At 64.5% G+C, this 115343-nt stretch carries 100 protein-coding genes, 9 tRNA genes, 1 other RNA gene, 1 pseudogene and 1 riboswitch (1 of these 112 running past the window's edge); of the genes and pseudogenes, 69 read left to right on the plus strand and 42 right to left on the minus strand.

Annotated features, from left to right (window positions below; translation table 11 throughout):
• Window positions 1–1372: 1372 nt before the first annotated feature.
• The 7 genes from KF759_RS02395 to KF759_RS02425 all read left to right on the plus strand — a co-directional run bounded on the left by KF759_RS02395 (window position 1373) and on the right by KF759_RS02425 (window position 11575).
• Complete coding sequence (locus KF759_RS02395; RefSeq protein ID WP_291222813.1) at window positions 1373–5044, plus strand: RHS repeat-associated core domain-containing protein; 3672 nt, start codon at window positions 1373–1375, stop codon at window positions 5042–5044.
• Between the two features lie 6 nt (window positions 5045–5050).
• Window positions 5051–5515, plus strand: coding sequence for a hypothetical protein (locus KF759_RS02400; RefSeq protein WP_291222814.1), 465 nt, complete (start codon window positions 5051–5053; stop codon window positions 5513–5515).
• 219 nt (window positions 5516–5734) lie between these two features.
• Window positions 5735–5905 (plus strand): hypothetical protein, encoded by a 171-nt coding sequence (locus KF759_RS02405; RefSeq protein ID WP_291222815.1) that lies wholly within the window; start codon window positions 5735–5737, stop codon window positions 5903–5905.
• Between the two features lie 159 nt (window positions 5906–6064).
• Entirely contained in the window at window positions 6065–7474 is a 1410-nt protein-coding gene (locus KF759_RS02410) for an NAD(P)(+) transhydrogenase (Re/Si-specific) subunit beta (RefSeq protein WP_291222816.1), read from the plus strand.
• A gap of 28 nt (window positions 7475–7502) precedes the next feature.
• Window positions 7503–9170 (plus strand): glucose-6-phosphate isomerase, encoded by a 1668-nt coding sequence (gene pgi / locus KF759_RS02415; RefSeq protein WP_291222817.1) that lies wholly within the window; start codon window positions 7503–7505, stop codon window positions 9168–9170.
• Complete coding sequence (gene pgm, locus KF759_RS02420) at window positions 9170–10819, plus strand: phosphoglucomutase (alpha-D-glucose-1,6-bisphosphate-dependent) (protein WP_291222818.1); 1650 nt, start codon at window positions 9170–9172, stop codon at window positions 10817–10819. Before pgi ends, pgm begins: the two co-directional genes overlap by 1 nt.
• Window positions 10820–10915: 96 nt before the next feature.
• Window positions 10916–11575, plus strand: coding sequence for a DsbA family oxidoreductase (locus tag KF759_RS02425; protein WP_291222819.1), 660 nt, complete (start codon window positions 10916–10918; stop codon window positions 11573–11575).
• Between the two features lie 7 nt (window positions 11576–11582).
• Here KF759_RS02425 and KF759_RS02430 read toward each other — a convergent pair whose 3' ends face one another.
• The 6 genes from KF759_RS02430 to KF759_RS02455 form a co-directional block, all read right to left on the minus strand.
• A complete protein-coding gene (locus tag KF759_RS02430; RefSeq protein WP_291222820.1) occupies window positions 11583–12017 on the minus strand; it encodes a hypothetical protein in 435 nt (144 codons plus the stop codon).
• Window positions 12018–12090: 73 nt separating this feature from the next.
• Window positions 12091–12498 carry a GNAT family N-acetyltransferase gene (locus KF759_RS02435; RefSeq protein ID WP_291222821.1) on the minus strand — a complete coding sequence of 136 codons (408 nt, stop codon included), beginning with the start codon at window positions 12496–12498 and terminating at the stop codon, window positions 12091–12093.
• Entirely contained in the window at window positions 12495–13169 is a 675-nt protein-coding gene (locus KF759_RS02440; RefSeq protein WP_291222822.1) for a pyridoxamine 5'-phosphate oxidase family protein, read from the minus strand. The genes KF759_RS02435 and KF759_RS02440 overlap by 4 nt, the downstream gene beginning before the upstream one ends.
• 151 nt (window positions 13170–13320) lie before the next feature.
• The gene (locus tag KF759_RS02445) at window positions 13321–13956 is read right to left on the minus strand and encodes a hypothetical protein (protein WP_291222823.1); all 636 of its coding nucleotides are present in this window, start codon (window positions 13954–13956) and stop codon (window positions 13321–13323) included.
• Window positions 13943–14161: a hypothetical protein gene (locus tag KF759_RS02450; RefSeq protein WP_291222824.1), complete on the minus strand. Its 219-nt coding sequence runs from the start codon at window positions 14159–14161 to the stop codon at window positions 13943–13945. Before KF759_RS02450 ends, KF759_RS02445 begins: the two co-directional genes overlap by 14 nt.
• A 48-nt stretch (window positions 14162–14209) precedes the next feature.
• Window positions 14210–15628 carry a serine hydrolase gene (locus tag KF759_RS02455; RefSeq protein ID WP_291222825.1) on the minus strand — a complete coding sequence of 473 codons (1419 nt, stop codon included), beginning with the start codon at window positions 15626–15628 and terminating at the stop codon, window positions 14210–14212.
• A gap of 229 nt (window positions 15629–15857) precedes the next feature.
• Between KF759_RS02455 and KF759_RS02460 the strand changes: the two genes are divergently transcribed.
• Together KF759_RS02460 and sufT are read left to right on the plus strand one after the other, a co-directional pair.
• On the plus strand, window positions 15858–17300 hold the full coding sequence (locus KF759_RS02460; protein WP_291222826.1) for a PLP-dependent aminotransferase family protein: 1443 nt from the start codon (window positions 15858–15860) through the stop codon (window positions 17298–17300).
• A 94-nt stretch (window positions 17301–17394) separates the two neighbouring features.
• Entirely contained in the window at window positions 17395–17949 is a 555-nt protein-coding gene (gene sufT / locus KF759_RS02465) for a putative Fe-S cluster assembly protein SufT (RefSeq protein WP_291222827.1), read from the plus strand.
• Between the two features lie 164 nt (window positions 17950–18113).
• Here sufT and infA read toward each other — a convergent pair whose 3' ends face one another.
• The 5 genes from infA to KF759_RS02490 form a co-directional block, all read right to left on the minus strand.
• Window positions 18114–18332, minus strand: coding sequence for a translation initiation factor IF-1 (gene infA, locus KF759_RS02470; protein WP_291222828.1), 219 nt, complete (start codon window positions 18330–18332; stop codon window positions 18114–18116).
• Between the two features lie 151 nt (window positions 18333–18483).
• Window positions 18484–19233: a gamma-glutamyl-gamma-aminobutyrate hydrolase family protein gene (locus tag KF759_RS02475; protein ID WP_291222829.1), complete on the minus strand. Its 750-nt coding sequence runs from the start codon at window positions 19231–19233 to the stop codon at window positions 18484–18486.
• A gap of 62 nt (window positions 19234–19295) precedes the next feature.
• Window positions 19296–20063 (minus strand): leucyl/phenylalanyl-tRNA--protein transferase, encoded by a 768-nt coding sequence (gene aat, locus KF759_RS02480; RefSeq protein WP_291222830.1) that lies wholly within the window; start codon window positions 20061–20063, stop codon window positions 19296–19298.
• A 34-nt stretch (window positions 20064–20097) separates the two neighbouring features.
• Window positions 20098–23211, minus strand: coding sequence for an efflux RND transporter permease subunit (locus KF759_RS02485; protein WP_291222831.1), 3114 nt, complete (start codon window positions 23209–23211; stop codon window positions 20098–20100).
• Between the two features lie 91 nt (window positions 23212–23302).
• Window positions 23303–24454, minus strand: coding sequence for an efflux RND transporter periplasmic adaptor subunit (locus KF759_RS02490; RefSeq protein ID WP_291222832.1), 1152 nt, complete (start codon window positions 24452–24454; stop codon window positions 23303–23305).
• Between the two features lie 330 nt (window positions 24455–24784).
• On the opposite strand from KF759_RS02490, the gene KF759_RS02495 reads away from it, so the two are divergent.
• From KF759_RS02495 to KF759_RS02530, 8 genes are all read left to right on the plus strand, one after another.
• Window positions 24785–25990: a phosphopentomutase gene (locus KF759_RS02495; protein ID WP_291222833.1), complete on the plus strand. Its 1206-nt coding sequence runs from the start codon at window positions 24785–24787 to the stop codon at window positions 25988–25990.
• A gap of 3 nt (window positions 25991–25993) precedes the next feature.
• Window positions 25994–26701 carry a purine-nucleoside phosphorylase gene (deoD, locus tag KF759_RS02500; protein WP_291222834.1) on the plus strand — a complete coding sequence of 236 codons (708 nt, stop codon included), beginning with the start codon at window positions 25994–25996 and terminating at the stop codon, window positions 26699–26701.
• Between the two features lie 91 nt (window positions 26702–26792).
• Window positions 26793–27029: a hexameric tyrosine-coordinated heme protein gene (locus tag KF759_RS02505; protein ID WP_291222835.1), complete on the plus strand. Its 237-nt coding sequence runs from the start codon at window positions 26793–26795 to the stop codon at window positions 27027–27029.
• An 86-nt stretch (window positions 27030–27115) separates the two neighbouring features.
• Entirely contained in the window at window positions 27116–27382 is a 267-nt protein-coding gene (locus tag KF759_RS02510; protein ID WP_291222836.1) for a DUF2249 domain-containing protein, read from the plus strand.
• 4 nt (window positions 27383–27386) lie between these two features.
• Entirely contained in the window at window positions 27387–28001 is a 615-nt protein-coding gene (locus KF759_RS02515) for a hypothetical protein (RefSeq protein WP_291222837.1), read from the plus strand.
• A 69-nt stretch (window positions 28002–28070) separates the two neighbouring features.
• Window positions 28071–28982, plus strand: a complete 912-nt coding sequence (locus tag KF759_RS02520) for an acyltransferase (RefSeq protein ID WP_291222838.1) — start codon at window positions 28071–28073, stop codon at window positions 28980–28982.
• 62 nt (window positions 28983–29044) lie between these two features.
• Window positions 29045–29584, plus strand: a complete 540-nt coding sequence (locus KF759_RS02525) for a cytochrome b (protein WP_291222839.1) — start codon at window positions 29045–29047, stop codon at window positions 29582–29584.
• Window positions 29585–29634: 50 nt separating this feature from the next.
• Window positions 29635–29820, plus strand: coding sequence for a DUF2892 domain-containing protein (locus KF759_RS02530; protein ID WP_291222840.1), 186 nt, complete (start codon window positions 29635–29637; stop codon window positions 29818–29820).
• A gap of 70 nt (window positions 29821–29890) precedes the next feature.
• On the opposite strand, the gene KF759_RS02535 is transcribed toward KF759_RS02530, so the two are convergent.
• From KF759_RS02535 to smpB, 7 genes are all read right to left on the minus strand, one after another.
• A complete protein-coding gene (locus KF759_RS02535) occupies window positions 29891–30394 on the minus strand; it encodes a hypothetical protein (protein WP_291222841.1) in 504 nt (167 codons plus the stop codon).
• A 135-nt stretch (window positions 30395–30529) separates the two neighbouring features.
• A complete protein-coding gene (gcvP, locus tag KF759_RS02540; protein ID WP_291222842.1) occupies window positions 30530–33454 on the minus strand; it encodes an aminomethyl-transferring glycine dehydrogenase in 2925 nt (974 codons plus the stop codon).
• Window positions 33455–33495: 41 nt separating this feature from the next.
• Window positions 33496–33607, minus strand: a riboswitch (glycine riboswitch).
• A gap of 232 nt (window positions 33608–33839) precedes the next feature.
• Window positions 33840–34055 (minus strand): hypothetical protein, encoded by a 216-nt coding sequence (locus KF759_RS02545; protein ID WP_291222843.1) that lies wholly within the window; start codon window positions 34053–34055, stop codon window positions 33840–33842.
• Window positions 34056–34137: 82 nt separating this feature from the next.
• Window positions 34138–34641, minus strand: a complete 504-nt coding sequence (locus KF759_RS02550; protein ID WP_291222844.1) for a GNAT family N-acetyltransferase — start codon at window positions 34639–34641, stop codon at window positions 34138–34140.
• Complete coding sequence (locus KF759_RS02555) at window positions 34638–34916, minus strand: DUF1778 domain-containing protein (protein ID WP_291222845.1); 279 nt, start codon at window positions 34914–34916, stop codon at window positions 34638–34640. The genes KF759_RS02550 and KF759_RS02555 overlap by 4 nt, the downstream gene beginning before the upstream one ends.
• Window positions 34917–35618: 702 nt before the next feature.
• Window positions 35619–35970: a transfer-messenger RNA gene (gene ssrA / locus KF759_RS02560) on the minus strand.
• 58 nt (window positions 35971–36028) lie between these two features.
• Window positions 36029–36520, minus strand: coding sequence for an SsrA-binding protein SmpB (gene smpB, locus KF759_RS02565; protein ID WP_291222846.1), 492 nt, complete (start codon window positions 36518–36520; stop codon window positions 36029–36031).
• 21 nt (window positions 36521–36541) lie between these two features.
• Here smpB and KF759_RS02570 point away from each other — a divergent pair, with 21 nt between their 5' ends.
• Window positions 36542–36973 carry a type II toxin-antitoxin system RatA family toxin gene (locus tag KF759_RS02570; RefSeq protein WP_291222847.1) on the plus strand — a complete coding sequence of 144 codons (432 nt, stop codon included), beginning with the start codon at window positions 36542–36544 and terminating at the stop codon, window positions 36971–36973.
• Window positions 36966–37256, plus strand: coding sequence for an RnfH family protein (locus KF759_RS02575; RefSeq protein ID WP_291222848.1), 291 nt, complete (start codon window positions 36966–36968; stop codon window positions 37254–37256). The genes KF759_RS02570 and KF759_RS02575 overlap by 8 nt, the downstream gene beginning before the upstream one ends.
• Window positions 37257–37262: 6 nt before the next feature.
• Here KF759_RS02575 and KF759_RS02580 read toward each other — a convergent pair whose 3' ends face one another.
• The gene (locus KF759_RS02580; RefSeq protein WP_291222849.1) at window positions 37263–37682 is read right to left on the minus strand and encodes an outer membrane protein assembly factor BamE; all 420 of its coding nucleotides are present in this window, start codon (window positions 37680–37682) and stop codon (window positions 37263–37265) included.
• Between the two features lie 105 nt (window positions 37683–37787).
• Between KF759_RS02580 and fur the strand changes: the two genes are divergently transcribed.
• Window positions 37788–38195, plus strand: coding sequence for a ferric iron uptake transcriptional regulator (gene fur, locus KF759_RS02585; protein ID WP_291222962.1), 408 nt, complete (start codon window positions 37788–37790; stop codon window positions 38193–38195).
• Window positions 38196–38243: 48 nt separating this feature from the next.
• On the opposite strand, the gene recN is transcribed toward fur, so the two are convergent.
• Window positions 38244–39926 (minus strand): DNA repair protein RecN, encoded by a 1683-nt coding sequence (gene recN / locus KF759_RS02590; RefSeq protein WP_291222850.1) that lies wholly within the window; start codon window positions 39924–39926, stop codon window positions 38244–38246.
• Between the two features lie 152 nt (window positions 39927–40078).
• Between recN and hrcA the strand changes: the two genes are divergently transcribed.
• The 17 genes from hrcA (at window position 40079) to KF759_RS02675 (ending at window position 58642) form a co-directional block, all read left to right on the plus strand.
• Window positions 40079–41116, plus strand: coding sequence for a heat-inducible transcriptional repressor HrcA (gene hrcA, locus KF759_RS02595; protein ID WP_291210697.1), 1038 nt, complete (start codon window positions 40079–40081; stop codon window positions 41114–41116).
• A 176-nt stretch (window positions 41117–41292) separates the two neighbouring features.
• Window positions 41293–41814 (plus strand): nucleotide exchange factor GrpE, encoded by a 522-nt coding sequence (gene grpE / locus KF759_RS02600; RefSeq protein ID WP_291210699.1) that lies wholly within the window; start codon window positions 41293–41295, stop codon window positions 41812–41814.
• A 102-nt stretch (window positions 41815–41916) separates the two neighbouring features.
• A complete protein-coding gene (gene dnaK, locus KF759_RS02605) occupies window positions 41917–43824 on the plus strand; it encodes a molecular chaperone DnaK (protein WP_291222851.1) in 1908 nt (635 codons plus the stop codon).
• 93 nt (window positions 43825–43917) lie between these two features.
• A complete protein-coding gene (locus KF759_RS02610) occupies window positions 43918–44511 on the plus strand; it encodes a TMEM175 family protein (protein ID WP_291222852.1) in 594 nt (197 codons plus the stop codon).
• A complete protein-coding gene (dnaJ, locus tag KF759_RS02615) occupies window positions 44508–45635 on the plus strand; it encodes a molecular chaperone DnaJ (protein WP_291222853.1) in 1128 nt (375 codons plus the stop codon). Before KF759_RS02610 ends, dnaJ begins: the two co-directional genes overlap by 4 nt.
• Window positions 45636–45707: 72 nt before the next feature.
• A complete protein-coding gene (gene dapB, locus KF759_RS02620) occupies window positions 45708–46433 on the plus strand; it encodes a 4-hydroxy-tetrahydrodipicolinate reductase (RefSeq protein WP_291222854.1) in 726 nt (241 codons plus the stop codon).
• Between the two features lie 272 nt (window positions 46434–46705).
• Window positions 46706–47239: a glycine zipper 2TM domain-containing protein gene (locus KF759_RS02625; RefSeq protein WP_291222855.1), complete on the plus strand. Its 534-nt coding sequence runs from the start codon at window positions 46706–46708 to the stop codon at window positions 47237–47239.
• A 311-nt stretch (window positions 47240–47550) separates the two neighbouring features.
• A complete protein-coding gene (locus KF759_RS02630) occupies window positions 47551–48558 on the plus strand; it encodes an N-acetylornithine carbamoyltransferase (protein ID WP_291222963.1) in 1008 nt (335 codons plus the stop codon).
• A 66-nt stretch (window positions 48559–48624) separates the two neighbouring features.
• Window positions 48625–49833, plus strand: a complete 1209-nt coding sequence (locus tag KF759_RS02635; protein ID WP_291222856.1) for an argininosuccinate synthase — start codon at window positions 48625–48627, stop codon at window positions 49831–49833.
• Complete coding sequence (locus KF759_RS02640) at window positions 49830–50927, plus strand: acetylornithine deacetylase (protein ID WP_291222857.1); 1098 nt, start codon at window positions 49830–49832, stop codon at window positions 50925–50927. Before KF759_RS02635 ends, KF759_RS02640 begins: the two co-directional genes overlap by 4 nt.
• A complete protein-coding gene (locus KF759_RS02645) occupies window positions 50924–52246 on the plus strand; it encodes an acetylglutamate kinase (RefSeq protein WP_291222858.1) in 1323 nt (440 codons plus the stop codon). Before KF759_RS02640 ends, KF759_RS02645 begins: the two co-directional genes overlap by 4 nt.
• Before the next feature lie 4 nt (window positions 52247–52250).
• The gene (gene argC, locus KF759_RS02650) at window positions 52251–53201 is read left to right on the plus strand and encodes an N-acetyl-gamma-glutamyl-phosphate reductase (RefSeq protein WP_291222859.1); all 951 of its coding nucleotides are present in this window, start codon (window positions 52251–52253) and stop codon (window positions 53199–53201) included.
• Window positions 53194–54489: an argininosuccinate lyase gene (locus tag KF759_RS02655; RefSeq protein WP_291222860.1), complete on the plus strand. Its 1296-nt coding sequence runs from the start codon at window positions 53194–53196 to the stop codon at window positions 54487–54489. The genes argC and KF759_RS02655 overlap by 8 nt, the downstream gene beginning before the upstream one ends.
• Window positions 54490–54519: 30 nt before the next feature.
• Entirely contained in the window at window positions 54520–55677 is a 1158-nt protein-coding gene (gene proB, locus KF759_RS02660) for a glutamate 5-kinase (RefSeq protein ID WP_291222861.1), read from the plus strand.
• Window positions 55674–56939, plus strand: coding sequence for a glutamate-5-semialdehyde dehydrogenase (locus tag KF759_RS02665; RefSeq protein ID WP_291222862.1), 1266 nt, complete (start codon window positions 55674–55676; stop codon window positions 56937–56939). Before proB ends, KF759_RS02665 begins: the two co-directional genes overlap by 4 nt.
• Before the next feature lie 63 nt (window positions 56940–57002).
• Window positions 57003–58019 (plus strand): PIG-L family deacetylase, encoded by a 1017-nt coding sequence (locus KF759_RS02670; RefSeq protein ID WP_291222863.1) that lies wholly within the window; start codon window positions 57003–57005, stop codon window positions 58017–58019.
• 260 nt (window positions 58020–58279) lie between these two features.
• Window positions 58280–58642, plus strand: a complete 363-nt coding sequence (locus KF759_RS02675; RefSeq protein ID WP_291222864.1) for a hypothetical protein — start codon at window positions 58280–58282, stop codon at window positions 58640–58642.
• A 141-nt stretch (window positions 58643–58783) separates the two neighbouring features.
• Here the strand turns inward: KF759_RS02675 and KF759_RS02680 are convergent, their stop codons facing one another.
• The gene (locus KF759_RS02680; RefSeq protein WP_291222964.1) at window positions 58784–59725 is read right to left on the minus strand and encodes a DMT family transporter; all 942 of its coding nucleotides are present in this window, start codon (window positions 59723–59725) and stop codon (window positions 58784–58786) included.
• A gap of 88 nt (window positions 59726–59813) precedes the next feature.
• Between KF759_RS02680 and KF759_RS02685 the strand changes: the two genes are divergently transcribed.
• Together KF759_RS02685 and KF759_RS02690 are read left to right on the plus strand one after the other, a co-directional pair.
• Window positions 59814–60590 carry an aminotransferase class IV gene (locus KF759_RS02685; RefSeq protein WP_291222865.1) on the plus strand — a complete coding sequence of 259 codons (777 nt, stop codon included), beginning with the start codon at window positions 59814–59816 and terminating at the stop codon, window positions 60588–60590.
• A 301-nt stretch (window positions 60591–60891) separates the two neighbouring features.
• The gene (locus tag KF759_RS02690; RefSeq protein WP_291222866.1) at window positions 60892–61602 is read left to right on the plus strand and encodes a CsgG/HfaB family protein; all 711 of its coding nucleotides are present in this window, start codon (window positions 60892–60894) and stop codon (window positions 61600–61602) included.
• 74 nt (window positions 61603–61676) lie between these two features.
• Here KF759_RS02690 and KF759_RS02695 read toward each other — a convergent pair whose 3' ends face one another.
• From KF759_RS02695 to KF759_RS02705, 3 genes are read right to left on the minus strand one after another with little or no spacing between them, the layout of a single operon-like run.
• On the minus strand, window positions 61677–63221 hold the full coding sequence (locus KF759_RS02695) for a pseudouridine synthase (protein ID WP_291222867.1): 1545 nt from the start codon (window positions 63219–63221) through the stop codon (window positions 61677–61679).
• The gene (scpB, locus tag KF759_RS02700) at window positions 63218–63952 is read right to left on the minus strand and encodes an SMC-Scp complex subunit ScpB (protein WP_345777414.1); all 735 of its coding nucleotides are present in this window, start codon (window positions 63950–63952) and stop codon (window positions 63218–63220) included. The genes KF759_RS02695 and scpB overlap by 4 nt, the downstream gene beginning before the upstream one ends.
• 31 nt (window positions 63953–63983) lie before the next feature.
• Window positions 63984–64862, minus strand: coding sequence for a ScpA family protein (locus tag KF759_RS02705; protein ID WP_291222868.1), 879 nt, complete (start codon window positions 64860–64862; stop codon window positions 63984–63986).
• Window positions 64863–65329: 467 nt separating this feature from the next.
• Here KF759_RS02705 and KF759_RS02710 point away from each other — a divergent pair, with 467 nt between their 5' ends.
• The 21 genes from KF759_RS02710 to KF759_RS02810 all read left to right on the plus strand — a co-directional run bounded on the left by KF759_RS02710 (window position 65330) and on the right by KF759_RS02810 (window position 84156).
• Window positions 65330–65629 (plus strand): YciI family protein, encoded by a 300-nt coding sequence (locus KF759_RS02710; protein WP_291222869.1) that lies wholly within the window; start codon window positions 65330–65332, stop codon window positions 65627–65629.
• A complete protein-coding gene (locus tag KF759_RS02715) occupies window positions 65626–65892 on the plus strand; it encodes a BolA family protein (RefSeq protein ID WP_291222870.1) in 267 nt (88 codons plus the stop codon). The genes KF759_RS02710 and KF759_RS02715 overlap by 4 nt, the downstream gene beginning before the upstream one ends.
• A gap of 84 nt (window positions 65893–65976) precedes the next feature.
• Window positions 65977–69474, plus strand: a complete 3498-nt coding sequence (gene smc / locus KF759_RS02720) for a chromosome segregation protein SMC (protein ID WP_291222871.1) — start codon at window positions 65977–65979, stop codon at window positions 69472–69474.
• A 21-nt stretch (window positions 69475–69495) separates the two neighbouring features.
• Complete coding sequence (gene zipA / locus KF759_RS02725) at window positions 69496–70239, plus strand: cell division protein ZipA (RefSeq protein WP_291222872.1); 744 nt, start codon at window positions 69496–69498, stop codon at window positions 70237–70239.
• Window positions 70240–70251: 12 nt separating this feature from the next.
• Window positions 70252–70734: a regulatory protein RecX gene (locus tag KF759_RS02730; protein WP_291222873.1), complete on the plus strand. Its 483-nt coding sequence runs from the start codon at window positions 70252–70254 to the stop codon at window positions 70732–70734.
• 72 nt (window positions 70735–70806) lie between these two features.
• Complete coding sequence (gene alaS / locus KF759_RS02735; protein ID WP_291222874.1) at window positions 70807–73467, plus strand: alanine--tRNA ligase; 2661 nt, start codon at window positions 70807–70809, stop codon at window positions 73465–73467.
• A 245-nt stretch (window positions 73468–73712) separates the two neighbouring features.
• A complete protein-coding gene (gene csrA / locus KF759_RS02740) occupies window positions 73713–73925 on the plus strand; it encodes a carbon storage regulator CsrA (protein WP_291222875.1) in 213 nt (70 codons plus the stop codon).
• A 92-nt stretch (window positions 73926–74017) separates the two neighbouring features.
• Window positions 74018–74110: transfer RNA gene (locus KF759_RS02745), tRNA-Ser, on the plus strand.
• 192 nt (window positions 74111–74302) lie between these two features.
• Window positions 74303–74379, plus strand: a tRNA-Arg gene (locus tag KF759_RS02750).
• A 143-nt stretch (window positions 74380–74522) separates the two neighbouring features.
• Window positions 74523–74599 (plus strand) — tRNA-Pro (locus tag KF759_RS02755).
• Window positions 74600–74653: 54 nt separating this feature from the next.
• Window positions 74654–74730 (plus strand) — tRNA-Arg (locus tag KF759_RS02760).
• Between the two features lie 146 nt (window positions 74731–74876).
• A tRNA-His gene (locus tag KF759_RS02765) sits at window positions 74877–74953 on the plus strand.
• Window positions 74954–74979: 26 nt separating this feature from the next.
• A tRNA-Lys gene (locus tag KF759_RS02770) sits at window positions 74980–75055 on the plus strand.
• A gap of 61 nt (window positions 75056–75116) precedes the next feature.
• Window positions 75117–75201, plus strand: a tRNA-Leu gene (locus KF759_RS02775).
• A gap of 91 nt (window positions 75202–75292) precedes the next feature.
• Window positions 75293–76570 carry a trigger factor gene (gene tig / locus KF759_RS02780; protein WP_291222876.1) on the plus strand — a complete coding sequence of 426 codons (1278 nt, stop codon included), beginning with the start codon at window positions 75293–75295 and terminating at the stop codon, window positions 76568–76570.
• Between the two features lie 26 nt (window positions 76571–76596).
• Complete coding sequence (gene clpP, locus KF759_RS02785; protein WP_291222877.1) at window positions 76597–77232, plus strand: ATP-dependent Clp endopeptidase proteolytic subunit ClpP; 636 nt, start codon at window positions 76597–76599, stop codon at window positions 77230–77232.
• Between the two features lie 104 nt (window positions 77233–77336).
• Window positions 77337–78614 carry an ATP-dependent Clp protease ATP-binding subunit ClpX gene (gene clpX / locus KF759_RS02790; protein WP_291222878.1) on the plus strand — a complete coding sequence of 426 codons (1278 nt, stop codon included), beginning with the start codon at window positions 77337–77339 and terminating at the stop codon, window positions 78612–78614.
• Between the two features lie 234 nt (window positions 78615–78848).
• Entirely contained in the window at window positions 78849–81305 is a 2457-nt protein-coding gene (gene lon / locus KF759_RS02795; RefSeq protein WP_291222879.1) for an endopeptidase La, read from the plus strand.
• A 260-nt stretch (window positions 81306–81565) separates the two neighbouring features.
• Window positions 81566–81871, plus strand: coding sequence for an HU family DNA-binding protein (locus tag KF759_RS02800; RefSeq protein ID WP_291222965.1), 306 nt, complete (start codon window positions 81566–81568; stop codon window positions 81869–81871).
• A gap of 111 nt (window positions 81872–81982) precedes the next feature.
• Window positions 81983–82057: transfer RNA gene (locus KF759_RS02805), tRNA-Val, on the plus strand.
• Window positions 82058–82230: 173 nt separating this feature from the next.
• Window positions 82231–84156 (plus strand): SurA N-terminal domain-containing protein, encoded by a 1926-nt coding sequence (locus KF759_RS02810; RefSeq protein WP_291222880.1) that lies wholly within the window; start codon window positions 82231–82233, stop codon window positions 84154–84156.
• Window positions 84157–84200: 44 nt separating this feature from the next.
• Here KF759_RS02810 and KF759_RS02815 read toward each other — a convergent pair whose 3' ends face one another.
• The 8 genes from KF759_RS02815 to KF759_RS02850 all read right to left on the minus strand — a co-directional run bounded on the left by KF759_RS02815 (window position 84201) and on the right by KF759_RS02850 (window position 94831).
• Window positions 84201–85829 (minus strand): hypothetical protein, encoded by a 1629-nt coding sequence (locus KF759_RS02815; protein WP_291222881.1) that lies wholly within the window; start codon window positions 85827–85829, stop codon window positions 84201–84203.
• 29 nt (window positions 85830–85858) lie between these two features.
• Window positions 85859–87622, minus strand: coding sequence for an ABC transporter transmembrane domain-containing protein (locus tag KF759_RS02820; protein ID WP_291222882.1), 1764 nt, complete (start codon window positions 87620–87622; stop codon window positions 85859–85861).
• A gap of 56 nt (window positions 87623–87678) precedes the next feature.
• Entirely contained in the window at window positions 87679–88290 is a 612-nt protein-coding gene (locus KF759_RS02825) for a YigZ family protein (protein WP_291222883.1), read from the minus strand.
• A gap of 30 nt (window positions 88291–88320) precedes the next feature.
• The gene (locus KF759_RS02830) at window positions 88321–89196 is read right to left on the minus strand and encodes a hypothetical protein (RefSeq protein WP_291222884.1); all 876 of its coding nucleotides are present in this window, start codon (window positions 89194–89196) and stop codon (window positions 88321–88323) included.
• Window positions 89193–89750, minus strand: a complete 558-nt coding sequence (locus tag KF759_RS02835; RefSeq protein WP_291222885.1) for an RNA polymerase sigma factor — start codon at window positions 89748–89750, stop codon at window positions 89193–89195. Before KF759_RS02835 ends, KF759_RS02830 begins: the two co-directional genes overlap by 4 nt.
• Window positions 89751–89894: 144 nt before the next feature.
• Entirely contained in the window at window positions 89895–91397 is a 1503-nt protein-coding gene (locus KF759_RS02840; protein ID WP_291222886.1) for a S10 family peptidase, read from the minus strand.
• Window positions 91398–91815: 418 nt separating this feature from the next.
• Window positions 91816–91900 (minus strand) — tRNA-Leu (locus tag KF759_RS02845).
• Window positions 91901–91990: 90 nt separating this feature from the next.
• Complete coding sequence (locus KF759_RS02850; RefSeq protein WP_291222887.1) at window positions 91991–94831, minus strand: TonB-dependent receptor; 2841 nt, start codon at window positions 94829–94831, stop codon at window positions 91991–91993.
• A 210-nt stretch (window positions 94832–95041) separates the two neighbouring features.
• On the opposite strand from KF759_RS02850, the gene KF759_RS02855 reads away from it, so the two are divergent.
• From KF759_RS02855 to rlmB, 3 genes and pseudogenes are all read left to right on the plus strand, one after another.
• The gene (locus KF759_RS02855; protein WP_291222888.1) at window positions 95042–96085 is read left to right on the plus strand and encodes a cyanophycinase; all 1044 of its coding nucleotides are present in this window, start codon (window positions 95042–95044) and stop codon (window positions 96083–96085) included.
• Window positions 96086–96378: 293 nt separating this feature from the next.
• Window positions 96379–98619: pseudogene (rnr, locus tag KF759_RS02860) on the plus strand (ribonuclease R); the annotation flags it as partial.
• Between the two features lie 67 nt (window positions 98620–98686).
• Window positions 98687–99436 (plus strand): 23S rRNA (guanosine(2251)-2'-O)-methyltransferase RlmB, encoded by a 750-nt coding sequence (gene rlmB / locus KF759_RS02865; RefSeq protein WP_291222889.1) that lies wholly within the window; start codon window positions 98687–98689, stop codon window positions 99434–99436.
• 18 nt (window positions 99437–99454) lie between these two features.
• On the opposite strand, the gene KF759_RS02870 is transcribed toward rlmB, so the two are convergent.
• From KF759_RS02870 to rnt, 3 genes are all read right to left on the minus strand, one after another.
• Window positions 99455–99736 carry a hypothetical protein gene (locus tag KF759_RS02870; protein WP_291222890.1) on the minus strand — a complete coding sequence of 94 codons (282 nt, stop codon included), beginning with the start codon at window positions 99734–99736 and terminating at the stop codon, window positions 99455–99457.
• A gap of 32 nt (window positions 99737–99768) precedes the next feature.
• Window positions 99769–100218, minus strand: coding sequence for a hypothetical protein (locus KF759_RS02875; protein WP_291222891.1), 450 nt, complete (start codon window positions 100216–100218; stop codon window positions 99769–99771).
• A gap of 70 nt (window positions 100219–100288) precedes the next feature.
• Complete coding sequence (gene rnt / locus KF759_RS02880; protein ID WP_291222892.1) at window positions 100289–100930, minus strand: ribonuclease T; 642 nt, start codon at window positions 100928–100930, stop codon at window positions 100289–100291.
• A gap of 171 nt (window positions 100931–101101) precedes the next feature.
• Here rnt and KF759_RS02885 point away from each other — a divergent pair, with 171 nt between their 5' ends.
• Window positions 101102–101977 carry a neutral zinc metallopeptidase gene (locus KF759_RS02885; RefSeq protein WP_291222893.1) on the plus strand — a complete coding sequence of 292 codons (876 nt, stop codon included), beginning with the start codon at window positions 101102–101104 and terminating at the stop codon, window positions 101975–101977.
• A 21-nt stretch (window positions 101978–101998) separates the two neighbouring features.
• On the opposite strand, the gene KF759_RS02890 is transcribed toward KF759_RS02885, so the two are convergent.
• The 3 genes from KF759_RS02890 to phaZ form a co-directional block, all read right to left on the minus strand.
• Complete coding sequence (locus KF759_RS02890; protein ID WP_291222894.1) at window positions 101999–102763, minus strand: NYN domain-containing protein; 765 nt, start codon at window positions 102761–102763, stop codon at window positions 101999–102001.
• Window positions 102764–102778: 15 nt separating this feature from the next.
• The gene (locus KF759_RS02895; protein ID WP_291222895.1) at window positions 102779–103687 is read right to left on the minus strand and encodes a peptidylprolyl isomerase; all 909 of its coding nucleotides are present in this window, start codon (window positions 103685–103687) and stop codon (window positions 102779–102781) included.
• An 83-nt stretch (window positions 103688–103770) separates the two neighbouring features.
• Complete coding sequence (phaZ, locus tag KF759_RS02900) at window positions 103771–105018, minus strand: polyhydroxyalkanoate depolymerase (protein WP_291222896.1); 1248 nt, start codon at window positions 105016–105018, stop codon at window positions 103771–103773.
• 169 nt (window positions 105019–105187) lie between these two features.
• On the opposite strand from phaZ, the gene KF759_RS02905 reads away from it, so the two are divergent.
• From KF759_RS02905 to KF759_RS02915, 3 genes are read left to right on the plus strand one after another with little or no spacing between them, the layout of a single operon-like run.
• A complete protein-coding gene (locus KF759_RS02905) occupies window positions 105188–107098 on the plus strand; it encodes a peptidase M61 (protein WP_291222897.1) in 1911 nt (636 codons plus the stop codon).
• A gap of 21 nt (window positions 107099–107119) precedes the next feature.
• Window positions 107120–108409 carry a crosslink repair DNA glycosylase YcaQ family protein gene (locus KF759_RS02910; RefSeq protein WP_291222898.1) on the plus strand — a complete coding sequence of 430 codons (1290 nt, stop codon included), beginning with the start codon at window positions 107120–107122 and terminating at the stop codon, window positions 108407–108409.
• Between the two features lie 60 nt (window positions 108410–108469).
• The gene (locus KF759_RS02915; protein WP_291222899.1) at window positions 108470–109144 is read left to right on the plus strand and encodes an MgtC/SapB family protein; all 675 of its coding nucleotides are present in this window, start codon (window positions 108470–108472) and stop codon (window positions 109142–109144) included.
• A gap of 307 nt (window positions 109145–109451) precedes the next feature.
• Here the strand turns inward: KF759_RS02915 and KF759_RS02920 are convergent, their stop codons facing one another.
• The gene (locus KF759_RS02920; RefSeq protein ID WP_291222900.1) at window positions 109452–110768 is read right to left on the minus strand and encodes a DEAD/DEAH box helicase; all 1317 of its coding nucleotides are present in this window, start codon (window positions 110766–110768) and stop codon (window positions 109452–109454) included.
• A gap of 64 nt (window positions 110769–110832) precedes the next feature.
• Between KF759_RS02920 and KF759_RS02925 the strand changes: the two genes are divergently transcribed.
• The gene (locus tag KF759_RS02925) at window positions 110833–110994 is read left to right on the plus strand and encodes a hypothetical protein (RefSeq protein ID WP_291222901.1); all 162 of its coding nucleotides are present in this window, start codon (window positions 110833–110835) and stop codon (window positions 110992–110994) included.
• A gap of 230 nt (window positions 110995–111224) precedes the next feature.
• The gene (locus KF759_RS02930; protein WP_291222902.1) at window positions 111225–111650 is read left to right on the plus strand and encodes a S4 domain-containing protein; all 426 of its coding nucleotides are present in this window, start codon (window positions 111225–111227) and stop codon (window positions 111648–111650) included.
• A 56-nt stretch (window positions 111651–111706) separates the two neighbouring features.
• Here KF759_RS02930 and KF759_RS02935 read toward each other — a convergent pair whose 3' ends face one another.
• The 3 genes from KF759_RS02935 to mutS all read right to left on the minus strand — a co-directional run.
• Window positions 111707–112519, minus strand: coding sequence for an SDR family oxidoreductase (locus KF759_RS02935; RefSeq protein WP_291222903.1), 813 nt, complete (start codon window positions 112517–112519; stop codon window positions 111707–111709).
• A 202-nt stretch (window positions 112520–112721) separates the two neighbouring features.
• Complete coding sequence (locus KF759_RS02940; RefSeq protein WP_291222904.1) at window positions 112722–114851, minus strand: acyltransferase family protein; 2130 nt, start codon at window positions 114849–114851, stop codon at window positions 112722–112724.
• On the minus strand, window positions 114848–115343 hold the 3' end of the coding sequence (gene mutS / locus KF759_RS02945; RefSeq protein WP_291222905.1) for a DNA mismatch repair protein MutS. 2099 nt of this gene lie beyond the right edge of the window; the window shows 496 of its 2595 coding nt (coding positions 2100–2595); its start codon lies off the right edge, out of view; it ends in the stop codon at window positions 114848–114850. The genes KF759_RS02940 and mutS overlap by 4 nt, the downstream gene beginning before the upstream one ends.

Consider the following 115343-nt stretch of genomic DNA (forward strand, 5'->3'; position numbering starts at 1 on the left):
GCGCTGGCCCCTTTATTTCGGTGCTGCCCCGGTTTGCAGCTAGCGTAGTATTGTCTATTTTCACCGCATCTCTCCTGCTAAAAGCGCCAATGGACTTGCCAGAGAGCTTAGGAAATTAATGAACACTAAATCGGCTCCTCTGCTAGCGAGTGTTTTGGCTTTTGTGTTCGGAAGTGTCGCAATTCACGCCCAATCCGATTCGACCTGTCGGATTGATGGCGGGGATGCGGAATGTCGAAACGGCATAGGTACGCCGTGGTGGTGGTGGTGGCCAGGGCCTTATACCGATCCAGTTCACTCAGATCCGTACTGCGTTAGCAACTCGCCTCCCTATCAGGAATCTCAACACTGCACCGAGGAGGATCAGACTTGGCAGGCCGTTACAGAAAACGTTCTCTCGGGTGCGCCATACGCCTGCGCGCCTCCAGATCGAATTTTCCTTAATGAGGGCATTACCAAAAAGCTAGGAATCGATGCCAATGTAGGACGTTCCTATGATGTCACGATTTGGTGGGATCCTTACGGAGGGCAGGCTGGAAGCCACTGCGATCCGATAGTGTTTCCAAATAGAATCTCGATCGGTCGTAGAGACGTATTTTGCCCCGCTGGATATCATGAAGACTCACGGGGGCAGTATTGCTACGGGACGAAGAAGGAAGTATGTCCCGTCGGTAATCCGATTCAATGTGCTGACGGCCAAAAAATACAGGCGGAGCTTGATCGTACCAATGTAGGTTCTGGGATAGAGTTTATTCGCTACTATTCCAGTTCTGGCTTTTATAATTCGCCCGGCACTTCGCCAGAAGATGTGTTAGGACCGCATTGGCGCCACAGCTGGCAACGCAGTGTAGCTGTGGAATCCCCTGTTACCCAAGGGCAGACCACATTTGCGTACGTCGTACGTCCCGATGGGGATTATCGCCACTTCAGATGGAACGGTCAGACATGGGATGGCAGAAAGGACAAATCTGAAACATTGCAAGAGCTAACTAGCCAAGGACAGCGGACCGGCTGGCGGTATACGGATGCGACCGATGGAGTAGAAAACTATGATGCTGCTGGTACGCTGTTATCAATTGTGTCTGTCTCAGGCAAAATCATCACTCTAAGCTATAGCGATACATCAACGCCTCCGGAAATTGCCCCTAAACCTGGCCTACTAATTCGCGTCTCGGATCGTAGTGGTCGAGCGCTTGATCTACACTACGATACAAATTCCTTGTTGAAGGAGACGGTAGGCTCCGATGGTCTTGTGCATACGTACACTTACGATACCTCTAGATTTTTGTCCGCTGTTCATTTCGGAGACACGCAGCGGAAATACCTCTATGACGAGTCCGTATACTCGGAAGCTGGGGGCGCTCGCGGGCTGATGACCGGTCTTATCGATGAGAGCGATGTGCGTTATGCCACGTTCAATTACGATGCGCAAGGAAGGGCAACTCAGGAGTGGCACGGTGCAGATTCGGACCCGCTTAGTATCTTTTATGATCAAGCGGGATCGATAGTTATCGATGCTATGGGCGCAGCATCAAGACGTCGTTTCATTACAATCAATGGCATCCTGCGTAATGCCGGGGTGGATCGCTGCAGCGATGCAACGTGCGCAACTGCGGTCTCCAGCTCGTCAAGAACCTACGACGCCAACGGTAATCCCGACCGCGATACAGATTTCAATGGCGACATTACCGCTCACGGTTACAACACGCGGGGACTGGAGACCATTCGTGTCGATGCGTCGAACGACCCATCGGCAGCGTCGACGTCGGCCAAAAGAACAACGGTAACGAGTTGGAATCCCAACTTCAACGTTCCCGATCAGCGCACGGTCAAGAACGCGAGTGGTGCGACCGAGTCCCTGACCAGATGGGCCTACAACACCCGGGGCCAGCCGACCGCGCGTTGCGAGGTCGATCCCGCCATTGGCAGCGCCACGAGTTATACCTGCGGCTCGGCCAAGAATGCTCCTGTCGGCGTCCGCCAGACCCGAACAACGTATTGCGAACAGCCCGACGTCAGCGCCGGCAGCTGTCCGCTGGTCGGCCTCGTCACTTCCGTCAACGGCCCGCGCGCGACGTCCGATGCTGGTACGGGTGGCTTTGACGACACGACCACCTACACCTACTACCAGACCGATGATCCGACCTGCGCCAGCGGTGGCGCCTGCCCGCACCGCCACGGCGACTTGTGGAAAGTCACCAACGCGCTCGGCCAGGTCACCGAAACGGTCAGCTATGACAAGAACGGCCGCGTCACGCGCTCGAAAGACGCCAACGGCACACTCACCGACTTCGCCTACCACCCGCGCGGCTGGCTGACCGACCGCATCGTGCGCGCGAACGCGAACGGCACGCGCTCAGCCAATGACGCGACGCTGCACATCGACTACGACCCGGTCGGCAACGTCGTCAAGGTGACTCAGCCCGACGGCGACTATCTCGCCTACACCTACGACAACGCGCACCGCCTCATCAAGATCGCCGACAACCTCGCCAATACCATCGACTACTGCCCCGGCGGCGTCGGCAGCGTGGAGTGTCTGGACGCGGCGGGCAATCGCCGCGTCGAGCAGGTCAAGGATGCGAGCGGCGCGATCAAGCGCCAACTGCACCGGGTCTACAACCAGCTCGGGCAGCTCACGCAGCAACTCAACGCCGCCAACGCCCCGGTCGAGTCGTCCATGGGTCTGAGCGAGAACTTCGCCGGTCAGCCCGCCGTTGCCGACGGCTACGACGGCAACGGCAACCGCGTGCTGTCCGACGACGGTCTGGGCACGCGAACCAAGCAGCAATACGACGGCCTCAACCGCCTCGTCGCGACGATCCAGAACTACAACGGACTCGACACCGCGACAGCCAACACGACCACGCACTACGCCTACGACACGCGTGACAACCTGCGCCAGGTTACCGACCCGGATGGCCTCAACACGGTCTACGACTACGACGGGCTGAACAACCTCACCGGCCTGCACAGCCCCGACACGGGTAACGCGAGCTATACCTACGACAAAGCCGGCAATCGCATCACGCAGACCGACGCGCGCAACGTTACGAGCACCTACACCTACGACGCGCTCAACCGCCTGACCGCCATCGCGTATCCAGACAGCAGCCTCAACGTCGGCTATGCCTATGACCAGCCGGACGCGACCACGGGGTGCAGCGGGTCGTATCCGCGCGGCCGCCTCACGCGCATGACCGACCCCACGGGCAGCACGACCTACTGCTACGACCGCCACGGCAACGTGACGAAGAAGACGCAGTTCGGCACCCGGATCGTCTCGTGTCTGAACGGCACGTCCGGCTGCGGCGGCGACGCGTCCAGCTTTGCCGCGGGCCTCGGCGTGGAAGTGGGCGGCATCGCCAATCCGACCAAGTCCACGACGATCACCCTCGTCACCGCGATGGCCTACACGAAAGGCGACCGCATCCAGAGCATCACCTACCCGAGCGGCGCGATCATCAGCTATGGCCGCGACCCGCTCGGCCGCATCACCTCGGTGCAGTACAAGGCAAATGCCAATGCCACCGCGGTCAAGCTGATCGGCAGCGCGACGTATTACCCGTTCGGCCCGCTGCACACGCTGACTTGGGGCAACGGCCGCACGCTGACCAAGACCTACGACGCCGACTACGCGATCGACTCGGTTCAAGCCACACCGACCGGCCTCACGCTCGATGCGATCACGGACGTGATGGGCAACGTCACTGCCTTGAGCCAGACGCTGAGTCCCGCCGCGCCCGATCGCAGCTATCAATACGATCCGCTCTACCGTCTGAGCAAAGCCAATGCCGGCGCGACGACGCGCGAGAGCTATACCTACAGCCCCACCGGCGATCGCACCAGCGCCACCGTCAACGGCGCGACGCAGGCCTACACCTACACCGCCGGCACGCACCACCTCGCCAGTGTCGGCGCCACCGCCCGCAGCTACGACGCCAACGGCAACACCACCAGCAACAACCTGGCCTACGACCAGCGCAACCGGCTCGCCGGCTGGAAGCTGCAAGGCGGCCAGATCGGCCTCGGTGGCGACTCGGCCCGATACGGCTACAACGGCAAGGGCGAGCGCACGGTCAAGCAGGTGACGTACAACGACCATTGCCTCGCGCCTGCCTGCTATCCCGGCCCCGGCGCGCCCACCGGCTGGCTCACGGGCACCGCAGCCTTCGCCTACGACGAAGCCGGGCACCTGATCGGCGAATATCCCAGCCTCTACGGCCCCGGCAGGAACACCGAATACATCTATCTCGACAGCACGCCGATCGCGGCGATCCGCAGCGGCCAGCTCCACGAGATCGAAACCGATCACCTGGGCACCCCGCGCGCGGTCGTCAGGCCTGGAACCACGCCCAGTGCAGACGTGACGGTGTGGCGCTGGGACTTGCTTGGCAACACCTTCGGAGCGGACGCCCCGAATGAAGATGCCGATGGCGACGGCACCGCCTTCGCCTTCAGCCTGCGATATCCCGGTCAGTACCAAGATGCCGAGACTGGCCTCAACTACAACTACTTCAGGGATTATGAGCCGGGGACCGGACGCTATGCCGAAAGTGATCCCACTGGGTTGGGCGGAGGTATAAACACATACGCTTACTCATTCAGTAGGCCTGGTACTTTCTTTGATCGCCAGGGTAACATTCCGCAGCCTGGATTCCAGATACCGCCAAATTATCCAAATCCAACTATTGTGTGCGATGGAAATGGTGGTATTGAACCATATTTGACTCCGCTTTCTCCTTTCGACTTGGCGTGCTTTGGCGACTGCGTTCATCAGCATGAAATGATACACATTCGCGATTTTTCGAGAGCGAATCCAGTCGTTTGTCATGGTCAAATACGTGGGACAATGGTTAATGAGTTTGATAATCTATCGCTTTGGCAAACTGAAGCAAACGCGTGGAAGGCCGAATTACAGTGTCTCGAAAAACGACTTGAAGAAGAGAAGAAAAGTGATTGTCCTGCATGCAAACTCCGTCTTGAGACTGAGATTGCTCACGCTCAAGACATGGTCAATCGCTATACATATGCGATAAGGTAGGTTGCGATGATAAAGAGTGTCGCACTAACGCTTGCGTTTATTTATCCGATTTCATTGAGTGCGGCGGACCTTGGTGTAACCGCATGCGTCGCTATTGATGGTGATAGTCCAGCATTGCACTTCGAAATTCAAAACAAAACGGCAAGCAGCATTTCTATCCCGAGTAGCAACTTTCCTTGGCGTGAGGATGGGGCAATCGTTATTGCATATCGAGGTGACGCGCTTATTGGCAAGGTTATGAATCGCGCTTATCAAATACAAGATAGTGTCTCTGGCAATGTTGTATTGCGTAGCGGTGAGAAACAAGCCGGCGAGTTGGTTTTGAAATATCTGTATCCTGAAATTGTTAAACTCGATGATCGATCTTCGGTCACGATTCTTTGGGCTTACACGCCACGAGGGTACGCTGCAAAAGATATAACGCTCGGCGGTGCGCTAACGCTGCGCGATAAAGATCGGTGTACGAATTGAGCGGGGTCTGTCAATCGAACTGTGTAACTGCCGTTGAGGTCATCGATTGACCGGCACGCGGTCCTCGCCGAACAGGATGGTTCTTCCGGGTTTTTCGTGAAGTCACATCTTGTAAGAGGCGCCTGGGGCGTCTGGACAGAGGCGCAGACTGCCTGCCCGCACCGCCGAAAGTCGCCAACGCGATCGGCCAAATCACCGAAACCGTCAGCTACGATAGGCATGGCTGCGTCCGCGCTCGAAGAGGTCAACGACACGCCCACCGACGTCGCCTGTCACCCGTATGGCTGGCTGACAGACCGCATGGTGCGAGCGCACGTGAGCGGTAGCGCGGCGACCAACCACGCCACGCCGCACATCGACTACGATCCGCTGGGCGCGTGGGAAACGTGACGCAGGGCCTTGGGCTGGACCAAGCGCAGCGGAATCGCAGCAATCTTGCCGCGTCGGTTAGGGCATGAACGCAGTTCTGACGGCATGAACGCAGTTATGCTCCTTGGGTAGAGACCTTATGATCCGCCACTTCGTTGCAAGCTCAATCGGGAATCGCTGATGGACACCCAAACCCTGCTCGTCACCGCGGCCAAGGCCAGCTACCTGCTGGCGGCGCTGTTGTTCATCCTCGGCATCAAGCGCATGTCCTCGCCGGTGACCGCGCGCGCGGGCATCAAGTGGGCCGGCGTGGGCATGGTGATCGCCACGCTCGCCACCTTTGCCATCACCGGCGCGCACAACATCGGCTGGATCATCGGCGGCATCGCGATCGGTGTACTGCCGACCTGGCTGTGGGGCAAGAAGGTCGCGATGACTGACATGCCGCAGATGGTGGCGCTGTTCAACGGCATGGGCGGCGGCTCGGCGGCGGCGATCGGCGCGATCGAGCTGCTCAAGTTCTCGAGCGCGCCGGAGGCCTCGCATCCGCTGGCGACGCTGGTGCTGGCGGTGGTCGGTGCGCTGATCGGTTCGATCTCGATGACCGGCTCGATCATCGCCTGGGCCAAGCTCGACGGGCGCATGGACAAGGTGTTCCGCTTCGGCGGCCAGCAGGCGCTCAACTTCATCGTGTTCATCGCCGCCGTGCTGGCTGGACTGGCTTTGGTGTTCTGGAAGCTCGACAGCAACCTCATCATCGTGTTCTTCGTGCTCGCGCTGGTGTTCGGCATCCTCATGACCCTGCCCATCGGCGGCGCCGACATGCCGGTGGTGATCTCGCTCTACAACGCCTTCACCGGTCTCGCAGTGGCCTTCGAAGGCTATGCGATGGGCATCGAGGCGCTGATCGTGGCGGGCATGGTGGTCGGCGCGGCCGGCACCTTCCTCACCCAGCTCATGGCCAAGGCGATGAACCGCCCGATCAGCAACGTGCTCTTCTCGAACTTCGGCGGCGGCGGCGGTGGAAGCGAGATCGCCGGCGCGCAGAAGCCGATCGAGGCGGCCGATGCGGCATCGCTCCTGTACATGGCCGAGAAGGTCATCATCGTGCCCGGCTACGGCATGGCGGTGGCGCAGGCCCAGCACAAGATCTGGGAATTGAGCCAGGCCTTGATCAAGGCCGGCAAGGAAGTGAAGTTCGCGATCCACCCGGTCGCCGGGCGCATGCCCGGGCACATGAACGTGTTGCTCGCCGAAGCCGGCGTGCCCTACGACCTGATCGCCGACATGGACGACATCAATCCCGAGTTCAAGACCTGCGATGTCGCCATCGTGATCGGCGCCAACGATGTGGTGAATCCGGCGGCGAAGACCGACAAGGCCTCGCCGATCTTCGGCATGCCGATTCTCGACGTGGTCGACGCGCGCCAGGTGATCGTCATCAAGCGCGGCAAGGGCACGGGATTCGCGGGCATCGAGAACGCGCTGTTCTATGCCGACAACACGCGCATGCTCTACGCCGACGGCAAGGAAGCGGCCAACCAGCTCATCACCGAGCTCAAGGCGATCGACGGCGGCGGCGGACACTGAGGCGCGTGCGGGACAGGCAGGCAGGGCGATGAGCAAGACCGACCAGCGCGGACAGCGCGTGCCGCCGGCGCGCGCGCTGGCGTCGCGCCCGCAGTGGCAGGCCTTGCAGCGCCATGCGGCGACGATGCGCAAGCGTCACTTGCGCGATCTCTTCGCCGCCGATGCGGATCGTGGCACGCATTTCGCGCTCGAGGCGGCGGGCTGGCATTTCGACTACGCCAAGCAGCGTGTGGACGCCGAGACGCTCAAGCTCCTGCTGCGCCTGGCCGAGGCCTGCGCGCTGCGTGAGCGCATCGCGGCGATGTTCCGCGGCGATCGCATCAACACCAGCGAAGATCGCGCCGTGCTGCATGTCGCGCTGCGCATGCCCAGGAAGCGGCGGCTGATCGTCGATGGCGTGGACGTGGTTGCCCAGGTGCACGCCGTGCTCGAGCGCATGGCCGCGTTCTGCGATCGCGTGCGCGCGGGCGCATGGCGCGGGCACACGGGGGTGGCGATCCGCCACGTTGTCAACATCGGCATCGGCGGCTCCGATCTCGGGCCGGTGATGGCGCATGAAGCACTGCGGCAGCATTGCGATCGCAGCCTCGACCTGCGCTTCGTCTCGAATGTGGATGGCAGCGATTTCGTCGAGGCGGTGCGCGATCTGGATCCGGCGCGCACCTTGTTCATCGTCTGCTCCAAGACCTTCACCACGCAGGAGACGCTTGCCAATGCACACGCGGCGCGGCGCTGGTGTCTGGACGCGCTGGGCGACGAGCGCGCGATCGCGCGGCATTTCGTCGCGGTATCGACCAATCGCGGCGAAGTGGAAAAGTTCGGCATCGACCCCGCCAACATGTTCGGCTTCTGGGATTGGGTCGGCGGCCGCTATTCGATGGACAGCGCGATCGGGCTGTCGACGATGCTCGCAATCGGGCCAGCGCGGTTTCGCGAGCTGCTCGCGGGGTTCCATGCGATGGACGAGCATTTCCGCAAGGCGCCGCTGGCGCGCAACCTGCCGGTCCTGCATGGCCTGATCGGCATCTGGAATACCAACTTCCTCGGCATTGCCAGTCATGCGGTGCTGCCGTATGCGCAGTACCTCAAGCGTTTTCCGGCCTATTTGCAGCAGTTGTTGATGGAGAGCAATGGCAAGCGCGTGACACATGCGGGCAAGCCGGTCGGTGTCGACACCTGTCCGATCGTCTGGGGCGAGCCGGGTACCAACGGCCAGCATTCGTTCTATCAGCTCATCCATCAGGGCACGCGCGCAGTAGCCTGTGACTTCATCGGCTTCTGCGAGAGCACCAGTGCGCTCACCGCGCAGCACGATCTCTTGATCGCCAACATGCTCGCGCAAGGCGAGGCGCTCGCGTTCGGCAAGACCGCAGCGCAGGTGCGCGCCGAAGGCGTGCCCGCCGCGCTGGTGCCGCACAAGGTGTTCGATGGCAATCGACCGAGCAACACGATGCTTGCGCGACGCCTCGATCCCGCTGCGCTCGGCGCCCTGGTTGCGCTCTACGAGCACAGCACCCTCGTGCAGGGCGCGATCTGGGACATCGATTCCTTCGACCAGTGGGGCGTCGAACTGGGCAAGGTCCTGACCCGGCGCATCGCCGATGAATTGAGCGCAGCGAAGACGCCGCGCCTGACACATGACAGCTCGACCAATGCGTTGATCCGCCGTTACCGGCGCCTGCGCGGGAATTCTTGATGGCCATCACGTTGCACCCCCTGGCCGGCAAATCGGCCACGCTCGCGCCGCTTGTCGATATCGACCGCCTCATCGCCGCCTACCACGAGATCCGTCCCGACCCCGCGCTCGCGGCGCAGCGCGTGAGTTTCGGCACCTCGGGTCATCGCGGCAGTTCGCTGCACGGCAGTTTCAACCAGGCCCACGTGCTCGCGATCAGTCAGGCGATCTGCGAATACCGCGCGCAGGCAGGCATCGACGGCCCGCTGTTCCTGGGCATCGACACCCATGCCTTGTCGCAGCCGGCGCAGGACAGCGTGCTCGAAGTGCTGGCCGCGCACGGTGTGGAAGTCCGCATCGCGCGGGATGCGGGTTACACGCCGACGCCAGCCGTCTCGCACGCGATCCTCAACTGGAACCGCGGCCGCGAACGCGGCCTGGCCGATGGCATCGTGGTCACGCCCTCGCACAATCCGCCCGAGGATGGCGGCATCAAGTACAACCCGCCCAATGGCGGCCCGGCCGACACGGCGGTTACGCGCGCGATCCAGGAGCGCGCCAATGCCCTGCTTGCCGATGGGTTGCGACAGGTGCGCCGCCTGCCGCTCGCGCAGGCGCGCAGCGCGACCACCACGCGCGAGTTCGATTTTCTTTCGAGCTATGTCGAAGATCTGGGCGCGCTGATCGACTTCGAGTCGATCCGCAGCGCGGCCTTGCGCCTCGCAGTCGATCCGCTCGGTGGCGCGGGTGTGGCCTATTGGCCGCGCATCGCCGAGCGCTGGCGCATCGACTTCGACATCGTGAGCAGCGAGGTCGATCCACGGTTCGCCTTCATGAGCCTCGACTGGGACGGCCGCGTGCGCATGGATCCGTCCTCGCCGCCGGCGATGCAGCGCCTGCTCGCGCTGCGCGATCGCTACGATGTGGCGATGGCCTGCGACACCGACCACGATCGCCACGGCATCGTCACGCGCAGCGTCGGGCTGATGCCTGCCAATCACTATCTGGCGGTGATGATCGACTACCTGTTTCGCGAACGCGGGCAGTGGCGCAGCGATGCCGCGATCGGCAAGACCGTGGTCAGTAGCGCGATTATCGACCGCGTGGCACAGCGACTGGGGCGGCGCATCTTCGAGACGCCGGTCGGACTCAAGTGGTTTGCCGCGGGTCTGTTCGATGGCTCGCTGGGTTTTGGCGGCGAGGAAAGCGCAGGCGCGACTTTCCTGCGCCGCGACGGTGGCGTCTGGACCACCGACAAGGACGGCATCGCGCCGGGCCTGCTTGCCGCCGAGATCAGTGCGCGCCGCGGCCGCGATCCGGGCGAGTGCTACGCCGCGCTGTGCGCCGAACTGGGCACGCCGTTCTTCGATCGCGTCGACGCGCTCGCCACCCGCGAGCAGAAGGCGCGCCTGTCCGCACTCACGCCGCAGCAGCTCGCCATCACCACGCTTGCGGGCGAGCCGGTAACGCAAGTGTTCGATCGAGCGCCGGGCAATGACGCCGCGATCGGCGGCATCAAGGTGGTCGCTCGAAACGGCTGGTTCGCAGCGCGCCCCTCGGGCACCGAGGACATCTACAAGATCTACGCCGAGAGTTTCTGCAGCCAGCAGCATCTGGCCACGATCCTCGGCGAGGCGCAGGCCGTGGTGGACGGCGTAATCGCCGCCTGAGCCCTGCCTACGCGCGGCGCTTGCGGTGTCCGCTGCAGGCCCCATCTTGGCTGCATTCGCGCGGGTTTGCTGCGCACTTGAGGGATTGATTGCGCCATGAGCCAGCCGCTGCGTATCGACTTCGTCTCCGACATCGCCTGTCCCTGGTGCGTGATCGGCCTGCTGTCGCTTGAACAGGCGATTGAACGTCTCGATGCCCGATCGCATATCCAGCTGCACTTCCAGCCCTTCGAGCTCAACCCGCAGATGGGCGCTGCCGGCGAGGACGCCGACGAACACCTGCTGCGCAAGTACGGCATGCCGCGCGAGCAACTCGAGCGCAACCGCGCCGCAATCCGTGAACGTGGGGCGGAGCTGGGCTTCACATTCGGCAAGCGCACGCGCGTGTGCAACACCTTCGACGCGCACCGCCTGCTGCATTGGGCCGGCATGCTCGGCGGCGACGCGCAGCGCAGTCTCAAGCATGCCCTGCTGACCGCCTACCACGCCGAGGATCAGGACGTTTCCGCGCGCGAGGTGTTGTTGGCCGTGGTCGCAGCCTGCGAACTGGATGTCGCCGTTGCGGCGCGGGTGCTTGAAAGCGGCGAGTTCACCGGGGCCGTGCGCGAACGCGAGCAGCATTACCTGCAGCGCGGCATCCAGGGCGTACCCGCCGTGATCCTCGCCGAACAGGGCTTGATCTCCGGTGGCCAACCGGTGGAAGTCTTCGAACGCGCCCTGCGCCAGTTCGCCGCCGAGCCCGCAGCACGGGCCTGACGGGCCTTCAGCGCGCGCGCGGCAGCATCGCCAGCGCCGCGGCGATGATCGCGGCGGCGATGATCCAGAGTGTCGTCGGGTCGAGGTTGACGCGGGCGATGTCCCAGGCGAAGGCGAGGTTCATGCGGGTGAGGGCGTCGCGCGCGGGAATGCCGAGCATTCCGGCAATGCGGGTGATTGCTTGCAGATACAGGGCATAGGCGCTGGCGATGGCGACCAGGAAGGGCGCAAGTGCAATGCCTGACCAGTGCGCGCCGAAGCCGTGACGGCGCAAGGCCCACACCACCATCGCGGCGACGACGAAGGCGAAGCCGGCGAGATCGCCAGCGGCTCGCAGCGCGAGCAGACACCACAGCGCGCCGCCGGCCAGCGCGAACATGAGCGCGGTGGCGATGCCGATCAGGCGTGGGGCAGGAGCGGGCGTGCTTGGCGTGGGAGACATGGGTTGCTTGCGCAGATGAAAAGCGCAAGCCGTTGCCGCGCCAGGCGATGATAGCGGCTGGATGCGTGGTGTGTCAGGTGATGCGCGCCGTGGGATCCAGCCGCCAGGCATTGGCTGCGTGGGCAAGGCCGACGTGCGCGTAGTAATCGCTAGCAGCGGGTGCGGCAAGCAACAGGAGTTTTGCTTGCGGCGCAGCGGCCTGCGTGTGTTGCATGAGCTGCTTGCCGATGCCGCGACGCTGATGCGAGACGCGCACCGCAAGATCAGCGAGATAGGTGGTCCACACCATGTCGCTGATACTGCGTGCGATGCCGACCAGGAGTTCACGGTCCCATGCGGTGATCGTGATGTTGGCGTTGGCGAGCATGGCAGCGAAACGGGTTTCATCGTCGATCGGTCGGCGCTCGCCAAGGGTGGACGCGCGATAAAGGTCGATCGCCAGTGCGAGCGTGATGGGTCGGTCCCGGTGGTATTCGATCATGCGCGGAACCTCGGATCGGTGCTGCAGCGAAGGATCGATGCCGGTACGGCGATGTCGGCATCGAGGTCGGCGTTGGCGACCGGCTCCCGCGCTTGTTGATGCAGGGGCAGGACGCCGGCCCAGTACGGCAGGGCGAGATCCTCGGCCTTGTCTTCGGCATCGCCGCTGCGCAGCTTCGCGCTGACATCGACGATGTCCAGGCGCAGCACGCTGGTCGCCGCGAGTTCCTTGCGATCGGCGGGACGCGACTCGGTGGTGCGTCCGGGCAACAAGGCTTCGACGAATCGTTCGAGCGCGGCGGCTTTGGCCGCTGCGGCCGTGATCGCGCTGGCGCGGCCGAACACCACCACCGACCGGTAATTGGCCGAGTGATTGAACTGCGAGCGCGCGATCACCAGTCCATCGAGGTGGGTGATGCTCGCGCAGGCTTCGATGCCGTTGCCCAGTGCGCGCATGAGTCGGCTGGCGACCGCGCCATGCAGGAGCAGGGCGTCACCGTCGCGTGCATACAGCATCGGAATCACGAACGGCTGGCCATTGATGCTGAAGCCGACATGGGCAAGCAGGCCGGCATCGAGGATCGCGTGAACCAGCGTGCGGTCGTAGGCAGCGCGCTTGCGGCTGCGGCGAACCTGGTGGCGTGGCAATGTGGCGGCTGGCATGGGATCCATGATCGGCAGGCGATGCGCCACGATACGACAGGCATTTGGCACCATACAGCGCCAGAATCAGGGATGCAGGAGGAGCCAATTGGCGGGGTGATCCGGTTGTGGGGGCGGGCGCGCGGCAAGCCGCTCGCGCCCACGCAGCGCCGCTTGCCGATCAGCGCCGCTTGATGCCGGGCTCGGTGGGCAACTCGTTCGGGTCCGCTTCTTCAAGGTCGCCGGCGAACGCGCGCTGGATCGGTACCCCGGTCCACTGCGTCAGCAGGGAGCTGAGCCATCGACACTCCTCTCGCGTGCGCATGCCATCGAATGCAAGTTCCCGCTGCTTGCCGTCATCGGCGTTCCAGTACAGGAACGTGACCCACCTGCCATCGCTCCCCGTGGGATCACTCTTGCCGGGTGGCGTGTAGGTTTGCTCGATGCGGGTGATCGCCGCGCGCCTGATCTCGCTGTGGCTCGTGCTGAACACCGATAGCGTGTGGATGGACAGCTGTGTTTCGCCAAGCAGGTAGTCGACGCGCGCCCACAAGGTCCGACCCAGGCAGTACACGCCCGCGAACAGCGCGCCGCCGCTCACGATTCCGAGCAGGATCCAACCGGCAACGGTGAGCGCACCGTCACCCTGTGTGAGCCAATGGGCGAACCCGGCAGCACCGAGCACGAGGGCCGTGCCGAGAACCAGCAAGGTCCAACGTCCGGCGCCCGAACGGATTGCGAATCGCAGGTGCTGGCGGTTCTGGTGGTCGGTGGTGAGCCGCCAGAACTCCGGTACCGCTGGATCAAGGCTCGGCATATTCGAACTGCCCGGGGTCGAGGATGAAATCGAGGTAGTCCAAGGGATACTTGTGGCGTGCTTTCACGATGCGGTTCCTTGCCTCACGCACGATCTTCGCATCCAGGCTCTTTCGGTCGTGCTGATGGATCGTGGGGTTCGGCAGCGCCAGTGCGCCCACGGCAGAAAGGAAGGTGTCGAGCGAAATTGACTTCCTTGCCGTCACGAAAGGTCTTCCCGCGGTGGTGGTGATTGGCGGCGCAGGCAGTGGAGCTCACATCCCGGCAACGATCTGCAGCAGGCGACCTGTCACCGATTGCACCGCGTATTCGTCGATCCCGCCCGCGTTCGCGTTGGCCATCGCGATCACCACCCAGGGATCCTCGTTGGTGTTTTCGAGCATCCAGGCATGGGTGAGCACGAGCAGACCATTGCTGCCCGACTCGAGGCTGCCGCCCTTGTACCAGACGCGGTTCCAGTGGTCGCGGACATCGGGCTGGGCGGCGCTTGCGCCCAACGCATGGTCGATCAGCCAGAGCGCGTCCGAACCCTGCGGCGCACGACGCAGGCGCGAGAAGGCGTTGCAGATGTCGAATGGGCTCGCGCGCCAGGAGCCGAGCGTGAACAGGGATTCGTTGTTGTAGGCACCGCCTCCAAGATAGGGGCCGAGCGGATCGATCTGGTTGTCGATGAATTGCTGCTGGAATGGCTCGGTGCCGTTGACGTAGCTGGTCGAGGTGGCGAGCGGAAACGAGAAGAACAGGTGGAACTGTTCACTGATGCCCAGGAGCGGCTTGAGCACGTTCGCATCGGCGACACCGGAGTGATCGATGAAGGCGTCAATCGCCGGTCGCCCGACCAGATGATGAATGTGATCGGTGGCGGCGTTGTCGCTGATGCCGATCATCAACGCGGTCATGTCCGACAAAGGCAGCGCGGTACCCAGTGGCTCGCCATCGAGGAGCGCGCCGAGTGCAAGGAAGTTCGAATCGAGCACGACATTCTCGTCGAGATCGATCTCGCCCTTGGCAACTTGATCGGTCAGTCCGCCGAGTACCCAGGTCTTGAAGATCGAGCCTGTTGCGCGCAGCGTGCCGGCATCGGCCTGGGCGACGGCAGTGCAGGTTCCGGTGAGGCGATTGATGCGTCCGACCAGCACCGAGCTGTCGCTGGCGAGCGTCTGGAACCTGGTGACGGCCTGGTTGAGAGTGAGTGCCTGATCCGCGGGGTACATCACCGAGCCGCTGAAATTGCTGACGCCGAACGAGGTCACCAGCTGGCTGCCGGTGTAATGGGCCTGCAGCTGCACGAAACCATATGGCGGCGGTGCGCCCGGACTGGCGATGACGACGGCAAGCGCGAGGGGCGTCACGGTGACGACATCGGTGACGATCGCATTGGCAAACGGACCGCGCAGGGAATTGATGAAGCTCGCCATCGTGGCCGGGTCGTAGGCGGCAACGAAGTGCGCCGAGACTTCGGCCGTCGTCGTGGTTTCGCCGCTCGCCAGTTCGCCGAGGATCCATGCCAGCTGGTCGGCCGCGGGTCCGGATGGAATCTGACGCTCGCCGTTCTCGATTGGAAACTGGCTGGGCGGAACCGGTATCTGGAAGCCGTCGGCAAACAGGCGGTCGGCGTGTGCCGCGGGCGAGAGAACGAGACAGGCGGCGACGAGATGGGCACGCAGATTCATGGCAAACCTCCAGCACGCGATCGAATACGAAACTCGATTTCCCCAATGCGGCACGCGGTGCAGTCGGCAATCCGGCTTCGAGCGGATCGCGGTTTGTGGTGCGCGGCCACCTTAGCACGCCCCGGAATCGACCTCGTCGCGGCCTGCGTTATCGATCCGGTGGCTTCTGGGGCGGCCGCACAATTGGTACTGTTGTATCCAGCAGGTGGGGCAGGCTACGGAGCCAATTGTGTATCTTGAACTCGACGGGCAAGGCCCGCGCTACGCGCAGCTGATCCGCGCGCTCAAGGGCGCGATTCTCGATCGCCGCTATGTCGCGGGCACGCGGCTGCCACCGAGCCGTGCGCTCGCGCGAGAACTCGACGTGTCGCGCAATACGGTGCTGGCAGCCTATGAGCAGCTGCAGGTCGAGGGCTTCCTGCTCGGCCGCGTCGGCTCGGGCAGTTTCGTCGCCAACGTCGGGCCGGGCGGACCGCGCAAGATGCCAGCCAATACCCTGGTCGCACCGCTGTCGACCTTTGCGCGGCGGGCGCTGGCCAACACCGACGGCCGTCACGTGCCTGGCCACCAGCATCAGGATCTGCGCTACAACCTGCAGTACGGCGTGCCGCTGGCCAATCCGCTGCTGGCGAGTGCGTGGCGGCGCGAGGTCACGCGCGCCGCCGAACACGTGCAACTGGATTATCCCGATGCGCAGGGGCTCGAACGCCTGCGTGTCCAGGTCTGCGACTATCTGGCGCGACGTCGCGGTGTGCCGGCCGAGCCCGAAGACGTGCTGATCGTCAACGGCACCCAGCAGGCATTCTCGCTGGCTGCGCGGGTACTGCTCGAAGCGGGCGACGTGGTCGCCCTCGAGGAGCCGCATTATCGCGGCGCGCGGCAGGTGCTGGTTGCGCATGGTGCGCATCCGCGCGGCTGCCGCGTCGATGGCGAGGGCTTGGTGCCGGCGGCCCTGCCGCGCCATGCGCGGCTGGCCGTAGTCACGCCGTCGCACCAGTTTCCCACGGGCGCGCTGCTGCCGCTCGCGCGGCGCATGGAGCTGCTGGCGTGGGCCGCGCGCGAGCACAGTTGGCTGATCGAGGACGACTACGATGGCGAGTTCCGCTATGGCGGGCGGCCACTGGCCGCGCTCAAGTCGCTCGATCGCGATGGGCGCGTGATCTACATCGGCAGCTTTTCCAAGGCGCTGTTCCCGGCGCTGCGCCTGGGCTACATGGTGTTGCCGCCGGCGCTGCGTGAAGCCTTCGTTGCCGCGAAGTGGCTCGAGGATCGCGGCAGCAACACCTTGGAGCAGGCCGCACTCGCGCACTTCATGGCCAGCGGCGGTTTCGAGCGCCACCTGCGTCGCGCCGCGGTGGCCTTGCGTGCGCGGCGTGCGGCAATGCTCGCTGGGCTTGCACGGCATGCCCGTGATGCGCTCGAGGTGGTCGACTCCAATGCCGGCATGCATCTCACTGCCTGGCTCGGGCAGGCCAATCATGGCCAGTGCGAGCACCTGATCGCGCATGCGCGCACGCGTGGGCTGGGTCTGTATGCGATCGCGCCGTATTGCCTCAAGCCGCCGGCGCAACCCGGCCTCGTGCTCGGTTACGCGGGTCTGCCGCCTGCCGATATCGACGCCGCGATGCGCCTGCTCGGTCGCTGTCTGCGCGAAACGGGGCTACTCGCGTGAGCTGGCCCCGAAGCAGTCTTGGATGCACTGCAACATCCGTGTGCCGATGGCGCATAATGGCGGGTGGTCGAACAAGGCAATCACGAGTCAATCGATGGGCTACAGCCAAACCAGCGAGCCGGTGCAACTGCAGCGCGACTGCGCTGCGGTGATGGTGCCGCAAGGCGACGAGGTCACCCTTCCGGCCGGGCAGATCGGCTACATCACGCAGGCGCTCGGTGGCAGTTTCACCCTGTATGTCGAGGGCAACCTGTTTCGCGTCGACGGTGTCGATGCCGATGCCTTGGGCAAGGAACAGCCCAAGCCGATCGAGCTGGCCGCCGATGCCGGTGATGCCGACGTCGAAAAGATCGTCTGGGAGCAGTTGCGTACCTGCTTCGATCCGGAGATCCCGGTCAATATCGTCGAACTCGGCCTGGTCTATGAGTGCGATGTCGTGCATCGCGAGGATGGCCAGCGATCAGTGCGCGTGCGCATGACACTCACCGCGCCGGGTTGCGGCATGGGCGACATCCTCATTGACGATGTGCGCACCAAGCTCGAAATGATCCCGACCATCGCCGAGACCGATGTCGAACTGGTGTTCGATCCACCGTGGAACCAGACCATGATGTCGGACGTGGCGCGGCTGGAAACGGGAATGCTCTGATTCGCCTGGCAACCAACTTCAGCCGGGAATTCCAGCGAAGACCGGGAGGAAACCCTTCGCCCACGGAGAGGGCGGGGACGAGAGCGGTTCATGGCCCACTTCCGGCGCTTCGCGCCACCTTCTCCCGCCGGGAGAAGGGAAAACACCGTCCCGAACCGAGGGGCTCAGCGATTGCGGTAAGTGATGCGGCCCTTGGTCAGATCGTAGGGCGTCATCTCGATCTTGACCTTGTCGCCGGTAAGGATGCGGATGTAGTTCTTGCGCATGCGCCCGGAAATATGCGCCGTGACCACGTGTCCGTTCTCGAGTTTCACGCGGAAAACCGTGTTGGGAAGGGTCTCGAGGATCGTGCCTTCCATCTCGATGACATCGTCTTTGGACATTCGTGTGCGGCGTCTTGGGGGTCATTCGACCCGGAAAGCCCGCGATTTTGCCACGATCGGGCAGGCGCTGGAAGCACGAGACCGTTTGAGGGTCCCGCGCCGCCCCTACTGGCGTCGCTCGGCGCCCGCGCCCGCGGCGGCTTGGACTGGCCTAGACCCACTCGCGCGACGGCAGCACGAGCATTCGGCGCGGCTGGCCGACAAGGTCGAGAAAGGCGCCGAATACCGCCTCGGCCTGGCGCTGCATCCCATCGATGTGCCGCGAGGTGGCGGCGCGAATCGCATCGGCGCAGCCACCGTGGGCCAGCAGTTCATCGCGGTAGGCGGGTGTGCGCAACCAGCGCTCGATCAGGGCCGGATTCATTTCCAGATGAAACTGGAAACCGTAGGCGGCCTCGCCGTGGCGGAATGCCTGTGGCGCACAAGTCTCGGTGGAGGCGAGATGGATGGCCTCGCGCGGTATCTCGAAACGACAGGCGTGCCATTGGAACACGGGACTGACCTCGCCCAGCGGGGCGAGCACGGCATCGCTGCGCCCGTGTGGGGTGATGTGCAACGGGTACCAGCCGATTTCGGGTACCGGATTGCGCTCGACTGGCGCGCCGAGCACATGCGCGAGCAACTGGGCACCCAGGCAGATTCCGAGCACGGGCTTGCCCTGATGGAGCATTCTTTCGATTGCCCGCATTTCCACCAACAGGTGCGCGCGCCGGGAATGATCGCGCACGTTCATTGGGCCGCCGAGCACGATCAGGCCACGGTAGGAATCCACGTCCGGATCCGCATCGGGTTCGCGTTCGAAATTCACGAAACGGATGCGATGGCCGCGCCGCCGGATCAGGCGATCAAGCGTGCCCAATGGTTCGGCGGCAACGTGTTGGAAGACCAGCAATCGGGACATGGAGAGCAGGGCGAGCGTCTTGATCGACGACGATAGCAAAGCCGACGCAGCCGCTGAACCGCTCAGGCTGCGGGTGATGGCGTGCGGGGGAGCGCAAAGGCTTGCGCGAGCGCGGCGGCTTGACTGAACGGAAAAACCCCGCGCCACGAACCTTCGCGCCCCGGCTGGGCGCACAACGTGGCCACCTGCGCGCAAAAGCGCGCGCGTGGCAGTTCGAACGCGCCCAGCGAATGCAGATGGGGCGTCGACATCTGCGCATCGAGCAGGGGAAAACCCCAGCGCGAGAGTCCTGCGCACAGCGCCAGCAGCGCGACCTTGGAGCCGTTGCTGCGTGCGCTGAACATCGACTCGCCGTAGAACATGCGACCCAACGCGACGCCGTAGATGCCGCCAACGAGCGTGCCATCGGCAGCGCGCACCGCGAGCGCATGGGCATGGCCCAGCGCGTGCAGATGCGCATAGGCGTCGAGCATGGCCTCGGTGATCCAGGTGCCGTGATGGCCCGCACGCGGCGCGGAGCAGGCGTGCATGACTTCGGCGAAATCTCCATCCGCTTCGATCGTCCAATCGCATTGGCGCAGCCAGCGCAGCATGCGCCGCGGAATGTGTGCGGCAGCGGTGTCGAACACCGTGCGCTGCGAGGGCGACCACCACAGGATCGGCTGGTCGTCGGAATACCAGGGGAAGATTCCGCGTCGATAGGCTTCAAGCAGACGCTCGGGGCTGAGATCGCCGCCCTGGGCGAGCAAGCCATCCGGCTCGGCGAGCGCGTGCTCGACCGGCGGGAAATTGATGCTTGCGAACTTGGACAGGCGCATGAGCTGCATCATGCCTGATGCAGCCCATGCCCGTGTTTCGTCTGTCTCAGTGTGCGGCGACGACAGGCACGAGTCCGTCGTCGACCTTGTGGGCCGCCTCGTTGTGATGGTCTTCGCTGAGCATCATGTAGAAAGCCGGCACCACGAACAGCGTGAACAGCGTGCCGATGGTGAGGCCGGTGACGATCACCAGCCCCATGTTGAAGCGGCCGGCGGCGCCGGCGCCACTGGCGAGCACCAAGGGCAGCACGCCCAGCACCATCGCCGCAGTGGTCATCAGGATCGGACGCAGGCGAATCGAGGCGGCGTCGACGATCGCATCGAATTTGCTCTTGCCCGTGCGCTGCAGTTCGTTGGCGAATTCGACGATGAGGATGCCGTGCTTGGAGATCAGGCCCATCAGCGTCACCAGACCAACCTGGGTGTAGATGTTGAGCGAGGTGGACCAGCGTGTGGAGATCGCGCCCATGCCGACAAAACCGGGCAGCAGGTTGATGAACACGAGTGCGCCGAACAGCGCCATGGGTACCGATACCAGGATCACGATCGGATCGCGCAGCGAGTTGAACTGCGCCGCCAGCGCCAGGTAGACGATGATCACCGCAAACAGCAGGGTGAGCGCGAAGCCACCCGATTCGTTCACGTATTGGCGGGCCTGGCCGGAGTAATCCACGGTGTAGCTGGACGGCGCGAGTTCGCGGATGGTGTCGCGCACCATGGCGATCGTTTCGCCCTGCGACCCGGTCGGCACGCCCTGGAAGGTCACCGAATTGAGCTGCTGGAAACGCATCAGCGCCTGTGGCACGACCTCGTCCTTGATGGTGGCCACGGTCGCGGCCGGGATGACCGCGCCCACCGGTGTACGAACGTAGTAGTCGAGCACCTGGTCGGGATTGAGGCGTTCGGTCTGAAGCACCTGTGGAATCACCTTGTATGAACGGCCCGCAATCGAGAAGTAGTTGACGTAACCACCGCCGAGCGCCGCGCCGAGCGCGCTGCCGACATCCTGCTGGGTCATGCCCATTGCGGCGATCAAGTCACGGTCGAGCTCAACCGTGCTTTGCGGCTTGTCGATCTTGAGGTTCATGTCGACGAAAAAGAACTGTCCGCTCTTCTGCAGGCGGTCGAGCACGGCCTGCGCGACTTCGTAGAGATTCTCGAACGGCTCGGTGGTCGACATCACCACCTCGACCGGCATGCCCTGTGCGCCCGGCAAAGGCGGGAACTGGAAGGCCACCGCATTGATGCCGGCAATGCCGGACCAACGCTGCTGCAGATCCTGTTGGATCTGATTGGCGTTGCGGCTGCGCTCCGACCAGGGCTTGAGCTGGGCCCCGGTGAATACCGAGTTGGGGCCGGCAAACCCGGTGAACTGGAAGGTCTGGGAGACCTCGGGCAGCGACTTGGCGATCGCGTTCATCTGCGGCAGGTAGCCCGCGACCTGGCTGGGTGATGCATTGGGCGCTGCGGTTCCCATGCCGGCGACGATGCCCTGGTCCTCTTCCGGTGCCAGGGCGGTGGCCGAATGCGTGAACAGGTAGGCAGTGCCGCCGAGCAGCATCAGGCCCATGACCACCGGTACGCTCCAGGTTTGCAGGGTGCTTGTGAGACGACGCTTGTAGCCGTGATGCAGGCGGTCGAAATTGCGGTCGAGAAAGTCAACGAAGCGACTCTTGCCATGCTCGCTCTTGAGCAGGCGCGAGCCGAGCATCGGCGACAGCGCGAGTGCAATCAGGGCCGATACCGTGACCGCGCCTGCGAGCGTGAAGGCGAACTCGGTGAACAGCGCACCGGTGAGACCGCCCTGGAAGCCGATCGGCACGTAGACCGCGACCAGCACGATGGTCATTGCGATGATCGGCCCGGCCAGTTCGCGCGCGCCGATCAGCGCGGCCTCGAATGGCGATCGACCTTCTTCCTTGATGTGGCGATCGATGTTCTCGACGACGATGATCGCGTCATCCACCACCAGACCGATCGCCAGCACCAGCGCGAGCAAGGTGATGAGATTGATGGTGTAACCGAGCACGAGCATGACGAAGAAGGCGCCGATCAGCGACAGCGGCATCGCGATCAACGGAATCATCACCGCGCGAAAACTGCCCATGAACAGGAAGATCACCAAGGTCACGATCAGCAACGCCTCGATCAGCGTCTTGATGACCTCTTCGATCGAGGTGTTGATGTAGTTGGTGGCGTCATAGACGATCTGGCCGTCGATGCCATTGGGCAGCTGCGCCTGGATTTCCGGGAAGGCATCGCGAATGCGCTGCGCCACGTCGAGCACGTTGGCATCGGGCGAGCTCTTGATGCCGAGGAACACCGACTGCTTGCCGTCGAAGGCGACTGCGGAATCGTAGTCCTCCGCACCCAGCACGACATTGGCGACATCCTCGAGGCGCACCAGCGCGCCATCCTTCTGCTTGACCACGAGTTTGCGGAACTCGTCGACGTTGTGCAGATCGGTGTCGGCGGTCAGGGCAACCGTGACGGCCTGACCCTTGGTTGCGCCCACGGCCGTGAGGTAGTTGTTGGCTGACAGCGCGGAATAGACGTCGGCAGCAGTCACGCCGTGTGCGGCCATGCGTGTCTGATCCATCCAGGCGCGCAGCGCGAATTGACGGCCACCGAGCAATTCGGCGGTCTGCACGCCGTCGATCGCATCGAGCCTGGGCTTGACCATGCGCACGACGTAGTCGGTGATGTTGTTGGCGGCAAGGGTGGTGCTGTTGAAGCCCATGTACATCGTTGCGGTGGTCTCACCGACCTGCACCGAAATCACGGGTTGCTGCGCCTGCGCCGGCAACTGGTTGCGCACCGAGCTGATCTGGGTCTGGATCTCGGTGAGCGCGCGGTTGGAATCGTAGTTGAGCTTGAGCGTGGCGGTGATTGTCGACACGCCGGTCATGCTTGACGAGGACATGTAGTCGATGCCCTGTGCCTGCGCAATGGCTCCTTCCAGTGGCTGGGTGATGAAGCCGGCAACGGTGGCGGAATCGGCGCCGTAATAGGCGGTGGTCACCGTGACCACGGCGTTTTCGGTCTTGGGGTATTGGCGGATCGTGAGATCGGTCGCCGAGCGCAAGCCCAGCACGAGCACGAGCAGGCTGACGACGATCGCCAGTACCGGCTTCTTGATGAACAGGTCGGTGAAATTCATGGCAGATTCGGTCGGTGGTCGGATACGGGCAGGTGGATGCGTTCAGCGCAGGCCTGGACGACGCAGTCCTGACCTGCGGGCGATCACGATCTCAGTGTTCCTGCGGCGTTGGATTGGCCTGGTCGCTCGGCGGATGACTGTTGTCGATCACCAGAGGGGTGCCGTTCTTGAGCTTGAGCTGGCCGCTGCTGACCACTTCGTCACCCTCGACCACGCCGCCGAGGATCGCGATCTGGTCGCCGCGCGTGGCGCCGGTCTTCACGAAGGCTTGCTGTGCGGTTGGCTTGTCCTGCTTGCCGGTGGGTGGTTTGACCAGGAATACCGTTTCGCCGTACGGATTGAAGGTGATCGCGGCCTGCGGCAGGGTGAGTTGGCGCGCCGACGCGCCGACGTCGACCGCGACGTTGACGAACATGCCCGGCACCAGCAGCGCGTCGGGATTGGCTGCGCTCGCCTCGACGCGGACATTGCGTGTGGACAGGTCGATCTTCGGATCGATCGCGGTCAATCTTGCCTCGAACTCGCGGTCGGGATGGGCGTCGCTGCGCAAGGTCACGCGCTGGCCGAGCTTGAGTTCGGCGAGGTTGCGCTGCGGCACGTTGAAATCGGCGTAGACCGGATCGAGCTGCTGCAAGGTGACCACCGCGGAACCTGCAGCAACATAGGCGCCGGGGCTGAGCGTGATGATGCCGACGCGGCCCGCGAATGGCGCGCGCAGCTGCTTCTTGGCAAGCACCGCGCGGGCGTACTGCACGCTGGCTTGCTTGGCCTTGAAGTCGGCAGTGGCGCTGTCGAAGTCGGCCTGGCTGATTGCCTTGACGTTGATCTGGCGCTGGGCGCGATCGAGCGTGACCTTGGCCAGCGCTGCGGCGGTCTCCGCCTGATTGAGCAGGGCTGCATCGTCCTCGCTGCGCAGCTGCACCAGAACATCGCCCGGTTGAACCGAGTCGCCGGACTTGAAGTTGATTGCAGCGATCACGCCCGCGACGTCGAAGGCCAGATCGGCGCCGCGGCTCGCGCGCAGGCTGCCAACCGCATGTTGCTGCGGTTGCCACTCGTCGTAGCGGGTCTTGATCGAAGTCACGGTCTGCGGCGGCACCGGCATGTTCTGCGCGGCCTTTTTCATCATGATCTGGCCGAGTACGTTCCAGCCGATCAGCAAGGCCAGGAGCAGGCCAACGCTGATCACCATGATCGTCATGCGGCGGGTGGTGCTGGGCTTGCCGCTTTCGGTTCGCGCCATGTTCGGGTCCCTCGGTCAGATGCCTGTGCGCACGGGATCGGCGGCCGCTTGACGGGACGCGCGGTGCGCGAAAAAGAGAATCATTATCGAGGATTGGAAACTGGCAAGTCCAGTAATTTGATCGCTTTCGCGGCCGTGCCCGTAGCCACTTGCAATCGGCGCGAAACTTGAGACAAGTCAAGGCGTGCGGGGACGGATCTGCCTAGGCTGCGGAGCATGGAACATGCCTTTCTTCGCGCGCAACGTGTCGCTCGGCCGGACCGTGCGGCGGCCGTGGAATTCTCCCGTGGACGTGCGGCGAAGCTGCCTGCGTGGCGGCGGTAAGCGGCCGTGGCCCGTGCGATCTGGCTGGTTCTGGACTCACTGGGTATCGGCGGTGCGGCCGATGCGACCACCTATGGCGATGCCGGCGCCGATACCTTCGGTCACATCGCGGCCGTCTGCGCGCAAGCTGCGCGCGGGCCACTACGATTGCCGGCCCTCGAGCGACTTGGACTTGCGCATGCGCATCAGCTCGCCACGGGCTCCATCGCGCCGGGTTTCGAGTTGTCGAACATGCCCGCTGCCCAGTGGGGCTGCATGGAAGAACGCGCCTGCGGCAAGGACACGCCGTCGGGCCATTGGGAGAGCGCGGGCGTCGTGCTGGATCGACCCTTCGGGTTGTTCGGCGCTCGCGAGCAGAGCTTTCCCCGGGAGCTGCTGGACGCGCTGATCGCGCAGGGGCATTTGCCCGGCGTGCTCGGCAACTGCCACGCATCGGGGACCGAAATCATTGCCCGGCTCGGCGCGCAGCACATCGCGAGCGGCAAGCCGATCGTCTACACCTCGGCTGACTCGGTGTTCCAGATCGCCGCACACGAGGAAGCATTCGGGCTGGAGCGGCTGCTCGACCTGTGCCAACTCGCACGCCGCCTTCTCGCGCCCTACGACATCGGCCGGGTTATTGCGCGGCCCTTCGTCGGCACGGTGGAAGCAGGGTTCAAACGCACCGGCAATCGCCGTGACTATGCATTGCCGCCGCCAGCGCCAACCCTGCTCGATCGCGTCTGTGCAGCGGACAAGGACGTGATCGCGGTCGGCAAGATCAGCGACATCTTCGCTGCGCGGGGCGTCACGCGGAAGCTCCCGGCGAGCGGCCACGAGGCCTTGTTCGACGCCACGCTCGCCGCGCTCGCGCAGGCTGCCGACGGCGCCTTGATCGCGACCAACTTCGTCGATTTCGACAGTGTGTACGGTCATCGCCGTGATCCCCTTGGCTATGGCGCAGCGCTCGAGCGTTTCGATGCGCGCCTGCCGCAGTTGCTCGACCGCCTGCGCGACGGCGATCTGCTCGTGCTCAGTGCCGACCATGGCTGCGATCCGACCTGGCCGGGCAGCGATCACACGCGCGAATGCGTGCCCTTGCTCGCATTCGCGCCGGGCTTGCAACCGCGTGCGCTCGGCCGGCGCGCGAGCTTCGCGGATCTGGGGCAGGGCATCGCCAGCCATCTTGGCCTGCCGCCGTTGGCGGCGGGCCGCTGCTTTCTCAAGGACTGATACATGACTACACCCCACATCGAAGCCGCCGCCGGCGCGATCGCCGATACGGTCCTGTTGCCCGGAGACCCGTTGCGCGCGCGCTTCATCGCGCAGGAGTTTCTCGACGCGCCGGTGCAGGTAACCGCGCGGCGCAACATGCTCGGCTTCACTGGCCGTTGGCAGGGTCACGCAATCACGGTGATGGGCGGCGGCATGGGCATCGCCTCGACCGCGGTCTACTCAACCGAACTGGTGCGCGTGTATGGCGCGCGTCGCTTGATCCGGGTCGGGACCTGCGGCGGTCTCGGCGAGATCGCGCTCGGCGACATCCTGCTGGCGCAATCGGGCAGCACCGATTCGCGCTTCAATCGCATGCAGTTCGGCGACCACGATCTGGCCGCCTGTGCCGATTTCGCCCTGCTGCGTGGTGCCGTCGATGCGGCCGTCGCATTGGGCGTCGATGCCCGCGTGGCCCATGTCTTCAGCACCGATTGCTTCTACGATGGTGCGCCCGGGCTGCACGATCACCTGCGCCGGCATCACATCCGCGGTATCGAAATGGAAACCGCGGGCTTGTATGGACTGGCGATGCGCGAGGGCGTGCAGGCTCTTTCGATACTCGCCGTCAGCGATCATCTGGATCGGCACGAGAAGATGAGCGCGGCCGAGCGCGAGCGCGGCCTGAGTCGGGTGGCCAGGCTGGCGCTGACCGTCTGCGCGGGGCCCTGAGCGCGATCGCATCGTGTGTGCCGCCGCATGCTGATTTGCAGCGCGTATGCGATTGCGCGAGGATCGGGCTTTCACCCGACGGAGACGCGTCATGGCTGATGTCTGGTTGAGTTCCCTGCTGACTTCGAGCCCGCAGGAAGGTTTCGAGCTGGCGATCAAACTTGCGCGCATGGGTGTCAAGTACACCCAGCCTTCGGCGGAGGTGCGTGATCGCCTGCGTCCGCAGTACGGCGAGGATGCGGCTGCGCTGATCGCCTCGTCACAGGTGGTCGCGATCAACTTCCAGACCATTGCCGCGGCCAATGGCTACTGGCGCGACGTGCGTTGAAAGTGTGCGTGCATCCTTGACGTGGATCAGAATGGAACGGGGACAGCGGCGTAGCATGGCACGCGATTTCATCCGTGGAGCCGATCATGTCCAGCCAACTTGACCCTGAACCGAATGTCTTCGTCTTCGATGCGCGTGGCGTGGCGCGGCGTTTCCGCCATTCGGCGATCTTCGGTGCGCTCGGTGCGCTGCGCAACGGCGAAACCATGCGCTTCATCAACGATCACGATCCGATACCGCTGCTGGGTCAGCTCAACCAGCGCTATGGCGATTACCTGAGCATCACCTATCGACAACGCGATCCCGGTCCGATCGTGATCGATTTCGGTATCGATGGCCTGCCGGACGAGTAGGGCAATGGGCTTTCCGGCATTCTTTGCCCAGGCGCCGCGCATCCAGGTGCGCGATGATCTGGCCGATCTGCTCGGCGCGGCCGATGGTGGCCTGATCGAATACAGCTATGCCGATGCGGTGCGACTGGCTGGCCATTCCTGCCCGACCGTGGCCGGTGCCTGGCTCATGCTGCGCGCGGCGCTGCGTGCGCTGTACCCCGATGGCCCGGCCGAACGCGGCGCGATCACGGTGACGATGAGCGAGGCCGAGGCGGAAGGCACCACCGGCGTCATGGCGCAGGTATTCACCCTGGTCACCGGTGCCGCGGCTGCCAACGGGTTTCATGGCATCGGCGGTCGCTACAAGCGGCGCGGTCTGCTGCATTACGCCAGCAATGAACGCGGTGCGATCGCGAGTCTGCGCCGCAATGACAGCGGAGAAACCGTCAATGTGGCGATGGATCTGTCCAGCGTGCCACCCGCGCCCGAGATGCGCATGCTCATGGGGCAGGCGTTGTCACCCGCAGCGAGCGATGCCGATCGTGCTGCGCTCGGCGCGGTGTGGCAGGAGCGCGTGCGTCGCCTGCTGCTCGAGCATGCCGATGATCCGCGTGTGATCATCGTTCATCGCCGCAGTTGAGCTGCGGCGAGACGCCGATGGCGTCGGTAATGGACAATGCGTCTTTCCGCTCCCGATCGCGGTGGCCGCATGCCTGTGCTTCGCCTGATCCTCATCGTGCTGATGATTCCGCTCAGCACGGTGTCGCACATCACGCCCTTGCTGCTGCTGACCCTGGTCAAGGCCCTGCTGCCGCTGCCGGGCGTGCGCCGGATCTGCAACGGCCTGCTCACGGGGATCGCCGAAAGCTGGATAGGTGTGAACAACTGGATGTGGGATCACCTCACCAGCACGCGCCTGAGCATCGTGGGTCTGGCCGATGCCGATCTTCGCCGCGATGGCCACTATCTCGTGCTTGCCAATCACCAAAGCTGGGTTGACATCCTCACCCTGCAGAAGGCTTTCAATCGGCGTATCCCGCTGCTGCGCTTTTTCCTCAAGCGCCAATTGTTCTGGGTGCCCTTGCTTGGTCTGGCATGGTGGGCACTGGATTTTCCGTTCATGGGCCGCTACACGCCCAAGCAGATTGCGCGCAATCCGGAACTGGCGGGGCGCGACATCGAGGCCACGCGCCGCGCCTGCGAGAAGTTCCGCGAGATTCCGATCTCGATCATGAACTTCGTCGAGGGCACGCGCTTCACGCCAGCCAAGCACGATGCCCAGCATTCGCCGTACCGGCGCCTGCTCAAGCCCAAGTCCGGCGGCGTCGCCTTCGTGCTTGATGCGATGGGGCCTGGCTTGCAGGCGGTCCTGGACATCACCATTGCCTATCCGGATGGCGTGCCGTCCCTTGCCGACCTGTTGCAGGGGCGCGTCACCGAGGTTCGGTTGCAGGTGCGCAGGCATCCCTTGCCGGCGCACCTGCAGGGTGGCAGTTACCAGAATGATCGGGAGTTTCGCGTGCGCTTCCAGAAGTGGATGAACGGCTTGTGGGAGCAGAAGGACGCCGACCTCGCGGGTCTGCTCGGCGGCGACACGCAAGAAACTGCAAAGCCGTCTTGATCGGCGAAGAGAAGCGCGCAGTTTGCGCGATACGATTTCGCAAGCCAAAACCGGAGCGTGCCTTGGTCGCCGAAACCCGCCCCTGCTACACCCCGCTGCAGCGCCGTCTGCACTGGCTGATGGCGCTGCTGATCCTCGCTGCCTACCTCCTCATCGAGCAACGCGGTTATTTTCCGCGCGGCAGTGGCGGGCGGGTGGTCATGATGCAAGGCCATTTCTGGGCTGGCATCGCCATTCTCGTGCTCGCGTTCTGGCGCATCTTCACGCGCCTTCGCAATGGCGCGCCGCCGATCACGCCGCCGCTCGGACACTGGACGGCATTCATCGCCAAGGCCATGCATCTGTCCTTGTATGCCTTCTTCATCGTCATGCCGCTGCTCGGGCTCGCCACGGCCTGGACCGATGGCAAGGCGATCCTGATTCCGTTCACCGACATCGCCCTGCCGGCCCTGCTGGCACCGAACAAGGAAGTGGCACATTCGCTCGAGGATCTGCACGGCGCAATCGGTCATGCGTTCTATTGGGTAATCGGCGTGCACATCCTGGCTGCGCTATGGCACCACTGGGTCAAGCGCGATGACACCCTGCGGCGCATGGTGTAAATGGCTGCGTGCCGGCGCATGATGCCGGCGTTGCCATCGAGAGGCGTGCCATGAGAGCGAACGTGGGCGGCATCGACAAGATCCTGCGCATCATCCTGGGCCTGGCCCTGATGGCGTGGACCTTGTTCTTCCAGGGGCCGCTGTGGGCGTGGATTGGCGTGGTGCCGCTGGCCACCGGCCTGTTCAACTTCTGCCCGGTCTATCGTCTGCTCGGCATCAACACCTGCCGGCGTTGAGTCGGGCTTGATGCTTGTGCAGGCGCCGCGGCCCTGACCATTTGGATCAGGGCTCACGCGTGCTCCTGCCTCAGAGCTGGCGGTCTTCGACCTTGAATTGGCCGTTGCTCACGGTGATGGCCTTGCCGGCGGCATCCTTGAGCCGGAACTTGAACGTTCCCTCGTAGACCTTGCCTTCGGCTCGGGTGATCTCGAAGTGGTTCTCGGCGCTGTTCTTGTCGAGACGATACTCGGCATCGGGTTCGCCCCCCATCGACTTGGTGCCCTTGGCAAAGCTCACATCGCAGGTGCTGCGCTCGAAGGCCTTGTGGTCGAGCACGAGCGGCTTGCCGTCGGTGAAGCCATCGCAGGTGATCGAGAGGCGATCGATGCGCGTTTTCGGCGGAGGCCAGGCCGAAGCGCCCGCGGTGCTCGCGCCCAAGGAAAAGCTGCCGTTGACCGGCACGAGGGTGATGTCCTCGTCGGCCGATGCGAACGCGATATCGCCGACCTGTGCGCTCAGGGATTGCGGCGTGTCGGCGTGGGCAAGCGTCGTGGCGAGGACAAGGGCAAGACAGGTCAGCGATTTGCGCATGATGGCTCCGCAAGCGAAAGAAAAGCAGGCGACGCGGGGCGACGCCTGCTGCATCAATACGCACGAGGGTGGCGAATCAGGACACGATGCCTGCGGACTGTCCGCAGGCTGCAGTGTCGCCCCGACTTGAGCCACTCAGGCAGCGTGGTCGCCCTCGGCGTAAGCGCTCAAGGGAATGCAGGCGCAGAACACGTTCTTGTCGCCGTAGACGTTGTCCACGCGTGCTACCGGCGGCCAGTACTTGACCTGCTTGAGGCTCGCCAAGGGGAACGCGGCCAGTTCGCGCGCGTAGCCATGTGCCCAGTCGCCAGCGCTCACCTGGAGCGCGGTGTGCGGGGCGTGCTTGAGCGGGTTGTCGGCGCGATCGAGCTTGCCGTCGATCACCTGCTGGATTTCGGCGCGGATCTGGATCATCGCGTCGATGAAGCGGTCGAGTTCGTGCTGCGATTCGGACTCGGTCGGCTCGACCATCAGCGTGCCGGCCACCGGGAAGCTGAGCGTCGGCGCGTGAAAGCCAAAATCGATGAGGCGCTTGGCGACATCCTCGGCGCTGATGCCGGAGAGTTTTTCCAGCGGCCGCAGATCGAGAATGCACTCGTGCGCGACCAGCCCATTGCGGCCGGTGTACAAGGTCGGGTAGTGCGCTTCGAGTCGCCTGGCGATGTAGTTGGCATTGAGCATCGCCACCTGGGTCGCCTTGCGCAGGCCATCGCGACCCATCATCGCGATGTACATCCAGCTGATCGGCAAGATGCTGGCGCTGCCGAACGTTGCCGCAGCGACCATCGCGCCGTTGCCGGTGCCTTGCGTGCGCACGCCGTCCTCGCCGAAGGCCTTGGGCAGGAACGGCGCGAGGTGGGCCTTGACCGCGCAGGGGCCGACGCCCGGGCCGCCGCCGCCATGCGGAATGCAGAAGGTCTTGTGCAGGTTGAGATGCGAGACATCCGAGCCCCACTTTCCGGGCTTGGCGAGGCCGACCAGCGCGTTCATGTTGGCGCCGTCGGTGTACACCTGACCGCCGTGCTGGTGGATGATCTCGCAGATCTCGACCACGTCTTCCTCGAACACGCCATGCGTGGACGGGTAGGTCATCATGATCGCGGCGAGATGGGCCGAATGCTTCTCGGCCTGCGCGCGGATGTCGGCGACGTCGACGTTGCCGTTGGCATCGCACTTGGTCACCACGACCTGCATGCCGGCCAGATGCGCCGAGGCCGGATTGGTGCCGTGCGCGGATTCGGGAATCAGGCAGATGTTGCGATGGCTCTCGCCACGCGAGGCATGCCAGGCGCGAATCGCGAGCAGGCCCGCGTATTCGCCCTGCGCACCGGAGTTGGGCTGCAGACTCACCGCGTCGTAGCCGGTGGCTTCGACCAGCATGGCTTCGAGGCCACTGATGAGTTCCTCGTAACCTTGCGTCTGTTCGGCCGGCGCAAACGGATGGATGTTGCCGAATTGTGGCCAGGTCACCGGGATCATCTCGGCGGTGGCGTTGAGCTTCATCGTGCAGGAGCCGAGCGGGATCATCGTGCGATCCATCGCCAGATCCTTGTCGGCGAGCGTGCGCAGGTAGCGCAGGAGCTCGTGCTCGCTGTGGTGGCTGTTGAACACCGGATGGGTGAGGAAGGCGCTGCTGCGTTGCAGTTCGGCGGGGATCAGTGACGGCGCGCTGGCATCGAGGGCCTCGATCGACGGCAGCCTGGCGTCATCACCGCCGAAGATCCGCCACAGCAGTTCGAGGTCGGCGCGCGTCGTGGTCTCGTCCAGCGAAATGCAGATGTAACCGTCCCAGGCCTTGCGCAGGTTCGCGCCCAGCGCGCGTGCACGCGCGAGCAGTGCATCGGTTTGGCCATCGGTCTTGAGGCTGATGGTGTCAAAGGCACTGGGATGGTGGTCGTGCCTGAAGCCGAGCTGCGCGAGCCCGGCCTTGAGGATCGCGGTGTAGCGCGCGACGCGCTGCGCGATGCGCTTGAGTCCTTCGGGGCCATGGTAGACCGCGTACATCGAGGCCATCACTGCGAGCAGCACCTGCGCGGTGCAGATGTTGGAGGTCGCCTTCTCGCGGCGGATGTGCTGCTCGCGCGTCTGCAAGGTGAGGCGATAGGCGGGATTGCCGGCGGCATCGACCGAGACGCCGATCAGGCGACCGGGCATCGAGCGCTTGTAGGCATCGCGGCAGGCCATGAAGGCCGCATGCGGGCCGCCGAAACCGAAGGGCACGCCGAAACGCTGGCTGTTGCCGATCACGATGTCGGCGCCCATCTCGCCCGGCGGCTTGAGCAGGGTCAGCGCGAGCAGGTCGGTGGCGAAGATCAGCAAGGCGCCCTTGGCGTGGATCGCATCGGCATCCTTGCCCCAGTCATGCAGCCAGCCGCTCGATGCCGGGTACTGCACCAGCACCGCGAAGTAGTCACCACGCGCAAGCGCGGCCGTGTATTCATCGGCCGAGTTCGCCAGTTCGATCGACAGCCCGAGCGGCTCGGCGCGAGTGCGCAGGACTTCGAGCGTCTGCGGATGGGTGTCGCCGGAAACGAGCAGGGTGTTCGATTTCGATTTTGCGCTGCGCTTGGCCAGCGTCATCGCTTCGGCCGCGGCGCTGCCTTCGTCGAGCAGCGAGGCGTTGGCGATCTCCATGCCGGTGAGATCGGCGACCATGGTCTGGAAGTTGATAAGCGCTTCCATGCGCCCCTGCGAGATTTCCGCCTGATACGGCGTGTAGGCGGTGTACCAGGCGGGATTCTCGAGGATGTTGCGCAGGATCACGTTGGGCACGTGGGTGCCGTAATAGCCCTGGCCGATGAAACTTCTGAACACCTGGTTCTTGTCGGCGATGGCGCGGATCTTCGCCAGCGCATCGACTTCGCTCATCGCCTCGGGCAATGCCAGCGGCTGCGCGGATTTGATCGAAGCCGGCACGATCGCATCGGTGAAGGCTTCCAGCGAGGCGTGACCCACCACGCGCAGCATCTGCGCGATTTCGGCATCGTTGGGGCCGATGTGGCGGGCGACGAAGGCATCGTGTTGTTCGAGATCGCGCAGGGACGGCGTGGTCTGGCTCATGGCAAAGGGCTTCCGCTGGAATCCGTGCGAGCCGCACGGCGAGGCGCCCCTCTGTCCTTTTGCCTGAGAGTTTGGAAGCGCGACATTCCACATGGAAGCCGGCTTCGTGCCCCTTCGGCGCCGGTTCGAACCGGTCTCTCCAGAGTGTCCGTGCGTGATGGTTGCGAGCCTGAGCGATTACGGGCGTTGCGCCTTCGGCAGCGGCTCCCGGAACCCGAGGGGCCGCTTCTCCCATCACGAACTATGAACCGCGCGATTATAGCCGAGTGATGGAATGGCAGTGACCTGCCGGCATTCTTCGGACAAAGAATTGGTTTAGGACAGCCGCCGCGGTTGGGTTTGTTGATCCATTCTTGTTCCGAGCCTTGTCCCTGATCCTGAGCAGTCACCGTGACCCGGCTGCGCCAGCAGCTTGAGTCAGTTGTCCAGGCCCTGCAAGCGCGACCACCGCCTCCTCATTGCCCGTCGTGATCAAGGCCCACAAAGCTCGGCACTTGGCCAGCACGTCGCCTGGTGCGCCCCCCAGTTGCTTGATCAGGTCCAGTTCCAGTTCGGCGCGCTGCCTGGCCTTCTTGGACGACGCATTGCCGAACCACGTCACGCTGTTCGAGCTGACGGTCGATCCGTCAGCGCTGTGGGATGAGCAGCGCGAGAGAGTCGGGCTCTGAGGTGGAGACCCCAACTCAGTTCAACATGCCCTTGAGATCCTTGAGCATCAGGAAGAGATGGTACGGATCAGTCGGGCTGGGCTCGAACTCCCATGATTCGTACCACTGCCGTGCTGCGTCGTCCTTGGCATGGACCAACAGGCAGCGGATACCGGCGATGTCGGCGGCTTGTGCTGTGCGCAGCAGCGCATTCTTGAGCAAGGCCTGGCCCAAGCCCTTGCGCTGATGCTCTTTGTCCACCGCCAGCCGGGCCAGGATCATGACTGGCACCGGGTGGCGCGCCAGTCCCTTCATCACTCTCGACGGTGCGGCCTCTGGATCGACACTGCCGACTGCGAGGCTGTAGAAGCCGACCACCACGTCACCTTGGCAGCAGACGTAGGTCTGCGCGCTGTTGGCCTTCTGGTTGATGAGCGCGTAGCGCTGCAGGAACTGGTTCAGCGCGACCTGGCCGCAGTCGAACGCATCGATCTGATCCGTTGCAGCGAGTTTGCGAACGGGTGAGTAGTCATTGCTCAACCCAGCACCCCGGGTTCGCGCAGCAACTTCTTCAGACGCGGCTTGCGTTGCACCGGACGGTCCAGTGCCTCTTGGAAGGCTTGCCACTGCGTGTCGTCGAGCACGAACTGGCGACGATCCGCCAGCGTCTGCGCGGCCGCCGTCACGCCCGCGTCGAGCAGGAACTCGCTGACGTTCTTGTGGCAGGCACGCGCGGCTTCCTGCAGCAGTTGCTTGACCGGCGTGCTGGCACGAACGTCAATGCGTTCGGTCTTGGAAAGACTCTGGGTGCTCATGGTGCCCCTCCGGACTGATCTTGGATGCCCTAATTTTAGGCGTCCGGACATTGTCCTGACAAGGTGCTTCTTGTCTTGGTCACCATCCAGGCACGTACTCCCGCGTCGCAATGTGTCGGTAGTACTTGATGACTACCGACGAAACGCACCCGCAGCGTGTCCTTCGCCCCCCGATGCTGCACAAAATCGCCGGGAGCGATTTTGGACGACGCAAGTCGGCCCCGCAGGGGCGATCCCCAGGGATGGGGTGAGCAACCCAACCGCTTGATTCGTCCGCGCGTAACCTTTTGACCTGTATGGGTATGAGTTGCGGCCCTTGCGGACTTCGGGCCAGTTCCAGGGAGCGAGGTCGGAGCGAGGAATGGTCAAGAGAGTGTGGAATGTGGCCTGGAACGGGCTGAGAGGCTGACCTGCGTAGTCCGCAGGAACCCCCAACAACACGCGGGATCCGGCGCGATCAGGCAAGAAAAAAGCCCAACCGAGAACGGTTGGGGTTTCGCTATTGGTGGAGGCGGCGGGAATGGCTCGGACCGTTCTGGTCCTCGCCCGCGCTTGCGCGCGGGCCAGCGCCGTCGGCGCTGTCCGCTGCGGCATCCTGCCTGCGCAGTGAACCCGCGGCACGCGGCGCGTGCGCTGGGCTTCGCATCCACACCACCCGCGCCAAACGCAAAACGGCCACCGCAAGGGTGGCCGTTTCGTGTTTGGTGGAGGCGGCGGGAATTGAACCCGCGTCCGAAGGCACTCCGTGCCCGGCGCTACATGCTTGTCACGCTGTTTGATCTCGTCTTGCGGCAACACAACGTGCGAGGCGCACCGCAGGACCAGCCTCTTGGATTTGATCCGCAACCGAAAGGCGCCGGCGCGGACGATCCTGTGATAGTGACCCTACATCCACGAGCACAGGCACAAGTGGGTTCGGGGCTAGGCCTTAAGCGGCCAGAGCGTAGACGTCGTCGTTCGCGTCTAGTTTTTTGCCACCGGATTAACGAGGAAGATGACGCCCTCGGCATGCTCCAGACTACTTCGCGTCCCCCGTCGAAACCATGTCGCCCCCGGGGTAGGGCAATGGTGGTGGCAGTGCCGGGTGAAATCAAGCCGTCGCAACACGCGAATCAGGCTTGGCGGTTCTTCGCGCGCATCACGCGTTGCTTCTCGCGGTTCCAGTCGCGCTCCTTTTCGCTGTCGCGCTTGTCGTGTTCCTGCTTGCCGCGGGCAAGGCCAAGATCGATCTTGGCGCGGTTGTTCTTCCAGTACATCGCCAGCGGGATCAGGGTGTAGCCCTTGCGTTCGATCGCGCCAATGAGCTTGTCGATCTCTTCGCGATGCAGCAGCAACTTGCGCGTGCGGCGGTCGTCGGCGACGACATGGGTGGAAGCCGAGATCAGCGGCACGATCGAGGCACCGAACAGGAAGATCTCGCCACCCTTGACGATCGCGTAGGCATCGCCCAGATTGGCGCGCCCGGCGCGCAGACTCTTGACCTCCCAGCCTTGCAGCGCGATACCGGCCTCGTAGTGCTGGTCGATGTGGTATTCGTGGCGCGCGCGCTTGTTCAGCGCGATCGTCGCATTCGCGGATTTGTCCTTGGATTTCGGGTTTGCCATCAGGGTTGCCAGGTTGCTTGCATGATCCAGATTCGACGCCAGGCCATCGTTCGCCGCACGCCCGAGCAGATGTTCGATCTGGTCAATGACGTGGAAGCATACCCGAGCCGCTTCAGCTGGTGCGCAGCCAGCCGCGTGCTCGAGCGTGCGGAGCAGTCGCTGGTCGCGCGGCTGGACCTGCGCCTGGCCGGCTTCACCCAGAGCTTCACCACGCGCAACACCTTCGAGCGCGCGCAGCGCCTGCACATGCAACTCGTCGATGGCCCCTTGCGCACGCTCGATGGCGAGTGGAGTTTCGTGGCGTTGGGTGAGGCAGGCTGCAAGATCGCGCTGGCACTGGATTTCGATTATTCCGGCAAGCTCATGGGGCCGGCGCTGCGGCTCGGCTTTCAGGGCCTGGCCACGCGCATGGTCGATGACTTCGTGCTGGCGGCATCGAAACTCGATGGCTGAAAAAACGCCCATGCTGCGTGTGGAAGTGGCCTGGGCGACGCCCGAGGTTCAAGTCCTGCGCGCGGTCGAGTTGCCTGCGGGAAGCACGGTGCGCGATGCAATCACGGCTTCGGCAGTGGAGCGCGAGTGCGGCATCGATGCGGGCACGCTGCAGGCGGGCATCTGGTCCAGGCGCGTGACGCTCGATGCGCCGGTGGCCGCGGGCGATCGCATCGAGCTGTATCGGCCGCTCAAGATCGATCCGAAGGATGCGCGTCGGCTGCGAGCACAGCGCCGGCGCTAGGTGGTTTCACCCCTGCTGCTGGCCGCGGCGCTTTTTCTTCTTCTCTTCGTCGCTGCGCTTTTCGTCGGGATACTGGCGTTTGTACTTGCGCGCATCCTTGACCAGTTGTTCGGGGTTCTCTTCGAAGTAATCGCCTTCAATCCTGGCCAGCACGTCGTTCTCGAAATGCAACACGAGGTCCTTGCGGTCCATCTTGCCGCGGCCGCGCCGCACAGTGGAAACGTAGTCCCAACGGTTCTGTTCGAACGGGCTGATCACCGAGGGCGAACCCATCACCAACAGCACCTGACGCTTGCTCATGCCCGGTTGCAGGGCTTCGACCGTGCCCTTGTCGAGCAAGCTGCCCTGCTGTGCATCGACCTTGTAGATGAGGCCGCAGCCGGTCAGCGGGGCGAGGGCGAGCAGGAGGGTCCAACGCAGGCGCATGCAAGCGGTTTCCGAGGTGGCGAAAGCAGCGATGATACACTACGAGCCTGATCCGCAAGCTTGGGAGGCCATCATCCGATGAACGCATCCGCGGGGGACAAGTCGATGGAATCCAATGAGTTGCGCAAGGCCGGTCTCAAGGTCACGCATCCGCGCATGCGCATCCTCGAAATTCTCGACAGCCGTGAGGGCAGGCACTTCACGGCCGAGGACATCTACCGCCAATTGCTCGACAACGACGACGACATCGGCTTGGCCACGGTGTATCGCGTGCTGACCCAGTTCGAAGCCGCCGGCATCGTGCTCAAGCACAATTTCGAGGGCGGCCAGGCGGTGTTCGAACTCGATCGCGGCAAGCACCACGATCACATGGTCGATGTCGAGACCGGCAAGGTGATCGAATTCGCGAGCGAAGAGATCGAGCGCCTGCAGCACGACATCGCGGCCAGGCACGGCTACACGATCGAGGATCACAGCCTCGTGCTCTACGTGCGCCAGGTGAAGAAGAAATAAACCTGCGGCCACTTCGGAGGGCCGGGTGCCGCAGCTGCGGCAAGCCCCTCAGGACCGATCCGCCCCCGTGGCGCGGGTGAGCATCTGGCGCGCGTGGGCGCGGGTTTCGCGGGTGATCTCGATTCCGCCGAGCATGCGTGCGATTTCATCCTCGCGGGCGGCGCTGGCGAGGGGTTCGATGCGTGTGTGCGTGCTGTCGCCCTCACTGCGCTTGCTCGCGCGCAGATGGGCGTGGCCTTGCGCGGCCACCTGAGGCAGGTGCGTCACGCACAGCACCTGACGCTGCGTGCCCAGCGCGCGCAGTTTCTGGCCGACGATTTCGGCAACCGCGCCGCCGATGCCGGCATCGACTTCGTCGAACACCATCGTGGCGATCTCGTCGCTGCCGAGCGCGGCCACCTCGATGGCCAGGCTGATGCGGGCCAACTCGCCGCCCGATGCCACTTTGCGCAGTGGCCGCGGCGGCTGGCCGGGATTGGCGCTGACGAGGAAGTCGACGCGCTCAGCGCCTTGCACATCGGGTTCATCGCCTGATTGGGCATCCAGCTGCACCTCGAAGCGGCCGCCGGACATTCCCAGTTCGGACATGAGGGCGCTGACCGATTCGCCCAGGCTGCGGGCGGTCGCGCGGCGGCGTGTCGACAAAGCTGCGGCTGCCTTGGCGTAGTCGGCGCCGAGCTGAGCCTGCTCGCCCCGCAGTGCCTCGATGCTGGCGCTGGCGCTGCGCAGGCTCTCGAGTTCTTCGCGCAGTCTCTGGGCCTGGGCGGGCAGGTCGGCGACGCGCAGGCGGTGTTTGCGTGCGAGTTCGTGCAGTTTGCCCAGTTGTGACTCGATTCCGGCCAGCCGTTCGGGGTCGAGATCGAGTGCCGACTGGTAGCGCACGATGCTGTCGCCGGCTTCGTTGAGCTGGATCTGCGCCGCGTCGATGAGTTCGCCGATCGGTGCCAGCCTTGGGTCGAGTGCGATCAGCTGATTGATGTCGCCTTGGGCGCGTGCGACCTGCCGCAGCAAGGCGAAATCATGATCGCCGTCGAGACGTTCGGCGAGCGCAGCGCAGCCTTGCAGCAATTGTCCCGAGTTGGCGAGGCGCCGGTGGTTCACTTCGAGTTCGGCCAAAGCCTCTGGCGCGAGCGCATGGCGGTCGAGTTCGGCAAGTTGGTGGTCCAGCCAGTCGATGCGTTCGCCCGGGTCGGCACTGCGCGAAAGCTCGGCGATGCGGGCGGCGGTCGCGCGCCAGGCACGCGCTAGGCGGGCGACTTCGACCAGTTCGTCGGCATGACCGCCGAAAGTGTCGAGCAGGGTCAGTTGCTGGCCGCGGTCGAGCAGGGCCTGATGTTCATGCTGGCCGTGAATCTCGATCAGGCGTGCGGCGAGTATCTTGAGCTGACCGAGCGTGACCGGTCGCCCATTGATCCAGGCGCGCGAGCTGCCTTCGCTGCGCAGCACGCGGCGCAGCTGGCAGGCGCCATCCTCGTCGAGGTCCTCGGCCACGAGCCAGTCACGCAGGTCGGCGCGGCCGGTCAGGTCGAACTCTGCCGATAGTTCGGCGCGCTCGCAGCCGTGTCGCACCATCGTCGCGTCACCGCGCCCGCCGGCAAGCAGCAGCAGGGCGTCGACCAGCAGCGATTTGCCGGCGCCGGTCTCGCCGGTGACCACGGTGAGGCCGGGACCGAAGCTGACATCGGACTCGCCGACGATCGCGAAATCCTTGACGTAGAGGCTTTTCAGCATCGCATGGGTGTTGCTGCGGAAGGCGCCGCACGCTAGCACGCGTGGCGATGGCGGCCAAGCCGCGCGCAGGCATGGAAATCACCCGGCGGCGGGCTTATTGTGTAGGCAATGCAGCTGCGCGTCCCGTCGATGGGCACACGCACCGGAGATTGATGAACGCGGTATCCCGACATCTCGATGCACGTGCGCGCCATCTGCTGCGTTCGTTGATCGCCCAGTACATCCACGAGGGCCAGCCGGTCGGTTCGCGCTCGCTGTCCAAATCCTCGGGTCTGGACGTGAGCCCGGCGACGATTCGCAACATCATGGCCGATCTCGAGGATTTCGGTCTGGTCGCCGCACCGCATACTTCGGCCGGACGGGTGCCCACCGCGCAGGGCTATCGGGTATTCGTCGACAGCCTGCTGGAAATGCAGCCGCTGGGCGAGGGCGAGCTGGCGCAATTGCGCCGCGAGCTGCCCACCGAGGCGGCCACCCCCGATCTGCTCGGCAGCGCCAGCGCGCTGCTCTCGCAGATGACCCATTTCGTCGGCGTCGTCAGCGTGCCGCGGCGCGAAGAGTTCCCGTTCCGCCAGATCGACTTCGTGCCGCTCGATGGCGGCCGCGTGTTGGTGATCCTGGTGTTCACCGACGGCCAGGTGCAGAACCGCGTGATCGTGCCGCAGCGTCCCTATGCGCCATCCGAGCTCGAGCAGATCGCCAACTTTCTCAACGCCAATTTCAGCGGCCTGCGCATCGACGAGATTCGCACGCGCCTGCTGCGCGAGATGCAGGACGAGGGCGCGCGCCTCAACACTTTGCTGACCGCGACCATCGAGGTGGCCTCGAAGGCATTCCAGGACAGCGGCAACGACATGCTGGTGGCCGGTCAGACCAACCTCATGGGCCGTCAGGACGGCGCCGACGTCGATCGCCTGCGCGAACTGTTCGAGGCTTTTCAGCGCAAGCGCGACCTGCTGCAACTGCTCGAGCGCTGCGCACATGCCGACGGGGTGCGCCTGTTCATCGGTGAGGAATCCGGTTTTCCCGCACTCGATGGCTACAGCCTCGTGACCGCGCCCTATGGCGTGGACAGTCGCGTGCTCGGGGTGCTGGGCGTGATCGGCCCAACGCGCATGGCCTACGAGCGGGTGATCCCGGTGGTGCAGGCCACCGCGCAGATCATTTCCAGCGCGCTGCGCCGCGCCTGATACGCCTGCGGGTCTACGAATCGGCTACCATCGGCGGCTTTGCGCCCGGCCATGGGCCAGAGCGGCCTTGAAGCTGGTTCCGAAGGCCGCATTAAGCGGTTTCGTGCAGGTCGGATACATCAGCGCAGGCTGCTGCCGCCATTGGCGGGGCAGGCGCGATCGAATGGGAGGAAGGAATGCAAAGCACCACGCCGATGCCGGAGGCGACGCCGGCGGATGCGACCGATGCGGTCGATCAGGGCATCCAGACACTCAGCCGCCAGTTGGGCGAGGCCGAGGCCAAGCTCGCGGAAATGCGCGAGACGGTGTTGCGCGAGCGCGCCGATCTCGACAACCAGCGCAAGCGCCTGCAGCGCGATCTGGATCAGGCGCGCAAGTTCGCCAACGAAAAGCTGCTTGCCGACTTGTTGCCGGTGCTCGACAACCTCGAGCGCGGGCTCACCGCCGAGACCGGCGATGCGGCGGCGCTGCGCGGCGGCGTGGAACTGACCCTGCGCGAATTCGAGCGGGTGGTTGGCGCGCATGGGCTGTGCGCGGTCGGCGTGGTCGGTGAGGCCTTCGATCCCGAACGCCATCAGGCGATGGCGATGGTCGAGGCGCCCGGGCTGGGTGCCGGCAAGGTCGCGCTGGTAATGCAGAAAGGCTATGTGCTCAACGAGCGCCTGCTGCGACCGGCGATGGTGTCGGTGAGCAAATGAGTCGGGCGCCGTTGCGCGGCGCTTGAAAGCGGCCATACGCCCCATATTTTCGAGACAGCGCGGCATTCGGCCGCAACCAGATCAATCGCGGGAGACAACACAATGGGCAAGATCATCGGTATCGACCTTGGCACGACCAATTCGTGCGTGGCGGTGATGGAAGGCAGCACGGCGCGCGTCATCGAGAACTCCGAGGGTGATCGCACGACCCCATCGGTGGTCGCCTTCAAGGACAACGAAGTCGTCGTCGGCGCCACTGCCAAGCGTCAGGCCGTGACCAACCCCAAGAACACCTTCTACGCGGTCAAGCGCCTGATCGGCCGCAAGTTCACCGATGCCGAAGTGCAGAAGGACGTCGGCATGGTGCCCTACGGCATCGTCGCGCACGGCAATGGTGACGCCTGGGTGGAAACTTCCGACGGCAAGAAGATGCCGCCGCCGGAGATTTCGGCCAAGGTGCTGATGAAGATGAAGAAGACCGCCGAGGATTTCCTTGGCGAAGCCGTCACCGAGGCGGTGATCACGGTGCCGGCCTACTTCAACGACAGCCAGCGCCAGGCGACCAAGGATGCCGGCCGCATTGCCGGTCTGGAGGTCAAGCGCATCATCAATGAGCCGACCGCGGCCGCGCTCGCCTATGGCCTGGACAAGAAAGGCGGCGATCGCAAGATCGCGGTGTATGACCTGGGTGGCGGCACCTTCGACATCTCGATCATCGAGATTGCCGAAGTCGATGGCGAGAAGCAGTTCGAAGTGCTCGCCACCAATGGCGACACCTTCCTCGGCGGCGAGGATTTCGACAAGCGCGTGATCGACTACCTCGTCGACGAGTTCAAGAAGGACCAGGGCGTGGATCTCAAGAACGATCCGCTCGCGTTGCAGCGCCTCAAGGACGCGGCCGAGCGCGCCAAGATCGAATTGTCGTCCTCGCACCAGACCGAAGTGAACCTGCCCTACATCACGGCCGATGCCTCGGGCCCGAAGCATCTCAACATCAAGCTCACGCGCGCCAAGCTCGAAGCGCTGGTCGGCGACTTGGTCGAGAAGACCATCGCGCCGTGCCGCACCGCGCTCAGCGATGCGGGGCTCAAGGTTTCGGATGTCAACGAGGTGATCCTCGTCGGCGGCCAGACGCGCATGCCCAAGGTGCAGGAAGTGGTCAAGGACTTCTTCGGCAAGGAGCCGCGCAAGGACGTCAACCCCGACGAGGCGGTTGCGGTCGGTGCGGCGATCCAGGGCGGCGTGCTGTCTGGCGCGGTCAAGGACGTGCTGCTGCTCGATGTCACCCCGCTGTCGCTGGGTATCGAGACGCTCGGTGGCGTGATGACCAAGCTGATCGAGAAGAACACCACCATTCCAACCAAGGCCAGCCAGGTGTTCTCGACCGCCGAGGACAACCAGAGCGCCGTGACCGTGCATGTGCTTCAGGGTGAGCGTGAGCAGGCGCGTTACAACAAGTCGCTCGGCAAGTTCGACCTCACCGGCATCCAGCCGGCGCAACGCGGCATGCCGCAGATCGAAGTCGGCTTCGACATCGATGCCAACGGCATCCTGCATGTCTCGGCCAAGGACAAGAACACCGGCAAGGAGCAGCGCATCGAGATCAAGGGCAGCTCGGGTCTGTCCGAGGACGAGATCCAGCGCATGGTGCGCGATGCCGAGACCAACAAGGAAGAGGACAAGAAGTTCCACGAATTGATCGGCGCGCGCAACAAGGCCGACCAGCTGATCGCAGCCACCCGCGCGGCGATCAAGGATCACGGCGGCAAGGTGCCGGGCGAGATCGGTCGTATCGAAGAAGCACTGGCCGAACTCGAGAAGGTTGCCAAGGGCGAGGACAAGGCGCAGATCGAATCGCGGACCAATGCGCTCGAACAGGCGGCCCAGCCGCTGTTCGCCGCCGCGCAGCAGGGTGCAGGCGAGGGTGAGGCACATTCCGGTGCCGGCGCACACAAGGATGACGACGTCGTCGACGCCGAGTTCACCGAGGTCAAGGACGACAACAAGTAAGAGTCACTCGCGCCGCCTTCGCATTGAAGGCGGCGCTTTTGCACGCACGGTGTCGCCGCGCGGCAGCGGACGCTGGGGAGCGTCGGGGGGAGCATGGAAAAGGGCAGAGTCGAGGCGTTTTCGGACGGCGTGATCGCCGTGATCATCACGATCATGGTGCTCGAGCTCAAGCCACCGCATGCGGCGGATTGGGATGCGCTGCTCGAAAACGGGCACATCTTCCTCAGCTATGTGCTCAGCTTCGTCTACGTTGGCCTGTACTGGAACAATCACCATCATTTGTTCGCCTCGTGTCGCCACGTGAGCGGGCGCGTGCTGTGGGCGAATCTGCATTTCCTGTTCTGGCTCTCGCTCCTGCCATTCGCCACTGCCTGGCTCAACGAGGCGCAGCCGCTGCCCGCGCCCTTGCCCACCGCCGCCTACGGATTCGTGCTGCTGATGGCCGCCCTCGCGTGGCTGCCCTTGGGGCGCGCACTGATCGCGGCCAATGGCGGCGCGCAGGGCAAGTTGGCCAAGGCCATCGGTGCCCGCGTCGACGGCAAGACGGTGTTGTCGCTCGCGCTCTATCTGGGCGCAGTTGTGTTGGCGGTGTTCGTCCCCATTCTTTCGTGCGTCGTCTACGCGGTCGTGGCGGCGCTGTGGTTCATCCCCGATCGACGCATAGAAAACGGATTGTCAGGTCAATGAGCAAGGCGGATTACTACGAGGTGCTCGGCGTCGAACGCACGAGCAGCGCCGAGGAGTTGAAGAAGGCGTTCCGGCGCGTGGCGATGAAATGCCATCCCGATCGCTGCCCCGATGATCCGCAGGCACAGGAGAAGTTCAAGGAAGCCAAGGAGGCCTACGAAGTCCTGTCCGACCCGCACAAGCGGCAGCTCTACGACCAGCATGGTCATGCCGCGTTCGAGCACGGCATGGGTGGCGGTCGCGGTGGTTTCCAGGGGGATGTCGGCGACATCTTCGGCGACATCTTCTCCGACATCTTCGGCATGGGCGGCGGTGGCCGTCAGCGCGCGCGCCGCGGTTCGGATCTGCGCTACTTGCTCGAACTGGATCTGGAAGAAGCCGTGTTCGGCGTCGACAAGACGATCCAGGTGCCGACCCTGGTCGAGTGTGCGACTTGCCACGGCGCCGGCTCGGCCGACGGCAAGACCAGCACCTGCGCGACCTGCAAGGGGCACGGACGCGTGCGCATGCAGAACGGAATCTTCTCGATTCAGCAGGCCTGCCCGCATTGCGGGGGCAGTGGTCAGGTGGTCAAGAATCCATGCAAGGATTGCAAGGGCGAAGGACGTGTGCACGATGAGCGCACGCTCGAGGTCAAGATTCCCGCAGGCGTCGACAACGGCGATCGCATCCGCCTGAGCGGACAGGGCGAAGCCGGCCCGGCCGGCAGCGTGCCGGGCGATCTGTATGTCGAAGTGCGCGTGCGCGAACACGCGATCTTCCAGCGCGATGGCGATGACCTGCATTGTGAAATACCGCTGCGTTTCGGCCAGGCGGCACTCGGCGCGGTGCTCAAGGTGCCTACGCTCGATGGCGAAGCCCAGCTCACGATTCCCGCCGAGACCCAGAGCGGCAAGCTGTTCCGTCTGCGCGGCAAGGGCGTGAAGTCGGTACGCAGTGGTCGCACCGGCGACCTGTTGTGCCGCGCCGTGGTCGAAACACCGGTGCGCCTCACCGGTGAGCAGCGCGAGTTGTTGCAGCAGTTCGAGGCGACTTTCGGCGGTGACAATGCCGCGGCGCATTCACCGCGCAACAGCAGCTGGCTCGATGGCGTCAAGCATTTCTGGGATCGCGTGACCTCCTGACGACGATGGCCGCGGATGTCGGCGCGCACCCGGGATCGGGTAGCATGCGCGCTCCGCAGCCGATCAAGTCGCATGAACGTACCGCTTCGCCTCGCCATCAATGGTGCCGGGGGCCGCATGGGCCAGCTTCTGTGCGCGTTGGCTGTCGAGGACGCGCGCTTCGAACTGGTCGCGGCATGCACGCCTGCGACCGATTTCGCTGCGCTGACGGCGATCGATGTCATGGTCGACTTCAGCGCACCCGCGGGCCTGGTGCGCGCACTCGCCCATTGCGAGAAGAACGGCGTGGCCCTGGTCAGTGGCACCACCGGTCTGGATCCTGGTTTGCAACAGCGCCTGGACGCCGCCGGCCAGCGAATTGCGCTGCTGCATGCGGCCAACTTCAGCCTCGGCATGGTCCTGCTCAGCCATCTGGTCGCGCAGGCTGCAGCAATACTGCCGGGATGGGATCTCGAAATCCTCGAGGCGCACCACCGCGCCAAGCGTGACGCACCCTCAGGTACCGCGCTCGCGCTCGGACAGGCGGCAGCGAATGCGCGTGGTGTCGAGTTGGATGCGGTCAAGGCAATCGAGCGCGGCGGCCAGCGCGCACCGGGCGCGATTGGTTTTGCCGCGCTGCGGGCGGGTGACATCGTCGGCGAGCACAGCGTCCTGCTGGCCACGCCGGGAGAACGGATCGAGTTGACGCATCGGGCGACCGATCGCGCGATCTTCGCGCGAGGCGCCCTGCATGCGGCGGTCTGGATCGCCGGCCGCGAGCCTGGGCGCTACGGCATCGACGAGATGCTTGCGCCCTGAGTCGCGCGGCGTTCGTCGCGTGTGTCCTGCCCGGCGACACATGGCTTTCCTGGTCGCGCAGTGGTCGCCGCGGGTTGCTGAAGTGGATGCCCCGGAGAGCGGCGTGCATCCGAACGGCACGGGCGCTGTTGCAAGCGATAGTCATTTGCCGCGCGCTGGCGGTCGGTTCGGCTTCTGTCGTGGTTCAGCGACTGCATGCTCAAATCCCGGCAGGTACGGTGTCATGGTCGTCATGCGGAGAAGGATCCGCGGCGGCCTGCGGTGGAGGCGACATGAAGGTGGCGGTATGGTTGGCAATGCTGGGTCTCGCGGGAACCGGGATCGCGGCAGCGCAGGATCGCGGCTACGCGGACGAGGCTTCGAACAATTTCAAGGTGGCTTGGGCCGATGTCTTGCGCGTCGATCCGGTCTACGACCGTGCGCGCGGCGCTGCGCGTGAAGTCTGCGAGGAAGTGCCGGTCGAACATCGCGTCGACGAGCGGGGCAACCGGGTTGCCGGCACGGTCGTCGGTGCGGTCATCGGCGGCGTGATCGGCAGCTCCGTGGGCAAGGGGGATGGTCGTCGCGCGGCGACCGTGGCTGGCGCCGTCGCCGGTGGTGCGATCGGCAATCAGGTTGCGCGCGGCGACGATGGCTACTATCAGGGCGTCGAACGCCGTTGCCGCATGGAGGCTGGGCCGGCCGAAGAACGCGTGGTCGCCTATGACGTGCAGTACCGCTACCGCGGCGATGTATTCATGTCGCGCCTGAGTTACGACCCCGGCGATCGCCTGCGCGTACGCGTGAGCATCGAGCCGGTGGAGTGAAACTCTGGTGCGGCGACGCCTTTGCACCGTCGAAAGCAAGTTCTATTGCGCTGCAGCAACTTTGCCGCTAAGGTGCCCCGCTCCGAGTCAACACTTGTACGCACTCCGACGCATGTTTCGATCCGCCCGCCCACCGCAAGGTCTCAGCAGCGCCCGCATGGCCGCTGGCATGACTTCGCGTGCGCGTCGACCGGAAGCTGGACATTCCGCCGGGTAGGCTGTCGCGTACTGCTGTCTTGAGTTGACGACCAAAACCCGGCCCGCGCCGGGTTTTTTGTTTTCCACCGTTTGTCGATTGCACCGAGGGGACACTGCCGATGCGTCACTTTCTCTCCACCCAGGACTGGTCCCGCGCGGATCTCGACGCATTGTTGGCTCAGGCCGCGGCGTTCAAGCGCTGCAAGGCCGGCACGCAGCTCGCAGGCAAGTCGATCGCGCTGCTGTTCTTCAATCCCTCGATGCGCACGCGCACGAGCTTCGAACTGGGTGCGTTCCAACTCGGTGGCCACGCGGTCGTGCTGCAACCGGGCAAGGACGCCTGGCCGATCGAATTCGAATTGGGCACGGTAATGGATGGCGAAGCCGAGGAGCATGTGGCCGAGGTTGCGCGCGTGTTGTCGCGCTATGTCGATCTGATCGGCGTGCGCGCGTTTCCGAAATTCCGGGACTGGTCGGTCGATCGCGAGGACCGCGTGATCCATGCCTTTGCCCGGCATGCGACGGTACCGGTGATCAACATGGAGACGATCACCCATCCGATGCAGGAGCTCGCCCACATCCTCGCCCTGCAGCAGCATTTCGGCAGCAGCGATCTGCGCGGCAGGAAATACGTGCTGACCTGGACCTATCATCCCAAGCCGCTCAATACCGCGGTGGCCAATTCGGCGCTCCAGATCGCCACCCGCTACGGCATGGACGTGACCCTGTTGTGCCCGAATCGCGACTACCTGCTTGATTCCCGCTACATGGAGTTCGCCGCGCGCAATGTCGCCGAAAATGGTGGTTCGCTGACGATCAGCCATGAGCCGCAGCAGGCCTATCGCGGCGCCCACGTGGTGTACGCAAAGAGCTGGGGCGCACTGCCGTATTTCGGCCGCTGGGACGAGGAGAAACCGGTTCGCGATGCGCACCGCCATTTCATCGTCAACGAGGCCAAGATGGCGCTCACCGATGGCGCGGTCTTCAGTCACTGCCTGCCCCTGCGTCGCAACATCAAGGCGACCGATGCGGTGATGGATTCGGCCGCCTGCATTGCCGTCCAGGAAGCCGAGAACCGCCTGCATGTGCAGAAGGCGGTGATGGCGGCATTGGCACAGTGATAAGCACGCAGCGCCGCGGCAGCGGCGCTGCGCATTCCATTTCAAATTTCGGATGAGTGAATGACGATGACGACCAACAAGGACATCGTGCTGGCATTTTCGGGCGGCCTCGACACGAGCTTCTGCGTGCCCTGGCTGAAGGAACGAGGCTGGGCCGTGCATACCGTGTTTGCCGATACCGGCGGCGTCGATGCGCAGGAACGTGCCTATATCGAGCAACGCGCCGCAGAACTCGGCGTTGCCTCGCACGTCACCATCGATGGTGGGCCGGCGCTATGGCGTGACTTCGTCAAGCCTTTCGTGTGGGCTGGCGAGGCCTACCAAGGCCAGTATCCACTGCTGGTTTCCGATCGGTATCTGATCGTCGATGCGTCGCTCGAGCGCGCGCGCGCACTGGGCACACGCGCGATCGCGCACGGCTGCACCGGCATGGGCAACGATCAGGTGCGCTTCGATCTTGCGGTCAAGGCGCAGGGCGACTGCGAGATCATTGCGCCGATCCGCGAGATCCAGAAGGAACACACACAAACACGCGCCTACGAGCAGCAGTTCCTGGAACAACGCGGATTCGGCGTGCGCGCCAAGCAGAAGGCCTACACGATCAACGAGAATCTGCTCGGTCTGACGATGTCGGGCGGCGAGATCGATCGTTGGCTTGCGCCCGGTGAAGGTGCGCAGGGCTGGTGCAAGCCGCGCGCCCAATGGCCGGAGGCGCCGTTGCGCGTGCGGGTGGGTTTCGAGCGCGGTGAAGCGGTCGCGCTGGATGGCGAACGTCTCGCCGGTGCAATGCTGCTCGCGCGGCTCAATGCGCTGTTCGCAGCCTATGGCGTGGGCCGCGGAATCTACACCGGCGACACCACCATCGGGCTCAAGGGTCGGATCATCTTCGAAGCACCCGGCCTCATCGCTCTGCTCGCCGCGCATCGCGCGCTCGAGGAAGCAGTGCTCACCAAGCAACAAAACCGCTTCAAGCCCGATGTCGCGCGCAAGTGGATCGAACTGGTGTACGAGGGATTTTTCCACGATCCGCTCAAGACCGATCTCGAAGCCTTCCTCGCTTCGAGCCAGAGCTGCGTCGAGGGCGAGGTCGTGCTCGAGACGCATGGTGGCAACGTCGCTGCGGTCGAGATTCGTTCCACGCGCATCCTCAATGCCAAGGGCGCGACCTATGCGCAGAGCGCCGACTGGGGCGTCGCCGAAGCCGAGGGCTTCATCAAGCTCTACGGCATGAGCAGCACGCTGTGGGCCGAAGTCAATGCGGATCGGCGCGCATGAGCCAATTGCTCGATACCACGCTGGCGCATCTGCGTGTGCTGGTCGCCTTCGATACGCGCAACCCGCCGCGCGCGATCGACGGCGGCGGCATTTTCGCGTGGCTGCGCACGAATCTACCGGGTTTCGAATGCCGCGTGATCGATCACGGTGCGGGTGCGGTGAGCCTGTTGGCGATTCGCGGCAAACCGCGCTTGCTGTTCAACGTGCATCTGGACACGGTGCCCGACTCGCCGCACTGGAGTGCAAGTCCGTTCGAGCTGCGCGTCGATGGCGAACGTGCGGTCGGCCTCGGCGCTTGCGACATCAAGGGCGCGGCGGCCGCCTTGCTGGCGGCGGCGCAGGCAACACAGGGTGATGCCGCGTTCCTGTTCACGAGCGATGAGGAAGCCAACGATCCGCGCTGCATCGCTGCGTTTCTCGCCGGGTCGCAAGCGGACAGGTTCGATGGCGTGATCGTTGCCGAGCCGACGCATGGCGCGGCGGTGCTCGCGCATCGCGGCATCAGTTCGGTGCTGATGCGCTTTCATGGTCAGGCCGGGCATGCGTCAGCGCGTCAGGATCCGGCTGCGAGCGCCTTGCATCAGGCGCTGCGCTGGGGCGCGCGTGCGCTCGATCAGGTCGATGCACTCGCGCAGGAACGCTTTGGCGAACTCAGCGGCCTGCGTTTCAATGTCGGTCGCATCGAGGGTGGCATCAAGGCCAATGTGATCGCGCCGGAGGCCGAGCTGCGCTTCGGCTTCAGACCGTTGCCATCGATGGATGTGGATGCCTTGCTCGCGCAATTTCGTGCGCTGTTGCCCGTCGCGGGCAGCGAGTTCAGCGAGACCTTCCGCGGCCCGGCGCTGCCGGCGAGCAAGCCGGCGCAGGCGCAGGAGGCGCGTGCCCGGGCGCAGGCACTCGCCAATTCGCTGGGTTTGCCGATCGGCGCCGCGGTCGACTTCTGGACCGAAGCCGCGCTGTTCTCGCAGGCCGGGAAAACCGCCTTCGTGTATGGCCCGGGCGACATCGCCCAGGCACACAGTGCCGATGAGTGGGTTGCGCTCGATCAGTTGCAGGCCTACGTCACCCAAGTCCACCGGATCCTGCAAGCATGAATGAGCAGACCCATCTGCAGATGCGCCAGACCATCGTGCGACTGCTGTCGAGCATGGCCAGCGCGCGCGAGATCGATCAATACCTCAAGCGCTTTTCGCAGCTCGATGCCAAGCGCTTCGCGGTGGTCAAGGTCGGTGGCGCGGTGCTCCGCGATGATCTCGACGCGCTCACTTCCTCGCTCGCCTTCCTGCAACAGGTCGGCCTGACCCCGATCGTCGTTCACGGCGCGGGCCCGCAGCTCGACGAGGAGCTCGCTGCCGCCGGCATCGCCAAGCAGACCGTGAACGGCCTGCGCGTGACTTCGGCGCAGACGTTGGCGATCGTGCGCCGCGTGTTTCAGGCGCAGAACCTCAATCTGGTCGAGGCGCTGCAGCAGGTCGATGCGCGCGCCACCTCGGTGCTCTCGGGCGTGTTCGAGGCCGAGGCGATCGATGCGGCGACGCTTGGCCTCGTCGGTCGCGTGAGCCGCGTCAACCTTGCACCGATCGAAGCGAGCCTGCGTGCCGGATCGATTCCGGTGATCGCCTCGCTCGGTGAAACCGAAGCAGGGCAGATCCTCAATATCAACGCCGATTTCGCCGCCAACGAGCTGGTGCGCGTGTTGCGCCCTTACAAGATCATCTTCCTCACCGGCACCGGCGGCCTGCTTGACGAGCAGGGCAAGGTGATCGATTCGATCAACCTGAGCACCGAGTACGAGCGATTGGTGAAACAACCATGGCTCAATGGCGGCATGCGCGTGAAGATCGAGCAGATCAAGGAATTGCTCGATCATCTGCCGCTGTCCTCGTCGGTGTCGATCACGCGACCCGATGAGCTGGCCAAGGAGCTGTTCACGCACAAGGGTTCGGGTACGCTGGTACGGCGCGGCGAGCGCGTGCACGTGCATGAGGACTGGGATGGCATTGACCGCGAACGCCTGCGCGCACTCATCGAAGCGAGCTTCAAGCGTCGCCTCGTCGCCGACTATTTCGAGCGCACCAAACCCTGCAAGGTGTATTTGAGCGAGAACTACCGCGCCGCGCTGATCCTCACGCGCGAGGCGGGCATGACCTATCTCGACAAGTTCGCGGTCGCCGATGATGCACAGGGCGAGGGTCTGGGTCGCGCGGCCTGGCAGGTGATGCGCGCCGACAATCCGAGCCTGTTCTGGCGCTCGCGCCACGGCAATCCGATCAATCCGTTCTACTACGCCGAGTCCGACGGCTGCTGGAAGCAGCCGCGCTGGAAGGTGTTCTGGTATGGCATCGATGATCTCGCCGCGATCGACCAGTGTCTGGTGCACTGCCGCGACCGCCAACCCACCCTGATGGACTGAATCCATGCACAAGGCAACCGTCGGCATAGTCGGCGCACGCGGCCACACCGGGGCGGAGCTGATTCGCCTGATTGCGCGCCACCCGCAGCTTGAACTCGCTTTCGTTTCCTCGCGTGAACTCGACGGCGAGCGCGTGAGCGAGCAGGTCGCGGGATACACGGGCGAGCTGCGCTACGAAAGCCTGGCGCATGACGCGGTGGCGTTCAGGCGCGCCGATGTCGTCGTGCTGGCCCTGCCCAATGGCAAGTCGCAGGAATTTGTCGCTGCGATCGATGCGCTCAAGCCCGACACGCTGATCGTCGATCTGTCGGCCGATCATCGCTTCGACGAGACCTGGTACTACGGCCTTCCCGAACTCACGCGCGCGCAGGCTGCGGGTCGCAGACGCATTGCCAATCCGGGTTGCTATGCGACCGCAATACAGCTGGCGATAGCGCCAGTCAAAGACCAACTCGCCGCGCCTCCGGCCTGCTTCGGCGTGTCGGGCTATTCGGGCGCGGGCACGACGCCGTCCGAGCGCAACGATCCCGCCAAGCTGCGCGACAACCTCATGCCTTATGCGCTGACCAATCATATCCACGAGCGCGAAGTCACGCGCCAGTTGGGTCTGCCGGTCGAATTCATGCCACATGTGGCGCCGCACTTCCGTGGCATCACGATGACGGTCAATCTGTGGCTGCAACAGGCGGTCACGCTTGCGCAGGTGGAGGAAGCTTTCCGCAGCTTCTATGCGCATGAGCCGTTGGTGCGCATCACCGAATCGGTGCCGTGGGTGAGTGCGATCGCGGGCCGTCACCATGTCGAGATCGGCGGCTTCAGCGTGGCGCCAGGCGGCAAGCGCGTGGTGGTGGTTGCGACGATCGACAACCTGCTCAAGGGCGCGGCGACGCAGGCGCTGCAGAACATCAACCTCGCGCTGGGCCATCCCGAACTGGAGGGCATTCCCCATGACTGACTTGCTGTGGCAGAAGGCCGGCGTGCGTACCGACGAGCGCATCATGCAGTTTCTCGCCGGCGATGACGTGATCCTCGATTGCGAGTTTTTCCTGCACGACATCGAGGCGAGCAAGGCGCATGTCGGCGGACTGCTCAACATCGGCTTGCTGTCTGCGGACGAGCACGCCGTGCTGGCGCGCGAACTCGACACGCTGGCCGAGGATTTTCGCGCCGGCCGCTTTGTGCTCGATGCGCGCTTCGAGGATGGCCATTCCGCGATCGAGGCACGTCTGAGCGAGCGACTGGGCGATGCCGGACGCAAGGTTCACAGCGGACGCAGCCGTAACGACCAGATTCTTGTCGCGACCCGACTGTGGCTGAAGGCACGTCTGGGCGATTTGCTGGAGTCTTGCCGCGCGGTCGCGCGCATCTGTCTTGAACGCGCCGCGGGAGAGGACTTGCCGCTGCCGGGCTACACCCATCTGCAGCGCGCAGTGGTGTCATCGACTGCACTGTGGTTTGCGGGTTTTGCCGAAGCCTTCATCGACAATGCACGTCGTGCGCACGACACCTTGACTTGGGTCGATGCCAATCCGCTCGGCACTGCAGCGGGCTATGGCGTCAACCTGCCGCTCGATCGGCAGCACAGCACGAACGCGCTCGGTTTCGCGCGCATGCAGATCAATCCGATCTACGCGCAGCTCTCGCGCGGCAAATTCGAGATCGCTGCGCTTGATGCGCTCGGCGGCGCGCTGCTTGACCTGCGACGTCTGGCCTGGGATCTGTCGCTGTTCACCACAGCCGAGTACGGCTTCGTGCAACTGCCGGGTGAGTACACCACCGGCAGTTCGATCATGCCCAACAAACGCAATCCCGACGTGATTGAACTCATGCGCGCGAGTTACGCAAGCCTGGCCGCGGCGCGCTGCGAGATCGAGCAACTGCTGTCCTTGCCGTCGGGCTACCAGCGTGACCTGCAGTTCTCCAAGGGCGCGATCGTGCATGGCTTCGGACGCGGACTTGCCGCGCTCGCGCTGCTTCCCGACCTCTTGGCGCAAATGCAGTGGAATGCGTCGGCGATGCTCAGCGCGATCGAGCCGTCAATGTATGCGACCGATGTCGCGATCGAGCAGGCGGCAGCGGGTGTGCCGTTTCGCGATGCCTATCGCAAGGCCGCGGACGATGCCGGCAAGGCGGGTGCGGGTCGCACACCGCAGGCGAGTCTCGCGGCGCGCGTTTCACCCGGTGCCGCCGCGGATCTGCGCCTGGACGAACTGCGCGCGCGGTTGCGCGCACTGGAAACCTGAATCACGTCATTGAGGCTCCTGCGGGCAGCCATGGCATGGGGGAAGAGCATGGGGAGCGGATTCACGCAGCAGGCATTGCCGACTTGGCGGCGCGCGGTGCTCAAGGTCGGCAGCAGTCTGCTCGCCGATCGCGACGGCAATCTGTCCGATCGCACTGCGCGCGGCCTCGCGGCGTTCATCACGGCCGCACGCGCAGTCGGTCACGAAGTCGTGCTGGTGTCCTCGGGCGCGGTCGCGGCCGGACGTGCGCAGGTGCCGACCACGCCGCGCAAGGGCGGGGGGCTGGTCTTGCGTCAGGCCTTGGCCGCGCTTGGGCAGACGCGCATGATCGGACTCTGGCAGGGCCTGCTCGCGATGCCGGTAGCCCAGGTCCTGCTCAGTCACGATGACCTGCGTGATCGCCGCCGCTATCTCAACGCGCGCAATACCTTGCTCGAACTGCTGCGCCTGCATGCCGTGCCGATCATCAACGAGAACGACACGGTTGCGGTCGAGGAGCTCAAGCTCGGTGACAACGACAATCTCGCGGCGATCGTCGCCGCGCTGGTCGATGCCGACCTGCTCCTGATCGCCAGTGACGTCGATGGTCTCTACGACGCGCATCCCTTGCATGATCCCGCGGCGCGCCCGATCGAGCGGGTGGATGCGATCACGCCGGCCGTGCTCGCGGTGGCCGGCGGCAGTGGCAGCGCGGTGGGCACCGGCGGCATGCGCACAAAACTCGAGGCCGCAAGCAAGGCGGGCAAGGCCGGCATCGCGACGGCGCTGTTCAATGGCGCCGATGCCGATACGGTCGCCTTGCTCGCGCGTGGATGCCTGCGTGGCACGCACTTCGCCGCGGCCGGTTCGCGCCTCGCGGCGCGCAAGTACTGGTTGCGCCATGCGCCTGGAACGCAGGGATGGGTGCGGGTCGATGCGGGCGCGGCGGCGGCGCTGCGCTGCGGCGCTTCCTTGCTCCCCGGCGGTGTCGTCGGGATTGACGGCGAGTTTGCGCGCGGCGATCTGGTCGACATCGTCGATGGCGCGGGTAGCGCCTTTGCGCGCGGTCTGTGCCAGTACGCCGCCGGTTCGGCCCGGCGCATTGCCGGTCGGCACACACGCGAGATCGAAGCCTTGCTTGGCTACTCTTACGGCGAGGAAATGATACGCCGCGATGACCTCGTGCTGTTCGACGAGGCCGTGGCATGAGCGTTTCGGTGCGCGAACTGGCCCTGCAGGCGCGCGCCGCAGCGCTGGAGATCGCCGCGCTGTCTGGCGAGCGCAAGCGCGTGGCGCTGGCGGCGATGGCCGATCGAATTGAACAGCATGCGCCGCAGATCCTTGCCGCCAATACGCGCGATGTCGCGGCAGCGCAGTCACGTGGCGCCGCTTCACACCTGATCGATCGGCTGCGTCTGGATGCGACACGGCTCGCTGCGGTGGCTGCGGCGGTACGTGCGGTGGCCGCCTTGCCCGATCCGGTCGGTCAGCTGACCCATCGCGAATCGCGACCCAACGGCCTCGTCATCGAGCGCGTGCGCATCCCGCTCGGCCTGATCGCGATGATCTACGAAGCCCGGCCGAACGTGACCGCCGATGCGGCCGCACTGTGCTTCTTTGCCGGCAACGCGGTGCTGCTGCGGGGTGGATCGGAGGCTTTGGAGAGCAATCGCGCGATCGCCACGGCGCTGCGCGAGGCGCTGCATGGCCAAGGCCTGCCGCCCGCCGCAGTCACCCTGATCGAAGATCCACGCCGCGAATGCGTGCTCGAACTCCTGCAACTGCACGGGCTGATCGATCTGGCGATTCCGCGTGGCGGCGAGAGCCTGATCCGCTTCGTGGTCGAACACGCGCGCGTGCCAGTGATCCAGCACTACAAGGGCGTGTGTCACCTGTATGTCGATGCTGCCGCTGATCCACAGCTTGCGCTGCGTCTGTTGATCGACGGCAAGACCACGCGGCCCGCGGTCTGCAACGCGCTGGAAACGCTGCTCGTGCATGCCGAAATCGCCGCCGCCTTCCTGCCCGCAGCACTCGCAGAGTTGCATGTGCGTGGCGTCGAAGTGCGTGGCTGCGAGCGTAGCCGCGCGCTGGGTCCGCATGTGATCGCCGCAAGGGAAGCCGACTTCGGCTGCGAGTTCCTCGATCGCATCATCGCCGTGCGCGTGGTCGAGGATTTCGAGGCCGCGATTGACCATATTCGCCGTCATGGTTCGGATCACACCGAAGTCATCGCCACTTCGGATCCGGCAACCGTGGAGCGCTTCGTCGATGCACTGCGCAGCGCGGTGGTGATGGTCAATGCCTCGTCGCGTTTCAGCGATGGCGGTGAATTGGGTCTGGGTGCCGAAATCGGCATCTCGACCTCGCGCCTGCATGCCTACGGGCCGATGGGCGCGCAAGCGCTGACGATCGAGCGCTTCGTCGTGCGTGGCGACGGACAGGTGCGGCATCCCTTGTCGAGTCCGTGACGCGCAAGGATGCGGCTGCTGTTGGGCTATGCTTGCGGGGCACCGCCTGGAGTAGCCTGTTCGATGCGACCGCAGTCGCCGGAAATTCGCTTTGCGCCACGCGATCGCCTGTTGGTGCTTGCCCCCCATCCCGATGACGAGACCCTTGCCAGTGGCGAACTGATTCAGCTCGCACTCGCGGCAGGCGCCCATGTGCGCGTGTTGTTCGTGACTGACGGCGAGAACAATCCCTGGCCGCAACGCTGGATGGAAATGCGGCTGTGGATCAACGCCGCCGCACGCCGGCGCTGGGGTGAGCGTCGGCGCGGAGAAGCCGTCGCGGCCCTGAAGGTGCTCGGTGATGGCGCGATCACGTTCCGCTTTCTCGGATTTGCCGACCAGAGCGTGACCGCAGCGCTGATGGATGATGATGCGCTGCTTGTCGCTCTGGCCGCGGAGGTAACGGGTTTCGCGCCGACTCACCTGGTGGCGCCAGCGCTGGGCGATCGGCATCCCGATCACAGTGCCCTGCACATCCTGAGCGAACTTGCGCTGCTGCAGACGGGGCATTCCTGTGTTCGCCTGACTTATCTCGTCCACGGCCCTGGTCGGGGATACGGTGAATCGAGCGCTGCGCAAGAACGCCAGCAGCGCAAGCTCGAAGCACTGGCGTGTCATGCCAGCCAGCTGGGCCTCAGTCGTGGCCGCCTGCAGCGGATCGCGCGTGCCCCGGAGCGTTTTGCGATCGCAGCATGGACGCCAACCAGCTCGTCAGCCGGTGAGGCGGACCGCCTGCGGATCGCAATGGATGTCGGTGTCGGATCGTCGCTGCGACATCACATTCTGGTGGTGGTCGCGGGCGAGCAAGGGATCTGGCGCGCACGCGTGCGCCTGCCACTACTGCCGCGTGCCGGAATGAGTCTGGAAGTTCTCGGAGACAGTCCGCTCCAGCTGCACCTGGACGGCGGGATGATCGTGATTCCCTGTCCCTCCGGCGCCGGGAAGATCAGCAATGCGTGGATGAAGCTGCATCGCCGCGAACCTCGCTTGGTGGTCTTCGACAAGCAGACTTGGCAGGCCCTGGTGCGTGTTGATTGCTGAGACAGCAGGACTGCCGAGGACCGTCATGGCTCCGGTGAGGGTGGGTGCGAGGTGGAATCGATCGAACCTGCACATACAAAAAGTGATATAAAACAGTTATCTAACGTACATACCGCATCTTGTACTTTATTGCGCGTAACAGTTTTCTCACGTGTTACCGGGCATAATCCCTTTCCCGATCCTGGTTCAACCCCTTGCGTACCTTCGCGCACTGGCCTTGCGGCTGGATCGGTTGACTGTCCTGAATTTGCGAGGTTGAAATGACCTACGACATCGGCATTGGCCGTTGCATGGAAATCGGCGACGACACCGTCGTCGTCAAGTTGGAAAGCGTCATGGTCGAGCGACTGTCCCCGGGTTACCCGTGGCAACGCCCAGGTACCACCACCCTGCGCTTCAAACGCGATTTGTGCAGCGCCGCGCGCCCGCCGCAGCCGGACCGCGAAGTCTTCGTCGATCGCGCCGCGCTGTCGCGCAGGACGATGGGTGCGCTCGACCTGGCCGGCAACGGCAAGACGATTTCAGTCGACCTGCGGGCCTTGTTGACCAATCTGGACCCGCAGCCATCGGCCGGGCCACAGCCCAAAGGCGGCCCGGGCTCGCGCAAGAGCGCACCGCGCTGATTCCGATGTGATCTCGATCGGGGCGGCATGTCAGCGACGTGCCGGCCCGATTGTTTTTGCATTCAATGCAAGGGATTGCTTGACGCACTTCAGGAGGAATGGCGCCCTGGATGCGAATGACTTCGTGGCTCGCACAAGGTTTCAATCGACCAATTGCTTGGCCTCGGAGGTGCCGAGGATCTCGGCATGTGCGACCGTGCGCTTCCCGCCCAGCAAGGGATGCAGGAAGACGGCAAGCAGGATCGTCCCTGCACCGGCATAGAAGGTCAGCGTGAGTTCGCGCTGCTCGCCCAGGAGCAGCGCTGCCAGAATGATCGCGTAGACCGGTTCCAGATTTGTCGCCAGTTGTGCCGCGAACGCACTCATGTGGCGCAACGCAACAAGCGAGAGCGTGAACGGCAACAGCGTGCAGGCCAGCCCCAGGGCGAGCAGAAGCGCGCAGTCGCGGGGCCCCGGAATGGCAAGGATGTCGGCGGCCAACGGCGGAAACAACCAAGGCAGGGCAGGGGCAATCAGGGCCAGTGTGAGCGCCCCTGCGCCGAGTTCAAGTGCGGTCACGGCCATCGCGTCGGCATGTTCGACCAAGCGCTTGTTGAGCGATCCGAAGATCGCCACCAGCAGCGCCGACACCGTGCCGACGAGCAGGCCCAGCCGCATCGAGCCGGGCAAGCCGCCGACGACCAGGGCGACGCCGGGCAGGGCGGCAATCCCGATCACCAGTTCGCGCCACGAAAAACGGCGCCGCGCCAGCCACGGTTCGAGCAGGGCCGTCATCGGCGTCGCCAGCGCGATGCAGGTGGCGCCGACCGAGGCATTGGCAAGCTTGATCGAACCGTAGAACGTCAACCAATGCAGGGCGACCAGCACGCCGATGCCGGCGTAGGCGCCCAGCAGACGCGTCGGAATCGCGCGCAGGCCGCGCCACATTTTCGGCACCAGCGCCAACGCGACCACCACGATCAGCATGCGCCACCACACGATCGGCAACGCCTCCAGCGTGATCATCTTGCCGAGGATTGCGGTGAAGCCCCACAGCAGCACGCAGAAGTGGATTTGCCATTGAGCTTTCGCAGCGGGCGACAGGGTGCTCACGAATCGGGACAATGGCGGCAATCAGGGCTGCGCATCGTAGCGCAGCGGGAGCTTGCGCATGTGGCCACCTCGATGGACCTTGAATGGCGAAACCGCCACGCTCGAAGCCATCGCCAGTCTGGCCGGCAACAACTATGGCCATTTCACCGCACTGCAGGCGCGTGCCGGGCTCATCCAGGCTTGGCCGCTGCATTTGGCGCGGCTGCAGGCAGCAACGCGCGAGCTGTTCGGCAAGGAGCTTGCCGCTGAACCGTTGCGTGCCTGGTTGCACGATGCCCTGCGCGGGCAGGATGCCGCAGTGCGCATCAGCGTGTTTTCGCGTGCGTTCGATCGTGACCGGCCGTCGCGTGCGGCCACGCCCGATGTGCTGATTGCGCTCCATCCGCCCCGTGTTCGCAGCACGGGACCGCTGCGGGTGTGCAGCGTCGTCCATCAGCGTGAAGCGCCGCACATCAAGCATCTGGGCAGTTTCGGCCTGTTCAATCAGCGTCGTCTGGCGCAACAGCGCGGGTTCGATGATGCGCTGTTCCTGGGCGTCGACGGTTGCGTGTCCGAAGGCACGACCTGGAACCTCGGCTTTCACGACGGCGAGCGGATTGTGTGGCCGGCTGCGCCCATGCTTGACGGGATATCGATGCAGTTGCTCAAGGAGGGGCTGGCGCGACTGGGCGTCCCCCAGATGACACGCCCACTCAGGTTGTCGGACCTGCGTGGCATGCGCAGCGCATTTTTTACCAACGCCGCGTGCGCATGCATGCCGCTGGCATGCATCGATGATCTCGTCTTTGAAGCCGATGCGGAAACTGTGGACTTGCTGCGAGCGGCGCTGGCGACCACGCCGTGGCAAGACCCTTGACGGCAGCGTGCTTGGCTTGCCGCTCCCATCGCCAATCCCATCCTTGTTTTGCGTTGCAGCAAGCGAGTGGTTGGCCTCTGCCGAGCCGGAATTTCGTGTATTGCATCGCAATGAAACCGTGAGCTGATTCCGCATCTCGATGCGTGATGGTGCCGGTCTGGCGTTGGATCACACCTGTTAGACTGCGCGCCGAGTTGCTTCGCAAGGCCGGATACGGGCATTCATTCGCATCCGATCCGAATTGGGGCGTGGCGGCGTACGGGTGTCAGTGTCGAAAACAACCGGAGTCGGGAGACAACAGATGAAGAAGTCGCATCTCGCAGTGGTCGTGGCCTTGTTTGGTTTTGCCGCCAGTGCCAGTGCATTGGCCGAAAGGCCCTCGATCGGCGTTGCCGAGTTCAAGAACGAATCAGGGGCGGGTTGGTGGCGTGGCGGCGTGGGCTGGGAGCTTTCCGGCATGCTCTCCAACGAACTGGCCAGCAGCGGACATTTCCGGGTCGTCGAACGCAACAAGCTCGAAAAAGTCCTTGAGGAACAGAATCTCGGCGCTTCCGGTCGCGTGCGCTCGGGAACCGCCGCCAAGATGGGGCAGGTCACCGGTGCCGAATATCTGGTGTTCGGTACAGTCACCGACTACGAAGAGAACACCGCAAGCACGGGCGGCGGCATCAGCTTCCGCGGCATTTCGCTGGGCGGCAAGAAGAGCCAAGCCTACGTGCGCGTCGATGTGCGCGTGGTCAATTCATCCACGGGTGACATCGAGTTCTCGCGCGCAATCGAAGGTCGCAGCTCGGGTGGCGGCATCAGCGTCGGCGTCTACCGCGGCGGCTTCGGTGGTGCTTTGGGCCACGAGGAAAACACGCCTGCCGGCAAGGCGATCGGTGCCGCGCTGGTCGAGATCAGCGAATACCTCGATTGCAAGATGGTCGTGCGTGGCAACTGCGAAGCCGAGTACGACGCCAAGGAAGCCAAGCGCCGTGCCGGAACCAAGAAGGCACTCAAGCTGGACTGATCGCGCGCACCAGCATGACAGGAAAACGGCGGGCATTGCCCGCCGATTTCTTGCGTAATCGAGGCGCGTCTCGATCAGCGACCGCGGCGCCCGCCACGACCGCCACCGGGACGGCGATTGCCGCCACCCGGACCCTCGTAGATCGAATTGCCGGGTGTTCCGCGATTGCCTGAATGCGGAGCATGGTTGCCGGACGACGGGGCGCGATTGCCCGACTGCGGGGCGCGATTGCCAGTGGGCCAGGCCTTTGGAGCGGGTGCAATGCGATTGCCGTGGACCTTGGGCGTTTGCGGTTGGAACTGGCCCGAGTGGAAGGACACTTCCTGACCCGGTCGTGCGCCGCGGCGCTTGCGGCCACCCGGTTGGGCGGCCGAATCAGGGAACCAGCTGCGCAATACGGCTGGGCTCAACCCCGGCTCGCTCCAGGGCCCGCCAGCGCCAGCCGATTTGCCGCGTGCCGGATCCTGCCCTCGCTGCGGGCGTTGTCCCTGGGCGCCACGATTCTGGCCCGGGCGACCTGCGCCTTGGGCATTGCCGGGGCCGCGGCCTTGCCCTTGTCCCGGACCACCACGCTTGCCAGCGCCGGGACCGCCACGACCTTGACGGGCGGGGCCGGCGCCTTTGGCGCCACGCTTGCCGCGTCCGGGCTTGCCTGCGCCCGCCCGCCACCCGTCGTCGCGCATGCGATCGAAGGCAGCGAATTCACGTGCTTCCTCGCCGCGCGCCCCGGTCCATGCTTGCTGCGCGCTCGGTGTTGGGCGGAATTCCGTGGGTGCGACTCGGCGCTGGCCAATCACCGGCGCAAGGGTGAGGCGGGGCTCCGCCTTGGGGATGCCGCTGCGCTGGCGCAATTCGATGATCTGTGCGGGATCAAGTTCCTGGTGGCGGCCGCGCAGCAGGCCGCGTGGCAACTCGACGCTGCCGTAGCGGATGCGCTTGAGGCGCGAGACCATCAGGCCCTGGGATTCCCACATGCGGCGCACTTCGCGATTGCGACCTTCACGGATCACCACCCGGAACCAGGAGTGACTGCTGCCGCGGCTGATCACGCCGATATCGTCAAAATGGGCGGGGCCATCTTCGAGCTCGACGCCGCTGCGCAGACGTTCGAGCACTTCGTCGGGAACTTCGCCATGCACGCGGCAGATGTACTCACGCTCGATCTCCGAACGCGGATGCATCAACGCATTGGCGAGTTCACCGTCGGTGGTGAGCAGGAGCAGCCCGGTGGTGTTGATGTCGAGACGACCCACGGCGATCCAGCGCGCGCCCTTGATCTGCGGCAGCTGTTCGAACACGGTCGGGCGTCCTTCCGGGTCCTCGCGCGTGGCAACCACACCGTCGGGCTTGTTGTAGAGGAGCACCTGCGCGTGTTCGGCATTGTCCGCCACGACCACGAAGCGCTTGCCATCGAGCTCGATGCGATCGCCGCTGCGCACGCTCTGACCGATGTTTGCGGTGGCGCCATTGAGCTGAACCTCGCCCGCTTCGATGCGCGTTTCGAGCATGCGCCGCGAGCCCAGGCCGGCGTTGGCGAGCACTTTGTGCAGACGCTCCTCAACCGAAGGTGCATCGGCACCGCGTTTGAGCGAGAGGATGGAGCGGGAGGAGGTGGTCATGCGGCGGTTTCCGGTGGTTCTTTGATGTGCTCGAGATCGGGCTCGGCAGGGTGATCCGGGGCGGATGCGGAAAGCAGTGCCGCGGGCGCGGCGTCATCGTCTGCATCGGCATCAGCATCAGCGTTTGCATCGGCATCGGCAGCAGCCAGATCCAGTGGCGCGGTGGGAATCGCTTCGTCGAAGGCGAACTGACGCTCGATTTCCTCGAGATCGTGGATCTCGCTCAGCGGCGGCAGCTCATCGAGCGACTTGAGCTTGAAGTAGTCGAGAAACTGGCGGGTGGTGCCAAGCAGGGCAGGTTTGCCGGGCAGGTCGCGGTGACCGACCACGCGAACCCAATCGCGCTCCTCGAGCGTGCGCACGATGTTGGTCGAGACCGCCACGCCGCGAATCGATTCGATTTCGGCACGCGTGATCGGCTGGCGATAGGCGATCAGGGCCAGCGTTTCGAGCAAGGCGCGGGAGTAGCGCGAAGGCTTCTCGGCCCACAGCTTGCCGACATGGGCATGTACGTCTTCGCATACCTGGTAGCGGTAGCCCGAAGCGACCTCGACCAGTTCGACGCCGCGTTCGGCGCAGTCTGCCTGCAGCGCTTCGATCGCCTTGGCCAATTGGTCGGGCGCGGGCATGTCGAACTCGTCGAACAGCGCGCCCAGCTGCGGCAGTGTCAGCGGATGCGAGGCCGCGAGCAGGGCGGCCTCGATGATGCGTTTGATCAGGGGCAATTCCATCAATGGGATGTCGGCTGGGAAATGGCGTTGGTCAGGCGGTGGCGGTGTCGGAATCGTCGGAATCGCCAACCGCCATCGACTTGAGGTAGATCGGCGCGAGTGCAACTTCTTGAATGATCTCGACCAGCTGCTCCTTGGCCAGTTCAAGCATGGCCAGGAAGGTGACGACCACACCCAGCCGCCCTTCGCTGACCTCGAACAGGCTTTCGAAGCGGTGGAAGCCGCCATCACCAAGCGCGGCCAGCACGTCGCTCATGCGGCTGCGCACATTGAGTGTCTCGCGCTGGATGGCGTGGTGGCCGTGCAGCTCGGCGCGCTTCATCACGTCCTTGAGTGCGAGCAGCAATTCGCGCAGATCGACCGGCGGCGGCAGGCGGACCACGTTGCGATCATCGACGACGAGATGGGCGAGCGCAAAATCGCGGTCCTGGCGCGGCAGGGCATCAATGTCCTCGGCGGCCTGCTTGAAGCGCTCGTATTCCTGCAGGCGCCGCACCAGTTCGGCGCGGGGATCGATCTCGCTGCCTTCTTCCTGCGGCGGCCGGGGCAGCAGCAGGCGCGACTTGATCTCGGCGAGGATCGCGGCCATCACCAGATACTCGGCCGCGAGTTCAAGCTTCATCTCGCGCATCATTTCGATGTAATCGACATACTGCCGGGTGATTTCGGCAATCGGGATGTCGAGGATGTCGAGGTTCTGGCGCCGGATCAGGTACAGCAGCAGGTCGAGCGGGCCTTCGAAAGCTTCGAGGATGACTTCCAGCGCGTCCGGCGGAATGTACAGATCCTGCGGAATCTCGAGCACGGGCTGACCACGTACCAGCGCCAGCGGGATTTCCTGCTGCTGCGGCTGCGGCGCGAACGGCGTGACGGATTCAGGTTCGTTGGATGGCTGGAAGGTCTGGTTCATGCTCGCCCCATGACGCCCGGCGCCTCACGACGCGGATGAGCACAGGTCATTGCCGATTGCGGGCTATGGAGCGGACCAGGGGATCCGCGCAAACGCCCACAACGATTCGGGGCCGGGTCGGAAGCCCGGCGAGTAAAAACAAGCTCAAGACGGGATCGGTTCGTGGAGCAAGCGCCATCGTCGCAAACGATGGGTCCGACCGATCAGTACGCGCATAGCCTACGGGCAAATGCGTGGCGGTGCAATCGCCTGCCGGAGGTGATTCTGTCCGCGGCGGGCACTCGGGCTGGCAAGGCATCGGGTAACATGGCCGGCCGTCCGACCCGTAGCCGCTTGCCGCGGGCAGTCGGTACGGCGGCCCCGCCGGTCGCGAAATGAAGCAGTCGGCAGCTTTGAGTCTTACCGATCCAATGGGCCGCCACCACGTGATGGAGTCCGTGCTCCCGGTTATTTGAGGAAGATTGCGCATGCTGTATGCCATCGTCGGCATCGATGTTGCCGATTCACTGTCGCGCCGCGGAGCCACACGAGCTGCGCACTTGCAGCGTCTCCATGAGCTGCACGAACAAGGGCGGCTGGTGCTGGCCGGGCCTTTCCCCGCGATCGATAGCGTCGTCCCGGGACCTGCAGGCTTCAGCGGCAGCCTGATCGTCGCCGAATTTCCCGATCTCGCCGCGGCGCAGGATTGGGCTGATGCCGACCCGTACGTCGCCTCCGGGGTCTATGCCAACGTGAGCGTGCGGCCATTCCGCAAGGTCCTGCCATGAGTGAACGCGTGAGCCTGATCCGTGAGCGGCTGGCGGCGTTGGCACCGACCGAACTGGAGATCGAGGATGAAAGTCACCGCCATGTCGGGCATGAGGGCGCACGCGATGGTCGCGGTCATTTCCGCGTGCGCATCGTCAGCATGGCGTTCGCCGGGATGCTGCCGCTGGCGCGTCATCGCGCCGTCTATGCCGCGTTGGGCGATCTCATGCAAACCGACATTCATGCGCTGAGCATCGACGCCCAGGTCCCTGCGCAGACCTGAACGGCGGGGTCCCGAGGGTATCGTGGCACTGTCACACAACAGGGCGGACGCAAGCGGCGTTCGCGTTTTCAAGGTAGAAGCGGCATGCGTCTGAGCACCATCAAACTGTCCGGGTTCAAGTCCTTCGTCGATCCGACGGTCCTGCACCTGCCCACCAACATGACCGGCGTGGTCGGGCCGAACGGCTGCGGCAAATCCAACATCATCGATGCGATCCGTTGGGTGATGGGCGAAAGCGCAGCCAGCCGGCTGCGCGGCGATGCGCTCACCGACGTGATCTTCTCGGGGTCATCCGGGCGCAAGCCGGTGGGCAGCGCGATGGTCGAGCTGTTGTTCGACAACAGCGATGGCGTGATTGGCGGCGAGTACGCGGGTTACAACGAGATTTCGGTCAAGCGCGTGGTCAGCCGCGACGGCCAGTCGCAGTACTACCTCAACGGCGTCCGTTGCCGTCGCCGTGACATCACCGATATTTTCCTGGGTACCGGTTTGGGGCCGCGCAGCTATTCGATCATCGAGCAAGGGATGATTTCGGAAATCGTCGAAGCCGATCCCGAACAGCTGCGCCACCATCTGGAAGAGGCCGCCGGCATCTCGAAATACAAGGAGCGGCGCAAGGAAACCGAAAGCCGCATCAAGGCCACGCGCGAGAACCTTGATCGCGTGCGCGACGTGCGCGATGAAGTCGACAAGCAGCTCGAACATCTCAAACGCCAGGCGCGCACTGCCGAACGCTGGCAGCAGCTCAAGGCCGAGCAGAAGGAAAAGGAAGCGCAGGTCAAGGCGTTGCAACTGCGCGGCGCACAGGCCGAGCTCGATGGCCACAGCGCCGCGCTGCGCCAAGTCGAATTGCGCATCGAGGAGCGACTGGCTGAGCAGCGACATGTCGAGCTCGCGCTGGAGCAGGGCCGGGAACGGCATGCGGTGGTGGCCGAAAACCTCAATTCGGTGCAGGCCGAGGTCTATCGGGTTGGTGCCGAAATAGCGCGCATCGAACAGCAGATTCAGCACGCTCGACAGCTGTCCGAGCAATTGGAACGGGCGCGCGTTGAAACCGATCGCGCGCATCTGGAACTGGGCCAGCACATCGATTCCGACCGCCAGCGCCTGGATGAGGCACGTGCCCATCTGGCCGAAGCCGAGCCGCGGATGGAAACCTTGCGCGAAGCCGACGCGAGCGCGGTCGAAAACCTGCGCGATGCCGAGGCGCGGCTCGCAGATTGGCAGATACTGTGGGACGCGCACGCACAATCGACCTCGACCGCGGGACAGGCGGCCGAAGTCGAGCGCACGCGTCTGGATTATCTCGACAGACAAGTGCTCGCGGCCGACCAGCGACGCAGCACGCTGGAAGCCGAGCGCGGCGCAACGCGGCTCGATGAGTTGGGCCAGGCGCTGGCACAGCTGGAAGAAGAGCACACCCTGCTGCGCGAGCGGGTCGAAGAGAACACCGCGAGTTTGGATGAGCGCCGCAGTCTCGCCGAGACGGCATTGGAAGTCGAGCGTGGCTTGCAGGCGGCCTTGTCGGCCAATCGCAGCCAGCTGGAAAGCTTGCGCGGTCGGCTTGGGTCGCTGGAGGCCTTGCAACATGCGGCGCTGGGCGAGAACGGCGCCGCGCGGGGCTGGCTCGAAGCCGCCGGCTTGGGGCAGGCGCGCCGACTCGGCGGCACCTTGCAGGTGGCTGCCGGTTGGGAGCGCGCCGTGGAGACCGTGCTCGACGGCTGGCTCGATGCGGTGCTGGTGGATGAGCCTGCGCGGCATGCCGCCGAGCTCGCCTCGCTGGAGGCTGCCGACCTTGCCTTGATGGCTGATGGCGAATCGTTCCAGGCGCCACCGGGATCGCTGGCCGAGCAAGTCGCCGGTCCGGCACCTGCGCGCGCCTTGCTTGCCCGCGTGCGTACCTGCGACACGCTGGCTGCGGCACGCGCCAGGGCCGCCGAGCTTGCAGTGGGTGAGTCGCTGGTGACGCCGGCCGGTGAGTGGTTCGGCCACGGTTTCGTGCGCGTACAGCGCGGTGCCGGCGCGCAGGTCGGCGTACTTGCGCGCGAGCGCGAGATCCGCGAGACCAGTCAGCAATTGGAAGCACTCGAAGGCGAGATTGCGCAGCAGATTGACCAACTCCAAGTCTGCAAGCAGCAGCGCATCGATGCCGAGCACGCGCGCGAGGAAGCCCAGCGCGATCTCTACACCGCGCACCGGCGACTGGCCGAGGTTGCCGGTCAGGTGCAAAGCCAGCGCGGCCGCATGGACAGCACCAACGAGCGCCTGCGACGAATCGACGAGGAACTTGACGAGGTGATCGGCAAACTCGATGCCGATGGCGAGCAGGCGCGTGAGGCGCGCAAGCGCCTGCAGGGTGCGCTCGACAGCATGGGCGAGCTCGAACGCCGCCGTCACGAACTCGATGGCGAGCGGCGCAGCCTGCTTGAAACCCGCGAGGAAGCGCGCATGAATGCGCGCGAGGCGGCCGATGCCGCTCATCAATTGGCGCTGTCGATCGAATCCCGGCGCAGCGCGGTCACTGCGCTCGATCAATCGCTCACCCGCATGCAGGCGCAGTTCGCCCAGCTGGATGCACGCCGCAGCGAGATTGCCGCGCAACTTCAATCCTCAAGCGATCCGCTGGCCGGCCTCGAAGACGAACGGCAAATGCATCTGGAGCAGCGCCTGGCAGTCGACAAGCGCATGGTCGAGGCGCGCCAGAGCGTGCAAGAGCATGACGCCCAGCTGCGCAAGCTGGAACAGGATCGCCACCAATTCGAGCAGAGCCTGACCGAGCAGCGCGAGCACGTGGCCGAGTTGCGCCTGCGCGAACAGGAGCATCGCCTGCGTGCGCAGGCCTTGGCCGGCGCGATCGCCGAGGCGGGTTTCGAACTCGAAGCGATCCTCGGCGCGCTGCCCGAACAAGCCGATGCCGAGCGTTGGCAGGGCGACCTCGTCGATCTCGAACAGAAGATCCGGCGGCTCGAACCGGTCAATCTTGCCGCGATCAGCGAGTACGAGGAACAGGCGTTGCGCAAGACCTATCTGGATTCGCAGCTCACCGATCTGGGCACCGCACTGGAGACGCTCGAGGGGGCGATCCGCAAGATCGACAAGGAGACGCGCGCGCGTTTCAAGGAGACTTTCGACCGCGTCAACACCGGCGTGCAGGAATTGTTTCCGCGCCTGTTTGGCGGCGGGCATGCGTATCTGGAACTCACTGGCGAGGATCTGCTGTCAACCGGCGTGTCGATCATGGCGCGGCCTCCGGGCAAGCGGGTGACCTCGATTTCCCTGCTTTCGGGCGGCGAAAAGGCGATGACTGCAGTGGCGTTGGTGTTCTCGATCTTCCGCCTCAACCCGGCACCGTTCTGCCTGCTCGACGAGGTCGATGCGCCGCTCGATGAGGCCAATGTGGGACGCTTCTCGTCGATGGTGGCTGAGATGAGCGCGCACGTGCAATTCATCTTCGTCACCCACAACAAGGGCACGATGGAGGCCGCACGCCAGTTGTGTGGCGTGACCATGCGCGAGCCCGGGGTGTCGCGATTGGTGCAAGTGGATCTCGAAGAAGCGGCTAAACTCGCAGGCGCGGCCTGAGCCGCGAGCGGAGGACTGGGCATGGGTTGGAATGCGGCGGTTGGCGTCCCCTTGCTGCTGGCGGGTCTGGTCGTGCTCGCGCTTATCTATTGGTTCGGCCGCCCGCAGCGGCCGGGGCAGGGCGAGCGGCGTCCGCAGATGCCGCGCGAGCGCGACGCAACCCGGATCGAGCCGACGCTCGGCGAGAGTTTCCAGGATCAAGACCCTGTCGATGCAGGGCCGACGCAGGGTGAACTGGATGTGTCGCTGGATGATTCGACCGCGGCCTCGGCCTCGCTCGGGGTGCCGCGTTCGGCGGTCGGCGCGCGTCCGCAGCAGCCGATCGAGCGGATCGTCACCTTGTTCGTGGCGGCGCGTGCGGGTGATCAGCTCAATGGCGCCGACATCGTCGTCGCGGCGGAAAAGGCCGGACTGCAATTCGGAGACATGGGCATTTTCCACCGTCTCGTGCTTGGCAAGAAGGTCGATGGACCGGTGTTCAGCATGGCCAACATGGTCAAGCCTGGCACCTTCGACATGGCGCGGCTCGATCAAGTGGTGACGCCGGGTATCACCTTGTTCATGACCTTGCCCGGTCCATTGCCCGCACTCGACGCCTGGGAAATGATGCTGCCAACGGCGCAGCGCCTGGCCGAGCTGCTCGGTGCCCAGGTGCTTGATGAGGATCGCAGCGCACTGGGCCGGCAGCGCATTGCTCACTTGCGCGATGAACTGCGCGCCTGGGACCGCGCGCAGGAGCGCGCGCGCATCCAACCAGGCCGCTGAGTCCGGATGATGATGCGGCGCGGGCACGCGAGCGGCCGCAGTGGCGGGGAAGACGCGCTGGCGCTGCTGGCCCGGCGCGAGCATTCCGCGCAGGAACTCAACGCCAAGCTGGCGCGGCGCGGCCATGCCAAGTCCCAAGCCGAGGCAGTGATCGAAGAGCTGCGCGAGCGCGGACTGCAGAGCGACGAGCGCTTTGCGCAAGCACTGGCGCGCCGTCGCGCGGCCCAGGGTTATGGCCCGCTGCGGATTCGCGCCGAGCTCAAGGCCCATGGGATCGATGCGGCCGAGGTCGGCCGGGCGCTGGCTGCGCTCGAGGTCGACTGGGCCGAACAGGCCGCTGCACAACTGTGTCGCCATTCCGGCTCGCGAACTTCCAGGGACGCGGCCGGACGGGCGCGCAATGCCGCCTTTCTCTTGCGCCGGGGCTTCGATGCGGCGACAGTACGCGCCGTCACGCGCGCCACCAGCAGCGACGACGACTTCGAGTTGGGTTGAAGGCTCGAATCGTCCGCCGCATCGTTGGCGTGCCCGACGGCGTCACCATCGAACTCTCCAAGCCGATTCCAGATGAAAACCGCGCAAATCCGCTCCGCCTTCCTCGATTTCTTCCGCGCCAAGGATCACACCATCGTGCCATCGAGCTCGCTGGTGCCAGCCAGCGATCCGACCCTGTTGTTCACGAACTCGGGCATGGTGCAGTTCAAGAACGTGTTTCTCGGCAGCGAGAAGCTCAAGTTCGTGCGTGCGGCCGATGTGCAGCGTTGCCTGCGCGCCGGCGGCAAGCACAACGACCTGGATTCGGTCGGCTACACGGCACGGCACCACACTTTTTTCGAGATGCTTGGCAACTGGTCGTTCGGCGATTATTTCAAGCGCGAGGCGATCGAATGGGCCTGGGAATTCCTCACCGGGGTGCTCAAGCTCGACAAGGAACGGTTGTGGGTAACGGTGTACCACACGGACGATGAGGCGTATTCGATCTGGAACGACCAGGTCGGCGTGCCTGCATCACGCATTGTGCGCATCGGCGACAACAAGGGCGCGCCCTACGCTTCGGACAATTTCTGGCAAATGGCCGACACCGGTCCGTGCGGACCTTGCACCGAGATTTTTTACGATCATGGCGCGCACATCGCCGGCGGGCCTCCCGGTTCCCCCGACGAGGATGGCGATCGCTACATCGAGATCTGGAACCTCGTGTTCATGCAGTTCGACCGTGCCGCCGATGGCACGCTCTCGCCCCTGCCGGCGCCTTGTGTCGATACCGGCATGGGTCTGGAGCGCCTTGCGGCGGTGCTGCAACACAAGCATTCCAACTACGAGATCGACCTGTTCCAGCGCTTGATCGGCGAGGCAGCGCGCCTCACAGGCACCGCCGACCTCGAGAACAAATCACTGCGCGTGATCGCCGATCACATTCGCGCGTGCAGCTTCCTCATCGTCGATGGCGTGTTGCCGTCCAACGAGGGGCGCGGCTACGTCCTGCGGCGCATCATCCGTCGCGCCTTGCGGCATGGCTGGATGCTCGGCCGGAAACAACCCTTCTTCCACGCGATGGTGCCGGCGCTGGTCGAGGTGATGGGCGCGGCCTATCCGGAGTTGCCCGAGAAGCAGGCGCTGGTCGAGAACGCCTTGCGCAAGGAAGAGGAGCGTTTCGGCGAGACGCTTGAAAACGGCATGCGCCTGCTGGAAACCGTGCTCAAGGATGAATCGCAGCCAGGCCGGTCCGCGACTGATCCGGCGCGCAGGATTCCAGGCCAAGTCGCCTTCGCTTTGTATGACACCTACGGGTTTCCGGTCGACCTGACCGCCGACATCGCGCGTGAGCGGGGCTGGACGCTGGACATGGCCGGCTTCGAAGCCGAAATGGAACGCCAGCGCGAGCGCGCGCGCGCGGCCAGCCAGTTTGACAGCAAGGCGATCTTGCCGGCCGAACTTGCCAGCACACTCGCGCCGACGCAGTTTCTCGGCTACCAGACCCTTTCCGCGGATGCGGCCAAGGTCGTCGCGATCGTGCGCGAGGGCAAGGCGGTCGAGACGCTTGCGAGCGGCGAGACGGCGGTGATCCTGCTCGATCGCACGCCGTTCTATGCCGAATCCGGCGGACAGGTCGGTGATCGCGGCGAGTTGATCGCGGAGGACGGGCGTTTCGATGTGGCCGACACGATCAAGCTCGGCGGTGTCTTCCATGCCCACCTGGGTTGCTGGAGCGGCGCGCCCTTGAAGCTGGGTGCGACGATCCTGGCCCGAGTCGATGGTGCACGTCGCCAGGCCACCGTGCTCAACCATTCGGCCACACACCTGTTGCATGCCGCCTTGCGCGCGATCCTGGGCACGCACGTGCAGCAGAAGGGCTCGCTGGTTGCGCCCGATCGCCTGCGCTTCGACTTTGCGCATTTCCAGCCGGTGACGGCAGCGGAACTGCGCCGAATCGAGGACATCGTCAATGCGCAGATCCGCGGCAACGCGGTCGCGGAAACGCGCGAGATGGCCTATCAGGCAGCGCTCGACTTCGGGGCGATTGCGCTGTTCGGCGAAAAGTATGGCGACGAAGTCCGTGTGCTCAAGATGGGAGACTTTTCGACCGAACTGTGTGGCGGCACGCACGTGTCGCGCACTGGCGACATCGGACTATTCAAGATCATCGCCGAAAGTGGCGTTGCCGCTGGTGTGCGGCGCATAGAGGCGGTCACCGGCGCCGCGGCCATTGCCTTCGTGGCTGACGAGGAGGCGCGTCTGGACCAAATCGGCACCTTGCTTTCCGGCCATGGCGAGGACGTGGTCGACAAGCTGCGTCAGTTGTTCGATCGACAGAAGAAGCTGGAGCGCGAGCTGGAGTCGCTCAAGGCAAAAGCAGCCAGCTCGGCAAGCCAGGATCTGGCCGCAGCGGCGCGGCGGATCGGTGGCATTGCCGTGGTCGCTGCCCGAGTCGATGGTCTCGATGCCAAGGCGCTGCGCGAAAGCATCGACGTGCTCAAGCAGAAGCTCGGCGACTGCGTCGTGTTGCTTGCGGCCGGTGCGGAGGGCAAGGCGGCGCTGATAGGCGGCGTGCATGGCGCGGCGCTGGCGCGGGTCAAGGCAGGCGAGGTGGTTGCACATGTCGCCGCGCAGATTGGCGGCAAGGGTGGTGGTCGGGCCGACATGGCGCAGGGGGGCGGGGTGGACACTCCAGCGCTTGATGAAGCGCTTGCCAATCTGCCCGCCTGGCTGGAATCCAAATTGTCGTAAGGAACCTGCCATCGTGGTCCAACCGGAACTTTCGTTCATTGCGCAGGGGTATTGCCTTGGTTAGTATCGCCGCACAGTAACGAATGTTCGGTTGGCACCGCGTCTGGCGTCGCGCTTGCGGCGACACGCATCACTCCACTTTGGCGGTCTGCGCCCCTGCTTGATCGGCACACAGATGTCGGCGGCAATTCAGGTGATCCCGCTGCGCAGGTGACGTTGGAGCAAGCCGAGGCAAGGAGATCCAAATGCTTATCTTGACTCGCCGCGTTGGCGAGACGTTGATGATCGGTGACGAGGTGACAGTCACCGTTCTGGGTGTCAAGGGGAACCAGGTGCGCATCGGTATCAACGCACCCAAGGACGTGGCTGTGCATCGCGAAGAGATCTACCAGCGGATCAAGCGTGAGCTTGCTCCCGGCGAGCATCCAAGTGGTGGCGAAGGCGCCGAGTCCACCTGATCTTTGACCCGACGTCGTTTCGACGGTATCCTCCGCAGCCCGTCGCGGCGGTGCAGTGCGGTCGTCGTGTCGCATCGACAAGTTGGGAAAACGGAGAGATGCCCGAGAGGCCGAAGGGGCTCCCCTGCTAAGGGAGTATAGGGTCAAAAGCTCTATCGAGGGTTCGAATCCCTCTCTCTCCGCCAGTTCCAATGTCGCGCTTCGGTGCTGGTTTGATGGCAGCAAGGTGATGCGAAATGCATTGCTGCCGCAGCCGACGAAATAAAAGGTTGACGCGCGCGGAGGCAATCAGAATAATCGCGCGCCTTCATCGGCGGTGGTCGATGAAGTGGACAAGGGCGGCATCGTCGATGTCGTTTCGAGTCCGCAAGAAAATTGCGCCCGTAGCTCAGCTGGATAGAGCACCAGGCTACGAACTTGGGGGTCGGGAGTTCGAATCTCTCCGGGCGCGCCATCCAACACGAGGGGTGCTTCGGCACCCTTTTTGTTGCGGATTCGGATGATCCGCGCCGTTGCGGGTCGATTGACGTTGGTCGCGGTGGTTCGTACCATTGCGGGCTGTTTGCACGCATGAAGTTGCGCGGTAGATCGGCATGCCGGGGTATAGCGCAGTCTGGTAGCGCGCCTGCTTTGGGAGCAGGATGTCGGGGGTTCAAATCCCTCTACCCCGACCAAACTTGGCTGGCGCCGCGTGCCGGTGTGCGGTGGAACAATGCAAGGCTGACGATGCGCCCGTAGCTCAACCGGATAGAGCATCGGCCTTCTAAGCCGACGGTTGCAGGTTCGAGTCCTGTCGGGCGCGCCACCGGTTGTGATCAGGCGCTGCGTGACGGTGGGTGAGGTTGCGGAGTTCTTTGGTCGCTTGCCGCCTTCGGGCGGAAAGCGGGTGAGGCAGGATGCCGAACGGAGAACCCTGCAGGGATGCACGCAAGTCCATCCGGTTTGTTGATGGTGGGCGTAGCTCAGTTGGTTAGAGTACTGGATTGTGATTCCAGTGGTCGTGGGTTCAAATCCCATCGCCCACCCCATTTTCGTTACAATTGATCTTTCATGTGGGCCGTTAGCTCAGTTGGTAGAGCAGGAGACTCTTAATCTCTTGGTCCTAGGTTCGAGTCCTAGACGGCCCACCATTTTCCTGACGCTGCGTACCGGTGCTTTGTGGACGGGATGCACGCGACAGAGTCCGATCGGGCGAAAGTGGCGAAACTGGTAGACGCACCAGATTTAGGTTCTGGCGGGGCAACCCGTGAGAGTTCGAGTCTCTCCTTTCGCACCACTGTTCTCCTGCGCGCTCTTGTCGCTGCGACCGCTCCGGCCGGCCCGGAACGCTGTCGTCCTTGCTGAACGAAGTACGCCCAGAGGACAACATGCAAGTCTCGATCGAAAATTTCGGCTCGCTTGGCCGCAAGCTCACCGTCCGTCTCCCTGCGCAGCGCCTCGAAGATCGCGTGCGCTCGCGCCTGACCGAGTTGAGCCGCACCGCGCGCATCAAGGGATTCCGCCCCGGCAAGGTGCCAGCCAAGGTGATCGAGCAGCGTTTTGGCGGCCAGGTCCGCAACGAAGCGCTGTCGGACATGATCGGATCGAGCTTCCAGGAAGCGATCGCGCAGGAAAAGCTGCGTCCGGCGATGCAGCCGTCGATCGCGACCACGGGGCGTCCCGAGAATGGCGAAATCGAATACACCGCCACATTCGAGGTGCTGCCGGAGATCGGCAAACTCGATGTTTCGACTATTGAGATCGCCAAGCCGGTGGCCAGCGTGACCGATGCCGACATCGATCAGATGATCGAGACCCTGCGGCTGCAGCGCCGCACTTGGGCGCAGGTTGAGCGTGCGGCCCGCGAAGGCGACATGGTGTTGTTCGAATACAGCGCCCAGGGTGACGGCTTCCGCCATCCCGAAAGCGGCATGGATCGGGTTGGAGCGATCCTCGGCTCCGGCGCATACGCGCGGGACCTCGAGGAGAAGATCGTCGGCCGCAGCGCGGGCGAAACCTTCAAGGCGCATGTGGACTTCCCGCAAACCGCGCGCACTCCGGCATTGGCTGGCAAGAGCGCCGATGTCGAGGTGCATCTGGTGCGCGTGCAGGAAGCAGCCCTGCCAGCGATCGATGATGCCTTCGTGGCGAGTTTCGGCGTCAAGGAAGGCGGCATGCAGCGCTTCCGCGAAGACGTTCGTGCCAATCTCGAACGCGAGCTCAAGGGCGTGTTGATGTCGCGCCTGAAGGCCGATGCGCTCGACAAGCTGGTCTCCGCGCATCCGGAGCTGGAAATCCCGCAGGGCCTCATCGAAGCCGAGGCGCGCCAGCTGGCACAGCAGGCCGGCGCGCAATCGGCAGAAGCCGTGGCCGACTATCACGCTGCCGCACGTCGTCGCGTGGGTGCTGGCCTGCTGATCGCCGAGCTGGCCAAGCAAAACCAGATCCGCCTCGAAGCGCAGCGCGTGCGCGAGGCTCTGACGATGATTGCTTCGACCTACGAGGAGCCGCAGCAGGTCATTGAACTGTATTCACGTGATCCCCAGTTGATGAATGCGCTGCAGAACCGCGTGATGGAGGACCAAGTCGTGGAATGGCTGGCCGAGCACGCCAAATGCAGCGAACAGTCCCTGAGCTTCAACGACGTCATGCGGCCCGGCGCCTGAGTGCGATTGCGGCCCGGGAGAGAACCATGTCCAGCCTGATCACGCCTGCCACCAGTCTCAACCTCGTGCCGATGGTGGTCGAACAGACCTCGCGCGGCGAGCGTGCCTACGACATCTATTCGCGTCTGCTCAAGGAACGAGTGGTGTTTTGCGTCGGCCCGATCGACGATTACATGGCCAATGTGATCGTCGCGCAGCTGTTGTTCCTGGAGTCGGAGAATCCGGACAAGGACATCAACCTCTACATCAACAGTCCCGGCGGTGTCGTCACCGCCGGACTGGCGATCTACGACACCATGCAGTACATCCGCTGTGACGTCAGCACGATGTGCATCGGTCAGGCGGCCAGCGCAGCGTCGTTGCTGTTGATGGCGGGCGCCAAGGGCAAGCGCTATGCGCTGCCCAATTCGCGGGTGATGATCCACCAGCCGTCGGGCGGGGCGCAGGGGCAGGCTACGGATATCGAAATCCAGGCCCGCGAGATTCTCTACCTGCGCAGCCGGCTCAATGACATCTATGTCAAGCACACCGGCCAGCCGATCGAACAGATCGAGCGCGACATGGAGCGCGACCGTTTCATGAGCGGAGAGGCTGCCAAGGCCTACGGCCTCATCGACGCCGTGCTCGATCGACGCCCGGCGGAAGCCGCGCCGACCGCCTAAGCGATTGATTCGGCGTTTGTAATCCCTTGCAGACGCGGGCCCGGGGCGGCTCGCGCGCTGTGTTATCCTGCGCCCGCATTTGCGACAAGTTCCAGAGGCAACGCATGACCGAAGACCGGCAAGGCCGAGCGGGCGACAGCGGCAAGATTCTGTACTGCTCGTTCTGCGGCAAGAGCCAGCATGAAGTCCGCAAGCTGATCGCGGGCCCGTCGGTGTTCATCTGCGATGAATGCGTCGAACTGTGCAACGACATCATCCGCGAGGAACTCGAGGAAAAGGCCTCGACTTCGCGCAGCGACCTGCCCAAGCCGGCCGAGATTCTCGAGGTGCTCGACCAGTACGTGGTCGGGCAGGCGCGCGCCAAGAAGGTGCTCGCAGTCGCCGTCTACAATCACTACAAGCGACTCGAATCGCGCAGCCGCAGCGACGATGTCGAGCTGGCCAAGTCGAACATCCTGCTGGTCGGCCCGACCGGTTCGGGCAAGACCTTGCTCGCCGACACGCTCGCGCGCCTGCTCAATGTGCCGTTCACGATTGCCGACGCGACCACGCTGACCGAAGCCGGTTACGTCGGCGAGGACGTCGAGAACATCATCCAGAAGCTGCTGCAGAAGTGCGACTACGACGTCGACAAGGCGCAGAGCGGCATTGTCTACATCGACGAGATCGACAAGATTTCGCGCAAGAGCGAAAACCCGTCGATCACGCGCGACGTTTCGGGTGAGGGCGTGCAGCAGGCGTTGCTCAAGCTCATCGAGGGCACCATCGCCTCGGTGCCGCCGCAGGGCGGGCGCAAGCATCCGCAGCAGGAGTTCCTGCAGGTCGACACCAAGAACGTGCTGTTCATCGTCGGCGGTGCGTTTGCCGGACTCGAGAAGATCATCCAGCAGCGTTCCGAAGCGACTGGCATCGGCTTCAATGCCGAAGTGCGCAGCAAGGATCGCCAATCCGACGCCGTCAAATTGCTCGCCGATGTGCAGCCCGAGGATCTCGTCAAGTTCGGCCTGATTCCCGAGCTGGTCGGGCGCCTGCCGGTGGTGGCCACGCTCGAGGAGCTCGACGAGCCGGCTCTGGTGAAGATCCTCACCGAGCCCAAGAACGCGATCACCAAGCAATACAAGAAGCTGTTCGAAATGGAAGGTGCGGAACTGGAGTTCCGCCCCGACGCGCTCACCGCGATTGCGCGCAAGGCGATCAAGCGCAAGACCGGCGCGCGTGGTTTGCGCACGATTCTCGAACAGGTGCTGCTCGACACCATGTTCAACCTGCCTTCGCTCGAACACGTGAGCAAGGTCGTGGTCGACGAGGCCGTGATCAATGGTCAGGCCGAGCCTTACCTGATTTATCGCGGCAACATGCAGAACCGCGCCGCCTCCGAGTGATCCCGACGATGGGCCGGATTCGCCACGTGCCGTGCGCAGTGCGCGGGTTGCGGTTCGGTTGAGCCGGCAAACACGCGCTGATCTGCCTGCCGGGTCCTGCCGGGCCTCCCGATTGACCTCCGCTTCGGCCGCTCAGGCTTGCAATCCCCGTCACCAATCCTCACTTGACGAATGACCGGACTGGCGACAGGCTGGCCCCGGCATCGCACATGTCCCTTGGAGTCTTTTGCGCAGATGAGCGAGAAAACCGCCAGACCAGACCGTCCCACCGATCCCGTTGAATTGCCGGTGCTCCCGCTGCGCGACGTGGTCGTGTTTCCGCACATGGTGACGCCACTGTTTGTCGGGCGCGAGAAATCGGTGCGCGCGCTGGAAAGTGCGATGGCCGGCGACAAGAAGATCCTGTTGGTCGCCCAGCGCAGCCCCGACGTGGATGATCCCGGTGAGGCCGATCTGTACAAGATCGGCACCGTGGCCAGCGTGCTGCAGCTGCTCAAGTTGCCTGATGGCACCATCAAGGTGCTGGTCGAAGGGCTCGATCGCGCCGAAATCGTCGCTTTCGGGATGCGCGATGGTCTACTCGCTGCACACGTCCACACGCTTGAGCCCGCCTATACGCGCAGCGAGCGCGAAATCGGCGTGATCGGCCGCCAGCTGATCAGCAATTTCGAACAGCTCGTCAAACTTTCACGCAAGATTCCGCCGGAGCTGCTGTCCACGCTCGGCGGCATCGAGGATCCGTCACGCCTGGCCGACACCATTGCCACCCACCTTGGTGTGCAGGTCGCTGACAAGCAGAGGCTGCTCGAAGCCTGCGATGTCGCCGACCGACAGGAGCAGCTGGTTGGTCTTGTCGATGGTGAAATCGACGTGTTGCAGATCGAGAAGCGCATTCGTGGTCGCGTCAAGACGCAGATGGAGAAGAGTCAGCGCGAGTACTACCTCAACGAACAAATGAAGGCGATCCAGAAGGAACTGGGTGACACCGAGGAAGGCAGCAACGAATCCGAGGAGTTGTCGCGCAAGATCAAGGCCGCGGGCATGCCCAAGGCGGTCGAGGCCAAGGCGCGGACCGAGCTCAACAAGCTCAAGCAGATGTCGCCGATGTCTGCCGAAGCGACCGTCGTGCGCAACTATGTCGAGGCGCTGCTGGGTGTGCCGTGGAAGCGGCGCAGCAAGGTGCGGCGTGATCTGCAGCGTGCCCAGGACGTGCTCGATGCCGACCATTACGGCCTCGAGAAGGTCAAGGAACGGATCGTCGAGTACCTCGCCGTGCAGCAGCGCGTGCACAAGATGAAGGGGCCGATCCTGTGCCTGGTCGGCCCGCCGGGCGTGGGCAAGACTTCACTCGGGCAATCGATTGCCAAGGCGACCAACCGCAAGTTCGTGCGCATGTCGCTCGGCGGCGTGCGTGACGAAGCGGAGATTCGTGGTCATCGGCGCACCTACATCGGCTCGATGCCCGGGCGCATCATCCAGAACCTGTCCAAGATCGGCTCGAAGAATCCGCTGTTCGTGCTCGACGAGATCGACAAGATGTCGATGGACTTCCGTGGCGATCCTTCGGCGGCGTTGCTCGAAGTACTCGATCCGGAGCAAAACCATGCCTTTGCCGATCATTATCTCGAGGTCGATGTCGATCTCTCCGAGGTGATGTGGATTGCCACCGCGAATTCGCTGAACATTCCACCGGCACTGGCCGACCGCATGGAGATTATCCGCATTCCCGGTTACACCGAGGACGAGAAGCTCAACATCGCCGAGCGTTATCTCGTACCCAAGCAGCTCAAGGCCAATGGTCTCAAGGAAGCGGAGTTCGCCATCGCCACCGAAGCCTTGCGCGACATCGTGCGCTACTACACGCGCGAGTCGGGCGTACGCAATCTGGATCGGGAGATTTCCAAGATCTGTCGCAAGGTGGTCAAGGAGATCAGTCTTGCCGCGAGCAAGGCCGCGGAAAAGGGCAAGGAGAAAAGCGAGCGTCGCCGCAAGGTGTCGGTGACGTCGAAGAATCTAGACAACTACCTCGGTGTGCGCCGCTTCACTTATGGCCGTGCCGAACAGCAAAACGAAATCGGTCTGGTGACCGGTCTGGCCTGGACCGAGGTGGGCGGCGACCTGCTCAGCATCGAAGCCACGGTGGTGCCCGGCAAAGGCAAGCTGCTGCACACCGGTCAACTTGGTGATGTCATGCAGGAGTCGATTCAGGCCGCGCTGAGCGTGGTGCGCGGCCGCGCCTCCGGATTCGGTCTCGATCCGGATTTCCACCAGAAGCTCGATATCCACGTGCATGTGCCCGAGGGGGCGACGCCCAAGGATGGACCGAGCGCGGGCATTGCGATGTGTACCGCGCTGGTCTCGGTGCTTACGCGCATTCCGGTGCGTTCGGAAGTGGCGATGACCGGCGAGATCACCTTGCGCGGTCGCGTGCTGCCCATCGGTGGTCTCAAGGAAAAGCTGCTCGCAGCGCATCGCGGCGGAATCACCACCGTGATCATTCCGGAGGAAAATGCCAAGGACTTGGCTGACATTCCGAAGAATGTCACGGCGTCGCTGCAGATCCACCCGGTTCGCTGGATCGACGAGGTGCTCGACATTGCACTCGAACACCCGGTGCCCAAGCCGGAAGGCGTGGAGCCCGAGGCTGCGCGTGTGGCGACTGATCCGCAGGAAGGTGCCCGCGCGCATTGACCGGCGTGATCTCGTGCCAAGCGCTCCGAAACTCTCCGGACCCGTGCACGCCGGCCTGCGGCAAGCGCTGAAAGAGCGCTCCGCGATGCGAAAAGCGCCTGATATAGCAGGCTTTTTCGGTTGCGTGCTCACAGGGTCACTGGTATAAAGTCGGCGCTGCGATCCAGGTGACAGACAGTGTCCGGGCGATTGCGGATAAATGGACGCGTTGATTGTCTGGTGCGGATTGGCCGACTGCGCGCTCCGATTCTGATCGAATTCTGCGGAGCGACCGTTCCGCGCAGGAGCATTCAATGAACAAAGGTGACCTTGTCAACGCCATGGCCGATGGTTCGGGCCTGTCCAAAGCCGATGCAGAGCGCGCTCTGGACGCCATGATCGACGCCATCAAGACGTGCCTGCAGGGTGGCGGTGAAGTTTCGCTGGTCGGATTTGGCGCCTTCATCGTGCGTCCACGTGCAGCACGCACCGGCCGCAATCCGCGCACGGGCGAGGAAATCACGATTCCCGCATCGAAGGTGCCGGCGTTCCGCCCGGGCAAGGCACTCAAGGACGCGGTCGCCTGAAGCCGACGCAGCCGGCGGACTTCCGGTCCGTCGGCGCAATCTGCCTGCTTGGCGACGAGGTCGGTGAAGATCGGTTTGCATCTTCGCTCCACGGACAATTGCGGCTGCGGCGGGTGCTTAGCTCAGCGGTAGAGCGTCGCCCTTACAAGGCGAGGGTCGGGGGTTCGAAACCCTCAGCACCCACCATCCGCGATCCCGCGCCCGAAACGAGGCGATCGCGACAAGGCGCCTGCGATGGCGCCTTTGTTGTGTGGCAAGTCCGTTCGCAGGCAGTGGCGACACCGTACAATGCGCGATTGTCTTGAACTTTCCCGGCCGCATGGCCGCTTGTTGAACTTCCAGAATCAGGTTTCCAGCCCATGTTGAAGATGCTTCGCGGCAAGTACTCCAAGCTGATGGTGCAAATTGTACTTGTATTGATCACGATCGGATTCTCGTTCTTCGGCGTCGAGAGCTATTTCGTTTCGCGCATCAATACCGACGTTGCCACAGTCGATGGCGTTTCGATCAGCCAGGAAGTTTTCCGCGAGCGCTTCGGCCAGTATCGCCAGATGCTGGCGCAGCAGATGGGACAGGGCGCTGATCTGAGCGTCCTCGATCGCCCCGAGGTCAAGGCCGGCTTTCTCAACCAGTTGATCGACGAGCAAGCGCTGATGGAAGCCAACGATTCCCTCGGCATCGTGGTGCCTGCCGCTTCGATCCGTGACGAAATCGCCAAGATTCCAGCCTTTCAGGTCGACGGCAAGTTCGATGCCGAGCAGTACAAACTTGCCCTGATGTCGATCGGCAAGAGCCCGCTCGGTTTCGAAGATGAAGTGCGCCGCAATCTCGCTGCTCGCCAATTGCCGATGCAGATCGCCGGTTCGGTGATCGTTACCGATGCGCAGATCGACGACTACCTGCGCCTGCGTGATGAACGGCGCGACTTCCGTTTCATCAAGCTTGACAAACCCGTGCCCAAGGACACGGAAGTCAAGCAGGACGAGCTCGAAAGCTGGTTCAAGGCGCACCAGGCCGAATTCATGGTGCCCGAGCGCGTAGCCATCGAGTATGTTGAACTCGACGCGAGCAAGATTCCGTTCAATGATACCCCCGACGACAGCGTGCTCAAGGAACGCTACGAAAAGGAAAAGGCACGTTTCGTCACGGCCGAGCAGCGCGAGGCATCGCACATTCTCATCAAGGTCGGCGGCAAGGGCGGGCCAGACGAGCAGAAGGCGGCTTTGGCCAAGGCCGAGGACATCGAGAAGCAACTCAAGGAAGGCAAGGACTTTGCGGCGCTCGCCAAGCAGTATTCGGACGACCTGGGTTCGAAGAACCAGGGTGGTGATCTTGGTTGGCTCGACAAGGGAGTGACCGAGGAAGCCTTCGAAAATGCCCTGTTCGCGCTCGAAAAGGGCAAGATTTCTGCGCCCGTGCTTGGCAGCGAGGGTTACCACATCATCGAACTGCGTGATGTGCGGCCAGGCAAGACGCGCAGCTTCGACGAGGTCAAGCCGGAACTGCTCACCGAATACCGCAATGGCGAGCGCGACCGCCTGTACTCTGAAAAGGCCGGACGTCTCACCGATATGGCCTATCAGGATCCGTCCTCGCTCGAAGGCGTGGCCAGGGAACTGGGCCTCACGATCCAGAAGGCGGGTCCGTTCCCGCGCATGGGCGGCGCCGGCATCGCCGGCAATCCGGCGGTGATCAAGGCGGCGTTCTCCGACAGCGTGCTGGTGCAGAAGAACAATTCCGATCCAATCGATCTGGGCTCAAGTCACATCATCGTCCTGCGCGACACCGAACATCTGGCAGCGAAACCACAGCCACTCGCCGATGTCGCCGACCAGGTGCGTGCGCGCATTCTTGCCGAACGTCTTGTGCAGCAAGCCAAGGCGCATGCCGACAGCCTGTTCGCCGAACTGGGCAAGGGCAGTACCCTCGATGCCGTGGCTGCCGGCAATGGTCTCAAGGTCGAGGACAAGCAGGGCATCGGTCGTGATGCCGCCACGCTGGACAGCGCCCTGGTCAAGGCCGTGTTCACGATGCCGCGCGGGCAGGATGGCAAGCCGAGCCGCGAACTCGTGAGCTTGGGCGGTGATGCCTATGCGCTGGTCGAGCTGACCGGCGTTACCGAGGGCAATCCCGCTACGCTCGATGCCAAGACGCGTGAAGCGGCCGGCAACACCTTGCGCCAAGGCTTGTCGATGCTCGCCACTACCGAGTTCATTGCCTCACTGCGCAAGAACGCCAACATCAAGCGCTACGAGAGCCGTCTCAGCGACCAGACGGCCGAGTAGGCGCGCCGTTTCGCCGTGGCGGCACCAACGCGCCGCCGCCACACTCATGCGCACGCCTTCTGCCACAGTTGGCGGATGGCGATCTGCATGTCGTGCGCTTGCGAGTCTGCATCGCACAGACGTTCGAGCACGGCCGCACGCAGCGCAACGCGCTGCGTGCGCAGCGACGGGACTTGCACCGCCAAGGCCAGGGCGCGCGATACGTAGTCGTCGATCGACGTTGCGATCCATTCCGTGCGACCGAGTCGTTGCAGCAAGCTTGCGCTCTGCCGACTGACCAGGGTTTCGCCTTCCAGAGTGACCACGGGGCACCCCATCCACAAGGCATCGCACGTGGTGGTGCAGCCAGAGAACGGAAACGGGTCGAGTACGATGTCGACCTTTGCGTAGGCGGTGAGCAGGTCGCGGTAAGGGACGCTTGCGTGCAGACGCAGACGCTGCGCTTCAACCCCGTGTTTGGCAAAGCGCTCTTGCAGATGTGTTTGCGTGGCCGGATCTTCGAGCATGCGTGCGCGCAGTTCCAGTTGTGCGCCAGGTGCTCCAAGCAGGATGCGCGACCAGGCGGCCACAACCGTGTCGTTGAGTTTGGCAAGGCGATTGAATGAGGCAAACACGAGAGGAGCCGCGCCGTCGTGGTCGGGCGCGGGCGCCGTTGCCAGCGGGCTGTAGCAGAAGCGGCCTGCCGGCAGGTGCAGCAAATTTTCGGTATAGGCCTGACTGCTGTCGGCTGGCGTCAGCCACGGGTCGCTGAACCAGGCATCAAGGTTGGGCGCGGCGGTGGTATTGAACCAGTCGAGCCAGCTGATCTGCAGCGGGGCCACGCGCTGCGCGATCACCTCCAGGCGGTTGGCCGTGGCGTGGCCGGCGAGATCGAACAGCACATCCAACTCGAGTTCACGCAAAGCAGAGAGCAGGGCCTCGTCATCCAGATGCGGCAGCAGGACACAGCGATCGGCGAGTTTGGCAAGGCGATGGCCGACTTCGTCGTTGAGCGGCTGCAAGGCAAGCAGCAGATGCTCGTATCCGGTGCGGTCGAAGGCACGCAATGGCGCTTCGAGAAAGCGCGCAACCGGGCCTTCGCTGAGTCGTGGCGAGAGCCAGCCGATGCGAAGGCGCCGCTGTGGGTCCTGCGCATGGCGCGCGTACGGCGGCCCAAAGCGGCGCAGATGGCGCGCGCCGAAGTCGTTCAGGGCGGCGAACAGGCTGTCGTTGCTCTGCGTCGGATCGTAGTGCATCACCACGAGATGCCGAGCGGCAGTCTCACGATTGCCCGGAACCAATTCGCGCAGGCTTGCCAGGCCCGTTTCGACATCACCGCGCTCGATCAGCGCGAGAGCACGCACCTCGCGCGTGGCGCGATCTTCAGGCCATCGTGCGAGAACGGCTTCGCAGCAGTCCAGGGCCGCGCTTGAATGGCCCAATGTCTGCAAGACAGCGGCCAGCGCGGCGCGTGGCGCCGGATCTTGCGGGAATCGGGCCACAACCGCCTGCAGCCAGCGCGCGCGCAGGCGCGGCCAAGGGGCAAACTCCATGTCGATCCGATCCGCCGCGCCGGGCAGCGCGAGGCTGGCCTCGGCGGTCGCCATCGCCAGCGCACGCTCGCCCTCACCGCTGCGCAGCAGATTGCGGACTACCGTGACGCGCGCCCGCGTCTGCGCCGATGCTGGAGGCACGCGGCCATCTCCATCCGCGCGCCCGCTACTCACGTGGCGAACTGCAACTGCGCGAGCTGGGCGTAGAGCCCACCGGCGGCGACGAGCTCCGGGTGCGTGCCTTGGGCGATGATGCGGCCTGCATCCATCACGATGATGCGGTCGGCGCGCTGCACCGTGGCCAGTCGATGGGCGATCACCAAGGTGGTGCGACCGCTCTTGAGCCGCTCCAGTGCGTGCTGGATCAAATGTTCGGATTGGGCGTCGAGGCTGGAAGTCGCTTCATCGAGCAACAACACCGGGGCATCGCGCAGCAACGCGCGCGCGATCGCAATGCGTTGCTGCTGGCCGCCGGACAGGCGCACGCCACGTTCCCCCAGATAGCTGTCATAGCCTTCGGGCAGGGCACCGAGGAAGCTGTCGGCTTCGGCCGCGCGTGCTGCCGCGATCACGTCCCCGCGACTTGCGTTGGTGCGACCGAAAGCGATGTTGTCGGCGGCGCTGGCGCCAAACAACACGGGATCCTGCGGCACCAAGGCAAAGCTGCCGCGCAGCTCGGGCAGGGCGAGTGCACGCAGATCCACGCCATCGAGCGTGATGCGTCCATGCGCCGGATCGTGGAAACGCAGCAGCAACTGGAATACCGTGGTCTTGCCCGCGCCCGAGGGGCCGACCAGGGCAATGGTCTCGCCGGGCTGCACGTCGAGCGTGAAATCGGCGAGCGCGCTGCGCTCGGGGCGTGAGGGATAGCGGAACTCGACGTTCTCGAAGCGCAGCGCTCCACGCAGCGGGTGGGGCGCCGGTTCCGGCTGGCTTGGCGAGGCAATGGTGGCTTGTGTATCCAGTAGTTCGGTGGTGCGTCCGAGCGCGCCAGCGGCACGCAGCAATTGACCCCAGACTTCGCTGAGCGTGCCGACCGAGCCGGCCGCGAGCACGGCGTAGAGCACGAACTGGCTGAGCACGCCCGGCGCCATCGTGCCCGCCATCACCGCCTTGGCGCCCGCCCACAGCACCAGGGTGATCGCGCCGAATACCAGCAGGATCACCAGCGCAGTGAGCGTGCCGGTGGTGGCGATGCGCAGGCGTGCGGTCGCCAGTGCGCGCATCACGGCGTCGGAATAGCGCCTGGATTCCTGCGGTTCGCGCGTGTAAGCCTGCACCGTGTGCATCGCGTTGATCGATTCGCCGGCAATCGCCGAGGCATCGGCGATGCGATCCTGGCTTTGTCGCGACAATCGTGAGACGCGCCGCCCGAACACGATGATCGGCAAAACCACCGCCGGAATGACCAACAGGGTGATTCCGGCCAGGCGCGGACTGGTCAGCACCATCGCGGTGATGCCGCCCACCATCGTCACCACGCTGCGCAGCGCGAGCGAGAGCGTCGAGCCGACCACGGTCTGCACCAGTTCCGTGTCGGCGGCCAGACGCGACACCAGTTCACCGGTGCGTGTGCTTTCGTAGAAGGTCTGGTCGAGGGTGAGCAAGTGGTCGAACAGGCGCTTGCGCAGATCGGCTGCAATCCGTTCGCCGAGCAGGGTGACGAAAAAGAAGCGCGCCGCGGTGGCGACCGCGAGTACGGCGGCGACGCCGAACAAGCCCAGAAAGCTCGCGTTGATCGCTTCCGCATTGGCCTTGACGAAGCCGTTGTCGATCATCACGCGTACCGCTTGCGGCAGTACCAGGGTCGCAGTCGACGACAGGGCGAGGAAACCGAGCCAACCGGCGATGAGTCCACGATACGGCCGCAGCAGCGGCAACAGGCGCGTGAGGAGGCGCAGTTTGCGCGGGGAGCGGGAGTCGTCGGTCGTCATCAATGCGGATTTGAGGCAGGACAGTGCAGGGTAGCGCCTTGCGCGCTGCGATCAAGTCAGCGCCAAGGCAGCTCGATCGGCGTTGGCCTGATGTCGGCACGTCCCCGACTGGCTTCGCGCACGAAATGGGTAAAGGCTTCGATCTTGGTCTGGGGCAGCTCGAAATCAAGGCTCAGGCCCTGCGCGGTATGGGCCTCGGCGAGCTTGCGTGCACCGAACTCGCGCAGGCGCGCGTGCAGCAGGGGCGCGAGCGCGAAATCGCATTCGACACGCAGGCGTGTCTGGGCAAGCCGCATGATGCGTGGTGCAAGACGCAGACATTCAGCGGCGCATCCGCCATAGGCGCGGGCGAGACCGCCGACACCGAGTTTGATGCCGCCAAACCAGCGCGTGACCACCACCACCACATGGTCGAGACCCTGGCTATCAATCGCCTGCAGGATCGGCCGTCCGGCGCTGCCGCCGGGCTCGCCATCATCGTTGAAGCGATACTGGTCGCCGTATCGGTAGGCCCAGCAGTTGTGGCTTGCATCGCGTGCGCTCACCGCACCGATGAAGGCGAGTGCGGCTTCGGCGTCTTCGATTGGTGCGGCCTGCACAAGAAACCGGCTCTTGCGGATCTCCTGCTGCAATCGCGCCGGGCCTTGCAGGGTCTGCGTGTCAGCCATGCCGTGACACGGAATCAGGTACAGGCGTGCTCATTGCAGGGATTTGAGATCGTCGGGCAATTCGACGTCGGGATGCATGCGGCGCAAGAGGTTGAGGCTTTCGCGTGCCTGCACGTCGCGCCCCTGTTCAAGCAACCACTGGATGCGGCGGATCCAGGCATCGGGTGCGAGCTTGCTGTCGTTGCGTATCTCGGCCGAGCGCTTGAGGCTTTCCGGCGTGGTCGCCGCGGAATCCCGCCGGGTGGCCTGCGCATCAATGGTGTCAGCCGATTCGCTGCTGCGGATGTCCTGGCGAACAGCGCCGCCCGACTCGGTCTTCATCGCTGCGGCGGCAGGAGCGGCCTGCGCCGTGGGTGCGGGTGCAGGTGCAGTGGCCGGCGGTGGGGGCGGTGCTGCAGGCGCAGGTGGCGGAACCGGCGCCGCTTGCGAGCGGGCATCCTTGGCGCGCGCACGCACCGTGTTCGTCTTGGTGACGGCTGGCGCGAGCTCGCGTGCCGGCTCGGCGGGCGCTGCTGCTGCGGCCGATGTGGCCGCAGAGTCTGTCGCTTCGTGCTCGCTGCGCGCGGGAGCGCTCTCGAACGGATGCACGGGTACATAGACACGCTGTTGCGCGGCAGGCGGTGCGGTCTTGAACGCGGAAGGCTCGGGCTGATGCAATGCGTCTTGTCCGACGTGCCAGGCCACGCCCGCGGCGAGCACGATGCCGGCAGCCGAGGAAAGGCCAACCAACCAGCGATGTCGGCGTGGTGCATGACCACGCGCCGCGCGCGCGGCCTCACCGAGCACGTTGCGATCGAGCCGACGCGGCGGCTCCACGCGCGAGAGCTTGCGATACAGCGCCGCCGTCTCGCCGCCATCGCCATCGAGCAGGCGCTGCAGTTCGCGGTCGTCGTCGGGCAGGCTCATGACTGCATCCTCGCGCGGATGCGCGCAAGCGCGTAGCGCAGGCGCGACTTCACGGTCTCGCGCCCGACATGGGTGATCTCGCCGATTTCTTCAAGGCCCATGCCGTTCTCGACGCGCAACAGAAACGTGGTGCGCTGTTCGTCGGGCATTTCCTCGAGCACCAGCTGCAGGCGGCGGCGCTGCTCGAATTCGCTGAGCATGCGCTCGGGTTGTTCGGCTTCGGGCGCATCGAGATTGCGCATGATCGTTTCGGTTTCTTCCACCGAAGCCTGCGGACGCTGGCGCCGGAAGCGGTCGATCACGAGGTTGTGGGCAATCTGCAACAGCCAGGTGCTGAACTTTGCCTCGGGGCGATAGCGCTCGCGCGCGCTGATCACGCGGCTCCAGGTTTCCTGGAACAGTTCATCGGCGTCGGCGCGGTGACGCAGGCTGCGCAGCAGGAAGCGATACAGCCCGCCGCGGTGCCGGCGATAGAGGGTTTCGAAGGCGAGCATGTCGCCTCCGCCATACGCGAGCATCAGATCCTCGTCGGTCGGTTCTTCCGGCGCCATCATGCGAGGTTAAGGCATCGGGAGGGTTTCTCGCCATCGCCGGATCGACCTGCTCAAACGCATGGGCCGCGGTCGCGGGGTCAATTCGCGGATCGCGGCTGTGGCTGCGTTCAGGGCAGCTGGGCGCGCGTGTCTGGGCGCTTGCCTTCAGTGTGCGGCATAGACGCGCATGGCGTCGTTGCGCAAATGCTCCTGACTGTCGGGGCGACTGTAGAACATGTGGCCGCCCGCGTATGACTTGACCTGCACGCGCTGCGGATCGCCCATCACCGGCATCTGGTCGACGATCAGCACCGAAGCCATGAACGGGCAGGACAGGTCGGCCCAGCCGTGGACGATCAGCACCTGCAGTTTGGAGTCGATCGCCACCGCTTGGCGCAAGGCATCGACCGAACCCTTGTCCGACTCCTTGCTGTCGCGGTCCCAGGCGCGATTCACCTCGTAGCTGAGCGCGTTGTAGCGGCCATCGAACTTCCAGCCAACCGTGCGCGTGATGAAATCGACCATCGCCGTGGTGGTCGGCGCGATGATGCCGTCAAGGATCGGATCATTGGTGCGCTGGCGCGGCGAGAACGGAAACGGATCCCAGGCGGTGACGTTGGAGTCGTAGCGGCTGCCGAGCTTGCCTTCCTTGCGGAACACCTCGCGCAGGAAAGCCTGGGTTTCCAGCCGGCCACCCGAGCGGCGCACGAATTCAGGATCCAGGCCGCTGAGTTCGGTCACGCGATTGACGATGCGCTCGAGCGCCTGCGGATCGGAGCGACCCTTGAGCAGGTCGGTGACATAGTCGGTGCGCGTGTAGTCGACGATCTGCTTCATCGCTGCATCGCTGAGTTTGCCGTGGCGTTCGAGATTGGCCGCGGCGATGCTCGGCAGAGTCAGCATCCACGGCAGTGGCGAGAGGTCGCCGTTGTCGCTCGCTTCCGGATCCAGATACGGCGATACCAGCACCAATCCGTTCATGGCGATGCCCAGCCGCGTCTGCAGGTAATGAGTGATGCGCGGGCCGCGGAAGCCGCCATAGCTCTCGCCGACCAGATACTTGCGCGATTCCAGGCGTTCGTTCTTGACCAGCCAGTCGTAAATGATGCGCGAGAGATATTCGATGTCGGCCTGGGTCGAGTAGAACTTCTTCTTGGCCACATCTTCATCGACCAGGGCGCGGCTGAAGCCGGTGCCGACCGGATCGATGAACACGAGGTCGGTGAAGTCGAGCCAACTGCCCGGATTGTCGATCGGCGTGGCCGGATCGGACGGACTGTTGCCTTCGGCACCGAACTGCACGCGCTTGGGACCCAGTGCCCCCAGGTTGAGATAGACCGACGAAGCGCCCGGCCCGCCATTGAGCGCGAAAGTCACCGGCCGATCCTTGCCGGGCACGGTGTAGGCGAAGAACATCACCTCGGCGATTTTCTTGCCTTTGTCATCGAGTACCGGAAGCGAGCCCACGGTTGCGTTGTAGTCGATCTTGCGTCCGGCAATCGTCGTCGACTGCTTGATGGTCTTGTCGGCCGGGAACGGGGGCAGCTTGAACTCGGCTTCCTTGCCCTCCGCCCCGGGCTTGCCTTCGGCCGCAAATGTCGCGACGGGCACGGCGAAGGCAATGGCGACACACGCGCAGGCAAGCGCGGCAAGGCGGAGGATGGACATCGACGAATCTCCAGGGGATTTGGCGCCAGCCAGCCTAGCGCGCCAACGCCGTCGGGCGATGTGCCAAAAGCCCCGGAATGGCCGGCCGTTGCGCGGGCGAGCGAATCCCTGCCGTCGCGCCCCGACTTCGGAAGCTGCGGCAGGCGACGGGACTCCGGCGTCGCAAGGAGGCCGGGATGGGGTGTGAGGGCCTGTGCAATCAAGCGCGTCGGCACGCAACCTGGGTTTGGCGAGCGCCGCAGGCATCATCGCGCTGCAGGTCTTCTTTCAAGCCATGCGGAACGCGGCTTTGCAGGGCACATCCTGGATCGCCAAGCACCCAATGCATGGGCGCGTCCGCCAAAAACACGAAAACCCGCAGGGCGTGCGGGTTTTGCGCGGTCTCCGGAAACTGGCCGGATTCCCTGAAAAGCCATGTTGGTGCCCAGGAGAGGACTCGAACCTCCACGGTTTTACCCGCTAGTACCTGAAACTAGTGCGTCTACCAATTCCGCCACCTGGGCCAAACCCGGCCGCATGCGACCGGGGCGCGAACCATACTGGCCGCGCCTGCGCCTGTCAACGCGCGCAGGGCATGGCCGGAACCGCATTTCTCATTGTGACAGTGGTGAGCCACCGAACTTGTAGGTGAATTCGACGTAATAGCTGCGGCCGACCGAATCGAACCAGGAGATGTCGTAGTAGGGATAGGCCGTGTAGGTCGGATCCTTGGGCGGCATCTTGTCGAACAGGTTGTCGATCGACAGCGAAAGCTGGGCATGGTCGTTGAAGCGGTATTGCGCCGAGGCGTTGTATCGATAAGTGGCACCAATCCACGCCTTCTCGCCGGCGGCAATGTCGACGATCTGGTCGTAGGAATCGGAATTGGGCAGGCTGCCCAGGCGCTGGCCATGCAGCGAGACCGTGAACGGATCGTGCACCCACGTCACCGTCATGCTCGCCTTGTTGCGCGGGATGTCGTAGCCGCTGTTGATTGCGAACTCGTCGAGCGTGGCATCTCCCGGATATTGCTGGAAGGAATGCATGCGCGCCCAGGTGTAGTTGCCGGTGAAATGGAAATCGCCGATGCCGGTCTCGAGCTTGTAGTGCGCACTCAGATCGATGCCGCTGGTGCGCTCGCGCGCGACGTTGATCGGGTTGACGAATACGCCATAGAGACGGTCGTTGGGCAGCCGCGTGATGCGGCTGATCGCGTCGACGCAACTGGGCGAGTTGGGGTCGACCGGATTGCCATTGACGTCGGAGCCGATGCGGCAGTTGGCTTCCAGTTGCAGCAGGCGATCGGTGCTCAGGTCCTGCACCTGGTTGCGCATGTCGATGTTGAAGTAATCGAGCGAGACATCGAACTCGGCCAGTGGCGACCATACGAAGCCGGCTGTCCAGGAGCGGCTGGTTTCGGACTTGAGCTTGCGATTGCCCTGGCGCGTGCGGATCAGGCCCTCGTCGCTGTAGTCACAATCGGTGATGTCCGTGCCGGGTTCCTCGGTGCGGCAGCGGTAATAGTCGGTGCCCGATGTCTCGTCATTACCGATGCCGGCGAACACGTAGTGCAGATCGGGCGCGCGGAAGGCGGTGCCGTAGGAACCACGCACGAGCAGGCTGTCGAGTGGACGCCATTCGATACCGGCGCTCCAGGTCGGCTTGCCGGTGCTGTTGCCGGCAAAGCGGTACTGGTCGTAGCGACCGGCCACGCTGAGGCTGAGGTTGTCGAGCAAGGGCATGCGCAGTTCGCCCGCGGTGGCCCAGCGGTTGCGGCTGCCTTTGCCGTCGGAATCCTTCCAGCTGTAGTAGTAGTACTGGGTCGCGAGTGGATCGGGACGCAGGTTGTAGGACTGGTAGCCGTACTCGACCACGCCGGCGAATCCAGCCGGGCCGGCAGGCAGGGTGAACAGTTCGAGGTTGGAGAACGAGAACGCGAGCGTGTCGGTCTGCGACTTCGGATGGTAGACCGTGCGCGCGAAGATCGACTCGTACTCGCTGCGTGTGAGCGGGGAGTACAGGCGCGAAGGATCGGCATTGAAGATCGGATAGCCGCTGTCGTCGTCGATACCCAATTGCGGGCCGAGGAAGAGGTCGTTGGCACGCGCGGCGACGATCTGTGGCCAGCTGATGGTCGAGCCGTACTGTGAGTGACTGAGCGCGCCTTCCCAATCCCAGGCGCTGCCGATGGTGCCCTTGAGGCCGGTGGTGAAAGCGAAGGTCTTCTGCGTGGTTTCGATGTAGCCCTTGCGCAGGCCGCCCATTTCCTCGGGCGTGAACTGGCGCTGCCAGTATTCAACCTGCTCGGTGGCCTGATTGTAGAAATAGCCTTCCTCGTTGCCGTCGGGCTGCATGTAGCTCCACTGCTCTACATCGCGGAACAGCTTGACCTTGCTGTAGCCGGCTTGGATGTCGGCAAACCACTTGAGGTCATCGCCGAGCGGCATGTTCATCGTGGTGTAGGTGTTGATGCCCTGGCGCTGGCTGATGATCGTGCCGTAGCCGATCGAGGCGTTGCTGCCGCAGTAGTAGCCGGGGCCGTAGTCATCCAGATCAGGATCATATTCGCCGTAGCCCGGACGCGAGGCGCGGAAGGTGGAGCCGTGGTTCAGATAGGCCAGTGCGTCGCAGGTTGCCTGACCGGGGTCGAGATAGGTGTCGTAGTAGTCGGTGCGCAGGAACACGCGGCGAGCCAGGCGCGAGCGCGAAGTCGGACCGTCGAGGGTCGAATCCTGGATCTTGCGGTCGTAGGCCCACAACGGCTTCTGATCGAGCAGCTCGGCGCCAAACATCAGGTTGAAATCGCCATGGGTGAAGCCGGTGGTGATGTCGAGCTTGGTCGAATTGCCGCCGCCGTGTTGGGTGTCGCCGTAGCGCAGGCTCAGGGTGGTGCCGTCGGCTTTGTCCTTGAGGATGAAATTGACCACGCCGGAAATCGCGTCCGAGCCATACACCGCCGAGGCGCTGCCGGTGAGGATCTCGATGCGATCGATCAGGCCGACTGGAATGTTGGAAATGTCGGTGAAGTTGCTGCGACCCTTGAACGGCATCGGGAAATCGGCAATGCGGCGGCCGTTGACCAGCACGAGGGTGTGATTGGGGCCAAGGCCGCGCAGGTCAACCTGTTGCGCGCCCGGTGAAAAATCCGCGCCGCTGGCCGATTGCTGGCTTTGCGTCTCACCGCCGTTTTGCGTCATCGCGCGCAGGATGTCGGGCACGCTCATCAGGCCGCTGGCCTTGATGTCGGCGGCAGTCATCACGGTGATCGGCGCCGGACCTTCAACCTGTGCGCGCGGGATGCGTGAACCGGTGACCGTCACGGTCTCCATCGCCTGCGCCTGGTTGCTCGTTGCGTCCTCGGTGGCGGCCTGGTCCTGCGCGTTGGCGCTGGCCGCGAATGTGATACTGCCCCAGATGCCGCAGGCGATGGCTGCGGCCAGTGTGGTCTTGCGCATTTCGGTATTCCCCCAAACGAATTTTCAAACGGGTGCCCGGCCCGCCGGTCGCAGGGGAGTCCGCACAGCGTCGCGCGCTGCGCCTCCCCGATTTGGCGATTCGATCTTGGCAGTTTGCATGACTTGCCGCTACTGCGGAAAGTTGGCAACAATGGCCTTGCACGGATGTCTCGGGCGTCCGTGGTCTGTGGTGGTTGGAGGTGTCCGTCGATGATTGAACGCATAGCCTTCCAGGGGATCCTTTTCGGCCTGCTTGCGATGTTGGCGCCCCATGGCCTGCCGACGGCACAGGCTGCCGAGGTGATGCGGCCGGCCGAACGCGGCTACCGCTACTACGCCGCCGGCGACCTGCAGGCACGCACACCGCTGCCGCCCAGGCTCGGCTTGATGCTGATGGGGGGCGGCGACTACGTCGACGAGGCATTTGGCTGGTTCATCGAGCGTGCCGGCGAAGGCCATATCGTCGTGCTCAGCGCCTCGGGCGGCGACGCACTGCAGCACGAGTTCTACGAGCATCTGGGCAATATCGCCTCGGTGCAGACTTTCGTCTTCGAACGTCGCGAAGGCGCCAGCGATCCCTTCCTGCTTGCCGCGGTGGCCAAGGCCGATGGCATCTTCATCGCCGGGGGTGACCAATCGCGTTACATTCGTTTCTGGAAGGGCACGCCGCTCAACACCGCGCTCGATCGCCATGTGCGCAAGGGCAAGCCACTCGGTGGCACCAGCGCAGGTTTGGCAATTCTCGGCCGCACCAGTTACGGCGCGCTCGACGGCGGCAGCATCAGCTCGTCGCACGCTTTGGCCGATCCACTCGGTGCCGCGGTTACCCTCGAAGACGATTTCCTGCATCTGCCGTTTCTGGCGCGCGTGATCACCGACAGTCATTTCGGCAAGCGCGAACGGCTTGGGAGACTGGTCGCCTTTCTTGCGCGCGCCGAGCACGATGGTCTGGTCGAACAGCCGATCGGCATTGGTGTCGACGAAAATACTGCGCTGTGCATCGACGCCGACGGCATTGGCCGCGTCTTTTCCGGCAGTGCCGGCCATGCCTGGCTGGTGCGACCGCAGGCCACGGACAGGAGTCTGGTGGAAGGCGCGCCGCTGACGGCGGACAAGGTTGCCGTGACCCTGATCGGTGCCGATAGCCGCATCGATCTGGCGACGTTCCATGTCGAGGATCCGGCCTTCTCGACCACCGCCGCAATCGACGACGGTGAACTCGAACTGGAATCGCCGCTCCCCGATCTGCAGTGAAGCGTGCCGCGCCTTCGCTGCGCGGCATCTCTCGCGTTTGTGCCGATGCGCGCAGCGAAGCCGCCTGCGGCTCGCCGCGTGCGGTATCGTGAGCGCATCCGCATGGAAGGACATCGAACGTGAAAAAGACTCGCACCGGCGCCCCGCGCCCTCCCAAGGGGCCGACCACGCGCCGCGGGCCCGGCAAACGCGCAAGCGGCAAGGGCGGCAAAGCGGGCACGCCCGCGCCCCGTTCGGCCGCGCCAACCAAGGCCAAGGCCAAACCGGGCAAGCGGGCCGCACTGCCTGGCTTCATGCCGCAGCCCCTGCCGCCGCTGCCACGTGCGTTCAACAGGCCGAACCGGGCCGGCGCGACCGCTGCACCCGCCGCCAGGACGCGCAGGCCGGGGTTCGCCGATCCCTATGCCGAGCGCGAGGCGCAGCGCTACGCGCGACCGATTCCAAGCCGCGAGGCGATTCTCGAACTGCTCGGCGAGCAGGGCGGGCCGATGACGATCGAGGCCGTTTCGGCGGCGCTGCGCCTGTCGGCTGCGGCCGATCTGGATGCCCTGAGCAAACGCCTCACCGCGATGCTCCGCGACGGCCAACTGATCCAGAATCGCCGCGGCGGTTTCGGCGTTGCACGCAAGCTTGACCTCATCCCCGGCGCGGTGATCGCCAATGCCGAAGGTTTCGGCTTCCTGCGTCCCGATGCCGGTGGCGAAGACCTCTACCTGTCGCCCGCGGAAATGCGCAAGGTGCTGCATGGCGACCGTGTGCTGGCGAGCGTCGTCGGTGTCGACCGGCGCGGTCGCGCCCAGGGCGCAATCGTCGAGGTGCTTGAACGCCGTTCTTCGCGCCTGGTTGGGCGTGTGGTCGAGGAAAACGGACTCGTGCTGGTCACGCCCGATGATCGCCGCCTGCATCAGGACGTGCTGATTGCGCCGGGCAAGGAACGCGGCGCACGTGCCGGACAGATCGTGGTCGTCGAGATCACCGATCCGCCGAGTGCGCAGCGTGGCCCGCTGGGTCGCATCCTTGCCGTGCTGGGCGAACGCCTCACGCCTTCGCTGGTGGTGGAGATGGCCATTGCCAGTCACGATCTCCCGAACGAGTGGCCGGCAACGGTGCTGCGCGATGCCGCGCGCGTCGAGCCCGAAGTCACTGCCGCCGAAAAGCAGGGGCGCGTGGATCTGCGTGAATTGCCCTTGGTCACCATCGACGGCGAGGACGCGCGCGATTTCGACGATGCGGTCTACGCCGAGCCGAATGGCAAGGGATATCGGCTGGTGGTCGCGATTGCCGACGTTTCGCACTACGTGCGACCGGGCACGCCACTCGATGCCGAAGCGAACAACCGCGCGACCTCGGTGTATTTCCCCGGGTTCGTCGTGCCGATGCTGCCGGAGACACTGTCCAACGGCATCTGTTCACTCAATCCGCAAGTCGAACGCCTGTGCATGGTTTGTGACATGCAGGTGGACGAGAATGGCGAAGTCACGCGCTCGAAATTCTATCCGGCGCTGATGCGTTCGCATGCACGTCTGACCTATTCCCGCGTCTGGCAGGCGATCGGCGAAAAGGATCGCGACGCGCTGGCCGAATACGCCGACGTGCTGCCGCAGTTGCGCCACCTGCATGCGCTGTACAAGCGGCTGGCCAAGGCGCGCACGCGACGCGGTGCAATCGAGTTCGAGAGCCGCGAAGTGGAGTTCCGCCTTGGTGCCAATGGCGAAGTCGTGCAGATGGGCAGCCACGAGCGCAACGATGCGCACAAGCTGATCGAGGAGTGCATGATCGCGGCCAACGTGGAGGCGGCCAAGTTTCTGCATGGCAAGCGCATTCCCGCTCCCTATCGCGTGCATGCGCCGCCGCCGGCATCCAAGTACGACGATCTGCTCGAGTTCCTTCGCGAGTTCAAGCTCGGCCTGCCGCCGCACGACAAGGTCACGCCGGCTGATTTCTCCGCGCTGCTGAAGAAAGTGCGCAAGCGCGCCGATGCCAGTTTGATCGAATCGGTGTTGTTGCGCTCGCAGAGTCTTGCGGTCTATCAGCCCACCGAGCCAGGTCATTTCGGTCTGGGTCTGGCTTGGTACACGCATTTCACCTCGCCGATCCGGCGTTATCCCGATCTGCTGGTGCATCGGGCAATCCGCTACGCGCTTGCCGGCGGCAAACCCGGTGCCTACGAATACAGTCCGAGTCAGATGGAAAGCCTGTGCGTGCATTGCTCGCACAACGAACGGCGTGCCGACGAAGCCGAGCGCGACGTCGACGAGCGCTACAAGTGCGCGTGGATGGAAAAACACGTGGGCGGCGAGTTCGAAGGCATCGTCGCGGGCGTCGCTTCGTTCGGCCTGTTCGTCGAACTGAATGAGTCGAAGATCAGTGGGCTCGTGCACATCACGCAGTTGCCCAACGACTACTACCACTTTGATGCCACCCGGCGTCTGCTCGAGGGCGAGCGTAGGGGCCTGAGGTTTCGCCTCGGTGATGCGGTACGCGTGCAGGTGCTGCGGGCGAGTCTGGAGGACCGCAAGATTGACTTCCGCCTCGTCTCCGGACGCTGATGCTGCTGCGAGGCCGCTACACTAGCGGCCCGCAACCGCCTGCAGTGCGCACATGAGCCACGACCTGCTGATCGGCATCCACGCCGTGGAGGCCGCCCTTGACCACGATGTCGCCAATCTGGTCGAGATCTACCTCGAGAGCGGCAGCCACAATGCGCGCATCAAGGCACTGGCCGAGCGTGCGCGCGATCTTGGCGTGAAATCGCATGCGCGCGATCGTGCCGCGCTCGACCGCATGACGGGTGGCGCGCGCCACCAGGGTGTGGTTGCCAGTTACAAGGCACCGCCGCCGCTCGCGGAGAGCGCGCTGCCGAACCTGATCGAGCAGGCGGGTCGCGCAGCCCTGCTGCTGGTGCTCGATGGCGTGACCGATCCGCACAATTTCGGTGCCTGCCTGCGCAGTGCCCAGGCCGCCGGCGTCACAGCGGTGATCGTGCCCAAGGACCGTGCGGTCGGAGTCACGCCGACGGTGCGGCGCGCGTCTGCCGGGGCTGCCGACCGCGTGCCGATCGTGAGCGCAACCAATCTGGCGCGCACACTCAAGACACTCAAGGAAGCGGGCGTGTGGCTGGTGGGGCTGGCCGGCGAGGCAACGCAGCCGATCCATGCTATCGACCTGTGCGGCCCGATTGCGCTGGTGCTTGGCGGCGAAGGCGAGGGCATGCGCCGACTCACGCGCGAGGCTTGCGATTTCAGTGCGCGCATCCCGATGCGCGGCGATGTGGAGAGCCTGAATGTGTCGGTATCGACCGGAATCGCCCTGTTCGAAGCCTTGCGTCAGCGAGATGCAGCCGGCGCTTGAGCGCGCCGGGTGTTGCGCTCAGGACGCCAGCACGTCGGGCCCTTCGCCCACGGTCTTTTCGTAACGACCTTTCTCCACGCGTCGGTACTGCGTGTAGCCGTGTTTGGCCAGATGTGCTTCATTCAGGCGATGCGCGCCGCCTTCGACGATTGCCGGTGCGGCGAGCGCGCGGCGCAGCGCGGCACCGCAGGCGGGGCAGGTTTCCAGAGGTGCCTCGCCGGCTGCGTGCAGGCGTTCGAAGCCATAGCAGCACAGCGCGCAGCCCCTGCCTTGTGCCGGAAAGTACTCGTGGATTGCCATCGTCGTCGGCCCTGCGCGCCTGCCGCCCGTGCCTACTTGCGCGAGACGGTGAGTTCGTACGTCGAGGACTCGCCCTTGTCGGCTGCCGACTTGGTGAGGAACACGTGGACGACGTACTCGCCATCGACGGTCGGGCTGATTTTCCAGTGCTTGCGGCCTTCGCCTTCAACCTGCGGCGCAGCCGGGCGATAGATGTAGGCGAAGGTCGTGCCAGGTTTGTCGGTGAGCGTGACTTCGAGGGTTTGGCCGGCCTTCATCGGTACGCTGTAGTCGCGGAAGTGGCCCTTGCCACCCTTGAACGCGCCTTTGGCCTTGGCGCTGCCTTCAGCGGAGAACTTCAGCGTCTCGGGCTTGGCTGCCGCAGCTTTGGCAGGTTCCTTGGTCGGCGGATTCTTCGGCGTCACGGCGAGTGCCGGAGCGAAGGCGAGCAGGGCGGCAAGGCTGGCGGCGGCAGCCGCAACGCGGGGGGCGAGTACAGACATGAGGATCCCGGGCGGGTTGAATGGAGCCGGCATTGTCGCGCGCAGGCTGCGTGAGGTCGAGTGCGGGCTTTCAGGCAGGAATGGGCACGACCTGATCCTCGAAAGCCTTCCAGCGGTTGATGATGTCGCAAAACAGTTCGGCGGTACGCTCGGTGTCGTAGACCGCCGAGTGGGCTTCGCGCGCATCCCAGCGCCGGCCGGCGGCTTCGACCGCACGGCTGAGCACGGTCTGGCCGAAGGCGAGGCCGGCCAGTGAGACCGTGTCGAAACAGCTGAACGGATGGAACGGGCTGCGCTTGTGATCGGTGCGCGCGATCGCCGCGTTGAGGAAGCCGAGGTCGAACGCTGCATTGTGGCCGACGAGGATCGCGCGCTGGCAGCCGGCGGCGCGAATCGCCGCGCGCACCGGTTTGAAAATCAGGTCGAGCGCGACTTTTTCGGGCACGGCGCCGCGCAGCGGGTGTTGCGGGTCGATGCCGTTGACCTCGAGCGAGCGCGGATCGAGCTCGGCGCCGGGAAATGGCTCGACGTGGGTGGAGACGACAGCGTCTGCCCGCAGCCAGCCCTCGCCATCCATGTGAATGGGGATGACGGCAATTTCCAGCAGGGCATGCCGATTGCAGTCGAAGCCGCCGGTTTCGACATCGACGACGACCGGCAGGAATCCGCGGAAGCGATGCGCCATCGTCATGGCGCGCGAGGAAGAACTCATGCGCGCAGGATAGCAAGTCGCCCGGCGGCTGCGGCTGGCACGGCGGCAGGTGGCCGTGTGCAAACATTTCTTGCGCGCCAGGGCGAAGGTCCGCGCGTGGCTTGCGATGCGCCGACTCGGCGGGTAGTGTCGGCGCGCCCGGAATGATTGGCGCCGGAGCGGAGAACGCGCATGTTGTGGAGAAAGGGTCGCGCCAGCGACAACGTGGTGCAGGACACGGGTGGCGGCGGTGGTGGCCGGGGTTTCGGCGGCGGTCGCGGCTTGGGTCTGGGCGGCATCATCCTCGTGGTCATCGTCGGGCTGCTGTTCGGCAAGGATCCCGGGCAGATCCTGCAGATGCTCGGCACGATGGAAGGCGAGCAGGCTGCGCCCACGCAACAGCGAACGAGTGCGCCAGCCGACAATGAGCAAACCTTGTTCGTGAAAACCGTGCTCGGCAGCACCGAGGATGTCTGGGGCCAGATGTTCAAGGCCAGCGGCCAGCAGTATCCGGCGCCGACCCTCGTGCTGTTCAACGGCTCGGTGAGATCGGCCTGCGGCGCGGCGTCGGCGGCGATGGGGCCGTTCTATTGCCCCGGCGATCGCAAGGTCTATCTCGACCTCACCTTCTTCCAGGAGATGCAGACGCGCTTCCATGCAGCCGGAGATTTCGCGCGCGCCTACGTGATCGCGCATGAAGTCGGCCACCATGTGCAGAACATCATCGGCATCATGGATCAGGTCGAACAGGCCGCCCGGAACGGCACGCCGATGCAGGGCGCCGAGGGCCTGTCGGTGCGGCAGGAGCTGCAGGCCGATTGCTTCGCCGGTGTGTGGGCCAATCATTCCCAGCAGCAGCTCAACTGGTTGCAGGCCGGCGACATCGAAGCCGCGCTCAATGCCGCCAACCAGATCGGCGACGACGCGCTGCAGAAGCAGTCACGCGGCTACGTTGTGCCCGACTCGTTCACGCACGGCTCCTCGGCCGAGCGTGTGCGCTGGTTCAAGACCGGCTTCACCGCGGGCAACATCAAGAGCTGCGACACCTTCAGCGCCGCGCAGTTGTAAGCGCGGTTCGATCGGTTTCGTTCAGGGACTTGCGCCCCTGTCGTTGCGAGGCGGCTTGGCGCTGCTGCGCTGGCGCACGAAGATGTGCTTGCCGTTGCCGATCTGGCGCTCTTCGGTTTCGAAGAGTGCGATTGCCTTGACCAATTCGCTGAGCTTGGCGTACCCATAGTTGCGTGGATCGAAATCCGGCGCTTGCTTGTTGACGATTCCACCCAGCGGACCAAGTGCCGCCCAGCCATTGTCATCCGAGCAGGCGCTGAGCGCGTTGCGCAGCAGGTTCATGAGTTGCGTATCGCCGCGCAATTCCTTGTCGGTGCGACGCACGGGCGCTGGAGCGGTTTTTTCGCCACTTTCGATGGCCAGGACTTCGGTGTAGATGAATTTGTCGCACGCGGTCCGGAAAGGTTCGGGCGTCTTCCTTTCGCCAAAGCCATAGACGATAAGGCCCGATTCGCGAATGCGTGCGGCAAGGCGGGTGAAGTCTGAATCGCTCGATACCAGGCAGAAACCATCGAAGCGGCCACCGTAGAGCAGATCCATCGCATCGATGATCATCGCTGAATCGGTGGCATTCTTGCCAACCGTGTAACGGAACTGCTGGATTGGCTGGATCGAGTGGCGCAGGAGGACTTCCTTCCAGCCACCGAGGTTGGGCAGGGTCCAGTCGCCGTAGATCCGCTTCACGTGCGCAGTTCCGTACTTGGCGATTTCCCCGAGCAGACCTTCGATCACACTGGGACTGGCGTTGTCGGCATCAATCAGGACGGCAAGCTTGGTTTGGGTCACTGGCAAGTCTCCAGTTCATTTGCTGCGCACAGGCAATGGCACGTTGCACAGGCTGATCTTTCCGGCCGGCAGCTTGTACCACTCGTCGCTGCGGTTGCGGCGCGACTCGATCAGCGCCGTGAAGGCCGGCGTGTCGGTGCGCAGCAGTTCGATTGGAGTGCGCTCGGCTGCCGGAACATCGGCCTCCAGGCGCACCGATTTGATCGGCAGGCGTTGTTCGGGCTTGTCGTAGAAGCCCATTGCGTCGCTGCCGCGCGGCAGGGCCGAGAGCAGTTCCATGCCCTGCACGACGCGACCGACCAGGGCGATGTTGCGATCAAGGTGGCGGGGCGCCTGACCGATCACCACGTAGAGCTCGGAACCATTGCCGGTCTCCACGCCATTGTCACGGCCGGCGCCGACCATGCCGTAGCAATGCGCAAGCCAGGTCTTGCCGGCCTTGGGGTCGCGTGCAACCGGAAAGCCGTCGCTGAAGCCGACCTCCGGCGCATAGACGTCGCCGTCAGGCAAACGCGTGAACGCGAGCCTGGCATCGATCGCGCGCTCGAATTCGGGCGCAAGCGTCTTGCTGGCCGCAGCGAGCGATCGCGCCTTGGCGGCATCGCCGGCATCGGGATCACCCCACTGGGTGACGAAGTTGTCCTGCACACGCAGGATCGCCAAGCCATCGAAATAGTGGCCGCGCACGAGAGTCTTGATGTTGCTGGCATGCAGCGGCGCATAGCCCGGTGCCAGTTCGATGATGACACGGCCACTGGCGAGGTCGAGATAGAGCGTGCTGGCAGGGTCGGGTTGGCGCCAGTCGGCGGCGGTGGTCGTCTCGAGCACTTGCTGCATCGTGCGCGCCTTGGCCGCTTGCGCGGCCTGGCTCGCGGTGCCAGTGACGGCTGCGGCCGTCAGCAGGATCAAGGGCAGGGCGTGCATGGGCGATCTCCGTGCGGTCGGCAAGCAGCGCCGCAGCGTAGCAGGAGCAATGCGACCCTGCCCGGTCGAGGTACGCGCGTGCTTCAGCGCGCGGCGTGACGGCGGAAAAAGGCACGCACCTCGGGGTAGACCACGTCACGCCAGCGGCGTCCGCTGAAGATGCCGTAATGACCGGCCCCCTGGATTTCCAGATGCTGGCGACGACTGGTCGAGATGCGTGGGCACAGCTCATGTGCGGCGCGGGTCTGGCCTATGCCGGAAATGTCGTCGAGCTCGCCCTCGATCGTGAGCAGGGCGGTGCGGCGAATCGCCTCGGGCGCGACGCGCTCGCCGTTGATGTGCCAGTTGCCACGCGGAAGCGAGAATTCCTGGAACACGGTGCGGATGGTGTCGAGGTAGAACTGCGCCGGCATGTCGAGCACGGCGTTGTATTCATCGTAGAAATGCCGATGCGCCTCGGCATCGTCGAGGTCTCCGCGCAAGAGATTCCGGTAGAAATCCCAGTGCGCGGAAAAATGTCGACTCGGGTTCATCGCCACGAAGCCGGCATGCTGCAGGAAACCCGGATAGACGCGTCGGCCGCTGCCGGGGTAATTCGGCGGTACTGCGAACACCACGTTGGTTTCGAACCACGAGTACGGCTTGCGCGTGGCCAGGTCATTGACTTGGGTTGGCGCCTTGCGTGGATCGATCGGCCCGCCCATGAGGACCAGCGAGCGCGGTGTGGGCTCGCCCGCGCTGGCCATCAGCGACACCGCGGCCAGCACCGGCACGGTCGGCTGGCATACCGACATCACGTGCAACTTGTCTGCGCCCAGATGGGTGATGAAGCGGCGCATCAGGGCGACGTAATCGTCGAGTCCGAACAGGCCGTCGGCCAGCGGCACCATGCGCGCATCGATCCAGTCGGTGATGTAGACATCGTGGTCGCGCAACAAGGTTCGCACGGTGTCGCGCAGCAGGGTTGCGTGATGTCCGGACAGCGGCGCCACCACCAGCACGACGGGATCGGCACGCAACTTCTTGAGCGTTGTCGGATCATCGCTGTAGCGCTTGAAGTGCAGCAGGTGGCAGAACGGCGTTTCCAGCGCGCGTTCCTCGATCACCGCGGCATCGCGATCATGCGCGTGGACCGAGGTGATGCCGAAGGCGGGTTTCTCGTAATCCTTGCCAAGCCGGTAGAACAGTTCGAGTCCGGCACTGATGCGTTCCACGCCCGGCATGCGGCCGGTCCAGTTGTCGGGTGAGGTCAATGCGTTCGCAACGGCCCCAGACCACGCGACCCAGGGATTGAGCAGGGCGCGGTTGATTTCGTGGAAGTGGTAAAGCATCGGCGCAAGGGCCTCTTGTGGCAACGCATCATTCTAGGGCAACGGTGCGCATTGGGCGCAACTGCTGCGCCGAGGGCGCAGTGCCATGACCAAAGCCACACGGTGAACCTGGACATGCATGCGAAAATGAGGGCTTTGCCGACGGCGCGTCGGTGTGAGGAGCCAGCAGATGAATCGGCAGATGAGTGTCCTGGGCATGGTGTTGTCGACGATGACCGGCGCGGCCTGCGCGCAATCGCCCAGGATTCCGGCGCCGATCGATCAGCCATATGCCGGCACGATCCGACTGGATGTCGATGCAACCGATTTGCAGCGGCACATTTTCCGCGTGCACGAGGAAATCCCCGTGACGGCCGGCCCGCTGACCTTGCTTTATCCGCAGTGGCTGCCCGGCAAGCATGCGCCGCGCGGACCGATCTCGAGTCTGGCCGGTCTGGTTGCCAGCGGTGGGGGGCAGCGGATCGAGTGGCAGCGCGATCCATTGGACGTCTACGCATTCCACTTCGACATTCCGCCCGGCGTCGACACGCTCAAGCTCGATTTCCAGTATCTCTCGCCGCAACAGGGCGCACAGGGCCGCGTGGTGATGACGCCCGAGATGCTCAACCTTCAATGGGACTCGGTTGCCCTCTATCCGGCCGGACATGCGGCGCGGGCAATCATCGTCAATCCTGCCGTGAAGTTGCCCGCGGGATGGCAGTTCGCCGGCGCACTCGATGTCGCCGATGGCGAGAAACCCAATCAGGCTGGCGCGGATGGCGTCGCGCGTTTCAAGCCGGTGTCCTTCGAGACGCTGGTCGACTCGCCGCTGTTTGCCGGTCGCCATTTCAAGCGCATCGAGCTGGCGACCAGCAAGCCCGTGCATCTCAACATCGTTGCCGACTCGGCCAAGTCGCTGGAAACCAAGCCCGAGCAGGTCAAGGCCCATGTGCGCATGGTCGAGCAGGCCCGCAAGCTGTTCGGCTCGCAGCACTACGATCACTACGACTTCCTGCTCGCGCTCACCGATCAGCTCGGTGGCATCGGCCTCGAGCACCATCGTTCGAGCGAGAATTCGGGCGATCCCGGCTATTTCACCGAGTGGGACAGGAACGCGCCGGGCCGCGGCCTGCTGCCGCATGAATTCACGCATTCCTGGAATGGCAAGTTCCGCCGCCCGGCAGGTTTGAGCACCGCCAATTTCAGCGTGCCGATGCAGGATGACCTGCTATGGGTCTACGAGGGGCAGACGCAATACTGGGGCTTCGTTCTCGCCGCCCGCTCGGGGTTGTGGAGCGCCGAGCAGGCGCGCGATGCGCTCGCCGGGGTGGTCGCCACCTATTCGGACAACCGTCCGGGATTTGCCTGGCGCAACGTGCAGGACACCACCAACGATCCGACCATCGCCGCGCGGCGCGCCTTGCCCTACCGCAACTGGCAGATGAGCGAGGATTATTACAGCGCGGGTCAGCTGATCTGGCTCGCGGTCGATGCCAAGCTGCGCGAGATCACGCGTGAAAAGCGCTCGCTCGATGACTTCGCGCGCGCGTTCTTCGGCGTCGACGATGGCAGTTGGAAGGTCAGCACCTACGAGTTCGATGACGTGATCGCGGCACTCGACAAGGTGGCGCCGCACGATTGGGCGGGCTTTCTGCGCGAACGACTCGATGCCCACCAGGCGCCACTCGATGGTGTTGCCGCCAGCGGCTGGAAGCTTGTGTACACGGACACGCCCAGTGCGTTCCAGAAGGATGCCGAGGCCAAACGCAAGAGCGCCGACTACACGGCCTCGCTCGGCTTTTCGCTGGGCGACGGCGGCGTGGTCACCGACGTGCTCTGGGATGGCCTGGCCTTCAATGCCGGCGTCACTCCGACCAGCACGATCGTCGCGGTCGATGGCCGCGCCTACAAGCCTGACGTGCTCAAGGATGCAGTGACCGCGGCCAAGACCGGCACGGCGCCAATCGAACTGCTGCTCAAGGACGGCGTGCGATATCGCAGCGTTCGCATCGACTATCACGGTGGCCTCAAGTATCCGCGCCTGCAGCGCATTGATGGCGTGCCGGACCGCCTCAGCGCGATTCTGGCGCCGCGCAGGTAAGGCGCGGGAAGGGGCGCATCGATGACGGGCCGACGTGCAGCCGGCGCAACGGGGTTGCAGCGCCCATTGAGTCTGCAGCAGGCGCGCAACCTGCACCTGGCGGCGCAGGCGTTGGCCGCGCCGCCACGCCGGCGCGCGCGCAAGGCCGATGTCGCAGCCGCGATCGCGCGCATGCGCGTCTTGCAGATCGATACCATCCATGTGGTGGCGCGCAGCCCGTATCTGGTGCTGTTCTCGCGCCTTGGCAACTACCGATCGCAGTGGCTTGACGAAACGCTCGCTGAAGGCGCGATCTTCGAATGCTGGGCACACGAGGCCTGTTTCGCACCGATCACCGATCTTGCCTTGCATCGGACCGAAGTCGGTGAGGGCGTGCGGCCGGGACATTGGGCGATCCGCAGCGCGCAGCGCACGCATGCACGACAACCGCAGGCGCTGACGGAACTGCTTGTCCACATCCGCACGCACGGCGCGGTGAAGTCGTCGGATTTTCGGCGTGAGCACGGCAGCGGCGGCGGTTGGTGGGGCTGGAAGGACGAAAAGCGCTGGCTCGAGGCCCTGTTCGCTCGCGGCGAACTCATGATCGCGCGACGCGAGAACTTTCAACGCGTCTACGATTTGCGCGAGCGGGTGCTCGCCAATGCGAGCCGCTCTCACGCTGTTGCCGACGACTTGATGGATCCGCATGCGCGCGAGCGTGCCTTCGTGCTCGGCGCGGTGCGGGCATTGGGAATCAGCCAGGCGCGCTGGATCAACGACTATTTTCGCAGCGGTCGCAGGCTGCGCGATGCGCATCTCGTCGAATTCGTTGAAAGCGGCGACTTGCTGCGCGTCGAAGTGGCCGGTTGGGACGCGCCGGCCTATGTGCATGCCGATCACGCCGCCCTGCTCGTCGCCGCGCGTGCGGGCCGCCTGCGCGCGACGCATACGACCCTGTTGTCGCCTTTCGATCCGGTCGTCTGGGATCGCCAACGCGCCGCGAGCCTGTTTGATTTTGACTACCGGATTGAATGCTACACGCCGGCTTCCAAGCGCCGCCATGGGTATTACGTACTGCCGATCCTGCATCGCGGTCGCTTGGTCGGCCGTATCGATGCCAAGGCGCATCGCGGGGAAGGCCGCTTCGAGATCAAGTCGCTGTCGCTGCAAGAGGGCGTGGTCGCCGATGCCGCATTGGCCGATGCGCTGGCGCGTGCGATCAGCGATTGCGCGGCTTGGCACGCCACGCCGCGGGTCACGCTCGGGCAGCGCGCGCCGAGCGCATTCGCTGCGCTGTTGCGCGCAGCCTTGCGCGCCGCTGATACCCGCTGAGGCGCGGCGCGCGTACCATGCGCCGAGCCGGTCAGGGTCCGGCGGATGGATGCCTTTGCCATGCTCTCAGCCACCGACACGGTCATTCGCCTGCTGCTCGCCGCCGCACTCGGCGCGGTGGTCGGCATCGAGCGCGAACGTCATGAATGGGCGGCCGGCCTGCGCACGCACATGCTGGTGTGCCTGGGCGCGGCGCTGGCGATCATCGTCTCGGCGTTCGGCTTTCGTGACGTACTCGGCACGCCCGCGGTCGTACTCGATCCGTCGCGCATTGCCGCGGGCGTGATCAGCGGCATCGGTTTTCTCGGCGCGGGCACGATCATCTTTCTCGAACGCGAGAACGTCATCCACGGCCTCACCACGGCAGCCGGATTGTGGGTGGTTGCCGCGGTCGGCCTCGCCGTGGGCGCCGGGATGTACCTGGCCGCGGGCGTCGCCACCGCGATCGCCTGGATCACGCTGGCCGCGATCAAACCGCTCGAGCGGCGTTTCCTCGCGCGGCCGGGCAAGGTGCGCATCCTCGCCACGCTCGATGCCGGCGCCGACCTGCATGCAATCCAGGCCGTGCTCGCCGCAGACGGCCAGTTGCCACAGAAGATGACGCTGCGCCGGCTCGACGGTGCCGACGAAGTCGAGCTCCTGCTCACGCGCGGCATCGATGCCGGCCGGCTTGCGCAGTTGTCCGGTGCGCTCCGCGCCTTGCCCGGCCTGCGCACGCTCGAAGTCCATCGCTGACCCCGCATTGCCCTGCGCGCCCACCCTTCGAGCGATGCAGGAGCGATGTAGGAGCGACGGCAGTCGCGACAGGCTTCGCGCCCAACCTCGCAACCACCTTCGCAACTGGCCGGAGCAGGAACGGTGTAGGAGCGACGGCAGTCGCGACAGACTTCGCAACCGGCCGGAGCAGGAGCGATGCAGGAGCGATGTAGAAGCGATGTAGGGGCGATGTAGGAGCGACGGAAGTCGCGACCGGCTTCGCGACCAACCTCGCAACCGCCTTCGCTGTCGGCTTCAGCCGCGATCGCCCGTGCGCGACCTGCGTTCAGGCCGGCCGTGAATTGCGCTGGTCGCCACGAGCGCGGCGGCGCTTGCGCGTGCCGGCCTTGGCTGGCGCGGCGACCTTGGCGGCATGTGCATGGCGCGGGTTGCCACCGCCGGGGCGGCCCTGGCGCGGCTTCTGCGTCGGCCGGGCACTGGCGCCATCGTCGGTGCGAATGGGGCGCGAGGGTTCGAAGCCGGCGATCGGCGCGATCTCGATGTCCTGCTTGAGCAGGCGACGGATATCGCGCAGCAGACCTTCTTCTTCGTGACTCACCAGCGATATCGCCATGCCTTCTGCGCCAGCGCGACCGGTGCGGCCGATGCGGTGCACGTAGTCCTCTGCAACCATTGGCAGATCGTGGTTGATCACCAGCGGCAACTGGTCGATGTCCAGGCCGCGCGCGGCGATGTCGGTGGCGACCAGTACGTGGATCTTGCCGCTCTTGAAATCGGCCAGCGCGCGCGTGCGCTGGTTCTGGCTCTTGTTGCCGTGGATCGCGGCGGCGCGCAGGCCGGCCTTGTCGAGCATCTTGGCGAGTTTGTCGGCGCCATGCTTGGTGCGACCGAACACCAGGGTTTGGCGCGCGTCGTTCTCCAGCAGGTGCAGCAGCAGGTCACGCTTGCGCGCACTGTCGACCGGATGCACGCGATGCGTGACCGTCGCTGCGACGCTGTTGGGCTTGGCGATCTGGATCTCGACCGGCGTGCGCATGAATTCGCTCGCCAATGCCTTGATTTCTGGCGCGAAGGTCGCCGAAAACAGCCAGGTGATGCGGTTCTGCCGCGGCAGATGGCCGAGGATGCGCTTGATCGAGGGCAGGAAGCCCATGTCGAGCATGCGATCGGCTTCATCGAGCACCAGCACCTCGATGCGCGAGAGATCGACCGTGCGCTGCTGGATGTGGTCGATCAGGCGACCCGGCGTGGCGATGAGGATGTCCACGCCGCGACGCAGCGCGTCGATCTGCGGATTGATGCCGACACCACCGAATACCGTGGTCGAACGCGCGCCGAGGTGCTTGCCATAGGCGCGCATGCTGTCCTGGATCTGCGCGGCGAGCTCGCGTGTGGGCGTGAGAATCAGGGCGCGCGGTGCCCTCGCTTGCGTCGGTTGGCGCGCGCTGACATAGAGGCGCTCGAGCAGGGGCAGGGCGAAGGCGGCGGTCTTGCCGGTGCCGGTCTGTGCGCCGGCGAGCAAGTCGCGGCCTTCGAGCGCGGGCGGAATCGCCGCAGCCTGGATCGGCGTGGGTTCGCTGTAGCCCTGTTCGTTGAGCGCGCGCAGCAGGGCGGGCGCAAGGCCGAGGGTCTGGAATGACATGGTGTTGCTCCTTGAGATTGAACACCGCGCGCACGGCAGCGGCCTGCCTGAAGCAGGTCGCGCGATGGGTCGCGGTGGGCCGGTCACGAAGACCGGCGATGTCGCAGCGTTCCCGATGACCGCGCTGCAGACACTGGATGGGCGGATCGCGTCGACCGACATGGCCGCGGATTCCGGATTTGTGGCGACGAAGGCCGAACGGCGTGATGTCGACGGGCTTGCGTGAAACGCTTGCCGGCAGGGACACCCGAGGGAAGATCGCGAAAGCGGCGCTACAAACGCGGCGCATTGTACGGGATTTTCCGAGCGACTGCGCCGACGATCCACGGCGGTTCAGGCGCGCGACAGCAGGGCTCGCCGCTAGAATGTCCGCATGCGTGCATTTGCCCAGCTCCCGGTTCGTCTCTCGACTCGATTCCCGGTCGCCGCTTGCACCACCGCTGCGGGCCCGTTCGCGTGAATCTTGCGGCGCGCGCGGCAAGTGCAATCCCGACAGCGGCGGGCGTGCGTCTGGATGTCTGGCTGTGGGCGGCGCGCTTCTTCAAGACCCGCGCCTTGGCCAAGCAGGCCGCCGACGGCGGCCGGATCGAGGTCAATGGTGCCAGTGGCAAGCCGTCGCGGGCCCTGCACGTGGGAGACCGCCTGCGCATCACGCGCGGCGAGGAGCATTTCGAGATCGAACTGCTCGTGTTGGCCGATCGCCGCGGGCCGGCGAGCGTTGCACAAACGCTTTACCGCGAATCCGCGGAAAGTCTCGCTGCGCGTCAGGCAGTGGCCGAGCAGAGGCGTCTGCAGGGCGGCGCGCCGGCGCATCCTGGCAAGCGACCCGACAAGCGCGCGCGGCGCTTGATTCTCGCGCTCGGTGATCTGGACATGTCCTGAGCGTGGGCGCCACGTGCCGGCGCTTGTGCGGGAAAGGTCCTGCGCCCGCTGCGTCATCAATTCGCCGCTTGCTTGCGGATTCTGCGTGACTGGCGGGCGATCAGGCGCAAGGCGATGCGGTCGGGCATCAATTTGAACAGGGTCTTGATCAGGCGATTGATGCGGCCGTTGACGTGGACCGCCTCACCGCGTTCCACCGCATCGACCCCTTGACGCGCGACCGTCGCGGCATCCATCCACATCCATCGCGGCAGTTTCGACATCATCTGCCGCGAGCCGGTGACGTCGTGGAATTCCGAGTAGGTGAATCCGGGGCACAGCGCGCAGGTGTGGATGCCATCGCCGCGATATTCCAGATGCAGGGTCTGCGAGAGCTTCATCAGATAGGCCTTGGCGCCTGCGTACAGCGATTGTCCAGCCGATCCCGGTACGTGGCCTGCGAGCGAAGCCACGTTGATGATGCGGCCAAGTCCGTGCTCGCGCATCGCCGGCAGCAGCCGATGACACAATTCGGTCGGCGCGCGCATCAGCACTTGCATGAAGTCCGCTTGCGTAGACCACGGCTGGCTCAGGAAATAGCCCGGAACGCCATATCCTGCGTTGTTGACCAGATAGTCGATATGCAACCCGCGACGGGCGATTTCCGCGACCAGCTTGGCTACCGCATCGGGCGCCGCGAGATCACAGGCAATGGTTTCCACGCGCACCGCGTGCGCACGCATCAGTTCATCGGCGAGACTTTGCAGGCGATCCAGGCGTCGTGCGGTCAGCACGAGATTGTGACCGCGCGCAGCCAGTTCACGTGCAAACGCGGCACCGATGCCGGCCGAGGCGCCCGTGATCAGGGCATGGGCTGTCTGTGCATTCATGCGGGGCCTTCTGGATGTGATCAAGATGAGCGGCGTCGTGACGATTGTCCGGGAACTGTGGGCAGGTCAGGCTGACCTTGATGCGTTTGCGCGGGCGATGGGACGCCGGCCGGGCCGGGCGCGATCCCGAATGCGCGATGGGGTGGTGGAGATGCCCTTGCAAATCCGGGTTCCTGCTGCGTCTGTCTGGATTGGAGCTGCTTCATTTGGCGGCGGAGAAGATCGCATCGCCCAACTCCGGCAGGCGTGGCGGTGGAAGCGCCGCAACGAAGCGCTCGAAGTCGGGCAGCAGGAGAAGGTTGGCATAGCCGCTCAAATGATCGCCGTCCGCATACAGTGGCTTTCCATCCATCCAGGCAGCGCAGGTCGTGCCCGGGCACAGGATCGGCAGCGGGTCCCAGACGTAGGTCGATTCCAGGCGGTGGGTGATCGCAGCGAGACTGTCGCGCACTTGAGCGCCGTAGCGCAGCGTTTCATCGCGGGGCACCGTCAGGCCCCTTTGGCAGATCGGATTGCCTGCGTTGAACCAGTCGGCGCAGCGATACGGCGTTGCATGGAGGTTGGGTGTGGGCGAAGTCAAGATGACGCGGACGCCGTGAGCCACGACGGGACCGAGAATGCCGACCAGGGCAGCAGTCGCCCCTTCGCGCGATTGCCGTGCGGCAGGACTGGTCATCATTGACCAGGCGATTGCCTCGTCGCGCAGCGCAAATTGGTCCGTCCACCTGGCCACCCGCAACGACGCCAGCAACAGGATGTCGTTTGGTCGGGCGTCGGCAATGATGTGCTGGATGGATGTCGCGTTGCCTTGCGGGCAAAGGCCGCCCTCTCGTTCGGGCTGCAGGCTAGCAAAGGTGCACGCGAAATTCTGGTGGAACTCAACACTTGCGCCGGTGAGCAGCGCGTAGCGCGACATCATCTTCCAGAGGGCCGTGGCGTGCGAATCCCCCATCACGATGATTCTCGGTGGCGCCGGCTGCGGAGCGGGGCAGCCTTGCCGCGAAAGGGTCATGATCGTGATCGGCTTGACTTGGCCGATCTGCGCGTTTTGCGCAACCAGGACGCAGCCCGGGCGCTCCGGAAGCGTCGAATCCAGATTCGACTGCCAATCGTCCATGTTGTGGGCGACTGTGCTGAGTGAAATGCGTGACTGCGCCGCGTGAATCGCATTGCCGGTCGACCAGCCCAGAATCATCACCAGCAGTCCGCAGGCGACGATGGCGGGTCGCGGCCAGCGCATCAGGAAGGTCGAATAGCGCAACGGGCGTTCGACGAAGCGAGTGGACAATGCAGCCAGCGCAAAGGTGACGCCGATGCCGACCAGCATCTGCAAGGGCGTGTCGATTCCAAGCGTCCAGCGCATCAGCACGAACACCGGCCAATGCCACAGATAGAGCGAGTAGGACGCACGGCCGATCCAGGTCAACGGCTTGGTGCCAAGCATGCGGCTCAGCCAAGTGCCGGTGTTTGCGTGCATGCCCGCGATCAGCGCGACGGTCGCGATGACTGAAAGGAGCGGATGCGGGGCAGGAACCGGGCTGGTGGTGGCCTTGACCAAGGTGTAGGCGAGCAGCAGCGCGCCAAACCATGCGATCGCGCTGCGGGCCCATGCGGGAATGCGGACAACTGCCGCGGCGCACTGGAACAGCAACACGCCGGCGGCAAGCTCCCAAAGACGTGGCGCAATCAAATAGAAGGCCGCGGTCGGATCGTGTCGTGCCAGCTTCGTTGCCCAGAAGTAAGACCCCAACAAGGCTGCCGTGGTGACCGCGGTGGCCGCCAGCCGCCAGCGAGCTCCGCGCGTCCAGACAAAAAACAGCAAGGGAAAGAGCAGATAGAACTGCTCCTCGACACCCAGCGACCAGGTGTGCATGAATGGGTTGTAGTCGATGGTTGCTGAAAAGTACTGCTCGCGGTTGCTCGCAAGAAAGAAGTTGCTGATGCCGAAGAAGGCACGGGCTCCGGTTCTTTCCACGGCTGTCCCGAGCCAAACCGGAGGAACGAACAGCGTCGTCAGCAGCATCGTCGCCAGCAGGCAGACGAGCAGCGCCGGCAGGATGCGCAGCATCCGGCGGGAATAGAAATAGGCAAGAAAATGCCCAAGATGACCACCGTTCCAGTTCGCTACCGAATGACTCACCACGAAACCGGAGATCACGAAAAAGACATCGACGCCCAGGAAACCGCCAGGGAGCCAGGTTTCGCGCAGGTGAAAGGCGATCACTGCAAGAACTGCAATGGCGCGCAAACCGTCGATATGGGCAAAGTGGTGTGTCGGCGCGCCACCGGTCGCCGGGTACGAGGCACAATCCGTTGTGTTTGCCTGCCTCATTGGCACATGTCCTTGAGCTTGAACAGCAGCGCGAGCGCCTCGCGCGGGCTGAGCGCGTCGGGGTCGAGCGCGCGCAACGCGGTCTCCGCGGGTGAGGGTGCGGGTGGCGCGAACAGGCCAAGCTGCGGTGAGTCGCTGACGGCGGGCAGGGCAGCGGTTGCGGGGCCGGCTTCGAGTGCGCGCAAGGTGGCGCGTGCATCCTCGATCACCGGACGCGGCAGACCAGCCAGCGCGGCGACCTGCAGACCGAAGCTGCGATTGGCCGGGCCTTGCTTGACCGCGTGCATGAACACCAGTTGTTCGCCGCGTTCCTGATCGTGGAACTCGACCGCATCCAGATGCACGTTGGCGATGCCCTCGACTTCGCCGGCCAGTTCAGTGAGTTCGAAATAGTGGGTCGCGAACAACGTCCACGCGCGGTTGCGCGTGGCCAGCGCGACCGCGCAGGCGCGCGCGAGCGCGAGGCCGTCATAGGTGCTGGTGCCGCGGCCG

Source organism: Dokdonella sp. (assembly GCF_019634815.1).
GTDB lineage: Bacteria > Pseudomonadota > Gammaproteobacteria > Xanthomonadales > Rhodanobacteraceae > Dokdonella_A.

Bases quoted from the DNA above. Each gene is read 5' to 3' on its own strand.
- dnaK (WP_291222851.1), top strand. From the start codon at position 41,917: ATGGGCAAGATCATCGGTATCGACCTTGGCACGACCAATTCGTGCGTG.
- KF759_RS02405 (WP_291222815.1), top strand. From the start codon at position 5,735: ATGGCTGCGTCCGCGCTCGAAGAGGTCAACGACACGCCCACCGACGTC.
- argC (WP_291222859.1), top strand. From the start codon at position 52,251: ATGCACAAGGCAACCGTCGGCATAGTCGGCGCACGCGGCCACACCGGG.
- KF759_RS02915 (WP_291222899.1), top strand. From the start codon at position 108,470: ATGCTCTCAGCCACCGACACGGTCATTCGCCTGCTGCTCGCCGCCGCA.
- KF759_RS02515 (WP_291222837.1), top strand. From the start codon at position 27,387: ATGGGCTTTCCGGCATTCTTTGCCCAGGCGCCGCGCATCCAGGTGCGC.
- KF759_RS02850 (WP_291222887.1), bottom strand. From the start codon at position 94,831: ATGCGCAAGACCACACTGGCCGCAGCCATCGCCTGCGGCATCTGGGGC.
- zipA (WP_291222872.1), top strand. From the start codon at position 69,496: ATGGGTTGGAATGCGGCGGTTGGCGTCCCCTTGCTGCTGGCGGGTCTG.
- KF759_RS02940 (WP_291222904.1), bottom strand. From the start codon at position 114,851: ATGAGGCAGGCAAACACAACGGATTGTGCCTCGTACCCGGCGACCGGT.
- KF759_RS02610 (WP_291222852.1), top strand. From the start codon at position 43,918: ATGGAAAAGGGCAGAGTCGAGGCGTTTTCGGACGGCGTGATCGCCGTG.
- KF759_RS02440 (WP_291222822.1), bottom strand. From the start codon at position 13,169: ATGGATCCCATGCCAGCCGCCACATTGCCACGCCACCAGGTTCGCCGC.
- KF759_RS02895 (WP_291222895.1), bottom strand. From the start codon at position 103,687: ATGCACGCCCTGCCCTTGATCCTGCTGACGGCCGCAGCCGTCACTGGC.
- KF759_RS02670 (WP_291222863.1), top strand. From the start codon at position 57,003: ATGCGACCGCAGTCGCCGGAAATTCGCTTTGCGCCACGCGATCGCCTG.
- KF759_RS02510 (WP_291222836.1), top strand. From the start codon at position 27,116: ATGTCCAGCCAACTTGACCCTGAACCGAATGTCTTCGTCTTCGATGCG.
- KF759_RS02520 (WP_291222838.1), top strand. From the start codon at position 28,071: ATGCCTGTGCTTCGCCTGATCCTCATCGTGCTGATGATTCCGCTCAGC.
- KF759_RS02625 (WP_291222855.1), top strand. From the start codon at position 46,706: ATGAAGGTGGCGGTATGGTTGGCAATGCTGGGTCTCGCGGGAACCGGG.
- sufT (WP_291222827.1), top strand. From the start codon at position 17,395: ATGGGCTACAGCCAAACCAGCGAGCCGGTGCAACTGCAGCGCGACTGC.
- hrcA (WP_291210697.1), top strand. From the start codon at position 40,079: ATGAACGCGGTATCCCGACATCTCGATGCACGTGCGCGCCATCTGCTG.
- KF759_RS02435 (WP_291222821.1), bottom strand. From the start codon at position 12,498: ATGATCGAATACCACCGGGACCGACCCATCACGCTCGCACTGGCGATC.
- KF759_RS02690 (WP_291222866.1), top strand. From the start codon at position 60,892: ATGAAGAAGTCGCATCTCGCAGTGGTCGTGGCCTTGTTTGGTTTTGCC.
- alaS (WP_291222874.1), top strand. From the start codon at position 70,807: ATGAAAACCGCGCAAATCCGCTCCGCCTTCCTCGATTTCTTCCGCGCC.
- KF759_RS02825 (WP_291222883.1), bottom strand. From the start codon at position 88,290: ATGGCTGACACGCAGACCCTGCAAGGCCCGGCGCGATTGCAGCAGGAG.
- KF759_RS02485 (WP_291222831.1), bottom strand. From the start codon at position 23,211: ATGAATTTCACCGACCTGTTCATCAAGAAGCCGGTACTGGCGATCGTC.
- KF759_RS02810 (WP_291222880.1), top strand. From the start codon at position 82,231: ATGTTGAAGATGCTTCGCGGCAAGTACTCCAAGCTGATGGTGCAAATT.
- KF759_RS02400 (WP_291222814.1), top strand. From the start codon at position 5,051: ATGATAAAGAGTGTCGCACTAACGCTTGCGTTTATTTATCCGATTTCA.
- recN (WP_291222850.1), bottom strand. From the start codon at position 39,926: ATGCTGAAAAGCCTCTACGTCAAGGATTTCGCGATCGTCGGCGAGTCC.
- KF759_RS02555 (WP_291222845.1), bottom strand. From the start codon at position 34,916: ATGAGCACCCAGAGTCTTTCCAAGACCGAACGCATTGACGTTCGTGCC.
- KF759_RS02665 (WP_291222862.1), top strand. From the start codon at position 55,674: ATGAGCGTTTCGGTGCGCGAACTGGCCCTGCAGGCGCGCGCCGCAGCG.
- KF759_RS02445 (WP_291222823.1), bottom strand. From the start codon at position 13,956: ATGCCGAGCCTTGATCCAGCGGTACCGGAGTTCTGGCGGCTCACCACC.
- KF759_RS02875 (WP_291222891.1), bottom strand. From the start codon at position 100,218: ATGTCTGTACTCGCCCCCCGCGTTGCGGCTGCCGCCGCCAGCCTTGCC.
- KF759_RS02645 (WP_291222858.1), top strand. From the start codon at position 50,924: ATGAATGAGCAGACCCATCTGCAGATGCGCCAGACCATCGTGCGACTG.
- dapB (WP_291222854.1), top strand. From the start codon at position 45,708: ATGAACGTACCGCTTCGCCTCGCCATCAATGGTGCCGGGGGCCGCATG.
- scpB (WP_345777414.1), bottom strand. From the start codon at position 63,952: ATGGAATTGCCCCTGATCAAACGCATCATCGAGGCCGCCCTGCTCGCG.
- KF759_RS02870 (WP_291222890.1), bottom strand. From the start codon at position 99,736: ATGGCAATCCACGAGTACTTTCCGGCACAAGGCAGGGGCTGCGCGCTG.
- csrA (WP_291222875.1), top strand. From the start codon at position 73,713: ATGCTTATCTTGACTCGCCGCGTTGGCGAGACGTTGATGATCGGTGAC.
- KF759_RS02530 (WP_291222840.1), top strand. From the start codon at position 29,635: ATGAGAGCGAACGTGGGCGGCATCGACAAGATCCTGCGCATCATCCTG.
- KF759_RS02575 (WP_291222848.1), top strand. From the start codon at position 36,966: ATGGCTGAAAAAACGCCCATGCTGCGTGTGGAAGTGGCCTGGGCGACG.
- aat (WP_291222830.1), bottom strand. From the start codon at position 20,063: ATGATGCAGCTCATGCGCCTGTCCAAGTTCGCAAGCATCAATTTCCCG.
- KF759_RS02695 (WP_291222867.1), bottom strand. From the start codon at position 63,221: ATGACCACCTCCTCCCGCTCCATCCTCTCGCTCAAACGCGGTGCCGAT.
- KF759_RS02640 (WP_291222857.1), top strand. From the start codon at position 49,830: ATGAGCCAATTGCTCGATACCACGCTGGCGCATCTGCGTGTGCTGGTC.
- KF759_RS02675 (WP_291222864.1), top strand. From the start codon at position 58,280: ATGACCTACGACATCGGCATTGGCCGTTGCATGGAAATCGGCGACGAC.
- KF759_RS02580 (WP_291222849.1), bottom strand. From the start codon at position 37,682: ATGCGCCTGCGTTGGACCCTCCTGCTCGCCCTCGCCCCGCTGACCGGC.
- KF759_RS02535 (WP_291222841.1), bottom strand. From the start codon at position 30,394: ATGCGCAAATCGCTGACCTGTCTTGCCCTTGTCCTCGCCACGACGCTT.
- smc (WP_291222871.1), top strand. From the start codon at position 65,977: ATGCGTCTGAGCACCATCAAACTGTCCGGGTTCAAGTCCTTCGTCGAT.
- deoD (WP_291222834.1), top strand. From the start codon at position 25,994: ATGACTACACCCCACATCGAAGCCGCCGCCGGCGCGATCGCCGATACG.
- KF759_RS02425 (WP_291222819.1), top strand. From the start codon at position 10,916: ATGAGCCAGCCGCTGCGTATCGACTTCGTCTCCGACATCGCCTGTCCC.
- KF759_RS02855 (WP_291222888.1), top strand. From the start codon at position 95,042: ATGATTGAACGCATAGCCTTCCAGGGGATCCTTTTCGGCCTGCTTGCG.
- KF759_RS02490 (WP_291222832.1), bottom strand. From the start codon at position 24,454: ATGGCGCGAACCGAAAGCGGCAAGCCCAGCACCACCCGCCGCATGACG.
- KF759_RS02925 (WP_291222901.1), top strand. From the start codon at position 110,833: ATGGGTCGCGGTGGGCCGGTCACGAAGACCGGCGATGTCGCAGCGTTC.
- clpX (WP_291222878.1), top strand. From the start codon at position 77,337: ATGACCGAAGACCGGCAAGGCCGAGCGGGCGACAGCGGCAAGATTCTG.
- KF759_RS02935 (WP_291222903.1), bottom strand. From the start codon at position 112,519: ATGAATGCACAGACAGCCCATGCCCTGATCACGGGCGCCTCGGCCGGC.
- KF759_RS02830 (WP_291222884.1), bottom strand. From the start codon at position 89,196: ATGAGCCTGCCCGACGACGACCGCGAACTGCAGCGCCTGCTCGATGGC.
- grpE (WP_291210699.1), top strand. From the start codon at position 41,293: ATGCAAAGCACCACGCCGATGCCGGAGGCGACGCCGGCGGATGCGACC.
- clpP (WP_291222877.1), top strand. From the start codon at position 76,597: ATGTCCAGCCTGATCACGCCTGCCACCAGTCTCAACCTCGTGCCGATG.
- KF759_RS02410 (WP_291222816.1), top strand. From the start codon at position 6,065: ATGGACACCCAAACCCTGCTCGTCACCGCGGCCAAGGCCAGCTACCTG.
- KF759_RS02635 (WP_291222856.1), top strand. From the start codon at position 48,625: ATGACGACCAACAAGGACATCGTGCTGGCATTTTCGGGCGGCCTCGAC.
- KF759_RS02455 (WP_291222825.1), bottom strand. From the start codon at position 15,628: ATGAATCTGCGTGCCCATCTCGTCGCCGCCTGTCTCGTTCTCTCGCCC.
- gcvP (WP_291222842.1), bottom strand. From the start codon at position 33,454: ATGAGCCAGACCACGCCGTCCCTGCGCGATCTCGAACAACACGATGCC.
- pgm (WP_291222818.1), top strand. From the start codon at position 9,170: ATGGCCATCACGTTGCACCCCCTGGCCGGCAAATCGGCCACGCTCGCG.
- KF759_RS02705 (WP_291222868.1), bottom strand. From the start codon at position 64,862: ATGAACCAGACCTTCCAGCCATCCAACGAACCTGAATCCGTCACGCCG.
- KF759_RS02920 (WP_291222900.1), bottom strand. From the start codon at position 110,768: ATGTCATTCCAGACCCTCGGCCTTGCGCCCGCCCTGCTGCGCGCGCTC.
- KF759_RS02730 (WP_291222873.1), top strand. From the start codon at position 70,252: ATGCGGCGCGGGCACGCGAGCGGCCGCAGTGGCGGGGAAGACGCGCTG.
- proB (WP_291222861.1), top strand. From the start codon at position 54,520: ATGGCATGGGGGAAGAGCATGGGGAGCGGATTCACGCAGCAGGCATTG.
- KF759_RS02840 (WP_291222886.1), bottom strand. From the start codon at position 91,397: ATGTCCATCCTCCGCCTTGCCGCGCTTGCCTGCGCGTGTGTCGCCATT.
- KF759_RS02885 (WP_291222893.1), top strand. From the start codon at position 101,102: ATGTTGTGGAGAAAGGGTCGCGCCAGCGACAACGTGGTGCAGGACACG.
- dnaJ (WP_291222853.1), top strand. From the start codon at position 44,508: ATGAGCAAGGCGGATTACTACGAGGTGCTCGGCGTCGAACGCACGAGC.
- pgi (WP_291222817.1), top strand. From the start codon at position 7,503: ATGAGCAAGACCGACCAGCGCGGACAGCGCGTGCCGCCGGCGCGCGCG.
- fur (WP_291222962.1), top strand. From the start codon at position 37,788: ATGGAATCCAATGAGTTGCGCAAGGCCGGTCTCAAGGTCACGCATCCG.
- KF759_RS02905 (WP_291222897.1), top strand. From the start codon at position 105,188: ATGAATCGGCAGATGAGTGTCCTGGGCATGGTGTTGTCGACGATGACC.
- KF759_RS02710 (WP_291222869.1), top strand. From the start codon at position 65,330: ATGCTGTATGCCATCGTCGGCATCGATGTTGCCGATTCACTGTCGCGC.
- KF759_RS02820 (WP_291222882.1), bottom strand. From the start codon at position 87,622: ATGACGACCGACGACTCCCGCTCCCCGCGCAAACTGCGCCTCCTCACG.
- KF759_RS02395 (WP_291222813.1), top strand. From the start codon at position 1,373: ATGACCGGTCTTATCGATGAGAGCGATGTGCGTTATGCCACGTTCAAT.
- KF759_RS02910 (WP_291222898.1), top strand. From the start codon at position 107,120: ATGACGGGCCGACGTGCAGCCGGCGCAACGGGGTTGCAGCGCCCATTG.
- KF759_RS02505 (WP_291222835.1), top strand. From the start codon at position 26,793: ATGGCTGATGTCTGGTTGAGTTCCCTGCTGACTTCGAGCCCGCAGGAA.
- infA (WP_291222828.1), bottom strand. From the start codon at position 18,332: ATGTCCAAAGACGATGTCATCGAGATGGAAGGCACGATCCTCGAGACC.
- smpB (WP_291222846.1), bottom strand. From the start codon at position 36,520: ATGGCAAACCCGAAATCCAAGGACAAATCCGCGAATGCGACGATCGCG.
- KF759_RS02475 (WP_291222829.1), bottom strand. From the start codon at position 19,233: ATGTCCCGATTGCTGGTCTTCCAACACGTTGCCGCCGAACCATTGGGC.
- phaZ (WP_291222896.1), bottom strand. From the start codon at position 105,018: ATGCTTTACCACTTCCACGAAATCAACCGCGCCCTGCTCAATCCCTGG.
- tig (WP_291222876.1), top strand. From the start codon at position 75,293: ATGCAAGTCTCGATCGAAAATTTCGGCTCGCTTGGCCGCAAGCTCACC.
- KF759_RS02655 (WP_291222860.1), top strand. From the start codon at position 53,194: ATGACTGACTTGCTGTGGCAGAAGGCCGGCGTGCGTACCGACGAGCGC.
- lon (WP_291222879.1), top strand. From the start codon at position 78,849: ATGAGCGAGAAAACCGCCAGACCAGACCGTCCCACCGATCCCGTTGAA.
- KF759_RS02835 (WP_291222885.1), bottom strand. From the start codon at position 89,750: ATGATGGCGCCGGAAGAACCGACCGACGAGGATCTGATGCTCGCGTAT.
- KF759_RS02715 (WP_291222870.1), top strand. From the start codon at position 65,626: ATGAGTGAACGCGTGAGCCTGATCCGTGAGCGGCTGGCGGCGTTGGCA.
- KF759_RS02570 (WP_291222847.1), top strand. From the start codon at position 36,542: ATGATCCAGATTCGACGCCAGGCCATCGTTCGCCGCACGCCCGAGCAG.
- rnt (WP_291222892.1), bottom strand. From the start codon at position 100,930: ATGAGTTCTTCCTCGCGCGCCATGACGATGGCGCATCGCTTCCGCGGA.
- KF759_RS02430 (WP_291222820.1), bottom strand. From the start codon at position 12,017: ATGTCTCCCACGCCAAGCACGCCCGCTCCTGCCCCACGCCTGATCGGC.
- rlmB (WP_291222889.1), top strand. From the start codon at position 98,687: ATGAGCCACGACCTGCTGATCGGCATCCACGCCGTGGAGGCCGCCCTT.